This window comes from Pseudomonas sp. IC_126, from assembly GCF_004331835.1.
Classification (GTDB): Bacteria; Pseudomonadota; Gammaproteobacteria; order Pseudomonadales; family Pseudomonadaceae; genus Stutzerimonas.
Genome location: NZ_SJSS01000007.1, coordinates 57,672 through 172,220 on the forward strand (window position 1 = coordinate 57,672; position 114,549 = coordinate 172,220).

The following is a 114,549-nucleotide window of genomic DNA, read 5'->3' on the forward strand; positions in this document are numbered from 1 at the left end:
TTCCACTCCTCGTTGGTTTTACCGGGCCTGTATGGCCCGGTTTTTTTGGTTTGGCGTTATAGAGAGCAGGTAGCTGTTGGACTGGCAAGTTTGTGTGTTCACCTGTTTGGCATTTGAACGCCGCCTCGGTGTTTTCTGAAGCTCCTGGCTGCGCTCCTCGCTCTCTGTGTTGAACGACTGCCAGCGCTCAGGCGCGCACTCGGCCGCCCCTTCAGGAGGGTGAGCGACGATGGAGTGAAACGGAGCGTAGCGAAGTAACAGCCCAGGCTGGCCCGAAGGGCGAGCGAAGCGAGTAACGAACCCCGGCGCAACCGGGGCCGGATGGCGGGGCAAGCGTTTTTGGTTACTTTTCCGGGGCCGGCCATCCGGCGTCTGGAAAAAGTGACTCGCCCAGCAGGGCGAAACGGAAGGCATCAGCGAAACGCGGCAATCAACTTGTAACACCAACCTCGAACACACGAACTTACCAGTCCGGCATCAAGATCAATCCTCCCCAAATCCCGCGATGAACCTCCGTTTCGTTCCAATCAACCGCGAAGAAAACCCAACATGCGCTGCGTAAAAGCATCGCCAACCTCGACATTGGACAGATGCGCGGCCTCGAACTCCACCAACTCGGCATTTGCGATGCGCGCCTGCATGAAGCGCCCATGCTCGGGCGTGGTTACAGGGTCCTTGCTGCCGCAGACGATCAGCGTCGGCACCTTGATCGCGCCCAGCTGCTCACGGTAATCAGCATCACGCACCGCTGCGCAGTTAGCGGCATAACCTTCGGGCGAGGTGCTGGCGATCATCTGGGTGATGCGCTGCGTCTGTGCCGGCTGCTGCTCGGCGAATGCCGGGGTGAACCAGCGTGCGATGGAGGCGTCGCGCATGTCGCGCATGGTCTGCTCGCCACCCTTGAGCACGGTGTCGATGCGCTCGTTCCAGACGTCGTCAGTGCCGATCTTCGCCCCGGTATTGCAGATCACCAACCGCGTCAGCCGCTCGCCAGCATTGATGCCCAGCCACTGGCCAATCAGCCCGCCCATGGACAGGCCGCAGAACGCGAAACGGTCGATACCGAGGGAATCGACCAGGCCCAAGACGTCCTGCCCAAGCTGCTCGATGCTGTACGGTCCCGGCGTAACGGCCGATCCGCCGTGACCGCGCGTGTCATAGCGCAGCACGCGGAACTGCTCGCTGAACGCCGGAATCTGCGCATCCCACATATGCAGATCGGTACCCAAGGAATTGGACAGCACCAGCACCGGCGCATCGACCGGGCCATCGAGACGGTAGTTGAGTTCGCCATCGGCGAGTTTGACGGTGGGCATAGGAATCTCTCCAGGAAGTCGGTCTAAAGGTAGTCGCAAACGAGCGAAAAACGATGACTTGCGGCGTGCCGCGGCACAAGGAATTCATCAAAGGCCGTGTATGCGGTGATGGGGATAAGAACGGTGGGCTAAAGCCCACCCTACCGGAGCTTGATTAGCCGTAGGGTGGGCTTCAGCCCACCATCCTTCGCGCAAGAAGTCAGACCCGCTCGACCGCCAGCGCCAACCCCTGCCCCACACCCACACACATGGTCGCCAAGCCGAGCTTGCCACCGGACTTTTCCAGCGCGTGCACGGTAGTCATGACCAGGCGCGCGCCGCTCATGCCCAGCGGGTGGCCGAGGGCAATCGCACCGCCCTGCGGGTTGACCTTCAGACTGTCGTCTTCCAGCCCCAGATCACGCGTCACCGCCAATGCCTGCGCGGCAAAGGCCTCGTTGAGTTCGATCACATCGAAGTCGCTTACGGCCACATTCAACCGCTCGCACAGCTTACGCACAGCCGGCACCGGGCCGTAGCCCATCACCCGTGGCGCAACGCCGGCACTGGCCATGCCGAGCACCTTGGCGCGCGGCGTGAGGCCGTATTTCTGCACCGCTTCGGCGCTGGCCAGGATCAGCGCGGCCGCACCATCGTTGACCCCCGAGGCGTTGCCGGCGGTGACCGTCTTGTCCGGCCCGTTGACCGGTTTCAATTTGGCCAGCGCTTCGGCACTGGTATCGGGGCGCGGATGCTCGTCGGTATCGACGACGGTGTCGCCCTTGCGGCCCTTGATCACCACCGGGACGATTTCTTCGGCGAAGAAGCCCGCCGCCTGCGCCTTGCCGGTACGCTGCTGGCTGCGCAGGGCGAAGGCATCCTGATCTTCGCGGCTGATCTTGTGTTCTTCGGCCACGTTGTCGGCGGTCTGCGGCATGGCATCGACGCCGTACATTTCCTTCATCTTGGGGTTGATGAAGCGCCAGCCAATGGTGGTGTCTTCGATCTTCTGCGTGCGACCAAACGCAGTATCGGCCTTGCCCATCACATAGGGCGCGCGGGTCATGGACTCGACGCCACCTGCGATGGCCAGCTCCATCTCACCGCAGGCGATGGCGCGGAAGGCGCTGCCCACCGCATCCATACCCGAAGCGCAAAGACGGTTGAGCGTCACGCCCGGCACGGTTTCCGGCAGCCCGGCCAGCAACGCAGCCATGCGCGCCACGTTGCGGTTGTCCTCGCCGGCCTGGTTGGCGCTGCCCATGAAGACTTCTTCGATGGCCGCCGGATCGAGCTGTGGATTGCGCTCCAGCAGCGCTTTGATCGGGGTTGCGGCCAGATCGTCGGCGCGCACGGCGGCCAAGGCGCCGCCGAAGCGGCCGATGGGCGTACGTACGGCGTCGCAGATAAAGACTTCGCGTGTCACTCGTCACCTCCAGATTGTCCGTGGGCGGCGGCCGTGCGGGCCTCCAGGGCGCGCAGGGCAACCAGTTCGTTGTCGGTCGGCGGCGCGGTTTCGCTGAGATCGTCAGCGAAACGGATGGCCCAGCCGGTGTTCTCGATCACCTGCTCGCGGGTCACGCCCCGGTGCAGCGAGGTCACCACGAATTCATTGGACCCAGCTTCGGGCTCCATGATGCACAGATCGGTGATGATGCCTACCGGCCCGCTGCCCGGCAGCCCGAGCTGCTTGCGATGCTCGCCGCCCTCGCCGAAACCGACGGATGTGATGAACGCCAGCTTGTCGACGAAGGTGCGGTGCGATTGCTTGAGGATGATCAACACCTGCTTGGCCGAGCCTGCAATTTCCGGCGCCCCGCCCGCCCCTGGCAAGCGAACTTTCGGTTGGTGATAGTCGCCGATCACCGTGGTGTTGATGTTGCCGTACTTGTCCACCTGCGCCGCGCCGAGAAAGCCCACATCGATGCGCCCGCCCTGCAGCCAGTAGCGGAAGATTTCGCCGGTAGGCACCACGGTATCGGCGGTCTCGGCTAGCTCGCCGTCACCGATGGACAGCGGCAATACCGAGGGCTTGGCGCCAATGGGGCCGGACTCGTAGATCAGCACGACTTCCGGCGCATGGGTCAGGCGCGCCAGGTTCGCCGCCTTGGACGGCAAGCCGATGCCGACGAAACAGACGCTGCCATCGCCAAGGCGGCGCGAGGCGGCCACGGTCATCATCTCATTGGTGCTGTAGTCATTGGCGTGAGCGCTCATTACTTGGCCTCCTGCTGCGCGGCCAGCTTGGCCTGGAATGCACTGAAATCGGGTGTATCGCGGATGAATTCATCGATCCAGGCGGTGAAGGACTCACGGCTGCGGGCAATCGGGTCCCAATCCTGATAGAAGCGGTTGTCGCGCTCGTAGTAGCCGTGGGCGTAGGACGGATGCGCCCCGCCCGGCACCAGGCAGACGGCGGTCAGCGCCCAGGTCGGCAGCACGCAGGCGTTCATCGGCGCCTGCAGGTCGTCGACGATTTCTTCGACGGTGACGATGCAGCGCTTGGCCGCCAGTGCGGCTTCCTTCTGTACGCCGAGAATGCCCTGGATCAGCACGTTGCCCTTGCGATCGGCCTTCTGCGCGTGAATCACGGTGACGTCCGGACGCACGCTTGGGACCGCCGCCAGCTTCTCGCCGGTGAAGGGGCAGTCAATGAACTTGATCATCGGATTGACCTTCGGCAGGTCGGAACCCAGGTAGGCGCGCAGCACCGCGAACGGCAGGCCTGATGCGCCGGCGACGTAGGCGTTGGCCAGGTCGGCGTGGCTATGCTCTTCGATCTCCAGCGGCTGCGGCCACTGCTTTTCCACCGCATCACGCAGGCGGTGCAGCGAGCCGACGCCGGGATTGCCGCCCCAGGAGAAGATCAGTTTTTTTGCGCAACCGGCACCGATCAGCAGGTCGTAGACCAGGTCGGGCGTCATGCGCACCAGCGTCAGATCCTTCTTGTCCTGACGGATGAGCTCGTGGGCGGCGGCGGTGGGAATCAGATGGGTGAAGCCTTCAAGGGCGACGGTGTCGCCATTGCTAACGAAGCGATCGATTGCTTCGCCAAGGGAAAGAAGCTCGGCCATGGGTCAGTCTCTTGTGGTCGTGGGTGCACCCGCTAGAGAGTGCTTACGACCCACACTAACCATCGCCAGGCCCTGGAACAATCCGATAATCGATTAATCGTTCGTTAATCGAACAGAATGATGGCCTAGGAGTTAATGATTCTACTGCGGGTAAAGACTCCGTTCTCGCTGCGGTGGGCTGAAGCGGAGCGCCGCCCAGCACACCCTACGGTCGTACCCCGTGCAGGCGAAATCGGACGGGATTGCCCTACGGAAGAACACGCCAAGGTCCCGCTCCGGCTGCCTGTCCGCTTCGAGTTCAGCGACGTAGGGTGGGCCGGGCGGCGCTCCGCTTCAGCCCACCGGTGATGGCAGCTGGACCAGAGTCGGGGCACGCTTCACCGATCCGACTGCGGCATCGCTGTCAGTGAAACAGCCGCGTACTCAGCTCCTTGCTCGCCTCCAGCAACACCGGCAGAAAGCGCGTTTCCAACTCCTGCCGTGTCACCCGACCGGCATGAGTACCGACGTTCAACGCGGCTAACACCTGCCCGGCAGAATCCTTCAGCGGGACGGCCAGCGAGCGCAAGCCGACCTCCAGTTCCTGATCGATGATCACCCAACCCTGCTGGCGAATCTCGGCAATGGCCGCGCGAATGGCCTCGGGCGTATGCAGCGTGCGGCTGGTCTTGATCTGCAGATTGGCGTGTTCCAGGTAGTCGTCCAGAGCGGCGTCATCAAGCGCCGCCAACAGGATTCGGCCCATGGAGGTGCAATAGGCCGGCAGACGGCTGCCCACGCTGAGATCCACCGAAATCAATCGCTGCGGCGTCGCTGAGCGTGCGACATAGAGCACTTCGTCGCCCTCCAGCGTGGCCATGGAGCAGGCTTCGTGCAGTTGATCACTGAGGCGGTCGAGGATCGGCTGCGCGGTGACCGCCAGCGGCGTCGATGACAGGTAGGCGTGGCCAAGGGTCAGCACCTTGGGCAACAGCGAATAGGTGCGCCCGTCGGTGGTGGCGTAGCCGAGCTTGATCAGCGTGTGCAGGCAGCGCCGCACCGCTGCACGGGGTATCTCCGTGCGGTGGCTGATCTGTGCGATGGTCAGATGGCGTTTTCGCTCTTGGAACGCGTGAATCACCGCCAGACCGCGGGCCAGCGAGGTCATGAAGTTCGGGTCGCCGGTCAGGGCTTCGATGCGTTTGGCCGGCGACGCGATGATCGCCGGCGCGGTGGGCGCGATGCTAGGGCGGGATTCTTCGTTCATGGGCGGACAGCCTTGTCGAGAGCGATGGGCGATTATCGTCCACAAGTTCGATAATCGCAAAGCACATCACCAAGGCCGATGACGTTCTAGAGCAGTTGCCAGGTGTAATTGAAGATCAGCCGGTTCTCGTCGATATCGCTGCGGTAGTTGGAGCGCGCGGTGACGTTGCGGACCCGGACGCCAAGACCTTTCAGCACACCGCCCTGAAAGGTGTAGCCGATATCCAGGTCGCGCTCCCACTCCTCGCCCTCGAAGCCGGCGCCGGTATCGACGTTGTCGCCACGGATGTAGCGCACCGTGGAAACCAGCCCGGGGATGCCTACCGCGGTGAAATCGAAGTCATGCCGCACCTGCCAGGAGCGCTCGTCGGCACCGGCGAATTCATAGGTGGGCACTTCGTTGCCCAGCGGCGTGACGTTGTTGAACACCCTCGGAAAAGCTTCGTCGCCTAACATGGCCTGATAGCCGACCATGAAAGTGTGCCCACCATATTTGGCAGAGAGCTGGGAGAACGCCGCCTGGTTGTCGATATCACCGAGCAGCCGGTCGCCGTCTTCACTACTGTCGTAGAAACCGAGGTTGGCGCCCAGTACCCAGTCGCCCACCGGCTCGCTGTGCTTGAGGCTGTAGAAGCACTGGTTGTAGATATCTTCCAGCTGCGCATACCAGACGCCCGCCGAAGTGCGCTTGTCGTTGAAGGCGTAATCGGCACCGGCATAGTTGAAGCGGTCGGTTTCGGCGTTGCCGCCCAGCTGCGGCACATGGCCGAGCTTCGCGCGCATTGAGCCGTCGCCGGCTTCATTGAGCACGCTGCCGGAATGCAGCTGGCCGGCTTGCAGGGTCAGCCCATCGATCTCCTGCGAGACGATGCTGGCGCCCTGGTAGGTAGGCGGTAGCAGGCGGATGTCGCTGAAGGTCAGCACCGGCAGGTTGGGTGTCAGCTCGCCGACCTTCAGCTCGGTTTTCGACAGCCGTGCCTTGAGCGCGGCGCCGATGCGGCCGAAGTCGTCCGCTGCCTTGCCGTCACTGCCAGTCGGCAGCAAGCCGGTATTGACCCGGTCGGCGCTGCTGTCGAGCTTGATGCCCAACTGGCCCAGTACATCCACGCCGAAACCGACCGTACCCGGCGTGTAGCCGGATTTGATGTTGAGGATGAAGCCCTGCGCCCACTCCTCCGACTTTGACTGCTGGTTGGCGCCGACGATGTCGGAGAAATCCCGGCTGAAGTAGTAGTTGCGCGCCTGCAGAGTGGCGCTGGCACCTTCGATGAAACCGTCTTCGGCAACTACTTCGCATGCGCTGAGCGCTACGCCGACCGCCAACGAGAGGCGTGATATCTGCGTCTGGTTTTTCATGGATTTCCTCATTGTTGTTGTTTTTCAAGGTGCACGCTGCCGGCCCTTCCGGCGTGGCCGGATGAGCGCGACAAGAGTTTTCGATCGTTAGCTGGTGCGCTAGGCAATGCCTTCAGCGCGCGGGTTGCTCCCGTTGGAGGTTGGCACCCTGGTTCTCCGGGGCCTTTGCCGGTTTTCTCAGGGTCAGCAGCAGGTGCGCGGCGATCCCGAAGATCAGCCCCCAGAAGGCGGCGGATAGGCCCAGCAGCGACATGCCCGAGGCGGTGACCAGAAAGGTGATCAGCGCCGCCTCGCGATCCGCCGGGACCGACATGGCGCCATGCAAGGCGGCGCCGATGGCCGACAGCAGCGCCAGCCCAGCCAGGGCGGCAATCAACGCCGAAGGAAAGGCCGTGAACACCGACACCAGGGTCGCACCGAAGATGCCCAGCAGCAGATAGAACACGCCGCCGGAAACACCGGCGATGTAGCGTTTGCCGGGATCTTCGTGGGACTCCTTGCCGGTGCAGATTGCCGCGGTGATCGCCGCAAGATTCAATCCGTGGCAGCCGAAGGGTGCGAGCAACAAGGTGCCCAGTGCACTGCCGCTGATCAGTGGACTTGCCGGGGTCTGGTAGCCGGCATTGCGCAGCACCGCCATGCCAGGCACGAACTGGCCGGTCAGCGCCACCATTACCAGAGGAAAGGCCACGCCCAGAATCACCTGCCAACTGAATTCGGGAGTGATCCATACCGGTTTGGCCAAGCCCAGCACCAGCGCTTCGCTGCGCAGCTCGCCGCTGCCAACCGCCATCGCGACGCCCACTACCAGCACCGCCATCACCGCGTAGCGCGGCATGGTGCGCTTGAACAGCAGGTAGGTAGCGAACATCGCCAGTACCAGCCAGGGCTGGTCCTTCACCGACACGAACAGCTCGGTACCGAAGCGAAACAGGATGCCGGCCAGCATCGCCGCCGAAATCGCCGCTGGAAGTTTACTGATCACCTTGTCGAAGGCGCCGGACAGCCCCACCAGGAGGATAATCAGGTTCGATACCAGGTAGGCGCCCACCGCCTGGTTCATGCTGATGTCCGGCAGCATAGTCACCAGCAACGCCGAGCCGGGCGCCGACCAGGCGATGACGATCGGCACCCGGTAGCGCAGGCTCAGCAGGATACCGAGCACACCGCTGCCGATGGAGATGGTCCAGACCCACGACGAGAGCACATCGTGCGGCAGACCGCCCGCCTTGGCGGCCTGGAAGATGATCACCAGCGGGCCAGCGTAGGAAATGATGGTCGCGATAAAACCGGCAACCACGGCGGAGAGGGAACAATCCCTGATTAGCGTTTTCATGACGCCTCGCAAGACAGGCCTGGCTATCCGTGACGGTGTCCGGATCGCTCTTGTTGTTGGGTGAGCGGTTAAACGGTGGAGCGGGACGTCATCAGAGCCGGGGGATGGGTGAAACGTCATCCACCCTACGAGTCTCGGAACTGGCGTAGGGTGGATATCGCTTCACCCATCCACCACACGGAGCCCGCGAAGAGTGGATGGTAAAGAGCCTCATCCGACAGGCTCAGGCTTCCTGTAATGCGCGCGGGCGCTTGCTGCGCTGCTCGGCTTGCGGCGCTGGCGCCTGCTGCAACTGGAAGTCGAACTCCACTTCGGCGAAGCGCCCTTCCACACCGCGCGCATGGGCGGCTTCAGGATCGTCGTTGAAGTGGATGTCGCCGATCAGACCGTCGCGCGTCGCGTAGGCGAAGTCGTCCCACAGGTACTTGTCGCCCGCCAGGTTGATCTGCGTGGTGAGATGGCGATGGCCCGGCGCGGAGATGAAGAAGTGGATATGCGCCGGACGCTGACCGTGACGGCCTAGCAGATCGAGCACTTCCTGCGTCGGACCATCCGGCGAGCAGCCGTAGCCGGACGGCACGATGCTGCGCGCGCGGTAGCGGCCTTCGGCATCGGTGACGATGCGCCGGCGCAGGTTGTACTCGGACTGGCTCTTGTCGAAATAAGAGTAGTTGCCCTGGGTGTTGGCGTGCCACAGATCCACGGTGGCGCCGGCCAGCGGCTTGCCGTCGGGCCCGGTGACCTTGCCCTGGAGGAACATGACGGTCGCCACGCCGTCTTCGCTGCCGTCGTCCATGCGGGCCTCGCCCTCGACGATCGGCGCGCCGGCCACATACAGGGGGCCTTCGATGGTGCGCGGGGTGCCGCCGGTGAGGCCTTGCTGCTCGTCCTTGGCGTCCTGCAACAGATCGAGGAAGTGTTCCAGACCCAGGCCAGCCACCAGCAGACCGGCTTCGTTGCGACCACCGAGACGGTTGATGTAATCCACCGCTTTCCAGAACTCATCCTGAGTGATTTCCAGGTCTTCGACGATCTTTGCGGTGTCGACCAGGATGCGGTTGATCACAGTCTTCAGGCGGCTGTCGCCGGCGTCGTTGTTGAAGCCACTGGCTTCCTTGAAGAACTGCTGGATGGCGTCGGAGTGGGAGATTTTCACAGTCATGGCTCAGGCCTCATTTTGTAATTGTCATCGCACGGGTTAACTGACCGGAGCGGACCCCGGCCTTCACGCGATTGTCAGCTATCGTCTTCACGGATCGACGACGGATGGCGGCATAGCGCCTCGACTTCGATATCCATGTAGGGGAACAGCGGCAGCTGCATCAGGGTGTCGTGCAGTTCCTGCACGCTGGCCACGTCGAACACGCTGTAGTTCGCATATTGGCCGGCGATACGCCACAGGTGGCGCCACTTGCCCTCGCGCATCAAGCCCTGGGCCAGTTCCTTCTCGTCGGCCTTGAGCTTGGCGGCCTTGGCCGGGTCCATGTCCACCGGCAACTTCACGATCATCTTTACGTGGAACAGCATTTTTCCAACCTCCGTTTTACTTGCGGCTGAAGAACGCCAGGCGCTCTTCGTCCAGAGTCAGGCCGAGGCCGGGCGTGCGCGGCACTTCCAGCTGGAAGTCGCGATAGACCGGCGCCTCGCTGACGATTTCTTCGGTGAGCAGCAGCGGCCCGAACAGCTCGGTGCCCCAAGTGAGTTTGTTCAGGGTGACGAAGGCATGGGCGGAGGCCAGGGTGCCGATGGCGCCTTCGAGCATGGTCCCGCCGTAGAGGGCGATGCCGGCCGCCTCGGCGATCTGCGCGGTGCGCAATACAGCGCGTGGGCCGCCGTTCTTGGCGATTTTCAGGGCGAAGATGCTGGCGGCGCCGTCGGCGGCGAGGCTGAAGGCGTCTTCCACGCTCTCGATGGATTCGTCGGCCATGATCGGCGCCGGGCTGCGCTGGTTCAGGCGCACCTGACCGGCGCGATTGATGCGCGAGATCGGCTGCTCGATCAGGTCGATGCCGTTGTCGCCCAGCACCTGGCAGGCACGTATGGCCTGGGACTCGTCCCAGTACTGGTTGACGTCGACGCGCACGCTGGCGCGCTCACCCAGCGCCTTCTTGATGGCGATGACGTGCTTGAGGTCGGCGTTCACATCGTTGGCGCCGATCTTCAGCTTGAAGATCCGGTGGCGGCGGATGTCGAGCATCTGCTCGGCTTCGGCGATGTCCTTGTCGGTATCGCCGCTGGCCAACGTCCAGGCGACTTCCAGGCTGTCGCGCACTCGCCCGCCGAGCAGCTCGCTGACCGGCAGCCCCAGGCGCTTGCCCTGGGCATCGAGCAGCGCGCTTTCCAGGCCGGACTTGGCGAAGGTGTTGCCCTTGGCCGCCTTGTCCAGGCGCAGCATGGCGGCATTGATATTGGCCGCATCCTGGCCGACCAGCAGCGGGCCGAGGTGGCTGTCGATGTTGGTCTTGATGCTCTCCGGGCTTTCGTTGCCGTAGGCCAGGCCACCGATGGTGGTGGACTCACCAATGCCTTCGATACCGTCGCTGCAACGCACGCGGATGATCACCAGCGTCTGCTGCTGCATGGTGTGCATCGCCAGCTTGTGCGGGCGGATGGTGGGCAGATCGACGATGACGGCATCGCTGCTTTCGATCAGGGTGTGGCTCATATCGGCTCCCGGAGTTCTGGTTCAGTAATCAGGCTTTCGCCGCCGACAGACCGGCTGGCACGCCATTGCTGCTGCGCTGCCCGGAAACGGCGAAAACGGTCATGGCCAACGCAGCGATCACGCCTGGAATCGCGAAGGCCATGAAATTCAGTTGCAGCGGCAGGTTGATGCCCAGCAGCGCCCCGCCCAACAACGGACCGACGATGGCGCCGTTGCGGCCGATACCGGACGCCCAGCCAAGGCCGGTGGAGCGAATCGACAAGCCGTAGAATTGCGCAGCGGCTGCGTACAGCAGAATCTGCGTGCCAATGACGGTGGCGCCGGCGATGGTGATCAGCGCGTAGAGCACCGGCATCGGCGTTTTGAAGCCCAGCAGGCTGATGGACACCACCGATACTGCGAAGAAGGCCACCACGACCTTGGCCAGATTGAAGCGATCGCCCAGCCAGCCGCCGAGAATCGCACCGAACATGCCACCCAGATTCAGCGCCACCAGGAACGACAGGCTCGACCCCAGGCTGTAACCGGCGTTAGCCATCAGCTTCGGCAGCCAGGAGCCCAGCGCGTAGACCATCAGCAGGCAGCAGAAGAACGCGATCCAGATCGACAGGGTGCGCACGCCGCGGCCGTCGCGGAACAGTTCCAGCACCGAAGCGCTCTTGCCCTTCACTTCGTTCATCACCAGCTCGTCGCTGGCGCTGAGGGCAAGGCTCGGTTCGATCTGGTTGAGCAGCTTACGGGCCTGTTCGGTACGGCCCTGGCGCACCAGGAAACCCACCGATTCGGGCAGCTTCCAGAGAATCACCGGCAGCAACAACAGCGGCACGGCGGCGGCGAAGAACATCGCCTCCCAGCCGAAGCGCGGCAGCATGTAGATGCCCAGCCCGGCGGAGAACATGCCACCCAGCGAGTAGCCGCTGAACATGATCGCCACCAGGGTGCTGCGCAGCTTCTTCGGCGCGTATTCGTTCATCAGCGCAACGACGTTGGGCATCAGCCCGCCGCAACCGAGACCGGCCAGGAAGCGGAAGATGCCGAACTCCGTTGGCGTGCTGGCAAAGCCGTTGAGCACGGTCGCCGCGCTGAACAGCAGAAAGCAGATCGCGATGCCCTTCTTGCGTCCGATGCGGTCAGCCAGGGTGCCGAAGATCAGCGCGCCGAACATCATGCCGAACAGCGCGTAACTGCCCAGCGCGCCGGCCTGCAGCGGGGTCAGCCCCCATTCCTGCATGATCACAGGCAGGACCACGCCGTAGATGAACAGGTCATAGCCGTCGAAAATCAGCAGCAATGCGCACAGGCACATGACCAGCCAGTGAAACTGGCTGAAGCGGGCGTTATCGATGATTTCGTGAACATCTACTTTTCGCATGGCAAGGCTCTCTATTGTTTTTGTTGTAGAAACTGCGTGTCGTTAGTGCCGGGAATCGTGATCAGCCCTGATCCCCACCGCCCACCGGCAGGGTCACGCCGGTGATGTAGGAGGCGTCATCGGAGGCCAGGAAGAGGATGGCGCCGGCCTGCTCGTCGATGGTTCCGTAGCGCTTCATCAGCGTGGAATCGACGGTCTGGTCGACGATCTGTTGGTACCAGACCTTCTCCTGCTCGCTCTGCTCGGCCGTATTGCGCGGAATGCGCCGTGGCGGCGCCTCGGTGCCGCCCGGTGCGGTGGCGTTGACGCGAATGCCGCGCTGGGCATTCTCGAAGGCCAGGCAGGCGGTCAGCGCGTTCACGCCGCCCTTGGCTGCGCCGTAGGGCACGCGGTTGAGGCTGCGAGTGGCGATGGAAGAGACGTTGACGATGGCGCCGGCGCCCTGCTCCAGCATGTGCGGCAAGGCGGCGTGACAGCACCACAGGGTCGGGAACAGCGAACGGCGTACTTCCGCCTCGATCTCGTGCTCCTGGTAATGCTCGAACGGCTTGGCCCAGATGGTGCCGCCAACGTTGTTGATTAGAATGTCGAGGCGGCCGTAATGGGTCTTGGCGGCGTCCATCACGCGATGGCAATCGGCGAACTGCTCCAGATCAGCGGTCATCGTCAGGACTTGCGCGCCTTTGGCGCCGAGCTCGTCGGCCAGTTCGTGGACCAGCTCGGAGCGATCGACCAGCAGCAGGCATCCGCCCTCCTCGGCCATCCGCTCGGCAACGCGCCGACCGATGCCTTGGGCGGCACCGGTGATTACCGCAACTTTATTTTGGAAACGCATGTTCATTGGGTTACCTCAACAGATACATCCGTAGTGCTCGTAACATCTTCGCGGCTGACGCCACCGCCGGCTTGCTGATCGTTCCCACTCCGCGTGGGAACGCCAGCCCTGGGCGCTCCGCGTCTCAGCTCTCTAGCAACCGACGCAGAGCGTCTCAATCAGTACCGTAGGGTGGGCTTTAGCCCACCGCCAGCACCCCATTGGTGGGCTGAAGCCCACCCTACAAATTTGAACTGCGACGTTGATCGTTCCAACGCTCCGCGTGGAATGCCGCCCCGGACGCTCCACGTCCCGGCAGTGCGTCGCAACCAGGGTTCCCACGCTGGAGCATGGGAACTAGGCGCTGGCGGCGAATTTCTCGTAATAGAAGTTCGCTGGCTGCAGACCCTGTTCACGGATGAACTGGCTGACCGCCTCCACCATCGGCGGCGGGCCGCAGAGATAGATGTCCACCTCGCCGTCGTTAAGGTGCTTCGGCTCGATGTGCTGGGTGACGTAGCCCTTTTGCGGATAAGCGCTGTCGGGGCTGGCCACGCAGGCGCTGTAGGTGAAGTTGGGGATGCGCGCGGCGAAGGCTTCGAGCTTGTCCATTTCCACCAGATCGTGATCGAGGGTCACGCCGTAGATCAGATGCAGCGGATGCTCGCTGCCCTGCTCGGCGATCTTCTCCAGCATGGCGGTGAATGGCGCGAGGCCCGTGCCGCCCGCCAGCAACAGCAGCGGACGCTTGATATCGCGCAGATAGAAGCTGCCCAGCGGGCCAGCCAGGGTCAGGCTGTCGCCCGCCTTGGCCAGGCCGGTAAGGAAGCTGCTCATCAGCCCGCCTGGCACGTTACGGATCAGGAAGCTGACTTCGCCATCCCTGGGGAGCGAGCTGAAGGAATAGGCCCGGCTCTGATCGCTGCCCGGCACCTTGAGGTTAACGTACTGCCCCGGCAGGAACGCCAGCTGGTTCAGGGCCTCGCCCTTGACCGACAGCGCGATGGTGCTTTCGGACAGCTGGCGGACACCGCTGATGGCGGCTTCGAAACAGACCTGCTCGGTCTTGCACACCTGCGAGGAGGCCGGTACGCGGATCACGCAATCGCTCTCGGCGCGCATCTGGCAGGTCAGCACGTAACCCTGTTCGGCTTCATCTTCGCTGAGCGCATCCTCGATGTATTCCTCGCCGAGGTCGTAGCGGCCGGCTTCGGCGAAGCACTTGCAGGCACCGCAAGCGCCGTCACGGCAATCCAGCGGGATGTTGATGCCCTGGCGGTAGGCGGCGTCGGCCACGGTTTCGCCGAGGTTGGTTTCGATGAAGCGGGTTACGCCGTCTTCGAAATTCAGTGCGATGTTGTAGGTCATGGCTGCGCCCTCACAGGTGGTACACGTCGATCATCTGGCGGATGTAGTCGTTCTTCAGCACAACCTTCTTGGCCTTGATCAGCGGGTTCTCGCCGCGCACATCCAGGGTGTAGAAGTTGGTGCCATAGAAGTGATCGACCGTCTTGTAGCGGAAGCTCATCGTGTGCCAGTTGTAGCGCAGCTTGCAGAAGCCATCGGCCTGCTCGAGCAGCTCGAGATTGCTGATGTTGTGGGTGGTGCGAGTGTCCGGGATGGTGGCGCTGGAGCGTTCGGTCTTGATGCGGAACACGCGGTCTTCCAGGCCACTGCGGTTGCCGTACCAGATCAGCGAGATTTCGCTCTGGGGGTCTTCGGTCAACTGGTCGCGATCATCCCAGGCCGGCATCCAGAAACTGGCATCCGGCGCGTAGAGTTCGAGCCAGGCGTCCCACTCCTTGTCGTCGAGATAGCGCGCCTCGCGGTAGAGAAAGTCGCGCGCGGCTTCATAGGAAATGGTCATCTATGCGCCCTCCACGTGGATCAGCTGATCCTGTTCCGCCTTCACGGCCTTGATCATCTGCTGCTGCCAGTACTGGTGCTGCATGACGAACAGGCCTTCGTCCTCGGAGCGGACGCCGCTGAGCAAGGGATGCAGATCGATTTCCTTGGCTCCCTCATCGGCGCCTTCGATCCAGTGCTTGGCGCCACGGGACATGTCGTTCCATTCCATGGCGCGGCCCTGGAAGCCGGCCTGGCAGGCGCGGAATTCCTCGAGGTCGTCCGGCGTGGCCATGCCGCTGACGTTGAAGAAGTCTTCGTACTGGCGAATGCGGCGGGCACGCGCCTCGGCACTCTCGCCCTTGGGCGCGATGCAGTAGATGGTGACTTCGGTCTCGTCGACCGAGATCGGCCGGGCGATGCGCAGCTGCGATCCGAACTGGTCCATCAGGTAGAGGTTCGGGTAGAGGCAGAGGTTGCGCGAGTTGCCGATCATCCAGTCGGCACGAGCCTCGCCGACTTCGGCGACCAGCTCGTCGCGGCGGCTGTACAGCGGACGGTCTTCAGGGTTGTCCCAGCGCGTCCAGAGCAAAAGGTGGCCGTTCTCGAAGGAATAGAAGCCACCGCCTTTCTTGCCCCAGCCGCCGGCACTCATGGTGCGGATTTCTTCGCCGGCCTCGCGCAATTTGCGCTGGTTCTGGGTCGCGGCGTAGTTCCAGTGCACGGCGGTGACGTGGTAGCCGTCCGCGCCGTTCTCGGCGGTCAGCTTCCAGTTGCCGCCGAAGACGTAGCTGGAGGAGCCACGCAGCACTTCGATGCCATCCGGCGACTGGTCGACCACCATGTCGATGATCTTGCGCGACTCGCCGAGAAATTCTTCCAGCGGGGCGACATCTTCACGCAGGCTGCCGAACAGGAAGCCGCGATAGGACTCGAAGCGGGCGATCTTCTTCAGGTCGTGGGAGCCGTCGCAGTTGAAGCTGTCCGGGTAGCCGGCTTCCTTGGGATCCTTGACCTTGAGCAGCTTGCCGGAGTTGTTGAAGGTCCAGCCGTGGAACGGGCAGGTATAGGTGGCCTTGTTGCCGCTCTTGAAGCGACACAGCATCGCACCGCGATGGCTGCAGGCATTGATAAAGGCGTTGAGCTCGCCGTCCTTGTTGCGCGCGATGAAGATCGGCTGCCGACCCATGTAGGTCGTGTAGTAGTCGTTCTTCTCGGGAATCTGACTTTCGTGGGCGAGGTAGATCCAGTTGCCCTCGAAGATGTGCTTCATCTCCAGATCGAACAGGCGCTCGTCGGTGAACATCTCGCGCTTGCAGCGGAAGATGCCCTTTTCTTTGTCGTCTTCAACAAGCGAATCAAGGTAATCGAATCCCAGGGCCATGGCCGGGGCCTCCATTGTTATTGTTTCTACGTGATGAAGGCTAAGGCGCTGGGAGGGGTATCAATATCCGTTTTCTGCAGGACCTCTATCCGTTTTCTGCAAAACAACAGGCGGATCGATCCGTTCCTGTAAGCGAATATGACTAAGAATCAGGAGGTATAAACGGAAGGAGTGAAATAGGCGGGGCGTGGGCCAACCCAGTCAGAGCTGGCCCTAGGGTCGGCCGTCAGGGTTGGCTCATCACCGCAGCGATGCTCTGCGCCAGGTCATCCTGAGTGAAGGGCTTGCCGAGCCTGGGCAGGTCGCCTGCCAACCCGGTTGGCTGGTCGGCATAACCAGTGACAAGGATCACTGGCAGGGCTGGATACCGCTGCCTGATGACTTCGGCCAGCTGTGTGCCGGTCATTTGAGGCATGGCCTGATCGGTCAGCACTAGCTGAACCCTGTTCTGCGCGAGGATTTCCATCGCCTGCTTCGCTGACTCCGCCTCGTACACATGGCAACCAAGCTCCTCGAGCATCGCGCCGGTCGTCATCAATACAAGGGGGTCGTCATCCACCGCCAGTACGCTGAGCGCCACAGGGTAATGCGACTCGGACGTCTGCGACTGTTCAGCTTCAGCCGGCATACCGCCACCCGCGGCAAGCGGCAGCCACAGCTCAGCGGTGGTGCCGCGCCCCTTCTCGCTTTTGAGCACCAAACCGCCACCAGACTGCGCGGCAAGGCCATGGACCATTGAAAGTCCCAGCCCCGTGCCTTTACCGACGCCTTTGGTGGTGAAAAACGGCTCCGTTGCACGTTCGAGCGTCGCCTCGTCCATGCCCTCGCCCTCATCGGCCAAGGCCAGGCAGAGATAGTCTCCGGGTTCCAGTCCGCCATCCTTTGAGTCGAGTCGGTGTTCACGCGCCGAGATGGTGACGGTGCCGCCCTCAGGCATGGCGTCCCGGGCATTTACCGCCAGGTTGAGAAGTGCCAGTTCGATCTGGTTGGCATCCGCCAGGACGGGTTTGAGTGAGAGAGGAAAACGGGTTTCGATCTGAATCCGAGGGCCAAGCGATTGCTGGAGCAGATCGGCCATATCACGTACCAGAACCGGCGCATCGACCAGTTCGAGATTGAGTTCCTGGCGCCGCGCAAAGGCCAGCATGCGCTGGGACAGGGAGACGCCGCGCTGGGCACCGCGAATGGCGTTGTCCAGCAACGGGACGATTCGCGGATCGTCAGGCACTCGCCGGCGCACAATCTCCAACCCGCCCAGTACGGCCATCAGAAGATTATTGAAGTCGTGGGCGATGCCTCCGGTCAATCGGCCTAAGGATTCCAATTTCTGTGACTGGAACAGCGCCTCCCGCGCCTCTTCCAGCTCGCGCTGGGCCTCGACGGTTTCGGTGATGTCGCGGGTAATCTTGGCGAAACCTATAAGAGTGCCCGTCTCACTGCGGATCGGATCGACAACCACGCTGGCCCAGAAGCGCGTGCCGTCCTTGCGCACACGCAGGCCCTGACTTTCGAACCGCCCTTCACGCAACGCCGTATCGAGACCGCGCTGCGGAGCGCCGTTCTCTCGGTCTTCAGCAGTAAAAAAAGCGGAATAGTGCTGTCCGATAATCTCGTCGGGCAGATAGCCCTTGATGCGCTGGGCACCCATGTTCCAGTTGGTCACCCGCCCTGTCGGATCAAGCATGTAGATGGCGTAATCAGTGACGCCCTGCACCAACAAGCGAAACTGCTGTTCGCTCTGCTTCAGCGATTCTTCGACCAGCTTGCGCTCGGTCAGATCGCGGGTGACCTTGGCAAAGCCGAGCAAACTGCCAGTGGGCGACCAGATTGGATCAATCACCACGTGACACCAGAAGCGCGTGCCATCCTTGCGCACACGCCAGCCCTCCCCTTCGAAGCGACCCTCGGCTGCTGCAATGTCCAGTGCGCGCTGAGGTAATCCTGCGGCACGGTCGTCGTCGGTATAAAAGCGGGAGAAATGCTGGCCGATCACTTCGGCCTCTTCGTACCCCTTGAAGCGTCTCGCACCGGTGTTCCAGCTTGCAATCTTGCCGTCGACATCAAGCATATAGATGGCGTAGTCGGTCACTGCATCGATAAGTAGCCGATAACGCTCCGGCGCGGTAATCGACACATCCGAAGATGCCGTGCCTTGCATTGAAGTACCTACACCCGAGTGATTTGGTCAGGATTATGGTTAGCCAAGCATTTAAAAGAAAGGAGTGACGTTGTGAAGCCGAGCCAAAGTGCTCAACTGCGCCCTCGGCGCACCTGTGGAGTCGAGCAGTCGCTTCAGTGATGCTTGCGCAGGGTGTCGGAGGGCAGTTCGCCGAAAGTACTCTTGTAGGTTTCCGAGAAACGTCCGAGATGCAGAAAGCCATAGTCCATCGCGATCTCGGTGATATTGCGCACCTTGTCCGAAGGGTCGCTCAGCCGTCCGTGGATCTGCTCCAGTTTGCGCTGGCGGATGTAGGACTTCGGCGTGGTGCCGACCTTCCGATCGAACAACATGTACAGCGAGCGCGGACTCATGTTGGCCAGCTGCGCCAGCTGCTCGACCGAAATGTCTTTCTTCAGATGCTCGTCTATATAGTCGGTAATGCGGCCGAACGAAGGGCAGCTCTCGTTCAAGGGCTCGCGGTAGATGTTGTTGGCCAGCGTGCACAGCAGCTTCGAGGCGATGATGCGGCTGTACTGCTCTTGCAGCTGCGGAATGCAGTGCTCGGCTTCGGCCTCCTGGCAGATCAGTCCGAGCAGGCTTTCGATGCCATCGAGCTGCTTGAGTTCGTAGCGGTTGGCGGCAAAGCGAATGCCTTCGCTCGGCGCCCGCCACTGGTTCTCGGTACAGGCCTTTTCCAGAAAGGATGCGGGTACTTTGACGATGAGTTTTTCGCAATCGTCGGAATAGGTCAGGTCGACCGGATCGTCCGGGTTGATCAGCAGCAACTCACCTGGCGTGAAGTAATGCTCCTGACCGCGGCCACGCCAGAGGCAATGTCCGCGCTGCAGCAGTTGTAGGTGATAGATGGTTTCCAGCGCCTGCGAGGTAACGTGCACGCTGCCGCCATAACTCAACTGGCAAAGGTCGAGATTGCCGAACTTGCAATGGCTCAGGCTGGCCTGGGGGTTACCGGTGCGGGGTAGCTGGATGCAATGCGAACCGACGTGCTGATTGACGTACTCGGACACCGCGTGAGGATCGGCGCGATCGAAAATCATGCTTCGCTCTTTCAGCAGACTATCCATCATCAAGGCACTCGCTATTTTTATAGTTACGCCGGCATTGATTGCCGGTCGCCAGTCCAGCCATGGGTGCAGCCTGCCACCCGGACTTGATTCAAATCAACGATAACGCGTCCGAGCACAATAGGTGATTGGACCAACGGCCAACAGCCGACCGGCCGGTAACCGCACATTTTCGGCGTTACCCGACCAGCGGAGCGCTCGCTTCAAGCCGTGCCGGGATAACTCGTAGAGGCACGCAGGGTATCGGCGATGGCCTGGGCGGCGACCGAGAGCTCGTGGCCGGGCTTGGTCAGTATGCCCACCGGTTTCTCGATCACCGGATCACCCAGCGCGACACAACAAGCCCCGACTTCCAGCATCTGCTCGCGGCACAGCGCCGGCACGGCGCTCACGCCCAAGCCACTGGCGACCATGCGCCCAACCGTTGCCAGCTGATGACTTTCAAGCTGCACGGGCAGGCTGCGCCCGCGCTGGCGCAGGTGGTCTTCCAGCATGAAGCGCACGGTGGAAGGCCGCTGCAAGGTGATAAAGGGTTGCTGCAGCAGCGCCTCCCAACTCACTTCGGCCTGGCTCGCCAGCGCCGAGTCGGCGGGCACCACAGCCACGAAGCGATCCGTGTACAGAGGCGTGAAACTCAGCGGCGTGGTGGGTTCGGGCTCGAAGGCGATGCCCAGCTCGACCTGCCGGTCGCGAACCATGTCCATCACCTGCTCGTTGATCACGTCATGCACGGTGACGCTGATCGATGGATATTGCTGGCGAAAGGTGCCGAGCACGGCCGGTAACAGGTTGCCGGCAAACGAGGGCATCGAAGCCAGCGCCACGCGCCCCTGCTTCAGAGTGAAGCGCTGACGCAGCTCGTCCTCGGCGTTATCCCAATCAGCCAGCAATCGACGCGCCAGCGGCAGCAGGGCTTCACCTTCCGGCGTCAGGCTCACCGCGCGGGTGGTGCGGCTGAACAACCGCCCGCCTAATCCGTCCTCCAGGGATTTGATCGTCAGGCTCAGCGCCGATTGCGATAGGTGTAGACGCTCACCGGCCTGCGCGAAGCTTAAGGTATGCGCCACGGCAAGAAAGGCGCGCAGCTGTTTGATGGTCATCGATTTGCATCCGGATCGAGGTGCAGCAGCGAACAGCAGCCGCTGGATTATTCTGTTTAGTCAATTAATAACGCTTAAAAATCAACTTAACAAATCTAATCGCGACGCAGACACTCGGATTCAACGACTACCAACAACAAGAAGGAATGGTTTATGGCTGGTTTCGACAAACGCGTCAGCACCTATGCCGAAGCCCTTGAAGGGCTGCAGGACGGCATGACCGTACTGGCTGGCGGTTTCGGTCTGTGCGGCATCCCGGAGAACCTGATCGCCGAGATCAAGCGCAAGGGCACTCGCGATCTGACGGTGGTTTCCAATAACTGCGGCGTCGACGGTTTCGGCCTCGGCGTGCTGCTGGAAGACCGGCAGATCAGCAAGATGATCGCCTCCTACGTGGGCGAAAACGCGTTGTTCGAAAAGCAGCTGCTCAATGGCGAGCTGGAAGTCGAGCTGACACCTCAAGGCACGCTGGCCGAGAAGATGCGCGCGGGCGGCGCCGGCATTCCGGCCTTCTATACCGCGACCGGCTACGGCACACCCATCGCCGAAGGCAAGGACGTGCGCGAATTCAACGGTCGTCCACACATTCTCGAACACGCCATCACCGGCGACTTCGCCATCGTCAAAGGCTGGAAGGCCGACCGCTACGGCAACGTCATCTACCGCCATACCGCGCAGAACTTCAATCCGCTGGCCGCAGCCGCAGGGAAGATCACCGTGGTCGAAGTCGAGGAAATCGTCGAGCCCGGCGAAATCGATCCCACCCAGATCCATACCCCCGGCATCTACGTCGACCGCATCATCTGCGGCACCTTCGAAAAGCGCATCGAGAAGCGCACCGTCCGCAGCTGAAATCCCTCATTGGTTCAAAGAATAAGAGATCAAGACCATGGCTTTAACCCGCGAACAAATGGCCCAGCGCGTCGCTCATGAATTGCAGGACGGCTACTACGTAAACCTCGGCATCGGCATCCCGACGCTGGTCGCCAACTACGTGCCCGAAGGTATGGAAGTGATGCTGCAATCGGAGAACGGCCTGCTCGGCATGGGCGCCTTCCCTACCGAGCAGGAGCTCGACGCTGACATGATCAACGCCGGCAAGCAGACCGTCACCGCCCGCGTCGGCGCCTCCATTTTCAACTCTGCCGAATCCTTCGCGATGATCCGCGGCGGGCACATCGACCTCACCGTACTCGGTGCTTTCGAAGTCGACGTACAGGGCAACATCGCCTCCTGGATGATCCCGGGCAAGCTGGTCAAGGGCATGGGCGGCGCGATGGACCTGGTCGCTGGCGCCGAGAACATCATCGTACTGATGACCCACGCCTCGAAGGACGGCGAGTCCAAGCTACTGCCCAAGTGCACCCTGCCGCTGACCGGCGCCGGCTGCATCAAGCGCGTGCTGACCGATCTGGCCTATCTTGAAATCGAGAACGGTGCCTTCATCCTCAAGGAACGCGCCCCCGGCGTGAGCGTCGAGGAGATCATCGCCAAGACCGCCGGTGAACTGGTAGTGCCTGATCATGTACCGGAAATGACCTTCGGCTGATCAAGCGCCGAACAGGGCCTCGCGGTGCGCTGGTCGCACGCGGGGCTTTTCCCGTTTTGAATCCAGGAGATTCGCCATGCAAGACGTCGTCATCGTTGCCGCCACCCGTACCGCCATCGGCTCCTTTCAGGGCGCCCTGGCCAACATCACCGCGCCGGACCTGGGCGCTGCCGTGATCAAGCGTCTGCTCGAACAGACTGGGCTGAATCCCTCCGAGGTCGATGAAGTGATTCTCGGCCAGGTGCTGACTGCTGGCGCCGGTCAGAACCCGGCGCGCCAGGCCTCGGTCAAGGCCGGCCTGCCGCACGAAGTGCCGTCCTTCACGCTGAACAAGGTCTGCGGCTCGGGGCTCAAAGCGCTGCACCTGGCCACCCAAGCCATCCGCTGCGGCGACGCCGAAGTGATTATCGCTGGCGGTCAGGAAAACATGAGTCTGGCACCCTACGTCCTGCCCAAGGCCCGTACCGGTTTGCGCATGGGTCATGCCGAGCTGGTCGACTCGATGATCAGCGACGGTCTCTGGGATGCCTTCAACGATTTCCACATGGGCATCACCGCCGAGAATCTGGTCGACAAGTACGGCATCAGCCGTGAAGCACAGGATGCCTTCGCCGCCTCGTCGCAGCAGAAAGCCGTCGCCGCCATCGAAGCCGGTCGCTTCAAGGATGAAATCACGCCATTCGAGATTCCTCAGCGCAAGGGCGAGCCGCTGCGCTTCGATGCCGACGAGCAACCGCGTGCCGGTACCACGGCCGACGCGCTGGCCAAGCTCAGGGCCGCATTCAAGAAAGACGGCTCGGTCACCGCCGGTAACGCCTCCAGTCTCAACGACGGCGCCGCCGCCGTGCTGCTGATGAGCGCGGACAAGGCCAAGGCGCTTGGCCTGCCGGTGCTGGCGCGGATCAAGGCGTACGCCAATGCGGGCGTCGACCCGGCGATCATGGGCATCGCGCCGGTTTCGGCAACACGCCGCTGCCTGGACAAAGCCGGTTGGTCGCTGGATGAGCTCGACCTGATCGAAGCCAACGAAGCCTTCGCCGCACAGGCGCTGTCGGTCGGTCAAGAATTGGGCTGGGATGCCAGCAAGGTCAACGTCAACGGCGGCGCCATCGCGCTCGGTCACCCCATTGGCGCGTCGGGCTGCCGAATCCTGGTGACGCTGCTGCACGAGATGATCCGCCGCGACGCCAAAAAGGGCCTCGCCACCCTGTGCATCGGTGGCGGTCAGGGTGTTGCGCTGGCGATCGAACGCAACTGAACGGCGCTAGGGTCTGTTGCCGTTTCGTGCGCGGCCGCGCCGGAGCCTGTTTTTGCGCGAGGCAAGGCCGCGCCCGCTCCCGGCGGGCTTGCGGCATTCACTCCATCCATGGAGATCGCACGAGGAGTGAAGTTTGGTTGTTCCAAATGAGCGACGAGAAACGCCGCATCGCGCAAAAACAGGCCCGGCCCGAAGGGTTGCGCGGCAAATGTCGCCATGCGGCGTTGCGGGACTTGGCAAGGGAACCACCAATACCTGCGTCCCGCGTCTTGCCTGGCGAGATTTGGCGCAGCAACGCGGCTCACGACGAAACGGCAACAGACCCTAGACCAAATCACATAGGGAGGGTTCTGAACCGCGGTCCTGAGAACCGCCTGAATACATCGATGAAATAACGGCGCGCGCCACGCACGCGCGCCGCTCATAACAAAGAAAACAACACAGGATCACAACCATGCTCGGCGCCGTTACCTCTTTGAGCGTAAAGCTCGTACAGCGATACCTACCCTCACCCTTCGTTTTCGCCATTCTTCTCAGTCTCATCGTGCTGGCCGCCAGCATGCTCGTCACCGGTCAGGGCCTGCCGGCCATGGCGAAGCACTGGGGCACAGGCTTCTGGAATTTGCTCACCTTCGCCATGCAGATGGCGCTGATTCTCGTCACCGGGCACGCGCTTGCCAGCGCACCGGCCATTCACCGCCTACTCGCGGGCCTGGCCCGCATCGCGCGCACCCCTGGCCGCGCCATCGTGCTGGTCACGTTGGTGGGCTTGGCCGGTTCCTGGATCAACTGGGGCTTCGGCCTGGTGATCGGTGCAGTCTTCGCCCGTGCGCTGGCACGTGAGGTCAAAGGCGTCGACTATCCGCTGCTGGTGGCCGCTGCCTATTCTGGCTTCCTCATCTGGCATGGTGGCCTGTCCGGCTCGGTTCCGCTGTCACTCGCCACTGGCGGCGCTGACCTGGAGCGCATGACCGGCGGTGTAATCACCGGTGCCATCGGTGTCGGCGATACGCTGTTCACCACCCTGAACCTGACCATCATCGCGCTGCTGGTCATCGGCCTGCCGATCCTCAATTGGGCCATGCATCCCAAGCAGCCGAAAGTTGCCGATCCCGCGCTGCTGCTGGAGCCGGAACATCAGCCGCTGCCACGCGAGACGCTGGCCCAGCGCATGGACGACAGCCGCATCCTCAACCTGATCATCGTCGCGCTAGGTGCGGTGTATTTCGTTTACTACTTCGCCGAGAACGGCTTCGCCCTGACGCTCAATATCGTCATCGGCCTGTTCCTTTTCATCGGCCTGCTGCTGCACGGCTCGCCCGAGCGCTACATGCGTGCAGTGCAAGACGGTATTGGCGGGATCAGCGGCATCGTCATCCAGTTCCCCTTCTACGCGGGAATCATGGGCATGATGGTCGGCGCTAACGCCGAGGGCCTGTCGCTGGGCAAGCAGATCACCGAGTCGTTCATCGCCTCGTCGTCGGCTGATACCTTCCCGGTGCTGGCCTTCCTCAGTGCCGGTCTGGTCAACGTTTTCGTACCGTCTGGTGGCGGCCAGTGGGCCGTACAAGGACCGATCATGCTGCCGGCCGGCCAGGCGCTCGGTGTGACGCCGGCGGTGACGGCCATGGCCATTGCCTGGGGTGATGCCTGGACCAATATGATCCAGCCGTTCTGGGCGCTGCCGATCCTCGGCATCGTCGGCCTCGGCGCGCGCGACATCATGGGCTACTGCCTGTTGATCCTGGTGTACTCAGGCTTGGTCATTTCCGGCTGCTTCTATTTCCTTGGCTGATAGAAACAGGGCAGGCGCTGCAATGGCCCTGCCCTTTCGGTTTTCACCACGCGGCAATCCAAGCGGCTCCGACAACCCGGTTCGGAACTTCTCCCCCACGGCTTCGATACTACGTTCAGAACAGTCGTCTGGCCCTACTCGGCGATGGCGAGACCGGGACAGGGGAATGAATCCTCCACGGCTTCGCCTCCTAGTCTTCTTGGATTTCTTTCTTACCGTCTCATCACAAGCACATTGAACGCTGCCGGCGTTAGGAGAGGCTCTGGAATCACCGTTTCGCTTCTTTTCCCCGTCATATCCGCTCGTCTGCCTGAAGATCGGAACAGATGAACGGTGCAACTTTTTCTTACAACTCTGAGTCGCAGTTAACGGACCGAGGCTTAACACCTGCGCTAGCGATTGATTGAAATCCTAGCCGCAAGGATTGGCAATCGAGTTTGGGATGAGGTGTGGATACCTCGACGAACGCGTCGATAGCAGCCGCTTTGTGGTAGCTCTCGGGCAGTCGCTGTCCTGATGTCGAAGGGCAGCAGAAGAGACTCAGGGAAAGGGAAAAGGACGATGCTCTTCAACTCCATGGTGTTCATCGCCGGGTTTCTGCCGGTGGTTCTTCTTGGCTTCATCCTCCTTGCGGGCAGTGGTAGACAACGGCTTGCAGCCATATGGCTAACGCTGGCGTCGCTGGTGTTTTACGGCTGGTGGAACCCGGCTTATGTGCCGCTGCTGGTCGGCAGCATGGCGTTCAACTACCTGATCGGCGGCTACCTGATGCGCCGGCCGTCGCGCACGCTACTGGTGCTGGGTGTCGCCGCCAACGTGGCGTTGCTCGGCTACTACAAATACACCGGTTTTCTGTTCGGCACGCTCGACGATGCCTTCGGCCTGGGCTGGTCGGTGGGCGACATCATCCTGCCCTTGGCGATTTCCTTTTTTACCTTCCAGCAGATCGCCTATCTGGTCGATGCCCATGATGGCGAAGTGAGCGAGCACGACTTCGTCAATTACTGCCTGTTCATCACGTTCTTCCCGCAGCTGATCGCCGGCCCGATTACTCACCACAGCGAGATGCTCAAGCAGTTCAAGGATCACAGCACCTTTCGTCCTCGGCTGGACAACCTCTCCCTGGGACTGACGGTGTTTCTGCTCGGCCTGTTCAAGAAGGTAATCATCGCCGACCCGCTAGGCGCCAAGGCCTCGCCAATCTTCGCCGTTGCCGCCGACGGCACCGTGCCGGCGCTGTACGACGCCTGGTTCGGCGCCCTCACCTACACGCTGCAGATTTATTTCGATTTCTCCGGCTACAGCGACATGGCCATCGGGCTCGGCCTGATGTTCGGCCTGCGCTTGCCGATGAATTTCAACAGCCCGTTCAAGGCGCACAACCTCATCGACTACTGGTCGCGCTGGCATATGACGCTGACGCGCTTTCTCACAGCCTATATCTACAACCCTATCGTCATGCGGATCACGCGCTCGCGGATGGCCACCGGCAAGCCGCTGCCTCGTCGCGGCAAGATGAGTTTGAGCACCTTCGTCGTGCTGGTCGCCTACCCCACCGTGCTGACCATGTTCATCTCCGGCGTCTGGCACGGCGCGGGCTGGCAGTTCGTGGTGTTCGGCCTCCTGCATGGTTTTTACCTGGTGGTCGCCCATGGCTTTCGCGCCTACAAGGCGCGCCGCGGCCTGCCGCTCGATAGCGACAAGCTCTGGCACCACTGTTGCGCCGTGCTGCTGACTTTCCTCTGCGTGGTCGTGGCCATGGTGTTCTTCCGCGCCGAAAGCGTTGCGGCGGCGATGGCGCTCCTGTCGGGCATGGCCGGCTTGAGCGAGCTGAATACCAAGCTCGACAAGTCGGACTATCTCACCGTCGCGTTGCTGCTCGCCTTCGTCTGGTTCATGCCCAACGTGCAGCAGTGGATGGCACGCTTTCGCACCACCCTGGATGCACAGCCGAACGAAAGCTGGCTGCTGCGCTGGATACCGATTGCCTCTTGGAATCCGACTCCGGTGATTGGCGCGGCCATCGGCGTGCTGGGTTTCTTCGCCCTTGCCGTGGCGTTCTCCGTCGCCCCTACCGAGTTCCTCTACTTCCAGTTCTGACATTCCAGCTGACGCAAAAGGAGTTAATGGCTAATGGATCAGCTTCTCTGGCTAGCCGAACATTCAGACCTGAGCGCCGCGATCAGCGAGGCCAAGCGCGAACCCGACCCACTCACACGCCTAGCAGCGGCTGTACGACTCGCGGGGTATCGGCGGGACTTCACCCTGACGACCCGCCTGGACAGATTGGCAAGCGAAGGCTTGCAAGCGGTTGCCAACGGCGAGGCGTCCATGTCGGGCTTGCGTCCTTTGCGTATTGCCCTCCTCTCGTCCCACACGGTCGACCACCTGGTGCCGGCGATTCGCGTGGCCGGGTTGCAACGGCGGCTGGCACTCTCAGTTCACGTCGCGCCTTATGGCATGTACCGCCAGGCACTGCTAATGGACGACCCAGCTCTGGCGAGCTTTGCTCCGCAACTGATCGTTCTGGCGCTGGATGCCCGCGACGCGCCTCTGCAACTGCCGCTGGAGGCCTCATCGGAGGACGTGGATGCAGCGGTGACCGAGCGTGTCAACGAGCTGCGCCTGCTCTGGCGCCGCGCCCGCGAGCGCTATTCCGCACAGGTGGTGCAGCAGACCATCGTGCCAGCCGATCCGCCGGTCTTCGGCTCGTTCGAAGCCTTGGTCCCGGCCTCGCCCTGGGCTCTGGTCGAGCGCCTTAACGCAGCCATCCGCAGCGCCGCCCGAGAAGACAGCGTGCTGCTGATGGATCTCGCCTGGGAAGCGGCGCGCGGCAGCTACGGCGATGGCCTGGCCGAACCGCTGCGCTGGCATCAGGCCAAGCAGCTGGTGAGCCCGAACCTGGCGCCTCTGTATGGCGACCAACTGGCGCGCATCGCTGCCGCCAGCATCGGCCTGTCGCGCAAATGCCTGGTGCTGGATCTGGACAACACGCTGTGGGGCGGCGTGGTCGGTGACGATGGCGTCGACGGCATTCATCTTGGCCAGGGCTCGCCCAACGGCGAAGCCTTTCTCGCCTTCCAGCGTTACGCGGCGCTGCTGGCGCGTCGCGGGATTATCCTCGCGGTGTGCAGCAAGAACGATCCGAGCGTCGCCGAAGCGGCGTTCAAGCATCCGGAAATGGCGCTCAAGCGCAGCGATATCGCCGCCTTCGTCGCAAACTGGGAAGACAAGGCCGGCAACCTGCGGCGTATCGCCTCGATGCTGGATATCGGGCTGGACAGCCTGGTCTTCGTCGATGACAACCCGGCCGAGCGCGACATCGTGCGTCGCGAACTTCCCGAAGTCGCCGTCCCGGAATTGCCCGAAGACGTGGCCGATTATCCAGCGCGTGTCGCGGCGGCCGGCTACTTCGAGGCGACCTCCTTCACCTCGGACGACGCCACGCGCGGGCGCAACTACGCGCTGAACGCCAAGCGCAAGGCGGCCATGAGCCAGGCCACCGACATGGAAGGTTATCTGCGCGGCCTGGAAATGGTGCTGACCGCAACGCCAATCGGCGCCGCCGAACTCGCCCGCAGCACGCAACTGATCAACAAGACCAACCAGTTCAACCTCACGACGCGCCGCTACAGCGAGGCGGAGGTCGAGCGCATCGCCAATGACCCGCGCTCGGTGGCATTAGCGATGCGTCTGGCCGACAAGTTCGGCGACAACGGGTTGATCAGTGTCGTGCTGGCCAGACCGGATGCGGCGGTCGCCGACGACGAACTGCTGATCGACAGCTGGCTGATGAGCTGCCGTGTGCTCGGTCGACAGGTCGAAGAAGCCGTTCTCGACGTACTCGCCGAGGCCGCCAAAGCAGCCGGCTACCACGCGCTGATCGGCGAATACCGCCCCACCGAACGCAACGGCATGGTCGCCGAACATTATCCCCGGCTGGGCTTCGTCCAGCACACATCTACCGCCGATGCCGCCCGCGAGGCGACCTTCTGGCGCTACGACTTGACTTCCACCCGCACGCCCCGTCACTTCATCGAGGTAAAGGCATGACCGAAGCAGAGGTAATCAACGCACTCACCCCGGTATTTCACGACGTATTCGACGACGACAGCATCGTTCTCTCGCCGGAGCTGACCGCCAATGACATCAAGGGCTGGGACAGCCAGACCCACGTCATGCTCACGGTCGCGGCCGAACAGCGCTTCGGCATCAAGTTCCGCACGGCGGAGTTGGAGTCGCTGCGCAACGTCGGGCACTTCGCCCAGGTCATCAGCGCCAAGCTCGAAGGGAGGTAGCCCATGCCTCATATCGCCGAGGTATCCATGGACGGGAGCACCGCCGAACAGGGTGCAGGCAGCACGGCCAGCGCACCTGGGCGGGTGAATTCGCGGTATCTGCTGTCGCTGTTCGCCGGCCTGTTCGGCGCCCTGACGCTGTTCTGCCTGAGCCTGCTGGGCCTGGACCGGACCGGCAACCTGCCGCCGCCGGCGTTCTCCAACAACCTGTGCGTCGATGAGAAGCTTAATTTTCTGCGGAACAACCCTATTCGCTCTCCCAATCTGCTGATCATCGGCTCATCGGTGGCCTGGCGGCATGTGGACGGCAATGTCCTGACCAAGGCGCTGCCAGAAACACGCCCCATGAACGGTGCCTTCTGCGGCCTGTTCGCTAACCAGTCGGTTTATGTCGGACATTGGCTGCTCGATCGTGAGCCGAGCATCCGCAGCGTGGTGATGATCGCCGATCCGCAGGATTTCGCCGGCTGCTGGAAAGTGCCGACGGCGGTGTTCAACCGTGCGCACGTCGGCCCTTACGTTTATGAAGGCGCATCGCACTGGGGCTATTACATGCGCTATTTCGCGCCCAAATCCCTTGCGCGCAACGCCCTGACCGTCAAGGCGCAGCGCGCCGGCCAGATCGAATGGGACCCGTTGGTATTCAATCGCTTCGGTGATGGTCCGTTGATCACCCGCAACACCCGTCATCTGATGTATGGCCGCCCAGATGCGCTAGACGACAACTGCTTCGATGCGCTGCGCGAAATGAGCGCACGGCTGCAACGCGAAGACCGCAGCCTGATGGTCGTCTCCACCCCGCTGCACCCGCAGTGGAAAGAACAGTACGATCCGGACGGCACCTTTCTCGCCGACTTCGATAAACGCATCGCCGCAGCGCTGGGTGCCACTGGCACCTACTGGAACGCCGACAAGGACTGGAGCACGCCGGTGAACTCCTTCGTCGATGCGGTGCACCTGCGCTGGTCCGCTGCGCAGACCTTTACCGAGGCGCTGGCTGAGCAGATACGCCGAGCCGAAGCCGGCCCGGTGGCGCCCGCCATGCTGAAAACCGCCTTCTCACCCTGATCCGTGACGATGAAAAGCCCGGTCGCCGCATCTGACAACCGGGCTTTCAATAGGCCTTCGGAAGACTTCCAACAGCCTTCGCCGCGAGTCGCGCCTTCCATAAGTATGGGACGTGCCTGCAACTTTCGGGAGGCTCGACCTCGGGGCGAAGCTTTTGACAGAGCTCGGATTGATGACGAGCCCTTTGCCCGCTCAGCCCCTACCCGCTTTTTGGCATCAACGCGACGCGGGCATCACCCGCCCTCGGCACTCGCCAAAGCCGATCGAGGCGAACCCATCCCGACGGCAACGAGCCTTCAGGATGATCTCGTCGCCGTCCTCAAGGAAGGTACGCGTCTCGCCGCTAGGCAGTTCCAGCGCATGCTTGCCGCCCTGGGTGATTTCCAGCAGGCTGCCAAGGCTGTCGGCGCTCGCACCGGACAGGGTGCCAGAGCCGAACAGGTCGCCCGGTTGCAGACTGCAGCCGTTGACACTGTGGTGCGCGACCATCTGCGCCACGGTCCAGTACATGTTCGTCGTGCTGCTCAGTGCGATTCGCTGTGCCGGCAGGGCCTGTTCACGCATGGCCGCGGTCAGCAGCAGGACTTCCAGTTCAATATCCAGCGCGCCCCGCTGCTGATCCTGTTGGTCGTACAGATACGGTAGCGGTTGCGGATCGCCTTCTGGCCGCGCCGGCTGGGCGCAGCGGAAGGGTTCCAATGCTTCCGGCGTGACCACCCAGGGCGACACGCTGGTGGCGAAACTCTTCGACAGAAATGGGCCCAGCGGTTGATATTCCCAGGCCTGCAGATCGCGCGCCGACCAGTCGTTGAGCAGGCAGAAGCCAGCGACATGGCTGCCCGCCTCGCCAATCGAGATTGCCTCGCCGCGGGCATTGCCTTCGCCGATCCAGATACCCAGCTCCAGTTCGTAATCCAGCCGCTTGCTCGGGCCGAAGCTCGGCTCGCTGGCGCCCGGCGGCATGGTTTGGCCGTTGGGGCGCTTCACCGTTGCGCCGGACACGTCGATGGTCGAGGCACGGCCGTGATAGCCGATGGGCACGTACTTGTAGTTCGGCAGCAAGGGGTTGTCAGGGCGGAACAGTTTGCCGACATTGTTGGCGTGGTGGATACCGACATAGAAGTCGGTGTAGTCGCCCACTTTGGCCGGCACATGCATCTGGCAACGATCCATCGGCTGCAACAACGACTCGCCCATGCCTTGCAGACGCTCACGCTGCGCGTTGCCTTCTCCGAGCAGGTCCTGCAACGCACCGCGCAAAGCTTTGCGGGCCGACGCACCGAGGGCGAAGAAAGTATTGAGGCTGCCGCCGCTGGCCGCTTCTGCCGCATTCAGCGCTTGGCCGTCGAACAGACCGGCATCGCAGGCAGCGCCCAGGTCGAAAATGAAATCGCCGATGGCGACGCCACCGCGCGGCTCGCCGCCGTCACGGCTGAACACGCCCAGCGGCAGGTTAGCGAGGGAGAAGTCCGAATGGCCGTTGGCCGACTCGACCCAGCTGCAAAGTTCTGTGTGTCCGGTCATGTCATTTCTCATTCTTGTCGAAGGTCTTGGCCAGGCCGGCCCAGCAGCTATCGTAATCGCTCTGCAGCTGCGGGCTTTCCAGTGCCTGGCGTGTGGGGCGAAGCACCTGGCCGGTCTCGAACATGAAGGCCATGGTGTTCTCGATCTTGTGCGGTTTGAGTTCGGCGTTGATCGCCTGTTCAGTTGAAACCTGATCAGGGCCATGCGCGCTCATGCAGTTGTGCAGCGATGCGCCGCCGGGCGAGAAGCCGTCGGCCTTGGCATCGTAGGCGCCATCGATCAGGCCCATGAATTCGTTCATCAGGTTGCGGTGAAACCACGGCGGACGGAAGGTGTTTTCCGCCACCATCCAGCGCGGCGGGAAGATTACGAAGTCGATATTGGCCATGCCGTGGATGGCGCTCGGCGAGGTCAGCACCGTGAAGATTGATGGATCAGGGTGGTCGAAGCTGACCGTGCCGATGGTGTTGAAACGGCGCAGGTCGTATTTGTAGGGCACGTTGTTGCCGTGCCAGGCGACCACGTCCAGCGGCGAGTGATCAAGTTCAGTCATCCAGAGCTCGCCGAGGAATTTCTGCACCAGCTGCACCGGCTCGTCGCGCTCCTCGAAGTGGGCGACCGGCGCAAGAAAGTCACGCGGATTGGCCAGGCCATTGCTGCCGATAGGCCCGAGGTCCGGCAGGCGCAGCGCGCAGCCGTGGTTCTCGCAAACGTAGCCACGCGCCGTCGCTTCGAGCAACTCGACACGAAAGCGCATGCCCCGCGGAATCACTGCGATCTCCAACGGCGCAACATTCAGCACGCCCAGCTCGGTGACGAGCTTCAGCGCGCCCTGCTGCGGCACGATCAGCAGCTCGCCGTCCGCATTGAAGAAGACCCGCTCCATCGACACGTTCGCCGCGTAACGATAAATGCTCGCCCCCGCCGGCTGGCCGGGTTCGGCGTTGGCCGTTATGCACATCAGGCCATCGAGGAAATCGGTCGCCGCTTCGGGGAAAGGCTCAGGACTCCAACGCAACCGGTTAGGCGTGACCGGCCCCAACTCGTTGCCGAGCTGGCGACCCAGGCGCTGGTATTGGCCGTGGTTGGCCGAGGGGCGAATGCGATACAGCCAGGTCCGCCGCGCTTCACTGCGCGGCACGGTGAATGCGGTGCCGGAAAACAGTTCGGTATAGAGCCCGTACGGCACTTTCTGCGGTGAGTTCTGACCGACCGGCAGCGCACCGGGCAGCGCCTCGCTGCTGAATTCATTGCCGAAGCCGGACAGGTATCGAGAGGTTTCTTGTTGTGGTTGCATAGCCGTCTCTCTTTTAGCGTAATGCGTTTACGCAAAAAGTAATTTGAAGTCGACAAGGCGTCAAGCTATAAACAGCGCCTTCTCCAGGCTGGCAATGAAAGGACAGTCACATTCATGGCAGACAGCAACGCGGACACGGCGCCCCGCCGACAGAAAGTGCAGGCCGCCGAGGTGGGCACGGACATCCTCACGGCACTGGCCGAACTGGCCCCGGCGACGTCGCTGTCGCGCCTGGCTGAACACGTCGGCATGCCCGCCAGCAAGGTCCATCGTTACCTGCAGGCCTTGATGGCCAGCGGCTTCGCCGAGCAAGACCCGCTGACCAATCACTACGGGCTGGGTCGCGCCGCCCTGTTCGTCGGTCTGGCGGCGCTGGGCCGGCTGGACGTCGTGAAGCTGGCCACCCCGCATCTGGCGCAGCTGCGCGACGAACTCAACGAAACCTGCTTTCTCGCCGTATGGGGCAACCGCGGCCCGGCCGTCGTGCATGTCGAGCAGGCGGTGCGGGCCGTCACGCTGGTGACACAGGTCGGCTCGGTGCTGCCGCTGTTGGGATCGTCCACCGGCTTGGTGTTCAACGCCTTCATGCCAAACGCGGAAACTGCCGAGCTGCGCGAAGAGGAACTGCAACGGCCGTCGGCGCCATCCTCCGCAGCGCTGGCCGCGACCATGAAAGAACTGCAGCGCACCCACATTCAACACGTGCACGGCCTGCTGATGGCCGGCGTCAATGCACTCTCCGCGCCGCTATTCAGTGGCAATCAGCAATTGGCGGGCGTCATCACGATCGTCGGCGCCGAGCCCGGTTTCATGGCCGATGCGGATGGCGAAGCCGCGCAGCAGTTGCTGAAGGTGGCACGTGCGATCAGTGAGCGAATGGGTGCTTCCTTTCAATGAGGGTATCTGGCTGCAGATAAGCCCTTCAGGACATTGGATGCTCGGCCAAGGCTCGGCGAAAGGCTTGTGCGACCGGACCGAGAGGCTCGTCCAGACGGTGCGCCAGGTAGGCCTCATATGCCACTTGGCTGTTTCGTCCGAGGTCCGAAATGCCCAGGCGCACCAGTTGGCCCGCGTCGAGATCGTCCTGTACCTGCCATGCCGGCAACCGGCCCCAGCCGAGGCCTGCGCGGATGAGCGCGAACTTCACGTCCTGCGTGTTTACCCGGCAGGTATACGGCGAGAGGACGCCGAACGCTCGGCCTCCCGACAATGGAGACGGGTCGGCTAGCACGATTTGCTGATGGTCGGCGAGATCCGGTAATCCTAGCAGCGCTCCGCCCGCCGATTTGGTGGCGAGCGGATGATCGCGATGCACCACGGCAATCTGCGCCACCGAGCCGATCGCTTCCAGAGCGATCCTCGGGTTGCGGAAATCCTCCCCCACAATGACGGCGAGCGTGCAGCGCTTCTCATCCAGTGCTGCAAGCGGCCCGCCTAGCGGTAAGGACTCCAGGCTGAAGGTGATTGCAGGATAGTCCTCACGCACCCTGGTCATCGCCGCCGCCACCGTAGCGATTGGGAACAGGGTGTCGACCACCAGCGACAATTCTGATTCGACCCCCTCACCCAGCGAGCGGGCACGTGCCCGCATGGCATCCGCTCTGAGAAGGAGATCGCGAGCATTGGCTAGCAACGCTTTTCCTTCAGGCGTCAGCACGGGCCGATAGCCGGTGCGGTCGAACAGTTGCAGACCCAGCTCGCCCTCCAGATTGGCAATCGCATGGCTGACTGCCGACTGCACGCGCAGCAAACGCGCGGCGCCAGAACGAAAGCTGCCACTGTCGACCACAGTAACGAAGGTGCGAATCTGATCCAGCGTCAACCCGTTCAGCATGATCTTCTCCGCAGATCAAGACGTTCGGTTTTTTATCACTCTTGCAGAGCATTGGGAATGGATAGGCTAATCCCCTAGTCCACAACGCTAGCGGGTGACCGACATGACGAAAGTACTGGTGCTCTATTACTCCTCCTATGGCCATATCGAAACGCTCGCCCAGGCGGTCGCCGAAGGTGCTCGTCAGGCCGGCGCATCGGCGGCAATCAAACGCGTCCCTGAGCTGGTGCCCGAACATGTCACTGAACGGGCCGGCTACAAGCTGAACCAACCTGCTGACCTGGCTACCGTGTCGGAGCTGCCTGATTACGACGCCATCGTGATCGGCACGCCCACGCGCTTCGGCAACATGGCATCGCAGATGAAGAACTTTCTCGATCAATGCGGCGGGTTGTGGTTCGAGGACAAACTGGTCGGCAAAGCGGGTGGCGCGTTCACTTCGACAGGGAGCCAGCATGGAGGCCAGGAAAGCACGCTCCTGGCGACGCACACAGTGCTGCTCCATCTGGGCATGGTCGTGGTTGGGCTGCCTTACAGCTTCAAAGGGCAACTGCGGATGGACGCGATTACCGGAGGCACGCCATACGGTGCTTCGACACTCGCTGACGACGGCAACGGTGGCAACCGCCAACCGAGCGACAACGAGCTGGACGGCGCTCGTTTTCAGGGCTGGCATGTCGCCCGAGTTGCAGCGGCGCTCGCGGCGTCCCCCATCGGAGTGCCGCAGTGAACGCCGAGGCCTCCACCAGGGCAATCGTCTGGGTGATTCTGGGTTGTGGCGTCGTGGCGGCCTTGCATGTAGGCAAGGCCGCCATCGCGGCGCCAATGCTTCAGGTGGATCTGCAGTTGAACCTCGGCGAAGTCGGCTGGCTTACCGGGATATTCGCTGTGCTGGGACTGTTTGGCGGCGTGCCGGCCGGTGCCTTGGTGACGGCCGCCGGTGATCGAAGATTGTTGCTGCTGGGGCTGGGGGTGATGACCCTCGCAGGCGCGGCTGGTGCGATCGCACCTTCGTATCCCATTCTCTTGGCCTCCCGGCTTTTGGAGGGGCTCGGTTTTCTTCTGATCACGGTGGCCGGGCCGGCGCTCTTGCAGCGTCTCACGACCGGTTCGCAGCGCGATATGGCGTTTTCGCTATGGAGCTGTTTCATGCCTTGCGGGATGGCCATTGCGATGCTGACCGGGCCGCTATTCCATACATGGCAGTCGTTCTGGTGGTCGAGCGCGGGCCTCGCAGCGGCTGCCGCACTTGTGGTGGTTTTTTGCGTACCGCGCGGCGCAACGCCTGGTGGCCAGCGTCTGCGACGCATGGTTGAAGATATTCGCCGCTTGCTGTCCTCCAGCGGCACGTCCTTGCTGGCACTCTGTTTTGCGCTCTACAGCCTGACGTTCTTCGCGTTGTTCAGCTTTTTGCCGGTCTTGCTGATGGAGCGCATGGGCGTCTCCCACCACAGCGCCGGGTTCTTGGCCGCACTGGCAAGCGCCATCAACGCCAGCGGTAACCTTGTGGCCGGTTATCTAATGGCGCGTGGGGTCGGCCGCGCTTCACTCATCGTCTGTGCGAGCAGCGTCATGGGGGTGGCCGGGCTCGGCATATTTCTCGACCTCTTCCCGGCATTACCGACGTTCGTGTTGTGCATCTTTTTTTCCGCAGTGGGCGGGCTGATCCCCGCGACGTTGCTGGCTTCCGCACCACTGCTTTCCCCTAACGCGGCGCTCGTGCCGATCGCCGTCGGCTTGATCATGCAAGGAAGCAATCTCGGGCAATTGCTTGGCCCGGTGGCCGTGGGGAGCGTAACCGCGACATTCGGCTGGGGCGCGGCCGGCGCGGTGGTGATGGCTGCGGCAATGGCGGCGTGCGCGATCGCGGTTGGTTTGCGTCGTGCATTCCAGCGCGGCGGGTCTTCCATACAACGACCATCAGACGCACCGCAACCTGCACCAGCTGGCCCCGCAAAACTCGAGGATCAATCGAGTTGAGCAGCAAAAGTGCCTCGCGCGCGCCAGCCACCAAGCTTTAAACGAAGCCATTACCTCTGAACGGGGGTCAGGTGTCCATGGGACGCTTTGCCGACATAGAAGCCTGGCGTGGTTCCGGGGAAGAGCCAGAACGGCGTCATCTCGGAGGACGGGAAGACGTTCGGGAAGCGTGGATCGCGCATCGAACGGCCGGCAATGGTTTTTTCCTGCACCATCGAAATGTACTGGTCAATGGAATTTTCCAGCGTATTGCCGTTGATGATGACTTCAGTGCCCAAGGCTCTGGCATAGCTCGCTACTCCGGCAGTTTTGGAAAGAAGCGGCGCGTATGCATCGACGCTGATGCCGTTTTCGCTGGTAACCCAGAGCCCTTCATCGGTATGAACGACGATGGAATGGTTGCCCTCTGTATGGCCGGGGGAGTGAATCAGCGCGATGCCATCGCCGAGCCGGATATCGCCCTCGAACTGGATGATGCGCTCTTGCGCAATGCCGCTGATGCCGTTGGGACAATACCAGTCCGCCTGATAGGGGTTCAGATCCTGGGCGGACGCCCACTCGCGATAGTGCACCAGCAGCTTCGCATTGGGCAGCAGGCCGGGGCTGTGCCGGTCTCCCAGCCAGCGCCGTACGTCCTGGGTGTGAAGATGGTCGTAGGTGATGTAGTCGATATCCTCGGGCTTCAGGCCGATGCCGCAGATGATCTCCAGAACGTTGCTCTGGCGCTTGACGATGAGGCTTTGCAGCAGGCCGGGCGTGTTGTCCTGCAGGCGCCGGAAGAACGGCGTCTCACCGTTGCGCTCGTGGTCGGACGGCGATACGAGCAGGGTCTTCAGACCCTCTGAGGTGTCGAACTGGACCACGAACAGGCGATTCTGGATGTGCAAATACTCCACCAGACGCTCGCGGGAAAAGGCATTGCGCAGTCCATATCGGCAGGGATAAGGCACCTTCACGAGATCGAAGGACTCGTAGTACTTCACTTTCGGGCCGGCCAGCATGTCTTTGCGGAAGGCCTCGGCTGCAGCGCGAGTATCCTCGACGCGGGCCTGCTGACCCAGGGCTTTGCGGCAACCCTCGAAGTGCTTGAGTTGGGTGATGTGGCTCATTGGCAATCCTCGTCTCGCGGGCGGTAGGCGTCCGCGGTGAAATTACGCAGACCCCGGGCGCGGGCTTTATCCACCTGGCTTAGAAAGAAGCCGGGGAACGCATTACAGAGCTTGCCGAGCAGTCCTTCCCTTGCCGGCAAGAAGTATTCGAGCGGGCGCTTGCGCAGGACCGGCCCCAGGATCGCCGCCGCAACCTCGTCAGCGCTCAGTGCGCGCGCTCCGGAAAAGGTCAGTGCCGCATCGGCATCGCCGCGCTGCTGTTCCAGCATGGCGGTCTTCACCGGGCCCGGCCCAAACAGGGTGACCGCGACGCCAAAGGGACGCAGATCGCCCGCGGCCGCGATACTGAAACCACGCACTGCAAACTTGCTGGCGGCGTAGGTCGTGGTGCCCGGTGTCGCATAGAGCGACGCAATCGAGCCGATGTTAATGATGTGTCCACGGCGCCGCCGCTTCATGCCCGCTGCCACGGCATTCACGCCGAAGATCACGCCTTTGACGTTCACGTCCATCGTCAGATCGATATCGGCCTGTTTCAGCTCGCCGGTCTGCCCGCTGCGCAGCACCCCGGCGGCGTTGATCAGCACATCAATTTCGATGCCGACGTGCTCCAGCCCTGCGACCAGATCGGTCCAGCCCTGTGCATCACGCACGTCCAAGGCCTGGCAGCGGATGTTGGGCAGTGCTTGCCAGCGCCGCTGCAGTGCGTCCATATCCAGATCGGTCGCGATGATTCGATAGCCCTTGCCAGCAGCCATGGCGGTGACTGCGGCACCGATACCGTTCGCCGCGCCCGTGATCAGTATGTGCATTCGAATCTCGTCCGTTTTGTTATTACGGAAGCATGTACCGAGCGCGCGTACCGATCTTGATGTTTACCGCCAAGCTGCTTGACAATTCGCGCCAATCCACCAGCGAGCAGGCAGAAGATGGCGCAACCGCTGCACAGGCGCGTGATTCCAGAAACCTTCGTACAGCTGCTTTTCGAGTATCTGGACGCGCGCGGAGTGACGCCTGAGACGGTCCTGGGCGAGTCTCGGCCATCACCCCAAACTCACGGGCTTGATGGATTTCCGATCGATCGCTGGGTGGAGCTGCTGGCTCGTGCTGCCCGCCATCTCGATGATCCCCTGCTCGGCCTGCATCTCGGGCAAACCGTGACGCCCAGGCATCTTGGTGTGCTGGGCTATGTCCTCTTGGCCTGCCCTAACCTGGCGGCCGTGTTGCAGCGTCTGGATCGTTATCAACGCTTGGTGTACGACGTCACGCCGATGACGCGCCGTGAGGGCGACGGGTATGTCGAATTGGTGTGGGGGGCTGAGCAGGGTCGTCCGGGTGCGCTGGCGGACGAAGCCGCCATCACGGCGCTGATGCAGTTCTGCGGCAGCTTGGCCGGCGCACCGCTGACCCCGCTACAGGTGCAATTCATCAACCCGCCGCCCTCGGATTTGCAGCCTTATCTCGACTATTTCGGCTGCCCTGTCGCGTACGGGCAGGACGAAACCGTCATCCGTCTGGATGTCAGGGATCTAGCGGTGCCGCTGAAAACGGCCGATCCGGGACTGATCGAGGTCATGGAGCGGCAAGCCGACACGCTACTAGAGCAATTGCCGCAAAAAGCTCCTCTGATCGAGCAGGTACGCAAGGCCACAGCCAGACTGCTGCATAACGGTGAGCCCAGTCTCGAGCAGGTCGCCGCAGTCCTGTGCTGCGCGCCACGAACAGTGCAACGACGCCTCAACGTAGCCGGCAGCAGTTTTCGCCAGGAGTTAGCCTGGGTACGCCGGAAGATGGCGGAGGGCTACCTGCGCGACCCGCGCTTGAGCATTGCCGATATCGCGTTGCTGCTTGGCTACTCCGAGCACAGCGCGTTCAGCCGCAGCTACAAGGACTGGACCGGAATGTCCCCCCGGCAACGGCGTGAAGCCGGCTTGCTTGCAAGCGAGGACGTTGCAACAGCCTCGCTCAGCCAACAGGGTCATCGCTCAGCCGATTTCGACTGATGTTCGATCACGCTGATCTGGCCGTCGACCTCCAGCACCGCGTAACGCACCTCGGCGATGTCTTCGATGCCGTGCTTGCGCAGATTCGCCAGGATTTCCGGCTCGGTCAGCTTTTCCTTGCGCAGGTTTTTTCGTAACAGCTGCCCGTTGTGAATCAGCAGGGTCGGCGAGTCCTGGGTGACGCTTCGTAGGCGCGGGAAGTAGAACTCGGCGAGGTTGAACACGTAATCCCAGATGACGATCACCAACCCCATCAACAGCAGATCACCCAGCGACATGGCATCCCCACGGATGCCGTCGGCCGCCAGGCTGCCGATGATCACCAGCGCGATCATGTCGTTGGGCGACAGGCTGCCCGAATGGCGTTTGGGCGCCAGACGCAACACTATGGCCAACAGCAGGTAAACCGCCGAGCCGCGCAAGGCGATTTCCCAGAGCGAGGTCTCAATGCCGAGATCTTCAAACATGTCAGGTTCCTGAGCGGGCCGATGTACCCATCAGACCCGACGAGACGGCCAACCTCGCCCGCACCACCAGTCCACTTATCCGAAACCGCTATGCTCGTCATCGGAACGACAACGTTCGGCCCAAAAATGGCAGTGACAAACCGGAGACGTCATGAAAGAACTCAGACAACGCGCCATCGAAGGCCTTGCAGTAGGTGACGAGTTCGTCGTGACCCGCACATTCACAACGGATGAAATTCTGCAGTTCGCGCACCTGTCGCGGGACTACAATCCGGTCCATCTCGACGAACCTTATGCACAACTACGCAACTTCAAGGCACCGGTTTCCCACGGTTTACTGACCGCCAGCCTGCTGACCGAGATCGGCGGACAGATCGGCTGGCTGGCCTCCGGCATGACGTTCCGCTTCAAGCGGCCGGTCTATGCCGACGAAGCTCTCTCCTGCCGCTGGATCATCACTGACATCGACGAACGCGGCCGTGCCAGGGCACAGGTCACCACCACCAATCCCGATGGCGTAGTCGTCCTCGAAGCTGAAACCACCGGCGTCATACCGGGCAACGAGGAACGGGCGCGCCTCGCTGCGATGGTTGCCGAGGGCGACCCAACCAATGGCGTGATCGATCACTGAAGCCCCCCGCGTCGGGCCCGTGATATTTGTCCAAACCGCTCATCGAGGTTGATGGCTTTTGCCATTGTTGCGGGGCCGAGGCGGAGCCAATATCCAAGGACCAATAACAAGAAACCCAGGAGCCAGACATGCGCGACTACGCCACTGCGGCCAGCGAGTTCGATTACGACCAAACGGTCGCGGCGATTCTTTCTGGTGATCTCTCGGCCATGAATGCCTGTGTCGAGTGCTGCGACCGCCACGCAGACTCGGACAAGGTCGCCCTCGTCTGGGAAGGCCGCGACGGCCAGCGCGCCACATGGACCTTCGCGCAACTCAAGGAAGCCGCCGCGCGCTTCGCCAATCTGCTGGACAGCCACGGCATCAAGCCGGGCGACACCGTCGCAGGTCTGCTGCCGCGCACGCCGGAATTGCTGATCACCATTCTTGGTACCTGGCGTGTCGGCGCTATCTATCAGCCGCTATTCACAGCCTTCGGCCCTAAAGCGGTCGAACACCGAATCAAGGAATCCGGCGCGAAAATGGTCGTCACCGACGCGACCAACAGCGAGAAGCTGGACGCCATCGAAGCGGCGCCGCGCCGGCTTGTCGTGGGCGACGGCGCCGGTGATTTCTGGACCCAGGTGAATCTTCAGCCGACCGAGTTCGAACCGGTGCTGTTGGACGCCGAAGCGCCCTTTCTCGCGATGTTCACCTCCGGCACCACGGGGCCTGCGAAGCAACTGCATGTACCGCTGAAGGCCATCGTGGCATTCGTCACCTACATGCGGGACGCGGTCGACCTGCGGCCTGAAGACAACTTCTGGAACATCGCCGATCCAGGCTGGGCGTACGGCCTTTATTACGCCGTCACGGGCCCGCTCGCCATGGGGCACAGCACGCTGTTCTATGAAGGCGGGTTCACCGTAGACAGCACCTGCCGCGTGGTCCGCGAATACGGCATCACCAACATGGCCGGCTCCCCTACCGCTTTTCGCTTGCTACTGGCGGCCCGCAACGAGGTGGAAGCTCAGGTCAAGGGCCGTCTGCGTGCCGTAAGCAGTGCCGGCGAACCGCTCACTCCGGAGGTCATTCGCTGGTTCAGCACCGGCCTCGGTTGCACCATCCACGACCACTACGGCCAGACCGAACTCGGCATGGTGTTGTGCAATCACCACGCATTGAGTCACCCGGTCAGCATCGGAACGGCGGGCTACGCCATGCCCGGACACCGCGTCGTGGTGCTTGACGAGCAGCAGCGCGAGTTGGAGCCAGGCACGCCCGGCATGCTGGCGCTAGATCGTCGCCGCTCGCCGTTGCTCTGGTTCTCAGGCTATGTGGGCACCAAAACCAAAGCCTTCGTTGGCGACTACTACCTGAGCGGCGACACCGTTGAGTTGAATACCGACGGCAGCATCAGCTTCGTGGGCCGCGCCGATGACGTGATCACCACATCCGGCTATCGCGTCGGCCCCTTCGATGTGGAAAGCGCACTGGTCGAGCATCCGGCGGTGATCGAGGCGGCGGTCATCGGCAAACCCGATCCGGAGCGCACCGAACTGGTGAAGGCGTTCGTGGTGCTGCATGCCGGCCATGAGGGCGACGCCGCGCTGGCCGAACAGCTGCAGCAACATGTACGTCAGCGTCTGTCCGCCCACGCCTACCCGCGCGAGATCGAGTTCGTCAGCGAACTGCCTAAAACCCCGAGCGGCAAGATCCAGCGATTCCTGTTGCGTGATCGGGAAAAGTCCACACAGCCATCGCCAACGGTAGCCAGCTGAAGCCGAAGTCGGGGAGCAGACGCTGGCCATCGTGGCGTGACGGGGTGCGCGCAAGCTGCTAAATGCTCCCCCTTCGGCAGCACCTCCAGCTGTCTGGCAATAGGCTTCTCACTCGCCCCGTAGGCGCACAGCCCGGCATGGCCGCATCGGGCGAGCATTACTTGTAGTAAGGAACATGCATGAACGTTTCGACCGAAGATCGCTACCTGCCGACCGAGCACGGCGAGGTGTTCACCCGCCATTGGCGTACAAGCCACTCGCGCAAGACGCCCATCGTCCTGCTGCACGACTCGCTCGGTTGCGTCGAACTGTGGCGCGACTTTCCCGAGCGGCTCGCGGCGGCCACCGCACGCGATGTCATCGCCTACGATCGCTTGGGCTTCGGCCGTTCCGCACCGCATCCGGGCGGCTGGTCGAACCGCTTCATTCGCGACGAGGCCGAGCTTTTTTTCCCACCGGTAAGGCAGGCGCTGGACATTGAGCACTTCATCCTCTTCGGCCACAGCGTCGGCGGCGCCATGGCGGCCAGCATCGCGGCGCGCTACCCGCACCAATGCCGCGCCTTGATCACCGAGTCGGCCCAAGCCTTCGTCGAAGCGCGGACGCTGGAGGGCATTCGGCAAGCCCAGGCGGCCTTCGCCGAACCCGGCCAGATGGAACGGCTGAGCAAATATCATGGCGACAAGGCCGCATGGGTGCTCTCGGCCTGGATCGACACCTGGCTGTCCGAGACCTACGCCGACTGGACACTGGAAGAAACCGCGCCGAGCATCGCCTGCCCGCTGCTGGCCATTCATGGTCTCGAAGACGAATACGGCTCCGAAACGCACCCACAACGCATCGTCGAGTTAGGGCGCGCCCCCGTGCAGAAATTGCTGCTCGATAATTGCCATCACGTCCCGCACCGCGAGCAGCCGGAGGTTGTCGTTGAGGCGGTTGTGCGGTTTCTTCAAGCTGCGTGGCAGCCTGCGAGTGCTGCCTCTGCAAGCGCACCGGGTTGTATTTAGGTTAGGTTGATTCGGATTTGCGAACGAAAAAAGGCCCGCCAATGGCGGGCCAAGAGCACGCAGCAGTAATTCGTTCAGCGGGAGCAATAGAACCGCAGCTACAGGATCGAGAACGGAAAGTTGAATATCAGGCGATTCTCGTCGAGGTCTCGGGCGTTAATCTCGGAGCGAAAGCTTGAGTTACGCCACTTTATGTTGAGGTTTTTCGCCGGGCCGCTCTGGATGGTGTAAGCCAGCTCGGTATCGCGGCCCCACTCCTCGCCGTCTTCGGTATTGGCTGTTCTGATGTTGTCGCCGCTGATGTAGCGATTCATCAGGGTCAGGCCAGGGATGCCCAATGCGGCGAAGTTGTAGTCGTGACGCAGCTGCCAGGAACGCTCGCCGGCATTGTCGTAGCTGTTGTTGAAGCTGTCGTTCGCCACCGAGCCGCCGTTAGTGCCGTTGACGCGCATCCATGCGTCGCCACTGACCTTCTGCAAGCCGACGTAGAAGGTGCTGCCGGCAGCCTTCAGGCCGAACAGGCCAGAGTAGGTCTTGTTGTCCAGCTCGCCGGCACGGGCGCTGCCATCTTCGTCACCCTGGAAATAGCCGAGGTTGGCGGTCAGAGCGAAGCCTGCGCCCAGCGGCTGGGTGTGCAGCAGCTGTACGTACTGCTGCTCGTAGACATCCTTCAACTCAGCAGTCCACAGGCCCACGGTGGTGCGTTTGTCATTGAAGGCGTATTCGCCACCGATGTAGTTGAAGCGGTCTGAGACGCCACCGCCAAAGCTCATGTCTTCCATGCTCGCGTCGTCGCGCACGCTGTTCTGGCGGAACTGGCCGGCAGAGAGCATCAGCCCATCGAACTCGCGCGAAGTGATCATGCCGCCCTGAAAGGTCTGCGGCAGCGAGCGACCATCGTCCGAACGCAGAATCGGCAGTACCGGCATCATTTCGCCAACTCTCAGTTCGGTATTCGAGATCTTGGCCTTGGCAGCTACACCCAAGCGACCATAGTCGTCGACCGGGCGTCCGTTGCTATCGCGCGGCAACAGGGCCGTACCGGTAGTCCCACGGCCGCCGTCGAGCTTGACCGCTAGACCGGCAATCAGGTCGACGCCAAAGCCGACCGGGCCGGGGGTGTAACCGGATTGGGCATTTAGAAAGAAGCTCTGGGTCCATTCCTCAGCCTTGCTGCGAGTGATTGAGTCGTCGCGAAACTCACGACCGATGTAGAAGTTGCGCGCGTTCACGGTGATCTTGGTGTCTTCGACGAATCCCTCGGCACCGGCAGTCAGCGGGACAAAAGCGGCGATGGTCGCGGCGAGCAAGGTGGGTGCGAGGATGCGGCTTGCTTGGGTGATGTGGTGTTTCATTGTTGTTGTTTTCCTTTTTCAAGGTTGAGGGCTCCCCGCCGCCGTTGCGGATGCCAAATGCGAGGGGGAGTAGTGCTGCCGCACAGGCGGCAAACAGGTCTGCGGTAGCGGTCAGTCAGCCACAGCACTAATCAAGGCTTGGTGTTGTTCGATTCCCACCGCTAGCCGGAATCAAGCAACCATCGCGTTCAAGCCAACGCCGTCTTACTGAGCCAAGAGCAACAATCCTGAGACGAAGGCAAACAGGAGTACGAAGCGGCGCAAACGGGCATCGTCGAGAACACTCCGTGCCCAGTGGCTAGCCGCCAAGCCCACCGCCAGCGGCGGTAACAACCACAACAGGGGCGGAAACTGCTCGACATGCAGATGGTTTCCTGCCGCGAGCACGACCAGGGAAATCACTTCACCTATCAGGAAGCAGAGGGCTACGGACCCGCGGAGGGTAGCCACCGGCGAATGTTGGTAAACCAATGCCAGTGGGGGGCCACCAATACCTGTGGCCGTCTCGGTGATACCCGTTATGAGCCCGGTGGAAACGAACGCGCAACGACCCGGTACGAAGACCGGTGCCATCCAAGTGGCAAGACAAGCCGCAATGGTCGACAAGCCGATCAGCACATTGAGCTGGGACAACGGTAGCCAGAAGAGCACCCATATCCCGCCGAACGTACCGAACACTCGGCCCAAGGTAATCCACGAACTGCCTCGCAGATCGATAGCGTGACGCTCACGCCACGCAACGATGGCGTTGAGCGGCAGCATCAAGGCCAACAAGGTGATGGGCAGCAATGTTGGCTCTAACAGCCCCATCACCGGCGCTACGATCAAGGCAAATCCCATACCTGTTGTGCCCTGAACGAGAGCACCCACGGCGACGGCGACTGCGATGAAGAAAAACGATTCGATCGGCATGGCTGGATCCGTACACGTTAATGATGGAAGGGATCACCGATTCAAAGGGCTGGGATTGACCTTGTGAATGGGCGCTCGAGCGATGACGTCTTTGGCCAACGCATCGACCTGAGACATGAGCGCCTGCGCGTCCCAGTCCGTTGGCCACCCCTGCCACAACCGCAACTGCCCTTGCACGACCACCGCTTGGATCTGGTCCCGGTTGACGAGGCGAACCAGCTCCCACGATAGGTCCCATGAAGGCAGCAATTCTGGAACAGCAAGATCGACCAGCAGGAAGTCCGCTGATAGACCCGTTGCGATGCGCCCGGTCACTTCACCGAGACCAAGTACCTTGGCGCCGCCTTGCGTGCCTGCATCCAGCCAGACTTGACCAGAGCCGCAAACCGAGTCCCCGACAGCGAGGCCATGTGCGAAGCGCTGCGCTGCTTCGGCGTAATCGAGCAAGCGGAATCCATCGCTGCGTGTTCCGTCTGTGCCAAGCCCTAACGGCACGCCCAGGCTGTGCATCATCAGGGCCTGAGCGACGGCGTTGCCCTTCCATGCGCTAGCGACAGGGTTGTAGCTAACGGCCGCGCCGCTATTCCTCAGCAAGGACAGCTCCGAAGGCGTCAGCAGCGTGGCATGAGCCAACAAAGCCTGCGGGCCTAAAGCGCCGGCTTTGTATAGATGTTCCAACGGACGCAGGCCAAATCGTTCAAGGGACCGTTCCACTGCGACCAGGTGCTCATTGACATGGCTTTGAAACACGCGTCCAGCTTCGGCGCATAACCCATACACATTCTTCAACATGGCATCAGTGGCAATTTCTGGGATCGGGACTGCCAGCGATGGAATGATCAGCGGGTCGTTGTCCCATGCAGATAGATGCCGCTCGGCATCGGCAAGAACGGGAGCGGAATCGAGGACGTCCTCGCCGCGACGGTCGCTGCAAGCTCTTGCCAGAACGCAACGGATACCCGTTTCCTTCGCAGCCTTTGCGATGGCTTCCAACCCTTCCTGCGCGCGTGTTCCCGCATCGCAAACCGTTGTAAAGCCTCCGCGCAGAGCCTCAAGGGCAGCCAGTTTTGACGTGAGGTAGAGCAGCTCAGCGTTCAGGCTGCCTTCCAGCGGCACCCAGATGCGCTTGAAGATTTCGGAAGGCTCCCCGAACACAAGTCCTTTGCCGAAGCTCTGGCTCAGGTGGTGATGCGTATCGACAAACCCAGGCATCAGCAACTGACGCTCCAGGCGTAGTACCGGTAAACCCGGATAACGACCCTGCAGCAATGCCAGGGGACCTACATCGGTAAAACACCCGTCAGTCACCAATACGGCGTGGCCTTGGCGGGGGCCCTCAGGCAGCAATAGCCACTCCGGCGCGAGCAATTGTTCGGGAGCCATTAATTGCTCCTGGTTCGGTAGATGTTCTTTCGCCGGTTTCATATCAATCCTTAAGAATCATTAGTTGCGTGTTGCCAGTGAAGTGCTTGTCACGAATAGCGCGGTAGCCACCAAACTTTGAGCGAGCGGGCCTACGGCCTAAGCGTCAGGCGCTGCTAGCTCGTATGTAGAGGCAGGCGGGACTATTCCGAGACGGAAGCCTTATTAGGTTCGGCGGGGGCCATCGCTACATCTGCCTCGTTTGTTTTAGCTAGAGAGGAGCTGCTGCCCATGTGGTGGAAAAGGATGTTCACGAGCACGGCCGTCAAGGTTCCCATGGCCAAGCCATTGCCCAGGACAACCTGGAAGTGGGAGGGAAACGCGCTGTAGAAGCCAGGCACAACAATCGGTATCAGGCCCATGGCCAAAGCTGATGCAAGCGTGAACAAGTTGCCGTTGGTGTTGAAATCAACCTTGCGCAGGATGTTGATCCCCATCACCCCAATGATGGCGAAGACGATTACGGCAGTGCCGGCAACTACTGCGTTCGGAACTGCGTAGGCCAGCCTGGCGAGCGGCACGAAAAGCGCCATCACCGTGAGCATGCAGCCCGCCACGACCGTGACATAGCGGGAGCGAGCACCTGTTGCGCGGATGATTCCGATGTTTTCGCCACTGGTAATGATCAGTGAAGTGCCGAAACAGCCGCCGAATACCGACCCCAAGGCGTCGGCGCGGATGTTCTTCGGTACGATCGAGCGATGGTCTCCATGTCGGCCGACGATCTCAGCGGTGGCCATGGTCTGACCGGTCGCTTCGGTCATCGAAACCACGCTAAAGATGATCAACGGAAGCGAAGCGAAAAGATCGAACTTAGGCATGCCGAACGGAAACGGCTCGGGAAACGCGAACATGGCCCCGGTCATCACGTTTTCAACCGTCATACTTCCCGTCGCTACTGCAACCGCGGCGCCTGCGAGCAAACCGAGCATGACCGCAATGCGCTGCCACATCCCTTTAAATACCCGAGCAAAGAGCACGGTGAATCCGATTGTCGCCAGCGCTAAGGCAATACTCGTCATGTTGGCAAAGTCGGGCGAGCCCGGCCGGCCGGTGATCAGGCCGCCGAAGATGCGGATCAGATTCACGGCTACCAGCAACAGCATGGTGCCTATGACGATAGGCGGGAAGAACCTCAGCGCCCTGGTGAAAAATGGCAACGCCAGAAAATAGAACAAGCCAGTCATGATGACGGCACCAGCGGCGGTTTGTAGGTCAGTGGCTTGGGCAATACCTAGAAAAATCACCAGAGGTGCCCCGCCGGGCACCTGTACGAAGGGAAGCCGGGCTCCGAAGCCAGCCACACCGGTGGATTGGAGGATGGTTCCCAGTCCACAGGCCAAGAAGATGGCGCTCATCAGACTGATGGTTACATCATCAGAAAGCCCCAACGTGTGACCAATCAGAAAGGCCGCTGTGATTGGCGCCGCTGCCATAACCAAAACGTGTTGCAGGCCGAAGATGATGAGGGTTCGTAAAGGAAGCCTCTCATCAACTGGATCTAAGCTTTTTTCGAAAGGCGTCTGGGTCGTACTCATAGCAGCTGTCCTTTTATTTTTGTGTTCGGTAGCTCACTGGGAGCGGCATAGCCGCCTCTATGAGCGAACCCTAGTAGCCTCGACTGTTCTGGTCTATAACAATATTTCGGCTGCTTTGTTGCCAATTCGGCAACGGTCAAGAAAGGTCAGGACGATGAATTTGTTGATGTCGGGGCTTCGTTATTTCGAAGAGGTAGCGCGTCAGGGATCGCTACGAAAGGCAGAAGAGCGGCTGCATGTGGCAGCTTCGGCCATCAATCGCCAGATTCTGAAATTGGAGGATGAGCTTGGTGTGCCCTTGTTTGAACGACTCCCGCGTGGCCTGAGACTCTCACCGGCTGGCGAGCTGTTACTTCAACAAGTACGGCAATGGCAGCGAGATGAACGGCGACTCCTGGAGCAACTCGGGGAGATCAAGGGTGCCGGGTGTGCTGAAGTCAGGATCGCTACAGTGGAGTCGCTGACTGACCAGCTACTGCCCGACATCCTGTTCAAGTTTCATGAACGCTTCCCGCGTGTGCGCTCGATACTGGCCACCGGAATGACAGAAACCATTCTGGAACAGGTGCTGATAGGCGACGCTGACATCGGCATTTGTATCAACCCACCAGTAACCCGCAGGGTCCGGTTTATCGAACAGGTCGGGTTAGAGTTCGGTGCGGTCATGGCGCCCACCCATCCGTTGGCTCAAAAGCAGACTGTGTGGCTACGCGACTTCAGTTCTTATCCCACCATCCTGCCGGGAACCGAGATGTTCCACGGCTCGACGCTCGAACATGTGTTGACGCGTTCAGATGTCGACCTTACCTCTTTATCCGCATGCAACCGGATCCTGAGCATCAAGTCTCTGGTTCGGTCAGGGCTGGGTGTGGCGTTTCTCAATCGGCTGGATATCGCTCGCGAGCTCGCTCGGGAAGAACTGGTGTTCAAACCACTCGCCGATGGCCATATTGCGAAGGCTCAGCTGACATTGTGCTGCCATGCCGAGCGCGAAATGCCGCTGGCCGTGACAGTACTGATAGAGCAGCTGCGAGAAGCGATGCTTTCTATCGAACCCGCCGCCGTTGAGGGTCGTATAAATCAAACTTGATGCTTCGGTAGAAGAAGCACTGCAGGAATGGGCCAGCGCAACGCAATATTCTGTTCATGCCTGCAAGGCACGTAGCGACGCGATTTAGTCGCGTCCAGGCAGAAGCGTTTTTTACCCAGCCCCGGCCAGAAACAGCCATTGGCGGCCTTGCATGCCAAGTCTCGGCAACAGCATTAACCACCCAAGCAGCGGCTGCATTCCGGCATACACATCTCCAACCGCCCTCTCCTCGTCAGGCTCTGAAGAGACGCTCTTACATATGCAATTCGAAACCTGGCTTGTCTTTCTAGCGACATCGGTAGGCCTGTCGTTGTCGCCGGGGCCCAATGGTCTGCTCGCCCTTACTCATGGCGCCATGCATGGCAGCCGCAAAACTTGCTTTACCATTCTCGGTGGTGCGCTGGGCTTCGTGCTGATCATCGCGCTGTGCATGTTTGGCATTGGGGCCTTGATTCAGTCCTCTCTCCATTGGCTGACGGCTTTGAAATGGATCGGTGGACTTTATCTTGTCTGGCTCGGTATCCAGGTTTGGCGTTCGCCTGCAATCTCTGTCTCCCTCGGCGCATATGCCGAGGCGAAAGGCTGGTTACTGTTTCGTCAGGGCCTGCTCTCTGCCGCAACCAATCCCAAGGTCTTACTCTTCTTCAGCGCTTTTCTACCCCAATTCATCGATCCCCAGCGCAGCATGGTGCAACAGTTTGCCGTGGTAGCCGCGACCTTCGCGGCTACCGAGATCATCACCGAGTTCGCGCTGGCGAGCGGGGCGCACAGGGTCCGGCCATTGCTGGCCCGTGTTGGGCGGCGCTTTAACCAGGCCTGCGGGGGAGTCTTCGTCGTGATCGGTGCTGCCCTGCCCCTCCGCATGTGAGGACGGCCCACCGGTTCCAGTCGGGCAGGCTCATCAACCAACGCGGCAATAAATCTCGCAGTCGTTTAGCAGAATTTGCACAAGCACCAAATACTGATCATTCGCGACGTGCACGAACGAGCGGCGCATCATCGGTGCCGACGGGGACTCTTCGCATGATTCCGAACCTTTGACTCAGAGGAGAAGCAGCATGGACCGACTCACTGGCGGTTGCCTTTGCGGGAATGTCCGAATTGTGGCGTCGGGACGCCCGTACCGGGTCGGCCTTTGCCACTGTCTCGATTGCCGCAAGCACCACGGCGCCCTCTTCTATGCTGCTGCGGTGTTCCCTCAGGATGCGGTGACGATCGAGGGCGAAACACACGACTACGCCGGGCGGTTTTTCTGCCCTCGCTGCGGCTCGTCCGTTTTCTCGCGCACCGCGGACGAAATCGAGGTGAACCTGGGATCCCTGGATGCCCCTGACCAGCTGATGCCCACCTACGAGAGCTGGACGGTCCGTCGCGAGTCCTGGTTGCCGCTGTTTCCGCTCACCAGACGGTATGAGCACGACCGTGACGCCACTGGTCGCTTTGAGGACTAGGTGGCGAGGAAGCGCCTCCGACAACACCCCACCGTCACTTCGGAGACCAACCTTGCGATAGCCATCAAGGAGTCGCTACATCGTGGCCCCGGTCGCTGATGTGAAAAAAATGCCCATCACGTAACCGCGGGCACAACCACCGGCGCACGCTTGCATTGGTCAGCCCTTTTGCCAAGTTCCCAGCCCAGATACCCCCACAGTAGCGCGCAGAGCGCGCCGATCAACGCTACCAGGCCCATGCCCTGACCGAGCATGTCCAATGCGCTCTTCGCCCAACCACTGATGGCGTCGCCGGCGCGATAGATGACGGTGTCGATGACGTTCTTTGCCTTGTACTTGCTCTCGGCGTCGAGCGGCGCGAATAGCATTTCCCGCCCCGGACGAACGAAGGCGTACTCACCGATGCGGCGCACGATCATCAGCGCCGCGAGCAAGCCAAAGCTGGGCGCGAGCGCGAGCCCGATGAAACCTGCGCAGACGAGCAGCGGTACCAGCGCCAGCAGCACGCCCACCCCTAACCGCTGGGCGACACGTCCGGTGATGAACAACTGGGACAGCAGTGCGCCTGCCTGCACCACCAGATCAATGGTGCCGAATACGCGGACCTGTGCCTCGCGGTTCGGAAAGTGCTCAGCCACCAGACGCGCCTGCTCAAAGTAGAGAAAAGTAGTGACAGTGGCCAACAGCACCACGAAGCCTGCAATGCCGAGCAGATAGGGCGATTTCATTACCGCGGTCAGCCCGCTGAACGGGTTTCCGCGCAAGGGCCGGCGCGTGCTTTCGGTAGGTACCGCACCGCGGCGGCCAGCGCCGCCCTCTTCCCTCCAGCGCATCAGTACACGCTTGAGCACCATGGCCATGCCGAGCAGTACAGCCGCCAGCAGCATCAGCCCGGACTCGCCCAACGGCCCGATCAGCAAGGCGCTGAGAGCCGGACCAGTCAGCCCGCCGACACTGGCGCCGGCGGCAATGAAGGCAAACAGACGCTTGGCCTGATCACCGTCGAATACGTCAGCCATCAGGCTCCAGGCCACCGACACCACGAACAGGTTGTAAACCGATATCCACACGTAAAAGACGCGAGCCATCCACGGACTGTCGCTCTGCATTTGGAACAGCACCGCGAAGACCAACAGGTTCACGCAGAAGAAGCCGTATACCCAGTCGATGAAGTGCAACCGTGGCACGCGAGAGCTGAGCCAGGCGAACAGCGGCACGGCCCCCAGCATGACGAAGAAGGTGGCGGTGAACAGCCATTGCAGATTCTCCACCCCGGCCGAGATGCCCATGGACTCGCGAATCGGGCGCAGCATGAAGTAACCCGCGAAAAGACAGACGAACAGCAGGAAGCCATGTAGCGCAGGGCGCAGTTCGTGATTTTCGGCATTGAGAATGACGCTAAAACGGTGCATCAAAGAGGACGTGTTCATGGGCGCTCCTGAAGGATCGGTGGTTGCGGGCATGGAACATCGCCGTACCCGCGGCGTTCAGGGATAGATCACACCGGTGAGTCGCTCCGACACCTGCCACAGCTCAACCGCATCGGAGTCGGCTGCCGCCTGGGGCATCCGGGCGAAGCCCAGCGGTCCGCGCTTCTCGTCCTCGCCAGTAGGCCCGTAATAACCGCCACCGAACGCGTCAGGGGCTGTAGCGGCATACAACGTCGACAAGGCGCCCTGCGCGGCGGAGTGGTATTCGTCGCGGTCTTGCGCCCATTGCTTGCCGAATTCGCTGTTCAACCCGGGGCCACGTGCGATCAGCTCGGTGACGGCGACGCCCGGGTGCGCGGCAATACTCCGGATGCCCCAGCCGGCGGCATCGCTGCGCCGCTGTAACTCGAGAGCCCACGTGAGCACGGCCAGCTTGGACTGCGCGTAGGTGGCGTAGGGGTTGTAGTCCCGTTCGGCCTGTAGATCCGCGAAGTTCAGGCGGCCCCGCGCGCTGGCGATGCTCGACAGGCTGACCACTCGCGGGTCCTCGCTTTCGCGCAGCATGGGTAACAGCAAGCCAGTAAGGGCGAAATGTCCGAGATAGTTGGTCGCCAGCTGCAGCTCATAGCCGTCAGCGGACGTGCCGCGAGTCGGCGGAGCCATGATCGCGGCGTTGTTGATCAGCACGTCGAGCCTGGCGAGCCGCGCCTGCAAGCGGCTCGCCAGGCTGCGTACGGACTCCAGATCGGCCAGATCCACGGCTTCGAACTGCACGCGGGCATCCGGTACCGCTTGCTGGATGCTCGCGATCGCTTCCTGGCCACGCTCGGGGTTGCGCGCGGCAATGATCACTTCGGCGCCAGCGCGTGAAAGCGCCAGCGCATCTTCATAGCCCATGCCGCTGGTACCGCCCGTGATCAGAACGATGCGGCCCTGCTGGCTGGGGATGTCGCTGGCCGACCAGTCGGGCTTTGGCGCGGTACGGTTCGTGGCCTCTGCGGCAAGAGTCCCTGCCAGCGCGACGCCTGCGATCAACGCGCGGGCCATCTGCAAAACGCGGCAAGACCTGCTCGCCGTGTTCGTCGAATGGAAGGTGGGTAGGTTCCACATGGCTAAATCCTCTTCTCGTCTTTTGAATGTCCGGTGCGTCCGGACGAGAGGGATTATTGGTGTACGGATATCCGAGGATAAGCCGGATATTCATGGATGCCCCGTACGGTCTGGCGTACAGTTCGCCCACAGTGAGGAGCTGCCATGCGCCAACCCAACCTGACCGATGTCGCGCTGTTCGCCGCCGTGGTGGACGCCGGAGGATTTCGCGCTGCGGCACAGAAGCGCGGCCTCTCGGCCTCATCGCTGAGCGACTGCATGCGCCGCCTGGAAAGTGACGTAGGCCTGCGCCTGCTGAACCGCACCACACGCAGCGTCACCCCGACCGCTGCGGGCGAGCGGCTGCTTGAGCGCCTGCGTCCGGCACTGCAGCAAATCGACGCCGCATTCAATGACCTGGACGACGAGGCACATCGCCCCGTCGGAACGTTGAAGTTGAACGTGCCGGTGCCGGTGGCGCGCTTCCTGTTACCGGACCTGCTGGCACGCTTCCTCAAGCTCTACCCCGGCGTCAGCGTCGAGGTAGTGATGGATAACACCTTCATCGACGTGAACGCTGGTGGGTATGACGCTGGGGTGCGTTATGAGGAAAGCCTGGCCAAGGACACCATCGCCGTGCCGATCGGGCCGCGCCGACAACGCTTCGTCGCCGCCGCGGCCCCCGCCTATCTGGCGGCACACGGCACGCCCCGTCATCCCGAGGAGCTGGAAGGCCACGAGCTGCTGGGCCATCGCTTCGAAAGCGGAAAGGTGGGTGTATTCGAGTTCGAGAAAGACGGCCGCATCCTGCGCATTCCACCACGCGGGCAACTGCTGACCTCATCGCATGATCTGAAGACCCGCTCGGCCATCAATGGCCTTGGCGTCATCTACACCTTCGAGGATTTCCTGCGCGAGCCGCTCGCCGATGGACGCCTGGTACCCATACTCGAGGATTGGTGGCAGCACTTCGACGGCCCCTATCTCTACTACCATGGGCGCCGCCATATGCCCTTGCCGCTCCGGGCCTTCGTCGACTTCATCAAGGCGGAGGCGCTCGAAAGCGCACCCGCCGCGCCCAGGCCGTTGTAGCGGCTCGATTCGAGCCGATTAAAAGCGAACGACAGCCGAAGCCGGCTGCCGTCAGCGAGATCACTCGGCGGTGCTGAGCACACCGCGCTGGATCTGGTCACGCTCGATGGATTCGAACAGCGCCTTGAAGTTGCCCTCGCCGAAGCCGCTATCGCCCTTGCGCTGAATGAATTCGAAGAACACCGGACCCAGCACTGTGCCGGAGAATATCTGCAGCAACAGACGCTGCTCGCCGTTCTCGGACGCACCGTCAAGCAGGATGCCGCGCGACTTCAGCTCATCGACCGGTTCGCCATGGTTCGGCAGTCGCCCTTCGAGCATTTCGTAATAGGTCTCCGGCGGTGCGGTCATGAACACCGTGCCGCTGGCTTTCAGCTTGTCCCATGTCTTGATCAGGTCATCGGTGAGGAAGGCCACGTGCTGGATGCCTTCACCGTTGAATTGCATGAGGAACTCTTCGATCTGCCCCGCGCCTTTCGACGATTCTTCGTTGAGCGGGATGCGGATCATGCCGTCCGGCGCCGTCATGGCCTTCGAGGTCAGGCCGGTGTACTCGCCCTTGATGTCGAAGTAGCGGATCTCGCGGAAGTTGAACAGCTTCTCGTAGAAGTCCGCCCAGTAGGCCATGCGGCCGCGATACACGTTATGGGTCAGGTGATCGATGATCTTCAGGCCGGCACCGACCGGATGACGATCGACGCCCTCCAGGAACACGAAGTCGATGTCGTAGATCGAGCTGCCTTCACCGAAGCGGTCGATCAGATACAGCGGCGCGCCGCCGATACCCTTGATCGCCGGCAGGCGCAGCTCCATCGGCCCGGTAGGCAATTCGATGGCCTGAGCGCCCAGTTCCAGCGCGCGGGTATACGCCTTTTGGGCATCCTTCACGCGGAACGCCATGCCACACACCGATGGGCCATGCTCGGCGGCGAAATACGCAGGCAAGCCCTTGGACTCGCGATTAACGATGGCGTTGATTTCGCCCTGTCGATACAGCGCTACATCCTTCGAGCGATGGTTAGCGACATGGGAGAAGCCCATGCTTTCCAGCACCGGCTCGATGACGTTCGGGGTGGGCGAGGCAAATTCGATGAACTCGAAGCCCATGAGGCCCATGGGATTTTCAAATAGGTCGGCCATGATTGGCTCCTTGACTGGCTGTGCATTGATTAGGAATGACGTAAGGGAACGTCAGCCCGGCGGCGCACAGGAGATCCCGCGAACGCTACGCCCGAGGTGGTCGCCCAAGGTCAGTCGAAAGCCAAGAATTTTCATGTCAGCGGCGTGTCTGGTTGAACATCTGGATGCGCCTGCTGGAAGGCCGAATGCGCCAGCGCCAAGCGCTCGACGCGAAGAATGCGGGGCAGTGCGCTCAAGTCGACATTGAAACGTCGCGCCGCATAGAGCTGCGGCAGCAGATACACATCGGCCATACCGGGCTCGCCGAAGCAGTAGCCTTCATCGCCGATCAGAGCTTCGACCGCCTTGAGGCCCTCGCCTACCCAGTGGCCGATCCAGGCCAGCACCTCGTCTTCACCAACCTGCAGCCCGCGCAGGCGATTGAGCACCGCGACGTTGTGCAGCGGATGGATATCGCAACCAATCAGCGCAGCCACCGCACGATGCCGTGCACGCGCCATGATGTCTTGGGGCAGCAGTGCCGGTTCTGGATAGCGCTCTTCCAGATATTCGAGGATCGCTGGCGACTGAATCACCCGCTCGCCCTCGTCGGTGCGGAGCATCGGCACCCTGCCCTGGGGATTCAGCGCGAGATAGGCCGGCTGGCGATGCTCGCCACCGTCACGGATCAGGTTGACCGGCACCGCGCAGTAATCCAGGCCCTTCAGCGCAAGCGCAATGCGCACCCGGTAGGACGACGTAGAGCGGTAGTAGGTGTGTAGTTCCATTTCGAGGCCACGCTGTTTGCAAGGTCGCGCTTCATTTTCAGAGCGCATTATTGTTTTTGCGTAATCAAATTACGTTTAGTGGAATCTGCGTCAGCAAGATTCGACTGTCAAGCCTTCTGATCCGAAGCTGATTCGGCCTTACGCAAGAATAGCCGCAGGCTGAGCTTGATCAGCGGTGGCGTGAGCAGCACGACGGCGAACAACCGCAGCGTTTGCAACGCCACCACCAGACCAACATCGCCGCCCGCCTCCATGGCGATGATTGACAACGAATCCAGGCCGCCCGGGCTGGTAGCGAGAAACATCGACAGGTAGTCGCGCTCCAGCAAAGCCGCGAACAACCACGCCGAAGCGGCGCAGAGCGCTATCAGCAACAGCGCGGCTGCAAGCATCATCGGCAGCTTGCGCACCACATAAACCAGCGTGGTGCGATCGAAGCGCAGCCCGACGTAACCGCCAATCAACGCATAGGCCACCGCCATCAGCGCACCTGGCAGCGTGATCTGAAACGCGCCACTCAGTTGAGCGAATACGCCGAGCATGAGCGGACAGAGCATCAAGCCCGCCGGCACGCGCAATCCAAATACGACACCCACCAACACCAACGCCAGGCTGAGCGCCACATCCTGCAAGTAAGTAGGCACACTCGGCGGAGTCGATGGAGCCTGCGTGACCACATCCGGTGCGGACGCCAGCTGATGGCCGAGTAGCGCGCTGACAGCGATCACGCAAATCAACCGCACATACTGCATGGTGGCGACAAGGCGCGGATCGGCTCCGTGGCTTTCCGACATCGACATCATCACCGGCGCGGCACCCGGTGCCGTCCCCCAGAGCGCGCTGCTGGGCGGAAGCCGGCCAAGCCAGATGAGCGCCAAACCTGCAACCAGACTCAACAGCACGGTGAGCACCGCGGCGCCAAGCATCAGCGGCCAATCCTGAAACAGTGATGCCAGCACGCCGAGCGTGATCGACTGCGCTACCAGCGCGCCGACCAAGCCGATGGAAAACTGATAAGCCCGCAACGGCACCTGCGCCGCACTGCCCATCACGCCGAAAGCGATCCCGGCAAACATCGGCCCGAGAAAGAACGCCGCCGGCAACTCGATCAACCGAAACAGTCCAGCCAACGCCCCGGCACAAAGGACTAGTGCTAGCCACTGCAGCGGCAGCGGACGCGACGTCAGCCAACTCCTGTTGCGCATCAGCTACCACTCCAACGTGTTCTGGCCGCACGGCGATCAAGCGCGATCACATCGGATTCATCATGCTTTGCGGCAACATCGTCGCCAGCTGCGGGAACGCCACCACCAGCCCAAGGCCAAGCAGCATCAATAGTACGAATGGCGCCGAGCCACGGATGATCGGCCCCATCGGCGACTGGGTAACGGCCTTGATGGTGAACAGGTTCATGCCCACCGGCGGTGTGATCATCGCCACTTCGAGGTTGATCACCAGCAGCACGCCATACCAGATCGGATCGATGCCCAGGTGCGCCATTACCGGCATGATCACCGGCGAGGTGATGAGGATGATCGCGATCGACTCGAGAAACATGCCCAGCACGAAGATCATTACCATCATCGCCAAGATGAAGCCGAGTGCGCCCATATCCATCTCGGTGACCGTCTCGACGATCTGCTGCGGCACCATCAGTTTGGTCAGCGCGTAGCTGAACACTGCCGCCGAAGCAAGGATCATGAACAGCATCGCCGAGGTGCGCGCGGCATCTTTCGCACATTCCCAGATGTCGCGCAGGCCGATGCTGCGATAGATCAGCGCGGCAATCGCCAAGGCCAGCAGGGCACCCGCTGCGGCCGCCTCGGTGGCGGTGAACACGCCCGCATACATTCCGCCGAGCACCAGAGCGGGGAGCGTGATCGCCCAACCGGACTTGCGAATCGCGACGAGCATTTCTCCGGCGCTGGCACGCGGTTCACGCTGCGCGCCGCGCTGACGGAACATGCAATAGACGCAAAAGATTCCCGCCAGCATGAAGCCTGGCACCACGCCCGCCATGAACAGCCCACTAATGGACGTATCGGTCGCCACGCCATAGAGAATCATCGGCCCGGACGGTGGAATCAGGATGCCCAAGGTGCCGCCGGCCGCGACCAACCCGTAAGCGATTTTTGGGTCATAGCCGTAACGAATCATCTGCGGAATCGCCACCGCACCGATGGTCAGCGCTGTCGCTACACTGGAGCCGGAAATCGCTGAAAAAATCATGCAAGCAATGATGGTGGCGATGCCGACACCGCCCGGCAGGTGCCGTGTCAAGGTGTACGCCGTGCTGTAAAGGTCATCGACGATTCGCCCGCGAATCATCACATGGGCCATGTAGGCGAACAGCGGGATAGCGACCAGTACATACATACCAGTCTTGGCGAAGACGATATCGGAAACGATATCCAAGCCGCCCGGCTCGCCCATCAGCAGCAAACCACCGAACAGCGACAGCCCGGCGAAGATCGGCAAACCGGTGAGAAGCAGCAGGATCAAGCCCACTAGCAACAGGGAAATGGCGAGCATCAGTGCTTCTCCTCTTCATGGGCCACGAAGGCCGAGGCACCACAGGCCAGGCGCAACAGGCTATCGATAGCCGCCAACGCGAGCAGGAAGCCTCCCAGCGGAATCAACAGCTGCAGCTGGTACATCGGCAGCTCAAGGTAGCCCTGCGTCACCATGCCGATGGATTTGGAGAACATCGCCGTCTGCCAGCCGTTGACGATCAGAAAAACCGACAGCACCAGCACCACGGACATCGACCATACCTGCGTCCAGCGCTGCCAGCGCGGGCTCATCATTTCAGTCACCAGGTCCACACCGATGTGCCGACCTTCCCGAAGGGCGCAGGCGGCACCGAACATGACGATGCCGACCACTAGAAAGCCCACCACCTCGTCGATCCACAGCGAGGGCTGCCCAACGAAATAACGCACCACGATCGAGTAGCCGATCAGTGCCAACGCGACCAGCACGCAGATGGCGGAGAGCGCCATGGCAAAGGTGAACAGCCCGGCCACCGCCGTGCTGAAGATTCGGCAGAACGCCGGGGGGTTGATCTCATTCATCTGGCTGCTCAGATAGGCTTGCTTGGTATTCATGGCTTCACCTCGGCACGCATGCAACAGGAGCGGGAGCCGAGCGTCGCGAGCCAACCCCGCTCCGCCCGTCCCCCGCACAACCGGTCAGAGTTGCTTGATCATCTCGATCAGCTGTTCACCGTCCTTGGTGGTCTTTTTGAATTCCTCCACGACGGGCGGCTGCATGATCGACACCAGTTCCTGAAGCTGCTGCGCAGAAACGACCGTCACGTCCATGCCCGTCTCCTTGAGCTTGGCTATGCCCTCGGGATCGATCTGGTCGCTCTCGGGTAGCAGTTGCCGCTCTGCAGCCTGGGCAGATTTCTCGATGCCCGCCTGCACATCGGCCGGCAGGGATGCCCACCAGCGCGGATTGACGATCAGGTTCTGCCACACGGTGATCAACGGCGTCGCGACGGCGTACTTCTGCACCTCGTAATAGCGCCTTGCATGGATGGCACTGGCGCTGCTGGCGCCCGCGTCGATCACACCGGTCTGCAGCCCTTGGTAAACCTCGGAACCCGGCATGGTCGACGGCGCCGCGCCCAAGGCAATGAAGCCGACATCGCTGAGGCGACTGAGGCCGCGGATCTTCACGCCATCGAAATCTGCCGGCGCGATCAGAGGATGTTTCTGTGAGGTGAATGTGATGTTGTTGGCGTCCAAGAGCCAGCCGATGTTGAGCACACCTTTTTTCTGCAGTTTGCCGTTCAGAAAGGTTTCGGCGGGCGAGTCGTAGAAATTCTCGATCTGGGCGCGGGTCGTCATCAGGCCCGGAATGCTGAACACCTGCACCTCCGGCACGGTTCCGCCCCACAGCAGGCTCACCACCGAGGCCGCTTCGACCTGGCCACGAGCTACGGCGGCGTGGTTCTGAGTTGCCTTGAACAATTGCTCGCCACCGAAGATCTGCACTTCGACCTGATCATTGGTGTTGGTTTTTACATCTTCGGCGAACTGCTCGAGCGCTTTGGCGACATGATGGGACGCAGGCAACTGATGGCTCAGGCGCATCGTGTAATCGGCTGCATGGGCTTGGGACAAGGCCGTACCGGAGAGCATGACGGCTAACGCAAGGGCTGTCTTTTTCATGGTGGTCTCTTCTTGTAATTGTCGTTACGGCCGCCAAACCCTGTGGGGTTCGGCGGAGCGGTCTTAGAACTTGATCGTGTAGCCGAGCATCACCCGATTCTCATCGGCACCGCGCGCATAGGTCGAACGATTCGTGGCATTTCTCCAGCGCATGCTGAGGTCTTTCAGCGGCCCGCTCTGTACCACATAAGTGATGTCGGTGGTGCGCTCCCACTCACGCCCCTCCTCACCCGCAGCACGCAGCGCCGCCGCCTGTGCCGTGGCAATGTTTTCTGGGTCGACGTTGTCACCCTTGACGTAGCGCAGCGTGAAGGTCAAACCGGGAACACCGATGGCGGCGAAGTTGTAGTCGTAACGTGCATGCAGCGCGCGTTCATCTTGAAGCGCGAAATTGCTTACCTGCTGTTCGCTGAAGAGGTAGGTATCCGCTCCGCCGATGTAGGCGTAAGCGGTGTTCCCTGAAACTTTCTGGTAGCCGCCGCTGATGCGGTGCCCACCCAAGGAATACCCGATCAGGCTGCTGATCACGCGGTTATCGACTTCACCCAGCGTTTCGGCCCCGGTTTCGGAGGCAGTGAAATAACGGATCTCGGTAAAGACGGAAGAGTTTTCGCTCAGCGGCATCGCGTACTTGAAACCAAGGTAGTTGCGCCGATAGAAGTCTTCGAGTTCGCTCGTATGCAGGCTGATCTGCATTTTTTCGATCGGCTCGAAATCGACCCCGCCGTAGGTGTAGCTGTCGCTTGTCGCGGAACCGGAGTAAGCCCCGATCTGCGCCATGGTCGTCAGGTCTTCGGAATCGGTGGAGTCCCGCTGTTTGACCTTGCCCACCTGGCCGAGGTGGAAGGTGAACTTGTCCAGGTCGCGTGAGATCAGCTGCGCGCCGGTCCAGATCTGGGGAAACAGCCGGCTGCTGTTGGACGCGAGCAGCGGCAAGGTCGGGCTGAGGCCGCCGACGAACAATTCGGTTTCGCCCATGCGCACCTTGGCGGTCAGCGAAAGCTTCGAATACTCATCCTCGGCCCGGCTATCCGCGCCGCGTGCCAGCAAGCCGGTGCCAGTACGATCAGGGCTGGAGTCGAGCTTGACGCCAAGCATACCCATCGCATCGACGCCAAAGCCGACGGTGCCTTCGGTATACCCGGATTCGAGTTTGAGGATGAACCCCTGGGCCCACTCCTCGCGCTTGGACTGCCCCGCGCCGTCGCGGAAATCGCGGCTGAAATAGTAGTTCTGGGTGTTCAGACTGCCCTTCGCGTCGCCAATGAAATCGGCAAAGGCGGACGGTACGGCGACCATCGATGACAGCAGTAAGGACCCGGCGAGCGGAAGAGACGCTTTTCTTATCATTGTTGTGCAACCCTTTTTTATTATTGGTTTGTCCCAAGGGGACGCGTTGCCTGCTTCCAACGTATTGAAAGCAGCCGAGCATGCCTGGCCATCAGGCATGAGCCTGTTAGCCGATGCGCAGCAGCCCGTTCTTGTGTCGCTGCGCACGGGCGACGTAATCCTTGGCATTGAGGCGAAACGCAGCGGCGGCCTCTTCGGTCAGCTCGCGCACCACCTTGGCCGGCGCGCCGAGGATCAGCGAGTTGTCGGGAAATTCCTTGTTTTCGGTAACGATCGCACCAGCGCCAACCACGCAGTTGCGGCCGATCTTCGCGCCGTTGAGCACCACTGCCTGAATGCCGATCAGGCTGCCCTCGCCCACCGTGCAGCCGTGCAACATGGCCTGGTGGCCGATGGTCACGTCGCTGCCGATGCGCATCGGATAGCCCGGATCGGTGTGCAGCACCGCGCCCTCCTGTACGTTGCTGCCGTTGCCGATCTCGATCAGCTCGTTGTCGCCACGCAGCACTGCCTGCGGCCAAACGCTGGCGCCCTCGCCGAGCGCGACCTTGCCGATTACCGTGGCATCCTCGGCTACGTAAACGCTGTCGTGGATTTCCGGCCTCTGGCCTTCGAATTCATAAATCGCCATGTCTATCTCCTTGCCTTCTCGGCGGTAGTCATTCGCCGCGGAACACGCCGGCATGCTGCAATTCGTCGATCTGTGCGTCGCTGTAACCCAGCCCGCGCATGACTTCGCGTGTGTTCTCGCCAATACGCGGGATGGAGCGGCGCGGGCCCAGCCGCTGGCCGTCGAGGGAGACGGGCAGCAGCGGCATGTCGGTGTAGGAGCCGTCTTCGAGCTGAAGCTTGGCAAGCCCGCCGCTTTCGATCAGATGCGCGTCGTCGAACAGCTCCTCGGGCTTGCGGATCGGCGCGAAGGGAATGCCGTTGGCTTCCAGTTGCGGCGCCAGCGCCTGGGCGTCGAAGGTGGCGAAAACTTCGCCGAGATGCGCCAGCAGCCGCGGACGCTGCAGTACGCGGTCGTTGTTGGTGGCCAGGCTCTGGTCATCGAGCAACGCCTGCTGACCGATCAGCTTGCACAGCGCTCGCCATTGGCCATCGCCAGTGGCCGCGACGAACATCTGCTCGCCGCCAGCAAAGGTGAATACGTCATAGATCGACCAGGCGCTGATGCGGTTGGGCATGGGCGCCGCCGCTTCGCCGGTGACCACATACTGCTGCATGTGTTGCGCCGCGAGCAGTACGCAGTTTTCGTAGAGCGCGCTCTGCACTTCGCGGCCGAGCCCGGTGCGGTTGCGCTCGTTGAGCGCGGCGAGGATGCCGATCGCACCGAACATGCCGCCCATGATGTCGTTGACCGAGCTGCCAGCGCGCAACGGGCGGCCAACCGGGCCGGTCATGTAGGCCAGGCCGGCCATCATCTGCACCACTTCGTCGAGGGCCAGGCGCTTGTCGTAAGGGCCGGCAAGGAACCCTTTGAGACTGGTGTAAACGATCTTCGGATTGCGTGCTTTGACTGCTTGATAGCCGAAGCCAAGCGAATCCATCCGGCCAGGCTTGAAGTTCTCGATAAACACATCCGCGCTGTCGAGCAGCTTCAGGACCGCATCCTTGCCTTCCGGCGTGTCGACGTCGACGGCGATGCTCTGCTTGTTGCGGTTGAAGGTGCGAAAGAACCCCGCGCCGGCACCCAGCAGGCGGCGAGTACCGTCGCCCTTGGTCGGTTCGATCTTGATCACCTCGGCGCCCAGGTCGCCCAGGATCATTCCGCAGGTGGGGCCCATGACCATGTGGGAAATTTCGACAACACGAATCCCGTCAAGTGGAAGACTCGACATTTCTTTACTCCAGCAATGAAAGCGCGATCAGGCGGCAGGCGGCGCCACGAAGTTCTTCGGAAGGCCGGCACGGGCGATGTAGCCGTACAGGGTTTCCCCAGGTAACGCGGCTTCGAGCACCGCGCGCGACTCGATCAGTCGTTGCAGATCGATGCCGGTCTCATAGCCCATGCTCTGCAGCATGAACACCATGTCTTCGGTGACGGTATTGCCCGAGGCGCCCGGTGCGAATGGGCATCCGCCGAGTCCGGCGAGCGAGGCATCGAGTTCGCGAATGCCGTGCTGCACGGCGACCAGGCTGTTGGCCAGGGCCAGCCCGCGGGTGTCGTGAAAATGCGCAGCTTGCAGCTTGCCGCCGGCAATGGCGCGAACGGCGTCAATGGTTTCACCCACCTGACCCGGCGTCGCATAACCGGTGGTATCGCCCAGCGAAACCTGATCGCAACCGGTCTCAAGTACCAGGCGAACCAGCTCGCAAAGATCGGCAAGCGGCACTTCACCCTGGCGGGTACAGCCGAAGGCGGTGGACATACCGGCAACCATGACAACCCCGTTACGCCCGGAGCTGCTGCGCAAGTCGCACATCCGCCCGAATTCCTCGACCATTTCCTGCGGGCGGCGGCGTACATTGGCGAGGCTGTGGGCGGCACTGACCGAGATCGGCGCGACGATCCGATGCGCACCGCTAGTCAGGGCGTTTTCGACACCCCGCAGGTTGGGCGCTAGGACAGTGACATTGAGGTCGGTGTAGGTGAGCGCGTGCGCCACCACTTCGCTGGCGTCGGCCATCTGCGGCAGCAGTTTGGCCGGCACGAAGGAGGCAACCTCCATGTGGCGAACGCCAGCGGCGTAGGCCGCGTCGATCCACTTGCATTTGTCGGCGGTGGGCATGGTGCGCTGGAGGCTTTGCAAGCCGTCCCGCAATCCCACCTCATTGATGATTATTTTTGTCATGAGGTCTCTCGCAAGGCATGTCGCTTGAGGGAGAGACTAAGAAGCCTGCCACGCCGCGAAAAGACGTTATTCAAGCCTCTATCCATCGCCAACCACGATGGATGGCCAGCTCAGGCATGCTGCTAGCGGGGTACCCGTGCCAGCAGGTGATTGAGCAGTCGACGCGCCGATAGCGACAGCGCCTCGGCATCGCGGACGCAGATGACGAATTGGCCGAGTGCCCAATCATCGGTCAGCGGAATGACTCGTAGATCGAACAAGTCCGTGTAGCGACTCACCGCCTCACTCGGAAAGATGCCGAGTCCCAGCCCCACATGGATCAGGCGATAGGCCGCATCGAACGAGGACACATGGGTGCGAAAGCGCACTTCGCCTCCCGCCTGGGCGGCAGCCTGTTGCATGTAGGCGTTCAGCGTGGCGTAGGCGGACAGGCCCAGGTGGTCGTAATCCAGCGTTTCGGCAAAGGCGAGTTGAGTGCGCCCGGCCAGGGGATGATCGCCGTTGACGACGACGGCTAGATGGTCGCTGCGGTAGTCGATGAATTCGAGATCACCAGCGACCATGGACTTGCGGCACACACCGAGGTCCGCCTGCCCCTCCGCAACGCCACGCACCACGTCGGGGCTGAAGCGCTCTTCGATATCGACATGGATATGCGCATTTTCCAGCATGAAATCCGACAGTTCCTCAGGCAGGAACTCGATGATCGACGACACGTTGGCGAGAATCTTCACGTGTCCGCGCGCGCCCTCGGCGTACTCGCTTAGCTCGCCCTGCAGGCGCTCCATACTGCGCAACAGTTGCCGAGCGTGCCGCAGAAGCGCTTGGCCAGCAGGGGTCGGCACCACGCCTTTCTTGCTACGCAACAGCATCGGCGTGCCAATATCCGCCTCGATGTCGGCGATTCGCTTGCTGACGGCCGAGGGCGCGATGAATTCACGCTCGCTGGCTTTGCTGATGGCTCCCTCTTCGCACACCGCGATGAACAGCCGAAGCGATACCGGATCGATATGCCACATGTCGAGTCATCCTGATTGGAAGGGCCAGAGACTACCGAAAAAGCAATCGGCCTGCTCCTTCACTAACGCTCGAGCCTTTCATCCGCCGCCCAGAACGAATCGCAGGGTGGCGTTGCCGAAAGCACAACGAGAAAGCGAGCAAAGGAGATCACGATGAATCGGCTTTTCGACAAGACCGCTCCGCAAAACGTGCATGGTTGGGAGCGCACCGCGTCAGTGGCGGGCGGCTTGATGCTGTTGGGCAAAGGGCTGCGTCGCGGCGGCATCAGAGGTTTGCTGCAGCTCGCAATGGGCGGCATGGCGTTGGCACGTGGCATCAGCGGACGCTGCGAGGCCAAGCGCATACTGACCGAGACCGAACAGCAGCATCGCACTCAAGACCTGGCCAACAAGCAGCGTTATAGCCATATGCCGCTCGACTCGGAAGTGCACAGCCCAGACTTCGTAGAGCCCGAAGTGAAGCTACCGGACACCACCCCGATGGGGCATGAAACCCACCCGGGTGAGCAACGCACCAGCTAAAGCGGCGCAGGCAGGTCGATCGTTATTCACTGCCGGCTCAAGTGATGGACCAGTTTGCTGACGCACGACGGGTCCTCGACTTGGAAGGGCAGTCCTAACTGAAGCTACAGCAATCCGCTTCGCACCAAGTGCGTTCGAGAGCGCCGCCGAACGGCAATTGTCGGGATTTTGGCGGCATGGTATTTATGCGACGTGATTTCGTCACATTTCGTAAAACTCTCAGGATGACACTAATGGACGCTATAAAGCTCGACGGCGAAGAAGCTGGACACTGGGGAGTGGTTTATTCCTACGGCAGCGTGTTAGCGGTGTTCGATAACGAGCAGGAAGCTCAGAACGAAGCCGCCTCCTTTGGCGGCGCAGCCGTTCAGCTTGCTCGGAGCGTTTGGACTGCGCTTTGCACGGCCCCTCTGAGCGCAACGGCGCCGAGCTAACCGGTCAGTTGCCGATCTGTCAGCGCGCTCCGTCTCCCATCCTGCTCATCTGAGTGCTTGCTGGATGTCGTCCACCACGGGCGATACATCGATCCGCTGAATCACTTTCTCGCGCTGCTGGAGCACGATATCCAGCACGCGGCTGGGTTGAATGTCGATATCGTCGAAGGTGATCAACTGCCCAGGCTCGACGGCTCTTTTGAGCACCGTGTTGCGGAGCAAACCGATGGGGACATGGTTAGGCTCATCGGCGAGCCGCACCGCTTCGCCACGCACATCGAAGCCTCCGATACCACGACCGATCACGTCGCCCGACTTCATGACCCGCTTGGCTATCGCCGCGACGCCCAGGGTCGGTTCGGTCGCGTTGTTCAGCAGTACGCCGCCTCCGGCCAGCACTCGACGGACTGTTTTTCCGACTTCGAGCGAGCATAGATGGAAAGGACGCGTCAGCACGTAATACGGACCGGGGCCCAACTTGAAATACTCGATCGCCGGTGCCTGGGCTTCATCGTGGCGACACACCAGAAAAACCCCACCAGCCGGATAACCGCTGGGCACGACATAGTCGACGATGGGCTGCCCGATGCCGTCCGCAATCAGACCGAGGACGCTTGCACTGAGGTTCAGGTCGGTTGAAGCCACCCCTTCCAGACCTTGACGGGAAATGGTCGCGCCGAAACCGTTACCGACCACCGCCTGCTCGATCTGCACCTTGGTGCCATCGGTGAAGGATGTGGTCTGCTCGATGCTGATACCCTGCCGTTTGGCCCAGTAGGCCATGTCTTCGGGTGTCGGGTTGTGGTTCAGATAGCCCTTCATGTTGCCGTAGACGAGCGGCTTGAAGCCCATCTGCAAGGCGTCTTCTCGCAACGCAGCGAGAGAGCCCGGCTGATCACCTTCGGCTTCGGTCAGCAACCCCTTGCCTGATAGATAAGAACCGGTGGTGACCTGAAGCTCGGCATTGACCGTGACCACCGGGAGCCCGGCTTCGAATGCGCGCTCGATGACTTCCGTCCCGAAGAACACGTCGCCCGTGCACTCGACGATGATGTCCGAGTTCGAAATGAGCTCATCAACGGAGTTGGTTAACGTATCTCGCAGCGGGAAGTCGCTCAGCGTTCCAATGTTCCTGCGAGTCAGAACCCGACTGATCTGCAGATCCTTGTAGTGCTGCATGATCAGCCGGACGAAGCAATGCGAAATCATCCCTGTGCCTGAAACGCCCACTCGTCTAACTGCTGATTCGCCCATAACGAAAGTCCCTTTGGTTTTGCGTGAAGCTCAGACTGTTACATTTGGAAAAAGTTTAAAACGGGTAGCTTTACCGCTGGCTTGCTCCTTGCGCGCACTCGAAGCGAGTCAGGCATGGCCCAGCCGCCTCGTTTTGTGGGTGAGTCCGGAACGGCACGCGACTTGGCGCCGGCCCGAAAAGCGTCGCTGGGATGTCACTCATGTGTCTGATCACATGCCGCAGCTCTTCGCGCCATGGTTTAGGTCTGATGCCAAAGGTGTCCTCGATCCGGCTGCAATCGAGAACCGACCAGGCCGGCCGGGCCGCGGCGCGCGGCAAGCTTCCGCTCGTCACCGGCAGTACCTGCGGCGCTTTGTCTATCAAGCCGGTCCGTTCCGCTTCACGGAAAATCTCGACGGCGAATTCGGCCCACGAGCACGACGACAATCCACTGTAGTGGTACAGCCCCCACTCCAAATCACCATCGCGGCAATAGCGCAACGCGAGCTCGATCAACACCCTGGCGACGCTTCGTGAGCGAGTCGGGCAGCCGACCTGATCGCTTACGACAGATATCTCGTTCGTTTTGCGGCCGAGATTAAGCATCGTCTGCACGAAGTTGTTGCCATGCTCGCCGTAGATCCAGCTGGTGCGCAGTATCAGATATCGATCCAGGGTTTCGCTGATGACGATCTCCCCCGCCCGCCGCGTTTTGCCATAGACGCAGATCGGCAGGGCCGGGTCGGTCTCTCGATAAGGCTGCGAGCCATCACCCGAAAAGACATATTCACTGGACAGGTGAAACAGCGGAATGCCGAACCGCTTGGCGGCCTGGGCCAGATTTCCAGCGCCGTCGCGATTCACCGCTTCGGCATGCGCGACCTCCGCCTCGGCATGATCGAGATTGGTATAGGCCGCCGCGTTGATGATCAGCGCCGGCCGGTAGCGCTCGATCGCCTGGGCAATTTGCTCAGAAGATGTGATGTCGACGTCTTTATGCAGCAGGCCGATGGCTTCCAGCCCAAAACTCGGAGCTTGGTTGACCAGACAGCGCCCCACCTGCCCGCCTGCGCCGCATACCAGCACGCGCATGTTCGTTCTGAACGATCGGGGTTGTTTCGATTCAGCATCGGTTGATTGCATTGCGCCCCAATCAGCCTCGATTGATTCAATGGCCGGAAGCGGCGAAGTCTCGACGACCTTCGACGTAACGGTCGTCGGCGTTGGGATCAACTCGCGTACGCTGACGCCAAGCGTTTCCAGCGGCGAATCGGCGGCTTCCGGCTCCGGTGCGAAGCGGGCGCTTTCGAGTAGACCTTTCGCCACGATCTTCGCCTTGGCGAACTGACCGCGCTGAAGCATGCGAGCCACCTGCCCCAAGCGGGAAAACAACAAGCCCAGGACGCGACGCTTGCGAAAGTATTTACGCGCCACGAACAACTCGTTGCGCACCAGATGCCGATGCAACGCGACCCGGTTCGGGTCGGTTTCCCGAAGGATATCGATGGCGCCGCTGACCCGTCGCATATGCAGCACCCTGCTTGCCGTTACCAAGTAACCGGGTATGTCCTGACTGATACGCATGGTGAATTCGGTATCGTCGCCCCACATGAACATGGACGCGATGGGCAAGCCGTGGCGTTGCAGCGATGCTCTGGGCACCAGGATCGAGACGAACGTTGCGGGACGAACCGGAACCACACCGATGTCGAGCAGTTCCGGCCAGTTTTCATAGTCGATTTCATTGGTCCGTTCGTCGATGCGCGGAACGTTGGTCAACAGCCCTTCGCTGGTATGGGCTTTAGACACCAGAAACGAGTGCGGCTTGCCTTGAGCGCGCAATTGATCATCGGCCTCAAGCAGCTTCTGCAAGGCGTCCGGCTCGGGAATCACATCGTCATCCATCATCCAGACGAAGTCGGCGCCCTGCTGATAGGCGAGACGGAATCCGGCACTGAAGCCTCCCGATGCTCCGGTGTTGTGCGAGAGGACATACACCTTGAGGTTCGCCAGCCCCGTCTGGAGCAGCATCTCCTCGGTCCCGTCATTGCTGGCATTGTCGACGACGATGATGCCGTCGCAGGGTCGGGTCTGGGCATTGATCCCATCCAGGCAACGCGCTAGCAAATCCTTGCGCTTGTACGAGAGTACGACGGCGAATATCTGATCCATTGAGGCGCTCGGCATCTAGTCAAGAAGGCAGTGGGGATTCCAACCGAACAGTCGAACAACGACCTGATCGCATGAGCGGCAGGAGTGCGCTGCGGTGGCGTCATGGGCCTTTGGCCATGGCGCTCAGCTCTGACCTAGGAGGAAGAACGGGGTTCAGTAAAGTGCAACGAAATGTGGCCAAACGCTTTCAGCCGTACGCCTGGCCTGTTTAGCAGCAGACGCAACGAGCCGGCTAACCCTCACGCTGGACTCGGATACACAAAGCCGCCATCACGTTACGCCTCGTTCGACGCAGCCAACACGGACTCCGCGCAGACGTCCCATACGCGACCCGAACTCAACGCGTCAGCCCTGTTCACATAAATAGATAGCCAAGACGGAGAAGCAGAATGAAAAGATCTTTATTGACCTTGGTCAGTCTGGCGTTCGCGCTCCCTGCCCTCGGGCAAGAACCCTTGGTAACCACACGCTTGAACGGCATGGACCTCGAACTGGAAGAACTTGGTGTGCCGGAAGCGTCCTCGAGCAAGGTCGATCTGAAGGGCGTCCCGGCCATCAAGGTGACCAATCGCAGCCAGGAAATAGCCTCGTGCCAGTTTCACGCCTTGCCTGAAGAAACCGTGATGACGGCGACCCCTGCGGTTTCGATCAGCCCTAACGAGCAAGCGGTCATGCGCGTGCCGGGCAAATATTCCGCTGGTGGACCAATCGCCTTGCTGGTGTGCAAGCCTGAAGGCGCTTCGCTTCGTTGACCCTGCTCACGCAGCCGAAACCACAAATCCCCGACACCGGGAGAAATCGAATAGCGGCGACTGGAACCAAGACGAGTTCAACAGCTTCCGCGATGAAGGTTGGCTCGACGTCTGACGTCGCTGCGTAGCGCTTTATCGGCGATGTAGCCGCCCCCTCGAAGGGGGCGGTTCTATTTTGGGACTCTTGATCCCCCCTCGCCCTCTACGTACACCCGCTGCTGTTCTCCGTATCGATGGAACATCACGCGCCCCACACGCTCCCACCTTGAACTGCCCTGACGATCCATTGGAGACCGCGATGACCCAGCAATCGCAACACAACCGCAGCATTCGCCTCGCCTCACGCCCTAACGGCGCACCCACGCCGGACAACTTCAGCTTGGAAACCAGCCCGGTACCGAAACCCGAAAACGGTCAGCTGTTGTTGCGCACCGTCTATCTCTCGCTGGACCCTTACATGCGCGGCCGAATGAGCGCCGGGCCATCCTACGCACCACCGATGGAAGTGGGCGATGTCATGGTCGGTGGTACGGTCTGCCGGGTCGTCGAGTCCCGTCACCCTGATTATCAGGAAGGTGACTGGGTGCTCAGCGGCAACGGCTGGCAGGACTATGCCCTGTCGGGCGGCGAAGGGTTGCTCAAGCTCGGTCGCGAAATGCAGCACCCCTCCCATGCCTTGGGCGTGCTCGGCATGCCGGGCTTTACCGCTTACATGGGGCTGCTCGACATCGGCCAGCCGAAACCCGGAGAAACGCTGGTGGTGGCGGCCGCCACCGGGCCAGTCGGCGCCACGGTTGGCCAGATCGGCAAGCTGAGGGGTTGTCGTGTGGTGGGCATTGCCGGCGGTCCTGATAAATGCCGTCATGCCGTGCAGACGCTCGGTTTCGACGCGTGCGTCGACCATCGCGCCGACGATTTCGCCCAGCAATTGGCCGAGCGATGCCCTGACGGCATCGACATTTATTTCGAGAACGTGGGTGGCAAGGTATTCGATGCGGTGCTACCGCTGCTCAACACCAGCGCGCGAGTGCCTGTGTGTGGCGTAGTCGCGCAGTACAACAGCACCGACCTGCCGGACGGGCCGGACCGTCTGCCGTTGCTACTCGATACCATCCTGAAAAAGCGTATGCGCATGCAGGGTTTCATCATCTTCAACGACTATGGCCATCGCTATGACGAGTTCGCCCGAGACATGAGCGCCTGGTATGCCGAGGGCAAGATCAAGTACCGCGAGCAGATTGTGCAAGGGCTGGAAAACGCACCCGAGGCATTCATCGGGCTGCTTGAAGGCAAGAACTTCGGCAAGCTGGTGGTGCAGGTGGGCGATGCCTGAGTAGCCTGCCGCTGCCGCGGCGCTTTATTTTGGTGGGCTAAAGCCCACCCTACGCGTTGGACATTGCCAACTGGCATTGCTGCCGCGGCGCTTTCCCTGGTGGGCTAAAAGCCCGCCCTGCCTCGGTGAGCGCCGGACAGTTGTTGTTGAGCGCTGCTTGGTCTTCAGGTAAGCCCTCGCCTACGCCTCAAACCAAATCAGCCCTGGCTCAGCCCAGCCGACACATCGCAACGGCGAGCATCTCTGGCCTGCTGCGGCGGACGGACGCCAGGAATCGGATTAGCCAGGCGGATCTTCAGAAACTCGGTCACGTCCGCCGCCAGGGCTCGCCCGCCGCCGCCCGGGAAGTTGTTGTCGTTGGTCACCAGCAAGGTGCGGGAATCCAGCGGCAACACGCTTTCAATGGTCACGTAGGGAAAGGTGAATGCCCGTTGCCCGTCGCCGTTCAGGTCATCGGGATCGGCCAGTTGCATGAGGTCGACGACTTCGGTCTTGCGCACTTCCCCGCCACTGGCGACACCGCGGGTTTCGATCAGGTAGATTTTCTTGAACGGAGCGCCGTTGGTGGCGGTCGCGTTGTTGCGCTCGATGATCAGGAATCGCGTCTCATCGATCGCAGTCATGTCACCGATGGCGTGTTCGGGTTCCTGCAGGCGGTAGAAGAACACCTTACCGGTGTAGCGCTCCTGATCAATGTCGAACTCATTGATACGCAAGGTACCGGCCGCATCACCGCTGACGGCCTTTTCCAGCAGCGCGTACAACCGGTCCCCGCGAGGGTTGATCGCCATGCCTTCGAAACCGCCGGACCCGCCCAGGTTGGCGGTTGCTCGCCCCGCTACCACATCGGCATGCTGCGGCGCGTAGACACCGGGCAGTGAGATGGCGCTGCGAGTGACGGTGCCCGACGCATCGGTCTTGATCAGGTATGGCCCGAACTCGTCGCCAAACCACATCGCGCAATTCTTGTCTCGGCGCACCGACTCGATGTCCAGGTCAGCGCCCGTCAGCATGCGGCCGAAATCGATTGCACTGTCGACGCGTGGCTTGGAGCCGTCGTTGTAATAAAAGCGGTAATCGGCCTGGATCGGCAGCTCAAGCTTCTGGTTGATGTCGTTAAGCGTGAGGCGCGACGTGTGGGTGAAGCGAGCCAGTGGCGCACCGCTGAGATAGTCGCTCGCACTGACTTTGCCGCTGCCGCCGTTGGCGGTACGGAAATCGGGCCGCACGCTGTAGAGCCGCAACAGCGTGTCGGCGGAGTTCGTCTGCCCACCGAAGCCGTTGTCGGTCATGAATATGAAGCTGTTTTCATCCGCGCCCGGCAGCACTGCGGAAAAGCCTTGCACCGGCTGGCGATTCTCATACGGTGGCGCAAAGGTGCCGTAAGGGTTGGCGCTGGTCATCTGACCCGATGTCGGACCGTCGGAAAAGGTGTCGGCGGGCATCATCGCCCAGCCTACCAGGGTGTTGCTGGCGGCCATCGCAGGGGCGGAGATCGCAGCGGCAAGCGCCACGACCAGCGGCTTCGGGATTCGCATGAGTCAGTGTCTCCATCCGGTCGGAGCCAGCGCCGCGCGACATGCACGACGCTCTGGCATCGGAGAACAACCTTAGGAAGCGACTGTGTCAGGAATATGGCTAAAACTGACGCAGCGTCGGCAAGCTGACGCTAGACCACTCAGTTGCACGATGCAACTCGGTCTCAAGCTGGCGTCTCAGGCCACCTCATGTCCACGTGCCGCCTGAGCGAGATAGAACCAGGCCTGAGTATCCAGCCGCAGCTCGGCGCCCTCCAGGGCTTCCTCGATTCGATCCCAACGCAGGCTGCCGAGGATGGGCACTGGCTTGCCGGGCAGCTTGCGCAACCAGGCCAGCGCGACCTGATTGGCAGTAGCGCCCGATGCCGCGCCGACCTCTTCAAGCGCCTGTTGTAGCGCCGGGCTGAAACGGCCACCTGCCAACGGTGACCATGCCAGCACATGCAGGCCCTCACTTTCCATGGCATGCAGGCGCCCGTCCCATACGGTCTCCTGGGCTTGCAGCGACAACTCGATCTGGTTGCAGCGCAGGGGCAGTTCGCGCGCCAGCGTTTGGCAGTGCAGCAACTCGGCATTGGATACGCCGAGCCAACCAACCTTGCCGCTGCCGACCAGGTCGTTCAGCGCCCGGGCAACCTCATCGACCTGCAGCAAAGGGTCCGGCCGATGCAGCAGGAAGCCGTCCAGGCGCTCGACACCCAAGCGCTTCAGGGTACCCTTGACCGCCTCGGTGAGATACGCAGCCTGGGTGTTGTAATGCTTGACGCCCCAGCGCGACCTGTCCTGCGCTGCCGGCACGATGTCGGCCTTGCCAATCAACTGAATCTGCTGGCGCAACGCCGGGCGTAATTTTAAAGCGGCACCAAAATGCGCCTCGCATTCGCCGCCGCCATAAATGTCAGCGTGATCGAAAGCGCTCACGCCACGCTCGACGCAGCGCTCGAGAAAGCTCAGCAATGCTTTCGGCTGCGCCAGGTCGGGGTATTGCATCAGACGCATCATGCCCAGCAACAGGGGTTGTTCGACGACCTTGTTCAAGTGATCTCCACGATTGACCGGATATTGGACATGTAACAGCGGTTAGGCTGCAGTGCTTTAAGGTGGGTACTGACCGAACCCGCAGCGCAAGGTTCGAATCCGCTCCAGGTTAGCTCGGCCGAAATGACAACGCTCTGCGTATCGCCCCAAAAAAGGGAACGTGAAGCGAGCACCGCACCCTTGTGGGTCAGCGCCGCGCTTTGGCAAGCGGAACCTGACGTGTCTGCCGTTAGCGCTATCGGCGGGCTGAAGCCCACCCTACATGAGCCTTCCAGTGCCGTAGGGTGGGCTTCAGCCCACCAACACTTTGGCAGCGGCTCTCTCCGCCCTGACATCTCACCCGTCGCTGGCACGCAACCTGCTATGCCACATGCAAAGCCTGCCGACCGATTCGGCAGAGCCTCCCGCCGGTCAACGATGACCATCAGCCGCGAAAGGCACGGGACGGGTGCTACGGGCAACGACGCTCGATTCATCACCCCCACAACTCTTGAATTACCAGGCAAAGGCGCCTGGAGCTGCCCGACAGCTCCAGGCGCCTTTTTTGTTTTTGTACGACGGCGCCGCAACGCGGCATCGACGGAGGAACCGGTCATGAACGCAATCGTTACCCCGATCAAGAGTGAAACGCTGGTCGTCATCGGCAACGGCATGGTGGGTCATCACTGCGTCGAGCAACTGATCGAGCGCGGTGCTCTGGGCCAGTACCAACTGCATGTGTACGGCGAAGAGCGCCAGCGCGCTTATGACCGGGTGCATCTGTCCGAATACTTCGGCGGCCGCGATGCCGAATCCCTGGCGATGTGCGACGCCAATTACTACGCCACGCATGGCGTGCATATTCACCTCGGCGTACAGGTGCTGGAGATCGACCGCGAGCGCAAGGAAGTGGTCACCAGCGAAGGCCGCCAGGCTTACGACAAGCTGATTCTGGCGACCGGTTCCTACCCGTTCGTACCGCCGATTCCGGGTGCCGAAGGCAACTCGCGTCTGGTCTACCGCACCCTTGATGACCTCGATGCCATCCGCGCCGCCGCCAGCAACGCCAAGCGTGGTGTCGTGGTCGGCGGCGGTCTGCTCGGCCTGGAAGCGGCCAATGCGCTCAAGTCTCTTGGGCTCGAAGCACATGTGGTGGAGTTCGCCCCGCGTCTGATGCCGGTCCAGCTGGATGAGGAAGGCGGCGCCGCGCTCAAGGCCCGTATCGAGGCACTAGGCGTCGGGGTACACCTGTCGCGCGCCACGCAGGAGATCGTCATCGGCGAGGAATACGCCTACCGGATGAACTTCAACGGTGGCGCTGATGGTAGATGCGAGTGGCTGGAAACCGACCTGATCGTCTTCTCTGCAGGTATCCGCCCGCAGGATGCGCTCGGCCGCAGCGCCGAACTGGAAATCGCACCGCGCGGCGGCGTGGTGATCGATGCCGACTACCGCACCAGCGACCCGTCGATCTTCGCCATCGGCGAATGCGCCTCCTGGAACGGCATGGTCTTCGGCCTGGTTGCGCCGGGCTACACCATGGCGCGCAACGTCGCCGCCCTGCTCACTGGCGAACCGCACCAGCCTTTCAGCGGCGCGGACATGTCGACGAAGCTCAAACTGCTCGGCGTCGATGTCGGCTCCATCGGCGATGCGCATGCCGCGACGCCGGGCGCCAAAAGCTATCGTTTCATCGACGAAGCCAACGCCAGCTACCGCCGCCTTGTGCTGTCCGAAGACGGCAAGCGCGTCATTGGTGCCGTGCTGATCGGCGACAACAGTTATTATGACACCCTGCTTCAGTATGCTCAGAACGGCATCAAGCTGCCGACCGATCCGTCCAGCCTGATCCTGCCACTGTCCGATGGCGCACCAACGCTCGGCGCGGACGCCCTCCCCGACACCGCTACCATCTGCTCCTGCCACAACGTCACCAAGGGCGCGGTGTGCTGCCAGGTCGATGCCGGTATCACCGACCTTGGCGAACTGAAAGCCGCCACCAAGGCCGGCACCGGCTGCGGCGGTTGCAGCGCGCTGCTCAAGCAAGTCTTCGAGCATGAATTGACCGCTCGCGGCGTAGAGGTGGACAAAAGTCTGTGCGAGCACTTCGCCCACACCCGCCAAGAGCTGTACGGGATTGTCCGCGTCGAGGGCATCATCAGCTTCGAAGAGCTGCTGGCCAAGCACGGCCGCGGCCACACCGGCTGCGATATCTGTAAGCCGGCGGTGGGCTCGATTCTCGCGTCCTGCTGGAATCAGCCGATCACCGATCCAGGCATGATCCCGCTGCAAGACACCAACGACACCTTCATGGCGAACATGCAGAAGAACGGCACCTACTCGGTGGTGCCGCGCATCGCCGGTGGTGAAATCACGCCGGACAAGCTGATCGCGCTTGGCGCCGTTGCCAAGAAATACGACCTCTACACCAAGATCACCGGTGGCCAGCGCATTGACCTGTTCGGCGCACAGCTACACGAGCTGCCCGACATTTGGGGCGAGCTGATCGAAGCGGGCTTCGAAACCGGTCACGCCTACGGCAAGTCCCTGCGCACGGTGAAATCCTGCGTCGGCAGCACCTGGTGCCGCTACGGCGTGCAGGACAGCGTCGGCATGGCGCTGCGTCTGGAGGACCGCTACAAAGGTCTGCGCTCGCCGCACAAGATCAAGTTCGGCGTCTCCGGCTGCACCCGCGAATGCGCCGAGGCGCAGAGCAAGGACATCGGCGTGATCGCCACCGAGAACGGCTGGAACCTGTATGTGTCCGGCAACGGCGGCATGCGTCCGCGCCATGCCGAGCTGTTCGCCACCGATCTTGATGACGAAACCCTGATCCGCTACATCGACCGCTTCCTGATGTTCTACATCCGCACCGCGGACAAGCTGCAGCGCACCTCGGTCTGGCGCGAGTCGCTCGAAGGCGGCCTCGACTACCTCAAGGAAGTCATCATCGGTGACAGCCTGAATCTCGCCGCCGAGCTTGAAGCGCAGATGCAGCTGGTGGTCGACCGCTACGAATGCGAATGGGCCAACGCCATCAAGGACCCGGAAAAGCTCAAGCGCTTCCGCACCTTCGTCAACGACCAGCGCGGCGACCCGGACATCCATTTCGTCAAGGAACGTGGCCAGCGCCGTCCGGTGCACGTGTCCGAACTCCACCTGATTCCCGTAACCGAGGAGGTGCTCTGATGAGCCAGCCCAACGCTGTACGCATGCAACCGAGTAAATCCGCCAGCTGGCGGGCGCTGTGCAGCCGCCGCGATTTGGTCGCCAATTCAGGCGTGGTCGCCTGGCTGGACGGCGAACAGGTGGCGCTGTTTCACCTGCCTGAAACGGAGACCGGCGAGCAGGTTTTCGCCATCGCCAACAAGGACCCGAAATCAGGCGCGAACGTCATTGGCCGCGGAATTCTCGGCCAGCTCAAGGGCGATTTGGTGATCGCCTCGCCGCTGTACAAGCAGCACTTCCGCCTGGCTGATGGTAGCTGCCTGGAATATCCAGAACAGCATTTGCAAGTCTGGCCGGTGCGCCTGAACGGCGATGCGGTGGAAATCGCCGCCGCCTGACTGCGGCCCGACACAACGAGTAGCGATACGCCAACGGCAGGGTCAGCCCTGCTTTGCCAACACAACCAGAGAATCAGAAATGTCCTATCTCGTTCCTTCGGAATTCGTTACCAAGATGGTCGACTCCGGTGAGTCGAAAATCTTTATGTCCACGCGGGACACCTTGATCCGAGCATTTATGGCCGGTGCGATCCTGGCGCTGGCCGCCGTGTTCGCCGTGACCGTCACGGTACAAACCGGCTCTCCGCTGGTGGGCGCCATGCTGTTTCCAGTCGGTTTCATCATGCTCTATCTGATGGGCTTCGATCTGCTCACCGGCGTCTTCGTCCTGGCTCCATTGGCCCTGTTGGACAAGCGTCCGGGCGTAACGGTTAACGGTGTGCTGCGCAACTGGGGGCTGGTGTTCGTCGGTAACTTTGCCGGGGCGCTGCTGGTCGCGTTCATGATGGCCTTTATGTTCACTACCGGGTTCTCCACCGATCCGGGTCCGATCGGAGAAAAAATCTCCACCATCGGTGAAGCTCGCACATTGGGGTACGCCGAATTCGGTGCATCCGGCTGGTTCACCATCTTTCTGCGCGGGATGCTGTGCAACTGGATGGTCTCGATGGGTGTGGTCGGGGCAATAATTTCCACGACCGTAGGCGGCAAGGCCATCGCCATGTGGATGCCCATCATGCTGTTCTTCTTCATGGGCTTTGAGCACTCGGTGGTGAACATGTTTCTGTTCCCCTCCGCCATGATCATGGGCGGCGACTTCTCGATCATGGATTACATGCTTTGGAACGAGATCCCCACGGCGCTGGGCAATCTGGTCGGCGGTCTGGCCTTCACTGGTCTGACGCTTTACACCACTCACGTCAAGACGGGCGCCAAACGCGCATTGGTGCGCTGATAGATGACGGCAAACCCCGGTGCGACCGGGGTTTGCTACATGCCATGAACAGCCAACTCAAGGTCTCGGTGGGCCAACACACCGACAAGGGACGCAAGGAAAGCAACCAGGATTTCCACGGCGCCTACATTCCTAAAGAACCGCAGCTGAGCAGCAAAGGCATCGCCATCGCGCTTGCGGATGGCATCAGCAGCAGCGCCGTCAGTCATATCGCCAGCGAATCGGCGGTCACCGGCTTCTTTGCCGACTATTTCTGCACCTCCGACGCCTGGACGGTAAAGACCTCGGCGCAACGTGTGCTGATGGCAACCAACTCCTGGCTGCACGCGCAAAGTCAGCAGAGCCAGTACAGCTACGACAAGGACCGCGGCTACGTCTGCACCTTCAGCGCCATGGTCATCAAGTCGACCACCGCGCACCTTTTCCATGTCGGCGACTCACGCATCTATCGCGTCCAGGGCAATGCCCTGGAGCAGTTGACCAACGATCACCGCATGTGGGTCTCGGAAAACAAGAGTTACCTGAGCCGGGCGTTGGGCATTCATTCACAACTGGAACTGGACTACCGCGCCGAACAGGTCGAGGTGGGCGACACCTTTATTCTCGCGACCGATGGCGTGTACGAATTCGTCAGCGCGTCGTCGATGCTTCAGGCCATCGCAGATAATCCGGACGATCTCGATGCAGCCGCGCGGGAAATCGTTGTCCAGGCATTGGAACAGGGCAGCGACGACAACCTCACGCTTCAGATACTGCGTATCGACGAGCTGCCGATCAGGGCGGCGGACGAACTCTACCTGCAACTCACTGAACTGCCCTTCCCGCCCATCCTGGAGGCGCGAGCCCGGTTCGACGGCTACATCATCGTTCGCGAAGTGCACGCCAGTAGCCGCAGTCATGTTTACCTGGCGACCGACGACGACAACCAAACGCCGGTGATCATAAAGACGCCATCGATCGACCTGCAGCGGGACGTGCAATACCTCGAACGCTTTCTTACCGAAGAATGGGTCGCGCGGCGCATCGAGAGCGCCCACGTGGCCAAGCCATGCCTGCAGACCCGCAAGCGCAACTTTCTCTATAGCGTGACCGAGTTCGTCGAAGGCCAGACGCTGACCCAGTGGATGATCGACCACCCCAGGCCGGACCTGGAAACGGTTCGCGGTATCGTCGAGCAGATCGCCAAAGGGCTACGCGCGTTTCACCGACTGGAGATGCTGCATCAGGACCTGCGGCCGGAGAACATCATGATCGACGCCACCGGCACGGTGAAAATCATCGACTTCGGCTCGACCCGTGTCGCTGGCATCATGGAGATCGCGTCACCCATCGAACGCGGCGATCTGCTCGGCACCGCTCAATACACCGCACCGGAATACTTCCTCGGCGAAAGCGGCACGCCCCGCTCGGATATGTTCTCGCTGGCGGTCATCACCTATCAGATGCTCACCGGCCACCTGCCCTACGGCACCGCGGTCTCCCGTTGTCGCACTCGGGCAGCGCAGAACAAGCTCAGCTACAGCCCGATCCGCGAGCATGACCGTGAAGTACCCGCCTGGATCGACGACGTGCTACGCAAGGCACTGCACCCGGACCCTTACAAGCGCTACGAGGACCTGTCGGAGTTCGTTTTCGAGTTACGCCAGCCTAATCAGGCCTTTCTCAACAAGGCGCGGCCACCATTGATGGAACGCAATCCGGTGCTGTTCTGGAAAAGCGTTTCGCTAGTGCTGGCCATTACGGTGGTTGTGCTGATGGTGCGTTGAGGTCTGCAAACTTTCAGCCCGTTGCGACGCCTCACTCGGAGCGCTGCGGCGCGTAGACGTTGAGCTGAGGATCGGTGACACCGTCTTTCGACGGGTCGAGAATCCAGCGCAATTGGGTGACCAGCTCCTCGCAGTTTTCGCCGCGCTGCAACCAATCCTGAAAAGCGATCCGCGCGCCCGACAGCGCCGCCTCCGTAACGTGCTCGGCCTCGGTCGTAGGGACGCCGGGTTGCCAATTATCGAATACGGCCTTGAGGGCTTGCTGCGCTTCTTCGGCCCCCAACTCCCCGTCCGACCAGCGCGATGTGATGTCCTGAGCCTGTTGCAAGGCGGTTACCGAGGGGTTAGACGATTCCATTTTTCAGGCTCCTCCAGCGAATTTTGTCTAGCTTGGAGTCCGGCTGCGTCGGTGAATTCGTCTCCGCCTATCAGACCACAGCGCCGCTGGTAGGGTATTTGACGGCGATTCCAGGCCATCGAACCTCTAAGGACGACTGCCGTTCGGCTCCTGGCCGGAACGTCCGCGCACGATGGGCTGCCAGATGATGAACAGTGCTGGATTTGCGTCTGGCTGCTTGTCCGTTCCGCTCACTAAATGACGGCGAGGCCCGATCCCGTCCCGGCGGCACACGATAAATCCCCTTACGCATTGGAACCTGCCCCATGCACCTGATCCAACTACTGCTCCCGCTTTACGACAATGACGGGCAAGCCTTGCCTAAATCACTGTTCGCCGAGGTGCGCGACGAACTCATGCAGCAGTTCGGCGGCCTGACCGCTCACACCCGCGCGCCAGTCAACGGATTGTGGCTTGAGGATGACAACGCGGCCGTGCGCGACGACCTGATCATTTACGAAGTGCTGGCGCCCGAACTCAATCGCTCCTGGTGGAGCGACTACCGAACTTCGCTGGAAACCCGCTTCCGTCAGGAGCAGGTGTTGATCCAAGCACATCCGGTCGAGCGGCTATAACGGTGTTCAGCCTCCTTCCCGCCGCTTGGTTAAAGCCAGAGCCGAACGTCATGCTGGGTCGCGCCAAGCACTGCATGAAATGATGAAAATTTAATGAACCCTCAGGGCGTCCCGCTGTCAGTCCAGTCTGCAGCCCTACAGGGGGTCACGTGCCCAACCCCTGGGATAATACATTCTCCCAATCGGCACATCCGTACGTCTGCTGTTCGCCCATCCCGGCATGCTGGTCAACTCGCCAGCGCCGGGTCGTTTGTTTTCGGCCCGTTCACCGGGGCCTTCATTTTTCAACGCGAAGACCGCCAATGTCCTTATCTCGCCATCGTCTCGCTCTTCTATCCCGTTTTACTTGGTTGACCACTCAGAGCCGCGTCGTTCGTGTCGGTGTGTTCGGCACCCTGCTGGCCGTCGTCGCACCGGCCCAAGCCCAGCAAGCGACCAACGATCGCTGGGTCAGCGATACCTTGAGTACCTACGTACGCAGCGGCCCAACCGACGGCTATCGCATCGTCGGTAGTCTTACGTCAGGGCAGAAAGTCGAGTTGCTCGATACCCAGGGCGACTACAGCCAGGTTCGCGGCGAGAACGGCGATCGCGTCTGGATCCGCAGCAGTGATCTGCAAGAAATTCCCGGCCAGGCCGAGCGTCTGCCGCAGCTCGAGCAGCAGGTCGCCGAACTCAGTGAAGAATTGAAGACAATCGACGACAACTGGAAGGCCCGCGTGCAAGGCATGCAAGAGACCTTGGACTCACGCAAGGCCTTGATCGATGAGCTGGAAGCGCGCCGCAAAGCGCTCGACGAAGCACTCACGGCTACCGAGTCGGACCTGCGCGACGCCCAGGCTCGGCTGGGTGACGAGAACAATCAGGTGCTGATGCGCTACATGGTTTACGGTGGCAGCATCGCCGGCGCGGGCTTGCTGGCCGGGTTGATCATTCCGGCCATGACGCGCGGGCGCAAGCGCAACGACCGTTGGTTCTAGCCCCCCTAACCGGGTTCGGATATCCGCTTCGTGACGCCTGCCACGGACGATGACCAACCCGGCCCTGCCTGCATCATGCGCTCGAGAATTTGCGCGGCGGGCATTGGCCTGTCGAGTAGAAAGCCTTGAAGCGTTTCACAACCGAGTTCGGTGAGGAACGCGCGCTGTTCGGCCGTTTCCACGCCCTCCGCGACAATTTCCAGGCCCAGCGCTTTACCCAATGCAATGATCGCCGAGACGATCACTGAGTCTTCGTTACCGACGCTCATCTCCTTGACGAACGCACGGTCGATTTTCAGCTCGCTAGCTGGAAGTCGCTTCAGATAAAGCAGACTCGAATATCCCGTACCGAAGTCATCGATGGAGGCTTTCACGCCGAAATCGGTGAGGCTCCTCAAGGTTTCGATGGTCGCTTCCGCGTTTCGCATGGCTACGGTTTCAGTGATTTCGAGGGTCAGATTCGCAGCGGGGATGCAATGGCGGTCGATCGCCTCGGCCACCATCTCGAGCAGGCCCGGTTGCTCGAACTGCACAGCTGAAAGGTTGACGGCGATACTCCAATGGCTGAACCCCTGAAGATGCCATTCGCGCAATTGGCGGCACGCCTCGGCCAGCACCCATTTTCCAATGGGTATGATCAAGCCGGTTTTCTCGGCCATCGGCAGAAAGACGTCGGGCGCGAGCAAGCCACGCGTCGGGTGCTGCCAACGCAGCAATGCCTCGAAGCCTTGCACATCCCCGGTCGGCACTTCGAATTTCGGCTGGTAAAGCAGGCGCAGCTCATTCCGCTCTTCAGCCATGCGCAGATCGTGCAGCAGTTGCAATTGCTCAGCCGCGTTCGCGTTCATCGAGGCTTCAAAGAAGCTGTAGCCGTTCCGGCCGGCACTCTTGGTGTGATACATGGCGGCATCGGCATGCAGCAGCAGGTCGCGCTCGGTTTCGCCATCGCTGGGGTACACCGCAATGCCGACGCTGAGCGACACCCGCAGCTGGTAACGGGACAGCGCGAAGGGCTCATCGATGCACTGCACCAGCTTGTCGGCCAGCGTTGCGGCGTCATCAGGTCCGGTGATGGCGGCCAGCAGCACGAACTCATCCCCACCCAGCCGCGCCAGCGTGTCCTGGGCGCGAATGCACGCGCGCAGCCGCTCGGTAACGCTCATCAGCAGTTCATCGCCGATATGGTGACCGAAGGCATCGTTCACGGCCTTGAAGCCATCCAGGTCCATGAACATCACGGCGAAGGTGGACGACTCCCGCTGGGCAACCTTGAGCGCCTGACTTAGCCGATCTTCGAGCAACAGACGGTTGGGCAATCTGGTCAGATTGTCATGCAGGGCGAGCTGGATTAGCTCACTGTTGGCCTTTTCCAGCGAACTGGCCAGCAACGAGGTACGGCTTTGCATGCGGCCGTCCAGTATCGAGACGATCAGCGCGATTGCCAGGACCGCCAGCGTCAGCATGATCACCAACAGAGCCAGCCAGTTGGTATCCAGACCGGTATTGGACGCGCCGCAGAAGCTCCCGTCCGGAAAGCTCGCCGCAGCCATGCCGGTGTAATGCATGCCAGCGATCGCGAGCCCCATGATCACTGCGGCGATACCCCGCCATAACCGTACGCGACAAACATTCGCGCGTAGGCGAAATGCGAGCCAGAGCGCAGCGGCCGAGGCCAGGATGGCGACGGCCACCGAAGCGCTTAACCATCCCATGTCATACACGATGCCCGGCTGCATTCGCAGCGCCGCCATGCCGCTGTAGTGCATGACCGCGATACCGCAGCCAATCAGAACCGCGCCATGCGCGAGCCGCAGCCAGGGCAGCGTCTGCTGGCACACCAGCCAGAGCGCCAGGGCAGACGCCGCGATTGCGATGACCAGGGAGGCCGTGGTGATCAAGGGGTCGTAGCCAAGCGGAATCGGCAAACTGAAGGCCAGCATGCCCACAAAGTGCATCGACCAGATACCCAGCCCCATGGAAAACGAGCCACCGATCCACCATAGGCGCGCCGCACGACCTTGAGCGGTCGCAACGCGCCCCGCCATGTCGAGCGCGGTGTAGGACGCAAGTACAGCAACAAGGAACGAGAAGAACACCAGGATTTCGTTATAGCTACCAACCAGCATGGTTTGGGTTCCTGCGAAGGGCTGCGTTGTACTGACTTTGTCGCTATGCCAGTTCATCGCTCGCTAGGACGTTTTCTGAAGAGCGGACAACACATATCCGCCGAACGGATAGCGCCGGTCAGACCGATGCAAGCCCTGCTGCTGTAGGTCGTTATGCCAATCGACATTCGCTGGCAAGGTGAGAGGCCTCGGTACCCCCCTTAAGTCCATATTGCGTTTTGCACAGCCACACCCAGTCATCCGCTCAGGATCAGGGGTGTAAAATTCTTGACCCAGTGCACAACTTGAGGCGAAATGCGGGCTATTCGGCGTTTCGAAGGGTCCGGCAAATAGGATCGCTGCGGTTCAAACGTTGAGGCAAAACTCCTCGCGTCAGCCGGAACGTCAACAATTCATTCGAATCATATCCGCATGCGCAGCCGTCCCCCAGCATGCGTCTACTCAGGAATCAGCGCCAATGGCTCTATTGCAACAACGCACATTCAACGTCATCGCCAGCAATCAGTCAGAGCTGCTCACCAAATGGTCTGCCGAGCTGGAATCCAGCGGCCTGTACCGCACTATCAAAACCGAAGATTTTCGCCAGCAAACGGAAGAATTCATTCGCCTGTTGATCGCCGGTGCCAGCAGAACCGAGTCGGGTGACGTCAAGGCAGCCAGCTGGGACGAGATGCGTCAGTACCTGGAAAAACTGTCTAATAGCCGGGTGCAGCTGGGTTTCGATTCACAGCAGACCGCAGGCTTCATTTTTTCGCTCAAACGCCCGCTGATGCCATTGTTGCAGAGCGAATACGCCGACGAGCCGGCGCTGCTGGCCGAGCAGCTCTGGGCATTGTCCGAACTGATCGACGACCTCGGTCTGTATACCGTGCGCACTTACCAGAAGTCCCGCGAGGCGGTGATCAAGCGCCAGCAGGAAGAACTGCTGGAACTCTCAACGCCGGTCGTCAAACTGTGGGATGGCGTACTGGCGTTGCCTATGATCGGCACTCTGGATTCGCAGCGGACTCAGGTCGTGATGGAGTCGTTGCTGCAGCGCATCGTCGACACAGGATCGGAAATCGCCATCATCGACATCACTGGCGTGCCTACTGTCGATACCCTGGTGGCGCAACATCTGCTCAAGACCGTCACGGCCATCCGCCTGATGGGCGCTGACTGCATCATCAGCGGCGTGCGCCCGCAGATCGCTCAGACCATCGTTCACCTCGGCCTCGATTTACAGGGCATCGTCACCAAAGCATCCCTCGCCGACGCACTGGCATTGGCCTTGCGCCGCTCCGGCCTGACTGTAACCAAGGCGGTGTGATGGAACGCATCCCTATATTGCGAATGGGTGACTTCCTGCTCGTCACCATTCAGGTCGACATGCACGACCAGCTGGCCATGACCCTGCAGGACGACCTTGCCGAACGCATCAGCGCGACTTCGGCCCGAGCCGTATTGATCGATATTTCCGCATTGGACATGGTCGACTCGTTCATCGGCCGCATGATCAGCTCGATTTCCGGCCTCTCCAGCATCATGGACGCCGAGACCGTTGTGGTCGGCATGCAGCCGGCCGTCGCGATCACGCTGGTCGAACTGGGCCTGACCCTGCAGGGCGTCAGTACGGCGCTGGATGTCGAAAAAGGCATGCAACTGCTGCACCGACGGATGGCCGATAAATGACCGTGCGCGCCAGTGGCAGCCTGCCGGTACGCATCGAACAGGATGTGGTACTGGCGCGTCAGGCGGTCCGCCGGATCGCACAGGATTGCGGCATGCGCCTGATCGATCAGACCAAGCTGGTAACCGCAGTCAGCGAGTTGGCCCGTAACACCGTTGTCTACGGCGGCGGTGGCGATATGGACTGGGAGCTGATCGAGCAAAGCGCCCGTACCGGGATTCGCCTGACGTTCCGTGACGAAGGCCCCGGGATACCCGACATCAAGCTGGCCATGACCGATGGCTGGACGTCCGGCGGTGGGCTCGGTCTTGGATTGACCGGCGCGAAACGGCTGGTGGACGAGTTCGAACTCGACAGTACTCCAGGCATCGGTACCCGAATCAGTATCGTCCGATGGGCATGAATATCCCCGGCTCGCTGACGCAGGTGCTACCCATCGAAGACAGCAGCCAGGTAGGCCATGCCCGCCGCGTTGCGCAGCGCCTGGCCTCGGACCTGGGTTTCGACGAAACCGATGCCGGACGCGTGGCCCTGGCAACTACCGAGCTCGCCACCAATCTGCTCAAGCATGCCGGCCAGGGCGCCCTGCACCTGCGTTCGATCGCTGCAGAAACCGGAAGCGGTGTCGAGATCGTTGCGGTGGATCGAGGGCCAGGCTTCACACTCAACGAGTGCCTGGCCGATGGTTTTTCCACTGGCGGCACGCAAGGCACAGGGCTGGGCGCGCTGATGCGCCAGGCGCAGGTTTTCGACGCCTACTCGGATCACAAAGGATCGGTCGTACTCGTACAGCTATTCCGACGCGGCGTTGCAGCGCTGCCTGTGCGCTTCGGCGTCAGCCAACATTCACTCAATAACGATCCCGCATGCGGTGATGTCTGGCATGTGGCTATCGACGGGCAGCGAATCAGCGCGTTGGTAATCGACGGCATCGGCCACGGCGAAGAGGCGGAGCATGCCGGTAAATGTGGTGCCAGCGTATTTGCCGCTGAGCCTTTCGCCGAGCCGGAAATCAGCATTGCCGATATGCACCAGGCAATGAACGGAACCCGCGGTGGCGCCGCAGCCGTCGCGCTGTTCGACCCCCGCCTCGGGGTATTGCGCTTTGCCGGGATTGGTAACATCGGCGCCAGCCTGCTCAACGCGGAAAAGAGTCGGGGCCTGGCCTCGCATCCTGGAATAGTCGGTTCGCAGTTTCGCAAAGCGCGTGCATTCGACTATCCCGTCGAGGGGGCTCAACTGCTGATCATGTATAGCGATGGCCTGCAATCTCGCTGGAATCTGCGCGACTATCCGGGGCTGGCACACCGCCACCCGGCCATCATTGCCACGGTACTACACCGTGATTATTGTCGCGGACGCGACGATGCGACCGTTCTGGTAATCGCTCTGGAGGCTACGCGTGACTGATTCGAACGGCGTTAACGATACCGACCTCAGCCAGCTGGAACGGCTGCGCAGCGAGAACGAGTCGCTACGCGCCGAGCTCGACGAAACCAATCAGGGCGTTCTTGCTTTGTATGCCGAACTCGACATTCAAGCCGAGCAGCTACGTCAGGCTTCCGACCTCAAAAGCCGCTTTCTGTCCTACATGAGCCACGAGTTTCGCACTCCGCTGGGCTCGATTCGCAGCATCACGCGTCTGCTCAGCGACGAGCTTGACGGCCCGCTGAGCGAGGAGCAGCACAAGCAGGTCCTGTTCATCAGCGGCGCCGCCTCCGAACTGAGCGACATGGTGGACGACCTGCTCGACCTGGCAAAGATAGAGGCGGGTCGCATCACCATCTCACCGGCATGGTTCAACATGCTCGACCTGTTCGCCGCGTTGCGCGGCATGTTTCGCCCCATCGTCGATGCCGAGACGGTGGACTTGATCTTCGAAGAGCCACAGGACATCCCGCGCCTCTACACCGATGACAAGAAGCTGGCGCAGATTCTGCGAAATTTCATTTCCAACGCATTGAAGTTCACGCAACGCGGAGAAGTACGTATTTCGGCACGCCGCGAAGGCGAGCACGAAGTCTGTTTCGCCGTCACCGACAGCGGTATCGGCATACCGCACGACCTGCACGGCAACCTGTTCGAAGATTTCGTGCAGATCGACACGCCTCTGCAGAAGCGTCTGCGCGGCACCGGTCTGGGACTGTCGCTGTGCAAGCGGTTCGCCGAACTGCTCGGTGGGCGCGTCGGGGTGGAAAGCACTCCGGGTGTCGGCTCGACCTTCTTCGTCATCATTCCTCTGTCTATTACCACGGAGCCGGTCGATGGAGCGTAAGTGCAAACTGTTGGTAGTCGATGACAACGCCGCGACGCGTTACGCGATACGCCGGGTGCTGGAGCAGCACGGCTACGAAGTTTTCGAAGCCGGGACCGGCTACGAAGGCCTGACGTTTATCGCCGATCAAGCAATCGATGCGCTGGTTCTCGACGTAAACCTACCCGACATGAGCGGTTTCGATATTGTCCGGCAGCTGCGTGCAGACGAACATACGCAGTTGTTGCCCGTCGTTCATGTCTCTGCCGCGTCGATCCAGACCGGGGACATCATCACCGGGCTCGATGCCGGTGCGGATGCCTACCTCATTCATCCGGTCGACCCAGATGTGCTGCTCGCCACGCTGCGCACGCTATTGCGCGTTCGTGACACCGAGCAGGCGCTGCGTGAAAGCGAAGCGCGATTTCGGGAGATATTCACTAACGTGGCCGCACCGATTGCCGTGATCGATGCGCAGCTGCAAATCCATGAATGCAACCCGGCATTCGAACTACTGCTGGGAAATCGGGACGATGCTTCAGCATTGCGCGCCCGCCTTGCCGATAACCAAGAAGACAAGCTGCAGCAGCTTCGACAGAGCCTGGCCAGCGGTGCTCGCTGGCAGGGCACGCTGAGCATGCACGTCGCCGGTCAGCTGCGTGAAACCAAATGGCAGGTTTCGCCCTATCGCGCCGTCGACCTTGGCCTCGTGTTCGTCGAGGACGTCACCGAGCAACGCGAACGCGAACGCTCGCAACTGCAACAACTCGACAGCGTGAATAGCGAACTCGCACGCGAGGTAGCCGAACGTGTGCGCACCGAAGCGCAGCTGATGCAGGCACAAAAGATGGACGCCCTGGGCAAGCTGACCGGAGGCATCGCACATGACTTCAACAACTTGCTGACCGGAATCATCACTGGCATCGAACTGCTCAAACAGCGGTTTCAGGAAGGCCGCAGCGATGCGGTATTACGTTTCGCTGACTCTGCGTTGAGTTCCGCGCGTAGCGCTGCCTCAATGACCAATCGACTGCTGGCCTTTGCCCGCCAGCAGCCGCTGGATGCCCGCCCCGCCAACATCAACGACCAGATCCGCTCCCTCGAAGAATTGTTGCAGCGCACCATTGGCGAGCGCATCGTGTTGAAGCTCGATCTCTGCAAAGACGGTGCGATTGCACAAGTAGATGCCAATCAGCTGGAAAGCGCTGTACTGAATCTTGTCATTAACGCGCGAGATGCGTTGCCTGAAGGCGGCAACATCGTTATTCGCACGACATCCATGCGATCCATAGGCAATACCGAACTTGCCGACGGTGACTACGTCGCGCTGAGCGTGAAGGACGATGGCACCGGGATTCCCGCAAAGGTCATCGGCAAGGTATTCGACCCCTTCTTCACGACCAAGCCGCTCGGCCAGGGCACCGGGCTGGGCCTTTCCTCGATCTATGGCTTTGCCCGTCAGTCGGGTGGCGAGGCGCGAATCGACAGTGTCGTCGGCCAAGGCACCGAAGTGACCCTGGTATTGCCGGCGGCTACTGAAGTCGAACACATCACCGCATCCATCGACGACAGACCGAAGGGCAACAGCGAACACGTACTGGTCGTCGAAGACATGCCGGCAGTGCGCATGCTGGTGCTCGAGATGCTCAACGAAGCGGGCTATCGGTGCAGCGAGGCAGGAGATGTCGCGACGGCGTTGTCGGTGCTGCAGGACGATCCAAGCGTCGATCTGCTGCTGACGGATGTGGGCCTGCCGCAACTCTCGGGGCGCGAGCTAGCCGATGTTGCGCGGACTCATCGTCCCGCCCTGCCGGTGCTGTTCATGACCGGTTATGCGGAAAATGCGGTGCGCCGCGACCGTTTTCTGGCCGAAGGTATGGATATGGTGGTCAAGCCGTTTCAAATCAGCGAGCTACTTGCCAAGGTGCGCCGAGTGCTCGATACGGCCTCGGCGAATCGGCTCAATCGTAACTAGGCGACAAACCAGAAACGACTCGCTCGGTCGCTCAACCCGCCTTTTCGTCCGGTTTGTCAGTCGCGATCAGATCGAAACCCCAATCGCCGTACAGGTACCAATCGTCCCCCATCATTTCCGCCGGGTGCTGGGTACGACCGGCACCGTTGCCGCAGGCGAGCGAGTCCGCCGGGCAATAGCGATCGCAGCCCCAACAGATGCGTTCGGGGTGTGGAGGATTCATCGGGAATTTCTTGGCCATGTTCGGGCCTCTGTGCGCTAGCTGAGCGCTCAGGCTACTCGGCCATTCCCCGCGCGGACTTGATCATGATCAACAACGCCCAGCTGAGGCTCAAACCAGCACCTCGCTGATCTGCAGAATGTGGGTGATCGCGCCGGCACGCGTATCCCACACGTAGCGAAAATGCGGGCCTTGCACCGGCAGCGAGACCGTTTGCGGGCGAAAGGCAGCGACACACTCATGTCCGTCCAGCCGCACGCTTCGGTAAAGCAGGCCCCAGACCTTGCCGTCACGGTGTTCGCGGGCGAATGCCTGGCTGTTGCCATAGGCGGCCGGATCGGGCTGATGCAACTCGGGCATGGCGCGCACGTCGACCACCGGCTTGACGATTTTGTTCACATACGCGCGCATGGTGATTTCGACATTCGCCTCACGCGTGGCCGCCAGGAAACGCTCCAGATGGAACTTGGTTTCGGCGATAGCCGCATCGATGGAACTGGCGCAGTAATAGACACCGTAACTGCCATCGCTGAATCGACTGACATTGCCGATATGGGTAAAGGCTGCCATCACCGGCGTCGAGCCGGGCCCGCTGACTCGGTCACCGGGCGCCACGCGCTGCAATAGCCCCGCCTCTTCGCGCAATCGGTCGTTGGTCATGGCCTCGAGCGCAAAAGCAATTTCCAGATCCTCCGGGCTGAGCGTGTCTTCGAACACCGTCAACGGCGGAAACGAGCTATTGATGATGCGATACGCCCGCCGCCAGGCCGGCAGAACCTCCTGCCACGCCATCAGCCACGAACCCCGTCGAGATAACGACGTACGTCCGCCAGATCGACCACTTGCCCACCGAGCATGTAATCGAGCGCGCTCATGCCATTGAATGGCGCGGCGTCATTGGGTTTGTGCACCCATTCGTACGCGCGCTCCGCCTGATTGCTGAAGATGATCCGCAGCGCCTTGTGGATGCCCATCAGATAGGAAATCCGCTCCAGCGTATCGCGCGGTAAACGAACTTCGGGGAGCTTCTTGTACTTGAAATAGGTGGTATTGCCCACTGAACCGAGCAGAACACGCTGTTGCTCGGCGCTGCACTCCCACAGTTGCATGAGGTTAAAGAAGAACGTCAGCGCAACTCGCCCCGCATCGGGTGAATGGATGTCCGGCTTGCTGGTTGCCTGTTCGGTTTTCATCGTTACTTCTGCCTGGTTATCGCATAGCCAACAGATTACTACGCATATGTATTATTTCAACTATTAAATACATATATGTATAACTGACCATAAAACTGGCTTGCTGTGATCACGATAGAGCGCAACTCAGAACAATCCGAGCTGGTCGTCAATCAGCGCTGAGAAGCTGTCACCTACGAACGGCAGGATCGCATCGGCAATCGGCAGCAGCTGGCGGGTCACGTAATGGTCGTAGTCGATCGGCGCGCGCCGCACTTCGAGCGGCTCCGGCCCGGCCACGGTGATCAGGTACTGGATCCAGCCGCCGTTCTGGTATTGCCGCTGGCGGCCCTGCTGCAGGTTGTAGTCATCGGCGATCCGCGCAGCCCGCACATGTGGCGGTACGTTGCGATCGTAATCATCCAGCCGTCTACGCAATCGCTTGCGGAAGATCAGCAACTCGTCCAGTTCACCGGCCAGCGTGCGGCGTACATAGTCGCGCACGTAATCCTGATAGGGCTCGCGATTGAAGATGCGCCGGTACAGCTCCTGCTGAAATTGCTGGGCCAGTGGCGACCAGTCGGTGCGTACCGTTTCCAGTCCTTTGAAGACCAGCCCATCGCTGCCATCGGGGCGCGTGACCAGCCCGGCGTAGCGCTTCTTGCTGCCCTCCTCCGCGCCGCGAATGGTGGGCATCAGGAAGCGCTTGAAGTGGCTCTCGTACTGCAATTCCAGGGCGCTTTGCAGGCCGTACTCTTGTTGCAGATGGTCACGCCACCAGGCGTTGATCCGCTGCACCAGGCGCTTGCCAATGCGTGCCGCGTCCTCGTCGTCGTGGGCGCGCTTGAGCCAGACGAAGGTGGAGTCGGTATCGCCGTAGATCACGCTGTAGCCCTCGGCCTCGATCAGCTCGCGGGTGCGGCGCATGATCTCGTGCCCGCGCAAGGTGATGGACGAGGCCAGACGTGGATCGAAGAAGCGGCAACCACTGGAACCGAGCACGCCGTAGAAGGCGTTCATGATGATCTTCAGCGCTTGCGACAGCGGCTTGTTGCCCTCGCGCTTGGCCGCTTCGCGCCCTTCCCAGATACGCTCGACGATGGCCGGCAGGCAATGCCGCGTTCGAGAAAAACGCGCCCCGCGAAAGCCCGGCACCGAATCGTCACCCTCGTGCCGCATGCCTTCGACCAGTCCCACCGGGTCGATGAGAAAAGTGCGAATGATCGACGGGTAAAGGCTCTTGTAATCCAACACCAGCACCGATTCGTACAGGCCCGGTTGCGAATTCATCACGAAACCGCCGGGGCTGGCTTCGGGCGGGCGCTCGCCGAGATTGGGCGCGACGAAGCCCTGGCGGTGCATCAGCGGAATGTAGAGATGTTCGAACGCGGCCACAGAGCCACCGCTGCGATCAGCCGGCAGACCGGTGACCGTGGCGCGTTCGAGCAGGAAGGTCAGCACTTCGGTCTCGTGAAAGATCCTCGTGACCAACTCGCAGTCCTTGAGGTTGTAGCGCGCGAGTGACGGTTTGTCCTCGGCGAACATGCGGTTGATTTCATCCATGCGCTGGTACGGCGTGTCGATCGCCTTGCCTTCGCCGAGCAGCGTCTGCGCGACGTTTTCCAGACTGAACGAGGGGAAGCTCCAAGTCGCCGAGCGCAGCGCCTCGATGCCGTCGATGATCAACCGCCCCGCCGCCGCCGCGAAGAAATGATTGTTGCGGCTGCCATGCTCGCGCCAGGCCATCTCTTCGCCGCCACGCCCCAGCCGCAGCGGCACCTGATAACGCTGAGCCTGTTCGCGCAGCACCCGCAGATCGAACTGCACCAGGTTCCAGCCGATGATCGCATCCGGATCATGCAACGCCATCCAGTCGTTCAGCCGCTCGATCAGTTGCTTGCGGCTGTCGCAGTATTCCAGCTGGAAATCCACCGTACTGGCGTCACCGTTGGCCGGCCCGAGCATATAGACCTGACGCTGCCCACAGCCTTCCACCGCAATGGAATACAGCTCGCCACGCATGGTGGTTTCGATGTCCACCGAGACCAGCTTCAGCTGCGGCCGGTAACCCGGTGCCGGCTTGAGTTGCGCATCGACCAGCACGCCTGCGGCATCCAGCTGGCCAATGAAGCTGACCGGCGCGGTGATGAAGCGCTCCATCAGATAGCGCTCCGGCGGGCGGATATCACCTTCGTAGACGTCGAGGCCCGCTGCGCGCAGGCGCTTGTCGAGATTCATCAGCTGCCGATGCTGCTTGCAATAGAACCCGAGCACCGGACGATGACGGAAATCGGTCAGATTCAACGGCCGCAGCTCGACGTCGCGTTCGCCCTTGAGCAGCAGTTCGACCTTGCGCTGTTGCGCCGCCGGAATGAACGCAACCGAAGGCTGATACGGCACGCGGAGCCGACGCGGCCCCGTATCGGTCGCCAGCCAGAACTCCACCTCGGTCCCGGCCGCCGTGTCGCGCCAGTGCCGGGTCAGGACGAAGCCCTGCTGTGAATCCACCGTTTGCCATCCCCATTTATCTCGTAAGCGCTCATTCTACGTGGCATTGCCTGGACAGGCGCGAGGAACGGCAGCCGAGAAAGTCATACGATGACAGGGGTAGGCATTCGGTAAGCAGGGCTGCTAGAAACCGCTGTTTAATGCGTCTCTACTTTGACAACCTTAAAAAGGTTAACAATACTCATCCAAGTTGTACGATGACTCAAGCCAAACAATAACAATGGATCCACCATGTCCCCTTCGTTAATGCCGAAACCGGAAACGCTCCTGTCTCAGTTTCTCTACGCACACAGCCCACCTCGTCTGAACCGCTAGCAACTCGCTGTTCGCCCGATCCGCGCAATCTGTATTTCGCGGGTATGGGCTGCTTCGCCCATAAAAAGACATTCACGTTAGGACGCACCGCCATGACAACTACGAACGATGACTCCGTTACCGATGATCAGCGCAACGCGCGCCGTGCATTTCTAAAGAACTCGCTGATGGTGTCGGCGGGTGTGGCCTCCATGGGCGGTCTGGGCCTGTCCCGACTCGCGGTTGCGCAGCCACTGACCCAGCGTTACCCAGACGAGCTGGTTGAGATCCTCGATGAAAGCTTTGCCAAATACAGACTGTTCAACGCCAGCGTCGAGCAGCTCGCCACTGGTATGCGCTGGGCGGAAGGCCCGGTCTGGGTCGGTGATGGTCGCTACCTGCTGGTCAGCGATATTCCAGGGAACCGCATCATGCGCTGGGACGAAATCACGGGCTCGTTCGATGCCTATCGCGAGGCCTCGAACCACTCCAACGGCCTGAACCGCGATCTGCAGGGTCGGCTACTGGTCTGTGAAGGCTCGACCACCAACGGTCAGGGCCGCCGAGTCACCCGCACCGAACCGGATGGCAGCATTACGGTGCTAGCCGACAACTTCGAGGGTAAGCGCTTCAATTCGCCCAACGATCTGACGATCAAACGGGACGGCTCGATCTGGTTCACCGATCCGCCCTTCCAGACCGCCAATTACTACGAGGGGCACAAGATCGAGACCGAACTGCCAGACGCGGTTTACCGCATCGATGGAAAAACCGGTGCAGTGACCCGAGTAATCGATTCGATTGCTGGCCCCAACGGTATTTGCTTCTCGCCTGACGAAAAGGAACTCTACGTGGTCGAAGGCCGTGCGAAGCCCAATCGTCTCGTCTGGGCCTACTCGGTCAATGATGACGGCACCTTAGGCGAGCGCCGCAAGCACATCGAAGCTCCCACCCATGGCGCGCTCGACGGCATCAAATGCGACGAGGATGGCAATCTCTGGTGCGGCTGGGGCAGTTCTGGCTCACCGGAAGCCAAAACCGCCGAGCTGGACGGCGTGATGATCTTCAATCCGCAGGGCACGGCGATCGGCAAGATCAGGCTGCCCGAACGCTGCGCCAATCTCTGTTTCGGCGGTAGCAAGGGCAATCGGTTATTCATGGCGAGCAGCCATTCGATCTACGCGCTGTACGTCAATACACGAGACGCTACGTTCGGCATGCGCATACCTGGGGCCAGGCCCTGAGAGGACGAAAATGACAGGGTGTCGCCTGCAAAGCCACCCTGTCGGCTCGGGCTGTTCGTTATGTCACAAGGCTCTTGCTGAACCCAGAATCGCCGCCCTCCTTCGAGAATTCATAGAGAGCAACAGCCCGATGCCGGATGTCACATCCTGAACCGGCTCACCATCATTTGCAGGTGATTACCCAAGCGGGCCAGCTCCACGCTAGACGCTGCGGTTTCGTGACTCGCCGCTGCGGTTTGCTCGGAAACGTCTCGAACATTCAAGACGCTGCGGCTGATTTCCTCAGCCACGGCGCTCTGCTGCTCGGCGGCTGCGGCGATCTGTTGGTTCATCGATTGAATGTTCGAAACGGTGCGCGTGATGTTCTCCAGCGACTCGCCAGCCCTGCGAGTAAGAGCCACGCTGCTGTCCGTCAGCTCGCGGCTGCTCAGCATGATCGTCGCGACCTGCTTGGTGCCGTTCTGCAAGCCAGCCACCAGCCCTTCGATTTCCTCGGTGGATTTTTGCGTGCGCTGTGCAAGGCCGCGCACTTCGTCAGCGACCACCGCAAAACCACGCCCCGCCTCGCCGGCCCTGGCCGCCTCGATTGCGGCATTCAACGCCAAGAGGTTGGTCTGTTCCGCAACCGCCCTGATCACACCCATGACACTTCCGATCTTGTCGCTTTCTCCTTGCAGAACCGCCATCGCCTCGGTAGAGCGAATCACTTCGGCGGCCAGGCGTTCGATCTGCGTGACAACCTCCGAGACCACCTGATCACCCGCTCGCGCTTCCTGGTCGGCCTCTGTCGCGGCAAACGCTGCCTGCTCTGCATTGCGTGCGACATCGTGAACCGTCGCCGACATCTCATGCATGGCGGTGGCGACCTGGTCGGTCTCGATTTTCTGGCTGTTCACCCCGGCGCTGGTCTGCTCGGTGACCGCAGACAACTCCTCGGCAGCGCTGCTGATCTGGGTCACGCCATCGCGGATCCCGCCGATGAGGTCTCGTAGCGTCGAGCCCATTTGCTGAATACCTTTTTGCAGGGTGCCCATCTCATCACGACGCGTCACTGGCGCGCTCGCAGACAAGTCACCCGCAGCAATACGTTCGACGTCTCTCAGTGTGTCTTGCAACGGACGTGTGATCTGGCGCGTGATCACCCATGCCGCCAGGATGCCCAACAGGAGCGCGAGCAGAGTGCTGACGATCAGGCGAGTGCGCGCGTCGCCGCTTTCGATGTCTAGCCGATCCAGCTGAAACTGATACAAGGCGTCGCTGATTCTGACGATTTCGGCCTGGACGTCGGTCATTTCCTGGCGTGCAACGGCAATCGTGTCGGTCGCAGTTCGGAAATTCAGCAGGGCCGTGCGGTACTGCCCAAGCGTCGTTTCGATCACATTCAGATCATTCGCGCTGCCTTCCAACGTCCGCTCATACTGAGTCAGGGCAGACTGCGCGGCATCCAGCTGAGCGATCATGGCATCACCGTTCTGGGCGGTAGACTTGGCGGTATAGGCACTGAATAAATACCGTACCTGCTTCAGCTCTTCTCTGATCCGCGCGATGCCTTGCAGTTGCGCAAAACGGGAACTGTCATAGTCCGATAGGCCGATCACTCGCTGATAGATCGCGCCAGTCCGCTCTTCCAGAACGCCGACCGCGGCGATGACCGCCCCTTGCGCGGCGTTCGCTTCGACGTAGGCCTTGCGCATCTTGTCGAGCGAACGCTGATAGTCGTCGTTGAACCCGCTCTGCTCTTTGAGCATCTCCACATTGATGGGGTTCTTGAAAGTGCCGAGGAGCTTCGACTGCTGAGCCAGATAGATCTCGAGCTTGTCGTCAAGGCGCTCGGTAGAAACCTGATCGCCGTTGGCCAGCATGAACTGCAGCCGGGCAATCCGCAGCCCGGTAAGCGTGTCATTCAAGGCGGATATTTCAGTCATCCATCCGCTGCGCTGGATGACGCTGCCAAGGCTACCCCAACCGTTCCAGGCCAATACCAGAGTCAATATCAGCACCGAGCCAAAGCCCAGCCCCAACTTCTTGTTGATCGCGATGTTGCCAAACCAGCTGTTCATTAAAAACGTCCATTCAAAATTCGATTCAGGGTCTTTCAGGTTGAATGATTGTTTTTATTTGCGGCCAGCCTGGGTCCCGCGCGCACCGTATCGGCGCCCAGCCATGAAGCTTGAGCACAGAACAGGATTCATACATCGCAAAATGCTGAGGATCGAACGGCAGATGCTGACGAGAAGCCCACCGAACCGGCAAAGCCGCTCGGTGGGCTACGGATGGAGCGCCATCACCAGCCGGGCGTCATCGGAACGGCTGATCAGCCTGCCGCGACGTCCTCACCCAGATGGATCACCCGCGCCGCACGCAACATGCATTTGGCCATCTCCGGCGGGGAGAATTTGGTGAGGATGTCATTGGCCCCGGCCGTCTTTGCCTTGTCGGTACTGATGGTGCTGTCCAGCGAGGTATGCAGCAGCACGTAAATAGAGGCGTAGTCGGGATGCTTACGCAGCGCCTGGGTGAAGGAGTAACCGTCCATCTCCGGCATCTCGATATCCGATACCACCACGTTGATCGCTTCGTAGCTGTCCTTCAGGCTGTCGAGCTTCTCGAAGGCCTCACGGGCGCTGCGCACCGCATGGCAGGTGACGCCCATCTTGCTCAGGGCCGATACCGACATATGCACGGCCACCTGGCTGTCATCGACGATCAGGGCGCGGGTTTCGGTAAGCAGCTGCGCGTCCTGATCATCCAAATCGGAGATGTCGGCCTCTGCGGGAGCAGGCGCGACGGTGTGGATCACCTTTTCCACATCGAGAATCTGGATCAGCTCGCCGTCTACCTCAGCCGTGCCGGTAATGAAGGAGCTGTTGCGCGCACCGTACGGCGGCGGCAGGATTTTCGAAGACTGGATGTGGACGATCTTCACCACCGCCTGAACGTGCAGCCCCTGCTTCGAGCGGCTGATTTCGGTGACGATCAGGCAACCGCCTTTGGGGTCCTGCAGCGGCGCCATGCCGATCGCCAAGCTCAGGTCGATGACCGTCAACGGCTGACCCCGCAGCGTGGCGACGCCCTTCACATGGGGATGCGACTCGGGAAGCCGGGTCAGCGATGGCGTCGGAATGATCTCGCTGACTTTCAACAGGTTGATCGCCATCTGCTTGCCGCTGCGCAGCGTGAACAGCAGAAGCGATAAGGAGTCGGTGGCGGATGTGTTATTCATGAATGATCCTGTGGGAAAGCCGTTCTCGTGGCGTAGATATCACCTCGCTAGAGCCTTGTCGGCTGGAACGGCGAAATCTTCAGTCATCTGAACGGCTTCTGCTAAATGCCGCGCTCCCGGTCAGCAGCGCTCGAAGATCGCCGCGATGCCCTGTCCACCGCCGATGCACATGGTCACCAGCGCATAGCGGCCCTGGATGCGCTGCAGCTCATGGATCGCCTTGACTGTGATGATCGCGCCGGTCGCACCCACCGGATGCCCGAGCGAGATGCCAGAGCCGTTGGGATTGACTCGCGCCGGGTCCATACCGAGCTCCTGCATCACCGCGCAGGCCTGGGCGGCGAAGGCCTCGTTGGCCTCGATCACATCGATCTGGTCCAGACTGATCCCGGTACGCTCCAGCACCTTGCGCACTGCCGGCACCGGACCAATGCCCATGTAGGCCGGGTCGACGCCGGCATGGGCATAACCGACCAATCGCGCCATGGGCGTCAGCCCGAGTGCTTTCGCCCGTCCCGCCTCGGCCAGTATCAGCGCCGCGGCACCGTCGTTCAGTCCGGACGCGTTGCCTGCGGTTACGGTGCCGCCCTCCTTTTTGAACACCGGCTTCAATGCCGCAAGGCGCTCCAGAGTTAGGTCGGCGCGCAGATGCTCGTCGGTGTCGAAATAAGCGGTGCCTTTACGGCTGCGGATTTCGACCGGAACGATCTGTTCGCGAAAGTAGCCGTTCTCCAGCGCCCGGGCGGCACGCGCTTGGCTTTCCAATGCCAAGGCATCCTGTTGTTCGCGACTTATGCCGTAGCGCTCGGCTACGTTCTCCGCGGTCACGCCCATATGGAATTTGCCCCAGGGATCGTGCAGGAGCGTGTTCATGTAGTCGATCACAGCGCCATCACCGAGACGCGCGCCCCAGCGCATGTTCGGCACAATGAATGGCCCGCGGCTCATGCTCTCCGCGCCGCCGCCAATGGCTACATCGGTATCGCCGAGCAGGATCGACTGCGCGGCGGAAATGATTGCCTGCAGGCCTGAGCCGCACAGGCGATTGACGTTGAACGCGGGAGTTTCCAGCGGTATGCCGGCGTCGACCGCAGCGACTCGTGCCAGATAGCCATCCCGCGGCTCGGTGGGTATCACGTTGCCCATCACCACGTGGCCAACGGCATCCGCCGGCGTGCCGGAGCGCTCCAGCACTGCGCGGCAGACGGTCGTCGCCAGGGTGGTCAGATCGATGTCCTTCAGCGCGCCGCCAAAGGAGCCGATTGGCGTGCGCACCGCACCGACAACGACGATTTCGCGTTCAGTCATGGGGGTTCTCTTCTGTTGAATGGGGGTCGCTCCGGCCAATCCGGCGCGGCGGTTCAGCCGATGCTAACCGGATGAATCAGCAGAACAACAGGAAAATGCTGCAGATCGCTCATGCGTTATTGCAGAACTCATCGGTCACTTGCCGCGATGGGGAAACGCCGGCAGAGCGATGCGCCCGTCGCTCGCGCTCCTCACCATGGAACGATGCACATCGATATCGGGCCCAACCCAGACAACCCATGGGAGGCCCAGCGATGACCAAGGCAGTCAAACCGGACGCCGAACAACCTTACTTCGAAACCCCTGCGCACATCCCCAACGGCAGCGATCACCAGATTCCGCACAGCCACCGGCTGGTCTATCGCGACCACGACGTAATCGTGCATCTCACCGGTTATGAATACGAAACCTTTGGCGAGACGCTTTGGGCGGTGGGCGCCGAGGTCGTGAAAGATCGCGAGATCGTCGTCCCGGTGAGCGTGGACCAGACCCAGCACTACCGCAGCTTCGACGAAGCGCTCGAGCGCGGCACGGAATTGGGCAAACGGCTGGTCGATGAGCTGTAGTTCGAAGTCGATCAAGAGTGAATCGGCCGCCACCTTCTGGCGCGCCCTGCCCTGCTTACCATCCTAGGAAACCACCGATGAGCGATAACAACGCGAAGGTTCGACACGACAAAGATCAACAGCGCTACCTGCTGGACATCGAAGGCGAAACACTCGGCTTTGCCGCATACCGCGAAGACGGAGACAGCCTGGTGTTTACCCACACCGAAGTGGATCCGAGCCTCGAAGGCCAAGGCATGGGCAGCGTACTGATTCGCCAGTCACTCGACGATGCCCGCCAGCGCAGCAAGCGCATCGTACCGGTCTGCGGATTCGTCGCCGCCTATGTGAAGAAGCACCCAGACTGGAACGACATCATCGATTCACCCGCTCAGTGAAAGCACTGATGGGCAGGAATCCACCACGCAGGACGGTAAAATGCCTGCCCCCGCCGGCAGCACATGAGGTTCACCCGCTGCGGGATCATCTCGGCGCCCGCCAGGTGCTGGTCAAACGCATAAGAAGAGAAATCGATGAGCAACGAACTGCAGATCGAGGATATCCAGGTCGGCGACGGTAAAGAAGTGGTCAAGGGTGCCCTCATCACCACTCAGTACCGAGGCCAGCTGGAAGACGGCACCACCTTCGATTCATCCTACGATCGCGGCAAGCCGTTCCAATGCGTAATCGGCACCGGACGCGTCATCAAAGGCTGGGACATTGGGCTGATGGGTATGAAGGTCGGGGGCAAACGCAAACTCTTCGTTCCCGCCCATCTCGCCTACGGCGAACGACAGATCGGCGAACACATCAAGCCGAACTCGAACCTGCTCTTCGAGATCGAGCTGTTGGAAGTGCTGACTCGGGATGAGTGATAGTCGCGGCATTAGCCGCGACTATCAGTATGGGGTCAGGCTAATGCAGCCTGTCCGGTTCCGGTGGATATTGGCGCCTGTGAGCCCAGCGATTGCCCTACTACGTCACCGATCATGTCCGCCGTAATGGCGCTCAGGGTCCAGCCCAGGTGGCCATGGCCAGTGTTGTAGAAGATGCAGGGCGATTTGCCGCGGCCGACCTTGGGCATCATGTTCGGCATCATCGGGCGTAGTCCGGCCCAAGGCACGACGCTCTGAGTGCTGACGCCTGGGAAGCATTCGTTGACCCAGTCCACCAACGGACGGATACGATCGGCCCGAATGTCGCGGTTGTAACCATTGAACTCAGCGGTCCCGGCGACGCGTAGGCGGTTATCACCAAGGCGGCTGGTCACCAGCTTCGTTTCGTCGTCCAGCAGGCTCACGGTCGGAGCTGCGGCACGGCTGGCTTCGTCGTTGAGGTTGACGGTGATCGAATAACCTTTCACCGGATAGATGTTCACCCGATCGCCCAGTTGTGCAGCCAGCGCGCGGCTAGCCGTACCGGCGCAGACGACCATGCCGTCGAATTCCAGTGTTTCGTCGCCGCCTGGCGTGCCGAGAATGACGCTAGCCTGGCTGCCGTTGGTCGCCACAGCTTTAACATCCTGGCCGTAACGGCATTCGACGCCCAGGCGAATGGCCGCCGCCGCGAGGCCGTTGGTGAAACTGTGAATGTCGCCGGTGGAATCGCACTCGGTGTAATAGCCGCCGTAGTACTGCCCCGCCAGCGTTGGCTCGATGGCCCGCATCTCGTCTGGCGTCACGCTGCGGCGCGGCAGCCCACCCTGGGCCAGCAGTGTGGAGACTGTGCCAGCGTGCTCGAAGCCAGCCTTGTCGCGGTAGATGTGCAGAATGCCGGCCTTCTTCAGATCGAAGTCGATGCCCTCTTCTTCAGCCCAGGCAAACAGATGCTCACGGGCAGCGATGGCCAGGCGTGCGGTTTCGATGGTGTTTTGACGGTACTGCGGGATGGAACCGATGAACTCGGCGAACCAGGACAGCTTATGCCAGCTGGGCTTGGGGTTGACCAGCAATGGCGCGTCGCTCTTGAGCATCCATTTCATGCCCTTGAGGATGGTTGACCAGTGAGTCCAGACCTCAGCATTCGAGGCGGAGAGCTGCCCGCCGTTGGCGAAGGAGGTTTCCATCGCGGCGTAGCGGTGCTTTTCGAAAAGGGTTACGTCGAAACCGCGCTTGGCCAACGCATAGGCGGTGGTGATGCCGGTGATACCGCCACCAATGACAGCGATTGTTTTCATTGTGTCGCTCCAGAACGTCAAGGGTTAGAGTCCGTCCGCGACATGCGGATCAGACGCCCCCTCTGTTCTGGACCTGAGAGTTTCGCGAGCTCCAACGAGCGGAGTCCGCTTGCTCCTTCGGTGCGACGGGCGACGACACCCGACGGCTCTTCAGAGTCAAACCTGTGGAATCGGTCCTTTTGCCTGAGAGTTTCCGGGGCGGTTGCTCCTTCGGCGCTGCCGGCGACGATGTCGCGGCAGTCTCTCCCGAGTCCACATACTTCATGTGCCGGACCGATCGAAATCGATCCAGTGATGCAGTCGTGCTCAAGGTGCCAGAAAACGGCCCCTTTGCAACACAATTTTTTCTGCCGTACGACTAAGGAACGATGCAGTCGATCGCTTCAGCGGCGCGCCATGAAACCATCACCCGCGTTACAGGCATGATTTCAGGAGCCCACCAGTGCTATCAGCTGGGCGATATCGACGGGCTTGGTCAGGTGTACATCGAACCCGGCCGCCAGCGCATTTTCCTTGTCGCTCGGCTGCCCCCAGCCGGTGATCGCTACCAGCCGAACACGTGAATCCGACGAGCGGATCATCCGAGCAACCTCATCGCCACGCAGGCCAGGCATGCCGATATCCAATAACACCACTTCTGGTTCGAGCTGCCGATAGCGCTCGAAGGCTTCGACGCCGTCGAAAGCCAGATGTACCTCGTGGCCCTCCAACCGGAGGACTTCGGCCATGGTTTCGGCGATATCCCGGTTGTCGTCAGCGACCAAAACCCGCCGCGTATGGGCCGCAGACTCGCCGGCTTTCACAGACTGCGCGTCGCGCTGCGGTGGGGCCAGCGCCGGCAGATTCAACTCGAATTCCGCCCCCAACCCTACCCCTTCGCTGCTCACGCGGATGTCGCCGCCATGAAGATTGGCCAGCCCCTTGGCCAGCGCCAGCCCGATGCCCAGGCCAGCATTGACCTGTGTTTGGGTCGTTGGCACCTGAGCGAATCGTTCGAAAATCAGTTGGAGATGCTCGCGAGCAATGCCTAAGCCGTTATCGGCCACCGACACCGTTGCCATTCCTTCTTTCAACGCGGCGCGAACTCGGATCTGTCCACCCTGAGCGGTGAACTTGGCGGCGTTGTTCAGCAAATTGACGAGTATCTGCTCGAGCCGCAGGGGATCGGCGTCGAGCAGGATCGGTTCCGTCGGCTGCTCGACGATCAACTCATGTCGTTTTGACTCGATTTTGGCCCGTGCAGTTTCGACGGCAGCCTCGACCACCGCTCGGAGATCCAGTGATTCCTTGCGCAACACCAGCTTACCGAGGGTGATGCGGGAGATATCGAACAGATCGTCCAGCAGCAGGGCCATATGTCGCACCTGCCGCTCGATGATTTGCTGGCTACGCAACTTCTGGGCTTCGGATGCAGAGGGAGAGCCGAAAAGGCCAGCAGCCAGGCGAATGGGCGCCAGCGGGTTACGCAGCTCATGCGCCAGTGTCGCGAGAAACTCATCCTTGCGCCGATCAGCCTCCAGGATCGCCTGCTCCTGACGTTTGGATTTGGTCACGTCAGCGAACCAGACGGCGAGCCTGTGCTCGAAAGGCGTGGCGATCAGGCGCACCCAGCGCTCGCTGGCAAAGGCAGTGCTGCGCATCTCTACGTCACGCGGTTGTTGCTGCGTCGCCGCCGCCACAAGGGTGTCGATCGCTTGTGGATTGGCATTGGGTCCGAGCACTTCGTTGATGTGCCGCCCCGTCAGTTCAACAACCGTTCCCTGCAAGCTCTCGGCACCGGTCGGGTTGATGAAGTCCAGCCGGAAGTCATGTAACTCGCCCGCAGCATTGAGGTGCGGGGAAAGAATGGCGAACGGAACGGTGGAGGAATCCAGCGCCACCTGCAGTCGCCTCTCAAGCATGCCGGCCTTGCTCTGCGCCCGTGCCCGGTCGATGAATACCGCAGCAAGGCCAGCCGCAAGATCGGCCAGACGAATTTCACGCTCGGTCGGGGGCCGCGTCTCTTTGAGTTGCACGGTCAGAGTGCCGAGGACACTGCCGTCGCTATGCAGAATCGGTGTGCTGTGAGCGGAGCGGAACCCTTCGATACGGGACACGACGCGAAACCCGGTGAAGCGCGGATCGGTTTCGGTGTCCGTCACAACCACCCGACAGCCTTCCTGTACCGCTGCGCCGCAAACGCCGAGTCCGGGCGCTACGTTGTCCATGAGTTCCAGCGAGGCCGGCGAAAAACCCTTCGACGCATGAATGCGCAAGGGCGACTGGCCATCGCTTAGCGCCAGCAGGCCATGGGTCGCACCGTGCAGCTCGCACAGCACATCGATAATCGCCTGCAGCTGAGCATCCAGCGTTGGCAATTGCTGCAATCGGTTACCGAGCGTGTGCAGTGAATTCAGATCGCTTATCTGCTCGGTCAGGTCCTGCTGAGCCAGTTCCAGCTGCGACAACATGCTGTCACGTTCGGCCTCGCTCGCCCTACGCGCCTGCGCAGCGGCAGCCAGTGCCTGGCCTACCTCGCGCACCTCTTCGATTTCGCTGTCCGGTACCTGTTGTAACGACTGGCCTTGACCGATGGCCTGCGCCGCCCGGCGCAACTGACGCATCGGCACGTTGATTCGCCGCGTCGCGAACAACGCCGCGGCGACGGCAAACATCAGGGACAGCAACAGTCCGCCGCCATAGAGCGTGAAAGCCCGAGCGGCGCCAGCTTCCACCGTTTCGGTTGGCGCACCCGTGGCGACGACCCACCTCGACGGACGCAGGCGGACGAATGCGGTGTACGCCGAAGCACCTTCGACCGTCATGGCCATGCCCACTCCTTCATCGGCGGGATTGTCCACGAGCATGCTCTGGAGAGTCGGAGATGCCGGCTGCCCCACGGTTTCCTGGTGCCGCTGAGAACGTGCGATGCGCATGCCTCTGGCATCCAGCACTGTGGTGATCCAGCCCTGAGGTAATCGACGGTCGCTGATGACCTCGACGATGGATTCAGGCTTGAGCACCGCGGTCAGGACGTAGCGAATGTTCCCCTCGATATCGACCGGCACGCGTATGGGAATCCCCCATAGCCCACCGGGGCCCAGCCCCATATTGCCCACCTGCGGCTCACCGGTGCGCATCAGTTCAGCAAAACTGCGCGGCTCGGCAATCGCCTCGGATGCGGGCGAGTCGTGCCGCGAAATACGCCGGATGACCTGGCCCTCCGGTGTGATGACGAGCAGGGCATACCAGCTAGGCACCGAGGGCAATACGCGATGGACCATACCGGCGAAGCTGTCGATATCATCCTCATCGAGCAGCGTTGATTGCGATAACGCCTGCAGCACGTCCAGGGAGCGCCTGAGTTCGACCTCGACTGCCGTGGCGGCCAGGCGTGTGGCTTCTAGGCTACGCTGCTTCGCCAGTAGCTTCTGATCGTTGACTATCGATACCAGACCCAGCCCGGCGACCAGTGCCAGAGGCAGAATTCCGGCAAGCGCGATCGTCAGCAGACGGCTGCGCAACGGTACCGAGCGGGTCGGTTTCGCTCTTGCCTGATTCAATAGTTCTTCCCCTGACACCCTGATTGGAATCAAGGCGTAAAAAACTCGGCGAAACGGTGCGTCGCCGAGCGGCACGCATTAGTTTAAGCAATCCGTGCGACGAGTATCAGCACTTGGAGGGTCCTTGCTACGGACCAGTTCATTCACATCTTCAGGTGGCAAGGCGCTGCCAGATAATTGAATCCTTGGGAGATTTGCATGTTAGAACTTCGGCCTGGCTGCGAATGCTGCAACATTGATTTGCCGCCAGAATCTGCGCAAGCGTTGATCTGCTCCTTCGAGTGCACCTTCTGTACGGAGTGCGCGGAGTCGAAACTTGGTTTCATCTGCCCCAACTGCGGCGGCGAACTGGTGGCCCGCCCCCGTCGCCCCGCTGCGAAACTCGCTAATAATCCGGCGGCCACACAACGCGTATATAAGACGCAACGTTGCAGCCCGGCCCCTATCGTTCGGTAAGTTCCAACGGCCCGTCTTCGCCATCGCTCGTCTAACCAAACAGTCATGGGCACGAAAAAGGCCCGCATGAAGCGGGCCGGAGTTCGTGTTCAGGGCTAGGTCGTTATTTCGGTAGTTTGAACGTAATGAAGCTAGCCCGTCCGTCGCGCAGCACACGCATCGACACGGAGCGATTCTTCGGTAGCGCCTTGACCACCTGACTGAAGGTTTCTACCGAGTCGATGGCTTGGTTGTTCAGATGCGTGATGACGTCACCCGGACGCAGGCCGATCATCGCCGCAGGGCCTTGGTTGACTTCACTGAGCACCACACCACCGTTGATTTCGAGCGCCTGACGTTGTGCGTCGGTCAGCTCGGTCACCGAAACACCGAGGCGGTTATCGCTATGGGTAGTACCGCCCGCGCCACCAGCCGAGGCCAGCAAATCGCCGTCTGCGGGCAAGGCACCGACATCGATGCTCAAGGTCTCGCGGTCGCCGTCACGCACGATCTCGAATTTGGCGGTGGTGCCGGGTTTCATCGCGCCGATGAGGTGTGGCAGATCGCCGGACATGTCAATGGACTTGCCGTTGACGCTCAGAATCACGTCACCCACCCTCAGGCCGCCCTTGGCTGCCGGGCCACCATCCATGATCTGCGCCACCAGCGCACCGGCGGGACGCTCGAGACCAAACGACTCGGCCAGATCCTTGTTCACCTCTTGAATGACCACCCCGAGCCAACCGCGGCTGACCTTGCCGTCTTCACGCAGCTGGTTGGCGACATCCATGGCGACGTCGATCGGGATGGCGAACGACAACCCCATGAAGCCACCGGAGCGGGTGAAGATCTGCGAGTTGATGCCCACCACTTCGCCGTCGAGGTTGAACAGCGGGCCACCCGAATTGCCTGGGTTGATCGCTACGTCCGTCTGAATGAAGGGCACATAGCTCTCGTTCGGCAGGCTGCGACCGGTCGCGCTGACCACGCCAGCCGTCACGGTGTGATCGAAGCCGAACGGGGAACCAATGGCGACAACCCACTCGCCTGCTTTCAACGCCTCGGAGCTACCGAGCTTGACCGTCGGCAGATCGTCCCCTTCGATTTTCAGCAGCGCCACGTCACTGCGCGGGTCGGCTCCGACCAGCTTGGCTTGCAGTTCGCTGCGGTCAGGCAGACGCACCATGATTTCATCGGCATCGGCGACCACGTGGTTATTGGTCAGCACATAACCGTCTTCTGAAATGATGAAGCCCGAACCCAGCGACTGAGCCTCTCGGCGCTCGGGCCGTTGCGGGATACCACGCTCGAAGAACTCGCGGAACATGGGCGGGATGCCTTCCAGATCCGGAGTCTGTGCCAGCGCGCCACGCGCGGGTTTGTTCTGCTTGGTGCTGATGTTCACGACCGCCGGCGAGGCATCTTCGACCAGCGGCGTGAAATCCGGCAGATCCGCATAGGCGATCAGCGCCTGTCCGAATAACGCCACGCCGGCTACGACTGCCAGAAGGTCTTTACGAAGGATCATGGTGACAGGTCTCCCACGATGGAAAATTGGTTAAACGAACTTGAGTGTGGCCATCTAGCCAAAAAAAGCAGCGGGCCGCCGTGCGCTCGAACGCTGTTCAACAGCCCGGCCACGGCAAACCCACCCAAGGGAGCAAGCTGTTCCGTCAGCCTGTGAAGAACTCTACGCCTTGTACAGTCAGCTTCGTGTGAAGCGGAGGTAAAGGAACCGTAAGGTTTCGCCGCAGCAATTTCCGATAGGGATCGTTTATCTGATCGCATCCAGGCCGGTCGTTTCGAACCCGGCCTGTTCGGCCGCTTGGCGTACACGCAGATGATCCTCGGGCAAAACGAGCGCGGCTTCTGCCCGTTTGAGCGCCAGCTCGATATGTCGGTCGGCCGCGATTCTGACCGCTGCGTCACCCAGCCGCCCCAGCGATGCCAGCGCCTGCTGCAGACATATGCCCACCTCGACCAGCGCAGCCCCGTCGCGCGCGATGGGTGTAAAGAAGTCGTCGAGCATGTCCGCCACGCTCAGGCCAGGTGCGAATATCCGGTCAAATTTGGGCTCCTCCGGTGGAGTCGGCCTGGATAGATGCGACAGCACGCGCAGACCGCGACCGATTACATCAACTGCGGTCCCCTGATCGTTGATACCAGGCGACAAGGCTCGCGACGCAATCTCGGCCAAGACGGTCATTCCGAAGCGTGGGTCGCGGTCGAAGGTTCGCTGTGCGCCGATGACGAAGGCCGCGCGCAGTGCGTCGTCACACTCTTCGCCTACACCCACGGACCAGGCGATCGGCTGCGTCGGCTCGACGAAGGTACCCGGCAGCACACAGATATAGACCGAACTGCTCTCCGACTCGGTCAACGTGCCCAATGCCGGCATGTCGATGTGCTGCACGAAGCCAATCTTCCGGGCGTACAGCGGACGCGCGCCCGGCAGCGCTTTGGGGTCAACCTCGAGCGGGCAGCCACCCAGATAGGGTTGTTCCATGCGCTGGCACAACGACCGGGTTGCGGCGTCCTCCACCCTCGCCGTGGTCTCCGCGACCCTACCCAGCCCCGACAGCTGATCGATCCAGCGCAACAACGCGTAGACCACCAAAACCACGACAACGATTGTCGCCGCGAACAATACGACCCGGCCCTTATCACCATAAAGCCCTGTGCTCAGGGAGATGATGCCGACCAGGCTAAAGATGAACGAACCGATGAAGGTGGACAGGGTGTTTTGCGTCGTGGGGTCTTCCACCAGCAGCGAGATGGCCCGCGGGGTGACGTTGCTGGTCGCCGAACCGTAGGCGGCCACCATAATGCTCAGCGAAAAGGTCGTGACCGCGAGCATGCTCGATGCCAGCACGCCAAGGATGTTATCGACCGCATCGGAGCCGATCTTGGTCGGGACATCGTCGGGGATATAGGGCGCCACAGCCAATGCCACCAGCGCAGCCGCGATGCCCAGGACAGAAAACAGGCTGGCCCTGAACCAGGGTCGCCTGCTGATGCGGATGAGAAACCACTTCCAACGCTCGATCATCTGCGACTCGCGCTCAGGTCCGTTTCAGTACAGACAAGAGCGTCACCGCACCGTTGCGAAAAAAAGGGGTTTCTTCGTAGACCGTCTCGTTTCAGCCCGCCAGCGCCGCGACCGCAGCCGGCAGTTCACGCATGTCGTTGATCACGGTCGCCACGCCCAGCTCCCGCAGCGCCTGATCGTGCCCGGCGGGAATATGGCTCGCGCCGGTAAAGCCGATCACCTGCATGCCCGCGGTGCGTGCCGCCAGGACACCGGTCGGGCTGTCCTCAACCACCAGACAGTGCCCCGGCGCGACGCCCATGCGCTCGGCAGCCAGCAGATAGACATCCGGCGCGGGCTTCGGCGAAGCCACCATTTCGGCGCAGAAGATATTCCCAGCAACCCGCTCGGTCAGCCCGGCGCGGCGCAGCGACGACTCGACATTGTGCAGACGGCTGTTGGACGCCACCGCAAGCGGCAGATCGATGGCAAGCAGTGCGTCACGTACGCCTGGGATGGCCTGGACTTGCTCGGCTACCGCTTTCTCGCTGTGACGCCGCAGATCTTCATCGAAAGTCTTCGGCAACTTCAAATCGAAGCGCTTTTCGATGAGGTCGATGATACTCGGCACCGTCAGGCCGAACGTCCCTTCCAATGCATCGCCCAGCAGGTCCGCCGGAACATGGAGGCTCAGCGACTCGAACAGCACGCGGTGGCTGATGATCTCGCTGTCGACGATCACGCCATCGCAATCGCTGATCAGCAGGTCGATAGTGGCCATCGGATCTCCTGGTGATTGACGCGCGGCAATAGCGCCGCGCCAGCTTGGACTGCGCCAAGCATGCCGAGTTTTACGCCGCTTCGATGGCAATTGCGCGTCGCATCCATTGCTGTTGCGCATGCCGACAACTCTTCCGCATCGGCGCGGAGGCCAATGACGACCGGTGCCCGGTAGCCGGGTCAAATGTTCTTGCAGCACGCCCTTCGCTGCGCCAGTCACCATCATCCGAGCACCGTGCGCATTTCGTTCAATACCAGCGCTGCGTTCGCTCCCAGCCTTAGCGCTGACATCCCCTGCGTGAATTAGGAGTTACCGATGAGTCTGTTGCTGTCCATGGCGGCCTTTGCGCTGGCCTCTTCCATCTCGCCCGGCCCGGTCAATATCGTCGCCCTCAGTGCCGGTGCGCAGTTCGGTCTGCGTCAGGCCATGCGCCACGTCAGTGGCGCGACCATCGGCTTCACCCTATTACTGCTGTTGATCGGCCTCGGGCTGAGCGAGCTGCTGTTGCGCTGGCCCTGGTTGACCCAGTCGATCCGGCTAGCCGGCGTCGCGTTTCTGTTGTACATGGCATTTCGGCTGGCTACCGACGATGGGAGTCTGAACGCTGACAAACCGGCGGTGCGGCCCAGCATGCTTTATGGCGCGGCGATGCAATGGCTCAACCCCAAGGCCTGGTTGGCCTCGGTCGCCGGCATGGGTTTGTTCGCGGCGGCCGGCGATGCGCCCTCGGTGTGGCGCTTCGCGGCGATCTATTTCGTGATCTGTTACGCCTCGCTGGCCTGCTGGGCCTATGCCGGGACCTTTTTGCAGCACTACCTGAACAACGCCGCGCGGGTGCGATTGTTCAACCGCATCATGGCCGCACTACTAGCGGGCTGCGCAGCTTATCTGCTGTTGTTCTGAACGCTATCAGCGCAACGTACGCCGCGATAGTGTCCAGGAGTGGCCGCCAGCAACTGCTTGAAAGCGCGCTGCAGATGCGCCTGATCGGCAAAACCCGCCGCCAGCGCTACCTCGGCAATGGGTATGCCACGTCGCAGTTCGGCACGAGCGAACTGCACACGGCGATTGGTCAGATACGCATGCGGGGTCATCCCGAAGTGTTTCTTGAATGAGCGGATCAGGCTCGACGGTGACACCCCGGCCGCATGGCTGATCTCGTCAAGCCTGAGCGGGCGCTGATAGTTGTCGGCAATGAGTTCGGCAGCGCGCCGCAACTTCGAGTCGCTCACCGGCGCGGCCACGTCCAGCCGCAACCGCCGATGCAACAGACTGAAGAACTCCACCGCGGCGCCGTGCTTGTGCGAAGGTTCGGCAAGCTCATCGGTCAAGACGCCATGGAAATGGCGAAACCCGGCCTGGAGCAGCGGATCGCGCGTCAGGATGGGTGAGAAGCGGCGAAAGCCGGTGCCGCCCATTTCCAGGTCGTCCTGCAGACCAGCCAACCAACCGGCATCGACGTACAGCATGCGATACGCCCAGGGCTGGTTCTCGATCGGATTGCAGGCATGCACATCGCCCGGGTTCATCAATACCAGCGTTCCTGCATCGATACGGCACTGATGATGGCGGTTGATATAGGTGCTACAGCCACTGTCGATCAAACCGATGGAAAAGGTTTCATGGCTGTGTCGGGAGTAGCAGACGCGGCGTCCGTCAGCTACGGTGCGTGCTTCGATAAACGGCAGCGCCGCGTCCCGCCAGAATTGGGAAATGGGTGCTATGGGCGTTCGGTTCGGCAGGCTCATGATCCGGTCTGTTGCGGCTACTTCGAGAAAGCATCAGCGTAGCCGGAGTTCAGAGAATTTCTAACCCTTCGCATTTGTAATCACCGATGAATATATCGTCCTGCAACACTTCACCGTCGAGGTTAAAGCAGAACAGGTAGCTTTCGGTGCGGTCGCCGATCTCCACGCTTTTGAGCCCGA

The 114,549-nt window shown here is 61.3% G+C and carries 102 protein-coding genes, 1 pseudogene and 1 riboswitch (1 of these 104 cut by a window edge); of the genes and pseudogenes, 41 read left to right on the top strand and 62 right to left on the bottom strand.

Annotated features, from left to right (window positions below; genetic code table 11):
* Window positions 1–527 precede the first annotated feature (527 nt).
* From pcaD to E0D86_RS18785, 18 genes are all read right to left on the bottom strand, one after another.
* Window positions 528–1,316 carry a 3-oxoadipate enol-lactonase gene (gene pcaD / locus E0D86_RS18700; RefSeq protein ID WP_131651555.1) on the bottom strand — a complete coding sequence of 263 codons (789 nt, stop codon included), beginning with the start codon at window positions 1,314–1,316 and terminating at the stop codon, window positions 528–530.
* Between the two features lie 199 nt (window positions 1,317–1,515).
* Window positions 1,516–2,721 (bottom strand): 3-oxoadipyl-CoA thiolase, encoded by a 1,206-nt coding sequence (gene pcaF / locus E0D86_RS18705; protein ID WP_131651556.1) that lies wholly within the window; start codon window positions 2,719–2,721, stop codon window positions 1,516–1,518.
* Complete coding sequence (locus tag E0D86_RS18710) at window positions 2,718–3,512, bottom strand: CoA-transferase subunit beta (RefSeq protein WP_131651557.1); 795 nt, start codon at window positions 3,510–3,512, stop codon at window positions 2,718–2,720. The genes pcaF and E0D86_RS18710 overlap by 4 nt, the downstream gene beginning before the upstream one ends.
* Window positions 3,512–4,369: a CoA transferase subunit A gene (locus tag E0D86_RS18715; RefSeq protein WP_131651558.1), complete on the bottom strand. Its 858-nt coding sequence runs from the start codon at window positions 4,367–4,369 to the stop codon at window positions 3,512–3,514. Before E0D86_RS18715 ends, E0D86_RS18710 begins: the two co-directional genes overlap by 1 nt.
* 403 nt (window positions 4,370–4,772) lie before the next feature.
* Entirely contained in the window at window positions 4,773–5,615 is an 843-nt protein-coding gene (locus E0D86_RS18720) for an IclR family transcriptional regulator C-terminal domain-containing protein (protein WP_131651559.1), read from the bottom strand.
* An 86-nt stretch (window positions 5,616–5,701) separates the two neighbouring features.
* Window positions 5,702–6,970, bottom strand: a complete 1,269-nt coding sequence (locus E0D86_RS18725; RefSeq protein ID WP_131651560.1) for an OprD family porin — start codon at window positions 6,968–6,970, stop codon at window positions 5,702–5,704.
* A 112-nt stretch (window positions 6,971–7,082) separates the two neighbouring features.
* Window positions 7,083–8,306, bottom strand: coding sequence for a benzoate/H(+) symporter BenE family transporter (locus tag E0D86_RS18730; RefSeq protein ID WP_131651561.1), 1,224 nt, complete (start codon window positions 8,304–8,306; stop codon window positions 7,083–7,085).
* A gap of 223 nt (window positions 8,307–8,529) precedes the next feature.
* Entirely contained in the window at window positions 8,530–9,468 is a 939-nt protein-coding gene (gene catA, locus E0D86_RS18735; RefSeq protein WP_131651562.1) for a catechol 1,2-dioxygenase, read from the bottom strand.
* 74 nt (window positions 9,469–9,542) lie between these two features.
* On the bottom strand, window positions 9,543–9,833 hold the full coding sequence (gene catC, locus E0D86_RS18740; protein WP_131651563.1) for a muconolactone Delta-isomerase: 291 nt from the start codon (window positions 9,831–9,833) through the stop codon (window positions 9,543–9,545).
* Between the two features lie 16 nt (window positions 9,834–9,849).
* Window positions 9,850–10,971 carry a muconate cycloisomerase family protein gene (locus tag E0D86_RS18745; protein ID WP_131651564.1) on the bottom strand — a complete coding sequence of 374 codons (1,122 nt, stop codon included), beginning with the start codon at window positions 10,969–10,971 and terminating at the stop codon, window positions 9,850–9,852.
* Between the two features lie 28 nt (window positions 10,972–10,999).
* A complete protein-coding gene (locus E0D86_RS18750; protein ID WP_131651565.1) occupies window positions 11,000–12,343 on the bottom strand; it encodes an MFS transporter in 1,344 nt (447 codons plus the stop codon).
* Window positions 12,344–12,404: 61 nt separating this feature from the next.
* On the bottom strand, window positions 12,405–13,184 hold the full coding sequence (locus E0D86_RS18755) for a 1,6-dihydroxycyclohexa-2,4-diene-1-carboxylate dehydrogenase (RefSeq protein ID WP_131651566.1): 780 nt from the start codon (window positions 13,182–13,184) through the stop codon (window positions 12,405–12,407).
* 330 nt (window positions 13,185–13,514) lie between these two features.
* Window positions 13,515–14,525: a benzoate 1,2-dioxygenase electron transfer component BenC gene (gene benC, locus E0D86_RS18760; RefSeq protein ID WP_131651567.1), complete on the bottom strand. Its 1,011-nt coding sequence runs from the start codon at window positions 14,523–14,525 to the stop codon at window positions 13,515–13,517.
* Window positions 14,526–14,535: 10 nt separating this feature from the next.
* Window positions 14,536–15,024 (bottom strand): benzoate 1,2-dioxygenase small subunit, encoded by a 489-nt coding sequence (benB, locus tag E0D86_RS18765; RefSeq protein ID WP_122078671.1) that lies wholly within the window; start codon window positions 15,022–15,024, stop codon window positions 14,536–14,538.
* Window positions 15,025–16,386, bottom strand: a complete 1,362-nt coding sequence (benA, locus tag E0D86_RS18770) for a benzoate 1,2-dioxygenase large subunit (protein ID WP_131651568.1) — start codon at window positions 16,384–16,386, stop codon at window positions 15,025–15,027.
* Window positions 16,387–16,612: 226 nt separating this feature from the next.
* Window positions 16,613–18,544: a PAS domain-containing sensor histidine kinase gene (locus tag E0D86_RS18775; RefSeq protein ID WP_131651569.1), complete on the bottom strand. Its 1,932-nt coding sequence runs from the start codon at window positions 18,542–18,544 to the stop codon at window positions 16,613–16,615.
* Between the two features lie 134 nt (window positions 18,545–18,678).
* Window positions 18,679–19,632, bottom strand: coding sequence for an AraC family transcriptional regulator (locus tag E0D86_RS18780; RefSeq protein WP_131651705.1), 954 nt, complete (start codon window positions 19,630–19,632; stop codon window positions 18,679–18,681).
* 203 nt (window positions 19,633–19,835) lie between these two features.
* Window positions 19,836–20,732, bottom strand: coding sequence for a LysR family transcriptional regulator (locus E0D86_RS18785; protein ID WP_131651570.1), 897 nt, complete (start codon window positions 20,730–20,732; stop codon window positions 19,836–19,838).
* A gap of 153 nt (window positions 20,733–20,885) precedes the next feature.
* On the opposite strand from E0D86_RS18785, the gene E0D86_RS18790 reads away from it, so the two are divergent.
* The 8 genes from E0D86_RS18790 to E0D86_RS18830 all read left to right on the top strand — a co-directional run bounded on the left by E0D86_RS18790 (window position 20,886) and on the right by E0D86_RS18830 (window position 30,700).
* Entirely contained in the window at window positions 20,886–21,584 is a 699-nt protein-coding gene (locus E0D86_RS18790) for a CoA transferase subunit A (RefSeq protein ID WP_131651571.1), read from the top strand.
* Between the two features lie 37 nt (window positions 21,585–21,621).
* Window positions 21,622–22,281 carry a CoA transferase subunit B gene (locus E0D86_RS18795; RefSeq protein ID WP_131651572.1) on the top strand — a complete coding sequence of 220 codons (660 nt, stop codon included), beginning with the start codon at window positions 21,622–21,624 and terminating at the stop codon, window positions 22,279–22,281.
* 76 nt (window positions 22,282–22,357) lie between these two features.
* The gene (locus E0D86_RS18800; protein WP_131651573.1) at window positions 22,358–23,539 is read left to right on the top strand and encodes an acetyl-CoA C-acetyltransferase; all 1,182 of its coding nucleotides are present in this window, start codon (window positions 22,358–22,360) and stop codon (window positions 23,537–23,539) included.
* A gap of 454 nt (window positions 23,540–23,993) precedes the next feature.
* Window positions 23,994–25,334 (top strand): short-chain fatty acid transporter, encoded by a 1,341-nt coding sequence (locus tag E0D86_RS18810; RefSeq protein ID WP_131651575.1) that lies wholly within the window; start codon window positions 23,994–23,996, stop codon window positions 25,332–25,334.
* Between the two features lie 561 nt (window positions 25,335–25,895).
* On the top strand, window positions 25,896–27,434 hold the full coding sequence (locus tag E0D86_RS18815; protein WP_131651576.1) for an MBOAT family protein: 1,539 nt from the start codon (window positions 25,896–25,898) through the stop codon (window positions 27,432–27,434).
* A gap of 33 nt (window positions 27,435–27,467) precedes the next feature.
* The gene (locus E0D86_RS18820; RefSeq protein WP_131651577.1) at window positions 27,468–29,387 is read left to right on the top strand and encodes an HAD-IIIC family phosphatase; all 1,920 of its coding nucleotides are present in this window, start codon (window positions 27,468–27,470) and stop codon (window positions 29,385–29,387) included.
* On the top strand, window positions 29,384–29,632 hold the full coding sequence (locus E0D86_RS18825; protein ID WP_131651578.1) for an acyl carrier protein: 249 nt from the start codon (window positions 29,384–29,386) through the stop codon (window positions 29,630–29,632). The genes E0D86_RS18820 and E0D86_RS18825 overlap by 4 nt, the downstream gene beginning before the upstream one ends.
* Window positions 29,633–29,635: 3 nt before the next feature.
* Entirely contained in the window at window positions 29,636–30,700 is a 1,065-nt protein-coding gene (locus E0D86_RS18830) for a hypothetical protein (RefSeq protein WP_371924093.1), read from the top strand.
* A gap of 216 nt (window positions 30,701–30,916) precedes the next feature.
* On the opposite strand, the gene fahA is transcribed toward E0D86_RS18830, so the two are convergent.
* Both fahA and hmgA read right to left on the bottom strand, forming a co-directional pair.
* Complete coding sequence (gene fahA, locus E0D86_RS18835; protein WP_131651579.1) at window positions 30,917–32,224, bottom strand: fumarylacetoacetase; 1,308 nt, start codon at window positions 32,222–32,224, stop codon at window positions 30,917–30,919.
* Between the two features lies 1 nt (window position 32,225).
* Entirely contained in the window at window positions 32,226–33,521 is a 1,296-nt protein-coding gene (gene hmgA / locus E0D86_RS18840; protein WP_131651580.1) for a homogentisate 1,2-dioxygenase, read from the bottom strand.
* Window positions 33,522–33,635: 114 nt separating this feature from the next.
* On the opposite strand from hmgA, the gene E0D86_RS18845 reads away from it, so the two are divergent.
* Window positions 33,636–34,418, top strand: a complete 783-nt coding sequence (locus tag E0D86_RS18845) for an IclR family transcriptional regulator (protein WP_131651581.1) — start codon at window positions 33,636–33,638, stop codon at window positions 34,416–34,418.
* Window positions 34,419–34,443: 25 nt separating this feature from the next.
* Here E0D86_RS18845 and E0D86_RS18850 read toward each other — a convergent pair whose 3' ends face one another.
* Window positions 34,444–35,355 (bottom strand): LysR family transcriptional regulator, encoded by a 912-nt coding sequence (locus tag E0D86_RS18850; protein ID WP_131651582.1) that lies wholly within the window; start codon window positions 35,353–35,355, stop codon window positions 34,444–34,446.
* Window positions 35,356–35,458: 103 nt separating this feature from the next.
* Here E0D86_RS18850 and wrbA point away from each other — a divergent pair, with 103 nt between their 5' ends.
* Together wrbA and E0D86_RS18860 are read left to right on the top strand one after the other, a co-directional pair.
* Window positions 35,459–36,085, top strand: a complete 627-nt coding sequence (gene wrbA, locus E0D86_RS18855) for an NAD(P)H:quinone oxidoreductase (protein WP_131651583.1) — start codon at window positions 35,459–35,461, stop codon at window positions 36,083–36,085.
* Window positions 36,082–37,335 carry a CynX/NimT family MFS transporter gene (locus E0D86_RS18860; RefSeq protein ID WP_131651584.1) on the top strand — a complete coding sequence of 418 codons (1,254 nt, stop codon included), beginning with the start codon at window positions 36,082–36,084 and terminating at the stop codon, window positions 37,333–37,335. The genes wrbA and E0D86_RS18860 overlap by 4 nt, the downstream gene beginning before the upstream one ends.
* Window positions 37,336–37,385: 50 nt before the next feature.
* Here E0D86_RS18860 and E0D86_RS18865 read toward each other — a convergent pair whose 3' ends face one another.
* Both E0D86_RS18865 and E0D86_RS18870 read right to left on the bottom strand, forming a co-directional pair.
* Window positions 37,386–38,444, bottom strand: coding sequence for a hypothetical protein (locus E0D86_RS18865; RefSeq protein ID WP_131651585.1), 1,059 nt, complete (start codon window positions 38,442–38,444; stop codon window positions 37,386–37,388).
* Window positions 38,441–39,256, bottom strand: a complete 816-nt coding sequence (locus tag E0D86_RS18870; protein WP_131651586.1) for an SDR family oxidoreductase — start codon at window positions 39,254–39,256, stop codon at window positions 38,441–38,443. The genes E0D86_RS18865 and E0D86_RS18870 overlap by 4 nt, the downstream gene beginning before the upstream one ends.
* A gap of 117 nt (window positions 39,257–39,373) precedes the next feature.
* Between E0D86_RS18870 and E0D86_RS18875 the strand changes: the two genes are divergently transcribed.
* Entirely contained in the window at window positions 39,374–40,447 is a 1,074-nt protein-coding gene (locus tag E0D86_RS18875) for an AraC family transcriptional regulator (RefSeq protein WP_131651587.1), read from the top strand.
* Here E0D86_RS18875 and E0D86_RS18880 read toward each other — a convergent pair.
* Complete coding sequence (locus E0D86_RS18880) at window positions 40,423–40,914, bottom strand: DUF421 domain-containing protein (protein ID WP_131651588.1); 492 nt, start codon at window positions 40,912–40,914, stop codon at window positions 40,423–40,425. The genes E0D86_RS18875 and E0D86_RS18880 overlap by 25 nt on opposite strands.
* Before the next feature lie 151 nt (window positions 40,915–41,065).
* Here E0D86_RS18880 and E0D86_RS18885 point away from each other — a divergent pair, with 151 nt between their 5' ends.
* The 3 genes from E0D86_RS18885 (at window position 41,066) to E0D86_RS18895 (ending at window position 44,312) form a co-directional block, all read left to right on the top strand.
* A complete protein-coding gene (locus E0D86_RS18885; RefSeq protein ID WP_131651589.1) occupies window positions 41,066–41,545 on the top strand; it encodes a MaoC family dehydratase in 480 nt (159 codons plus the stop codon).
* Window positions 41,546–41,673: 128 nt separating this feature from the next.
* Window positions 41,674–43,305 (top strand): acyl-CoA synthetase, encoded by a 1,632-nt coding sequence (locus tag E0D86_RS18890; protein ID WP_131651590.1) that lies wholly within the window; start codon window positions 41,674–41,676, stop codon window positions 43,303–43,305.
* Between the two features lie 179 nt (window positions 43,306–43,484).
* Window positions 43,485–44,312: an alpha/beta fold hydrolase gene (locus E0D86_RS18895; protein ID WP_131651591.1), complete on the top strand. Its 828-nt coding sequence runs from the start codon at window positions 43,485–43,487 to the stop codon at window positions 44,310–44,312.
* A 98-nt stretch (window positions 44,313–44,410) separates the two neighbouring features.
* Here the strand turns inward: E0D86_RS18895 and E0D86_RS18900 are convergent, their stop codons facing one another.
* The 4 genes from E0D86_RS18900 to E0D86_RS18915 form a co-directional block, all read right to left on the bottom strand.
* Window positions 44,411–45,667, bottom strand: a complete 1,257-nt coding sequence (locus tag E0D86_RS18900; protein WP_131651592.1) for an OprD family porin — start codon at window positions 45,665–45,667, stop codon at window positions 44,411–44,413.
* A gap of 204 nt (window positions 45,668–45,871) precedes the next feature.
* On the bottom strand, window positions 45,872–46,579 hold the full coding sequence (locus tag E0D86_RS18905) for a sulfite exporter TauE/SafE family protein (protein ID WP_131651593.1): 708 nt from the start codon (window positions 46,577–46,579) through the stop codon (window positions 45,872–45,874).
* Between the two features lie 33 nt (window positions 46,580–46,612).
* Window positions 46,613–47,962, bottom strand: coding sequence for an amidohydrolase family protein (locus tag E0D86_RS18910; RefSeq protein ID WP_131651594.1), 1,350 nt, complete (start codon window positions 47,960–47,962; stop codon window positions 46,613–46,615).
* Window positions 47,963–48,144: 182 nt separating this feature from the next.
* On the bottom strand, window positions 48,145–49,539 hold the full coding sequence (locus E0D86_RS18915) for a uracil-xanthine permease family protein (protein WP_131651595.1): 1,395 nt from the start codon (window positions 49,537–49,539) through the stop codon (window positions 48,145–48,147).
* 154 nt (window positions 49,540–49,693) lie between these two features.
* Between E0D86_RS18915 and E0D86_RS18920 the strand changes: the two genes are divergently transcribed.
* The 3 genes from E0D86_RS18920 to E0D86_RS18930 all read left to right on the top strand — a co-directional run bounded on the left by E0D86_RS18920 (window position 49,694) and on the right by E0D86_RS18930 (window position 52,080).
* Window positions 49,694–50,629 carry a LysR family transcriptional regulator gene (locus E0D86_RS18920; RefSeq protein WP_165914265.1) on the top strand — a complete coding sequence of 312 codons (936 nt, stop codon included), beginning with the start codon at window positions 49,694–49,696 and terminating at the stop codon, window positions 50,627–50,629.
* 259 nt (window positions 50,630–50,888) lie between these two features.
* Window positions 50,889–51,497: a LysE family translocator gene (locus E0D86_RS18925; RefSeq protein WP_131651597.1), complete on the top strand. Its 609-nt coding sequence runs from the start codon at window positions 50,889–50,891 to the stop codon at window positions 51,495–51,497.
* A gap of 190 nt (window positions 51,498–51,687) precedes the next feature.
* Complete coding sequence (locus E0D86_RS18930; protein WP_131651598.1) at window positions 51,688–52,080, top strand: GFA family protein; 393 nt, start codon at window positions 51,688–51,690, stop codon at window positions 52,078–52,080.
* A gap of 116 nt (window positions 52,081–52,196) precedes the next feature.
* On the opposite strand, the gene E0D86_RS18935 is transcribed toward E0D86_RS18930, so the two are convergent.
* Window positions 52,197–53,510 (bottom strand): NTP/NDP exchange transporter, encoded by a 1,314-nt coding sequence (locus E0D86_RS18935; RefSeq protein WP_131651599.1) that lies wholly within the window; start codon window positions 53,508–53,510, stop codon window positions 52,197–52,199.
* Between the two features lie 57 nt (window positions 53,511–53,567).
* Entirely contained in the window at window positions 53,568–54,620 is a 1,053-nt protein-coding gene (locus E0D86_RS18940) for an oxidoreductase (RefSeq protein WP_131651600.1), read from the bottom strand.
* 144 nt (window positions 54,621–54,764) lie between these two features.
* On the opposite strand from E0D86_RS18940, the gene E0D86_RS18945 reads away from it, so the two are divergent.
* Window positions 54,765–55,691, top strand: coding sequence for a LysR family transcriptional regulator (locus E0D86_RS18945; protein ID WP_131651601.1), 927 nt, complete (start codon window positions 54,765–54,767; stop codon window positions 55,689–55,691).
* Between the two features lie 60 nt (window positions 55,692–55,751).
* Here the strand turns inward: E0D86_RS18945 and hppD are convergent, their stop codons facing one another.
* The 11 genes from hppD to E0D86_RS19000 form a co-directional block, all read right to left on the bottom strand.
* The gene (gene hppD / locus E0D86_RS18950; RefSeq protein ID WP_131651602.1) at window positions 55,752–56,831 is read right to left on the bottom strand and encodes a 4-hydroxyphenylpyruvate dioxygenase; all 1,080 of its coding nucleotides are present in this window, start codon (window positions 56,829–56,831) and stop codon (window positions 55,752–55,754) included.
* 131 nt (window positions 56,832–56,962) lie between these two features.
* Window positions 56,963–57,598: a maleylacetoacetate isomerase gene (gene maiA, locus E0D86_RS18955; RefSeq protein WP_131651603.1), complete on the bottom strand. Its 636-nt coding sequence runs from the start codon at window positions 57,596–57,598 to the stop codon at window positions 56,963–56,965.
* A gap of 107 nt (window positions 57,599–57,705) precedes the next feature.
* The gene (locus tag E0D86_RS18960) at window positions 57,706–58,803 is read right to left on the bottom strand and encodes an AbrB family transcriptional regulator (RefSeq protein ID WP_131651604.1); all 1,098 of its coding nucleotides are present in this window, start codon (window positions 58,801–58,803) and stop codon (window positions 57,706–57,708) included.
* A 46-nt stretch (window positions 58,804–58,849) separates the two neighbouring features.
* Window positions 58,850–60,130, bottom strand: a complete 1,281-nt coding sequence (locus E0D86_RS18965) for a TRAP transporter large permease (RefSeq protein ID WP_131651605.1) — start codon at window positions 60,128–60,130, stop codon at window positions 58,850–58,852.
* On the bottom strand, window positions 60,130–60,705 hold the full coding sequence (locus tag E0D86_RS18970) for a TRAP transporter small permease (protein ID WP_131651606.1): 576 nt from the start codon (window positions 60,703–60,705) through the stop codon (window positions 60,130–60,132). The genes E0D86_RS18965 and E0D86_RS18970 overlap by 1 nt, the downstream gene beginning before the upstream one ends.
* Before the next feature lie 84 nt (window positions 60,706–60,789).
* Window positions 60,790–61,776: a TRAP transporter substrate-binding protein DctP gene (gene dctP / locus E0D86_RS18975; RefSeq protein WP_131651607.1), complete on the bottom strand. Its 987-nt coding sequence runs from the start codon at window positions 61,774–61,776 to the stop codon at window positions 60,790–60,792.
* A gap of 63 nt (window positions 61,777–61,839) precedes the next feature.
* A complete protein-coding gene (locus tag E0D86_RS18980; protein WP_256681271.1) occupies window positions 61,840–63,075 on the bottom strand; it encodes an OprD family porin in 1,236 nt (411 codons plus the stop codon).
* 157 nt (window positions 63,076–63,232) lie between these two features.
* Window positions 63,233–63,757 (bottom strand): gamma carbonic anhydrase family protein, encoded by a 525-nt coding sequence (locus E0D86_RS18985; protein ID WP_131651609.1) that lies wholly within the window; start codon window positions 63,755–63,757, stop codon window positions 63,233–63,235.
* Window positions 63,758–63,785: 28 nt separating this feature from the next.
* Complete coding sequence (locus tag E0D86_RS18990) at window positions 63,786–64,967, bottom strand: CaiB/BaiF CoA-transferase family protein (RefSeq protein ID WP_131651610.1); 1,182 nt, start codon at window positions 64,965–64,967, stop codon at window positions 63,786–63,788.
* 27 nt (window positions 64,968–64,994) lie between these two features.
* Window positions 64,995–65,921, bottom strand: coding sequence for a hydroxymethylglutaryl-CoA lyase (locus tag E0D86_RS18995; protein WP_131651611.1), 927 nt, complete (start codon window positions 65,919–65,921; stop codon window positions 64,995–64,997).
* Window positions 65,922–66,043: 122 nt separating this feature from the next.
* A complete protein-coding gene (locus E0D86_RS19000; RefSeq protein ID WP_131651612.1) occupies window positions 66,044–66,940 on the bottom strand; it encodes a LysR substrate-binding domain-containing protein in 897 nt (298 codons plus the stop codon).
* 153 nt (window positions 66,941–67,093) lie between these two features.
* On the opposite strand from E0D86_RS19000, the gene E0D86_RS19005 reads away from it, so the two are divergent.
* The gene (locus E0D86_RS19005) at window positions 67,094–67,462 is read left to right on the top strand and encodes a YgaP-like transmembrane domain (RefSeq protein ID WP_131651613.1); all 369 of its coding nucleotides are present in this window, start codon (window positions 67,094–67,096) and stop codon (window positions 67,460–67,462) included.
* Between the two features lie 233 nt (window positions 67,463–67,695).
* Window positions 67,696–67,896: a hypothetical protein gene (locus E0D86_RS19010; RefSeq protein ID WP_131651614.1), complete on the top strand. Its 201-nt coding sequence runs from the start codon at window positions 67,696–67,698 to the stop codon at window positions 67,894–67,896.
* Between the two features lie 45 nt (window positions 67,897–67,941).
* On the opposite strand, the gene E0D86_RS19015 is transcribed toward E0D86_RS19010, so the two are convergent.
* Window positions 67,942–69,105: an NAD(P)-dependent oxidoreductase gene (locus E0D86_RS19015; RefSeq protein ID WP_131651615.1), complete on the bottom strand. Its 1,164-nt coding sequence runs from the start codon at window positions 69,103–69,105 to the stop codon at window positions 67,942–67,944.
* Window positions 69,106–69,220: 115 nt separating this feature from the next.
* The gene (gene rfbD, locus E0D86_RS19020) at window positions 69,221–71,302 is read right to left on the bottom strand and encodes a dTDP-4-dehydrorhamnose reductase (RefSeq protein WP_131651616.1); all 2,082 of its coding nucleotides are present in this window, start codon (window positions 71,300–71,302) and stop codon (window positions 69,221–69,223) included.
* A 389-nt stretch (window positions 71,303–71,691) separates the two neighbouring features.
* Between rfbD and E0D86_RS19025 the strand changes: the two genes are divergently transcribed.
* Window positions 71,692–72,054 (top strand): hypothetical protein, encoded by a 363-nt coding sequence (locus tag E0D86_RS19025; protein WP_131651617.1) that lies wholly within the window; start codon window positions 71,692–71,694, stop codon window positions 72,052–72,054.
* A 298-nt stretch (window positions 72,055–72,352) separates the two neighbouring features.
* A complete protein-coding gene (locus tag E0D86_RS19030) occupies window positions 72,353–73,387 on the top strand; it encodes an NADP-dependent oxidoreductase (protein WP_131651618.1) in 1,035 nt (344 codons plus the stop codon).
* A 197-nt stretch (window positions 73,388–73,584) separates the two neighbouring features.
* On the opposite strand, the gene E0D86_RS19035 is transcribed toward E0D86_RS19030, so the two are convergent.
* Both E0D86_RS19035 and E0D86_RS19040 read right to left on the bottom strand, forming a co-directional pair.
* Window positions 73,585–74,925 carry an esterase-like activity of phytase family protein gene (locus E0D86_RS19035; protein WP_131651619.1) on the bottom strand — a complete coding sequence of 447 codons (1,341 nt, stop codon included), beginning with the start codon at window positions 74,923–74,925 and terminating at the stop codon, window positions 73,585–73,587.
* A gap of 177 nt (window positions 74,926–75,102) precedes the next feature.
* Window positions 75,103–75,927, bottom strand: coding sequence for an aldo/keto reductase family oxidoreductase (locus tag E0D86_RS19040; protein WP_131651707.1), 825 nt, complete (start codon window positions 75,925–75,927; stop codon window positions 75,103–75,105).
* A 630-nt stretch (window positions 75,928–76,557) separates the two neighbouring features.
* Here E0D86_RS19040 and nirB point away from each other — a divergent pair.
* From nirB to E0D86_RS19060, 4 genes are all read left to right on the top strand, one after another.
* Window positions 76,558–79,131 carry a nitrite reductase large subunit NirB gene (gene nirB / locus E0D86_RS19045; RefSeq protein WP_131651620.1) on the top strand — a complete coding sequence of 858 codons (2,574 nt, stop codon included), beginning with the start codon at window positions 76,558–76,560 and terminating at the stop codon, window positions 79,129–79,131.
* Window positions 79,131–79,508 (top strand): nitrite reductase small subunit NirD, encoded by a 378-nt coding sequence (gene nirD / locus E0D86_RS19050; protein WP_131651621.1) that lies wholly within the window; start codon window positions 79,131–79,133, stop codon window positions 79,506–79,508. Before nirB ends, nirD begins: the two co-directional genes overlap by 1 nt.
* 79 nt (window positions 79,509–79,587) lie before the next feature.
* A complete protein-coding gene (locus tag E0D86_RS19055) occupies window positions 79,588–80,403 on the top strand; it encodes a formate/nitrite transporter family protein (RefSeq protein ID WP_131651622.1) in 816 nt (271 codons plus the stop codon).
* Between the two features lie 44 nt (window positions 80,404–80,447).
* Window positions 80,448–82,169: a bifunctional protein-serine/threonine kinase/phosphatase gene (locus E0D86_RS19060; RefSeq protein ID WP_131651623.1), complete on the top strand. Its 1,722-nt coding sequence runs from the start codon at window positions 80,448–80,450 to the stop codon at window positions 82,167–82,169.
* A gap of 31 nt (window positions 82,170–82,200) precedes the next feature.
* Here E0D86_RS19060 and E0D86_RS19065 read toward each other — a convergent pair whose 3' ends face one another.
* Window positions 82,201–82,527, bottom strand: a complete 327-nt coding sequence (locus E0D86_RS19065; protein ID WP_131651624.1) for a hypothetical protein — start codon at window positions 82,525–82,527, stop codon at window positions 82,201–82,203.
* A 305-nt stretch (window positions 82,528–82,832) separates the two neighbouring features.
* Between E0D86_RS19065 and E0D86_RS19070 the strand changes: the two genes are divergently transcribed.
* Together E0D86_RS19070 and E0D86_RS19075 are read left to right on the top strand one after the other, a co-directional pair.
* The gene (locus tag E0D86_RS19070) at window positions 82,833–83,141 is read left to right on the top strand and encodes a hypothetical protein (protein ID WP_131651625.1); all 309 of its coding nucleotides are present in this window, start codon (window positions 82,833–82,835) and stop codon (window positions 83,139–83,141) included.
* A gap of 302 nt (window positions 83,142–83,443) precedes the next feature.
* On the top strand, window positions 83,444–84,121 hold the full coding sequence (locus E0D86_RS19075; protein WP_131651626.1) for a TIGR04211 family SH3 domain-containing protein: 678 nt from the start codon (window positions 83,444–83,446) through the stop codon (window positions 84,119–84,121).
* Window positions 84,122–84,126: 5 nt separating this feature from the next.
* On the opposite strand, the gene E0D86_RS19080 is transcribed toward E0D86_RS19075, so the two are convergent.
* Window positions 84,127–86,247: a bifunctional diguanylate cyclase/phosphodiesterase gene (locus E0D86_RS19080; protein WP_131651627.1), complete on the bottom strand. Its 2,121-nt coding sequence runs from the start codon at window positions 86,245–86,247 to the stop codon at window positions 84,127–84,129.
* A gap of 457 nt (window positions 86,248–86,704) precedes the next feature.
* Here E0D86_RS19080 and E0D86_RS19085 point away from each other — a divergent pair, with 457 nt between their 5' ends.
* Genes E0D86_RS19085 through E0D86_RS19110 form a run of 6 tightly spaced genes read left to right on the top strand, consistent with a single transcriptional unit; the run spans window position 86,705 to window position 92,145 of the window.
* Window positions 86,705–87,556 (top strand): STAS domain-containing protein, encoded by an 852-nt coding sequence (locus tag E0D86_RS19085; RefSeq protein ID WP_131651628.1) that lies wholly within the window; start codon window positions 86,705–86,707, stop codon window positions 87,554–87,556.
* Complete coding sequence (locus E0D86_RS19090) at window positions 87,556–87,918, top strand: STAS domain-containing protein (RefSeq protein WP_131651629.1); 363 nt, start codon at window positions 87,556–87,558, stop codon at window positions 87,916–87,918. Before E0D86_RS19085 ends, E0D86_RS19090 begins: the two co-directional genes overlap by 1 nt.
* A complete protein-coding gene (locus E0D86_RS19095; protein ID WP_131651630.1) occupies window positions 87,915–88,319 on the top strand; it encodes an anti-sigma regulatory factor in 405 nt (134 codons plus the stop codon). Before E0D86_RS19090 ends, E0D86_RS19095 begins: the two co-directional genes overlap by 4 nt.
* The gene (locus E0D86_RS19100; RefSeq protein ID WP_131651708.1) at window positions 88,316–89,326 is read left to right on the top strand and encodes an ATP-binding protein; all 1,011 of its coding nucleotides are present in this window, start codon (window positions 88,316–88,318) and stop codon (window positions 89,324–89,326) included. Before E0D86_RS19095 ends, E0D86_RS19100 begins: the two co-directional genes overlap by 4 nt.
* Window positions 89,319–90,191 carry a sensor histidine kinase KdpD gene (locus tag E0D86_RS19105; protein WP_131651631.1) on the top strand — a complete coding sequence of 291 codons (873 nt, stop codon included), beginning with the start codon at window positions 89,319–89,321 and terminating at the stop codon, window positions 90,189–90,191. The genes E0D86_RS19100 and E0D86_RS19105 overlap by 8 nt, the downstream gene beginning before the upstream one ends.
* Entirely contained in the window at window positions 90,181–92,145 is a 1,965-nt protein-coding gene (locus E0D86_RS19110; RefSeq protein ID WP_131651632.1) for a response regulator, read from the top strand. The genes E0D86_RS19105 and E0D86_RS19110 overlap by 11 nt, the downstream gene beginning before the upstream one ends.
* Window positions 92,146–92,176: 31 nt before the next feature.
* On the opposite strand, the gene E0D86_RS19115 is transcribed toward E0D86_RS19110, so the two are convergent.
* The 4 genes from E0D86_RS19115 to E0D86_RS19130 form a co-directional block, all read right to left on the bottom strand.
* Window positions 92,177–92,386, bottom strand: a complete 210-nt coding sequence (locus tag E0D86_RS19115) for a DUF3079 domain-containing protein (RefSeq protein ID WP_131651633.1) — start codon at window positions 92,384–92,386, stop codon at window positions 92,177–92,179.
* 90 nt (window positions 92,387–92,476) lie between these two features.
* Entirely contained in the window at window positions 92,477–93,157 is a 681-nt protein-coding gene (locus E0D86_RS19120; protein WP_131651634.1) for an RES family NAD+ phosphorylase, read from the bottom strand.
* Entirely contained in the window at window positions 93,157–93,558 is a 402-nt protein-coding gene (locus E0D86_RS19125) for an MbcA/ParS/Xre antitoxin family protein (protein ID WP_131651635.1), read from the bottom strand. Before E0D86_RS19125 ends, E0D86_RS19120 begins: the two co-directional genes overlap by 1 nt.
* 126 nt (window positions 93,559–93,684) lie before the next feature.
* Window positions 93,685–96,045, bottom strand: coding sequence for a DNA polymerase II (locus E0D86_RS19130; protein ID WP_131651636.1), 2,361 nt, complete (start codon window positions 96,043–96,045; stop codon window positions 93,685–93,687).
* A 407-nt stretch (window positions 96,046–96,452) separates the two neighbouring features.
* Between E0D86_RS19130 and E0D86_RS19135 the strand changes: the two genes are divergently transcribed.
* Entirely contained in the window at window positions 96,453–97,583 is a 1,131-nt protein-coding gene (locus E0D86_RS19135) for an SMP-30/gluconolactonase/LRE family protein (protein ID WP_131651637.1), read from the top strand.
* 140 nt (window positions 97,584–97,723) lie between these two features.
* Here E0D86_RS19135 and E0D86_RS22030 read toward each other — a convergent pair whose 3' ends face one another.
* The 4 genes and pseudogenes from E0D86_RS22030 to E0D86_RS19150 all read right to left on the bottom strand — a co-directional run bounded on the left by E0D86_RS22030 (window position 97,724) and on the right by E0D86_RS19150 (window position 102,114).
* Window positions 97,724–98,587: a methyl-accepting chemotaxis protein gene (locus E0D86_RS22030; RefSeq protein ID WP_371924094.1), complete on the bottom strand. Its 864-nt coding sequence runs from the start codon at window positions 98,585–98,587 to the stop codon at window positions 97,724–97,726.
* A pseudogene (locus E0D86_RS22035) lies at window positions 98,579–99,643 on the bottom strand (methyl-accepting chemotaxis protein); the annotation flags it as partial. The gene E0D86_RS22030 and the pseudogene E0D86_RS22035, both read right to left, overlap by 9 nt.
* 254 nt (window positions 99,644–99,897) lie before the next feature.
* Window positions 99,898–100,806, bottom strand: coding sequence for a chemotaxis protein CheV (locus E0D86_RS19145; RefSeq protein WP_131651639.1), 909 nt, complete (start codon window positions 100,804–100,806; stop codon window positions 99,898–99,900).
* 120 nt (window positions 100,807–100,926) lie between these two features.
* Complete coding sequence (locus E0D86_RS19150) at window positions 100,927–102,114, bottom strand: acetyl-CoA C-acyltransferase family protein (RefSeq protein ID WP_131651640.1); 1,188 nt, start codon at window positions 102,112–102,114, stop codon at window positions 100,927–100,929.
* A gap of 254 nt (window positions 102,115–102,368) precedes the next feature.
* Here E0D86_RS19150 and E0D86_RS19155 point away from each other — a divergent pair, with 254 nt between their 5' ends.
* From E0D86_RS19155 to E0D86_RS19165, 3 genes are all read left to right on the top strand, one after another.
* Complete coding sequence (locus E0D86_RS19155; RefSeq protein ID WP_131651641.1) at window positions 102,369–102,680, top strand: hypothetical protein; 312 nt, start codon at window positions 102,369–102,371, stop codon at window positions 102,678–102,680.
* 77 nt (window positions 102,681–102,757) lie between these two features.
* Window positions 102,758–103,057 carry a GNAT family N-acetyltransferase gene (locus E0D86_RS19160; protein ID WP_131651642.1) on the top strand — a complete coding sequence of 100 codons (300 nt, stop codon included), beginning with the start codon at window positions 102,758–102,760 and terminating at the stop codon, window positions 103,055–103,057.
* Window positions 103,058–103,192: 135 nt separating this feature from the next.
* On the top strand, window positions 103,193–103,534 hold the full coding sequence (locus tag E0D86_RS19165) for an FKBP-type peptidyl-prolyl cis-trans isomerase (protein WP_131651643.1): 342 nt from the start codon (window positions 103,193–103,195) through the stop codon (window positions 103,532–103,534).
* Window positions 103,535–103,569: 35 nt separating this feature from the next.
* On the opposite strand, the gene E0D86_RS19170 is transcribed toward E0D86_RS19165, so the two are convergent.
* Window positions 103,570–104,835 (bottom strand): D-amino acid dehydrogenase, encoded by a 1,266-nt coding sequence (locus E0D86_RS19170; RefSeq protein ID WP_131651644.1) that lies wholly within the window; start codon window positions 104,833–104,835, stop codon window positions 103,570–103,572.
* Window positions 104,836–104,996: 161 nt separating this feature from the next.
* A riboswitch (glycine riboswitch) is annotated at window positions 104,997–105,094 on the bottom strand.
* Window positions 105,095–105,263: 169 nt separating this feature from the next.
* A complete protein-coding gene (locus E0D86_RS19175; protein ID WP_131651645.1) occupies window positions 105,264–108,377 on the bottom strand; it encodes an ATP-binding protein in 3,114 nt (1,037 codons plus the stop codon).
* Window positions 108,378–108,575: 198 nt separating this feature from the next.
* Here E0D86_RS19175 and E0D86_RS19180 point away from each other — a divergent pair, with 198 nt between their 5' ends.
* On the top strand, window positions 108,576–108,833 hold the full coding sequence (locus E0D86_RS19180; RefSeq protein WP_131651646.1) for a DUF1272 domain-containing protein: 258 nt from the start codon (window positions 108,576–108,578) through the stop codon (window positions 108,831–108,833).
* Window positions 108,834–108,936: 103 nt separating this feature from the next.
* Here the strand turns inward: E0D86_RS19180 and E0D86_RS19185 are convergent, their stop codons facing one another.
* From E0D86_RS19185 to E0D86_RS19195, 3 genes are all read right to left on the bottom strand, one after another.
* Entirely contained in the window at window positions 108,937–110,340 is a 1,404-nt protein-coding gene (locus E0D86_RS19185) for a DegQ family serine endoprotease (protein ID WP_131651647.1), read from the bottom strand.
* A gap of 246 nt (window positions 110,341–110,586) precedes the next feature.
* Entirely contained in the window at window positions 110,587–111,861 is a 1,275-nt protein-coding gene (locus tag E0D86_RS19190; protein WP_131651648.1) for a DUF2254 domain-containing protein, read from the bottom strand.
* 91 nt (window positions 111,862–111,952) lie between these two features.
* On the bottom strand, window positions 111,953–112,621 hold the full coding sequence (locus tag E0D86_RS19195) for an HAD family phosphatase (protein WP_131651649.1): 669 nt from the start codon (window positions 112,619–112,621) through the stop codon (window positions 111,953–111,955).
* A gap of 315 nt (window positions 112,622–112,936) precedes the next feature.
* On the opposite strand from E0D86_RS19195, the gene E0D86_RS19200 reads away from it, so the two are divergent.
* Window positions 112,937–113,524: a LysE family translocator gene (locus E0D86_RS19200; protein WP_131651650.1), complete on the top strand. Its 588-nt coding sequence runs from the start codon at window positions 112,937–112,939 to the stop codon at window positions 113,522–113,524.
* Here the strand turns inward: E0D86_RS19200 and E0D86_RS19205 are convergent.
* A complete protein-coding gene (locus tag E0D86_RS19205; protein WP_131651651.1) occupies window positions 113,506–114,369 on the bottom strand; it encodes an AraC family transcriptional regulator in 864 nt (287 codons plus the stop codon). The two genes, E0D86_RS19200 and E0D86_RS19205, sit on opposite strands and share 19 nt — an antisense overlap.
* Window positions 114,370–114,418: 49 nt before the next feature.
* Window positions 114,419–114,549, bottom strand: partial view of a hypothetical protein gene (locus E0D86_RS19210; RefSeq protein ID WP_131651652.1) — the final stretch only. The gene runs 832 nt beyond the window's last position; the window shows 131 of its 963 coding nt (coding positions 833–963); the start codon falls outside the window, past its right edge; it ends in the stop codon at window positions 114,419–114,421.

Excerpts from the sequence above, each read along its gene's own strand:
- pcaD (WP_131651555.1), bottom strand. The coding sequence starts at position 1,316 with ATGCCCACCGTCAAACTCGCCGATGGCGAACTCAACTACCGTCTCGAT.
- E0D86_RS18710 (WP_131651557.1), bottom strand. The coding sequence starts at position 3,512 with ATGAGCGCTCACGCCAATGACTACAGCACCAATGAGATGATGACCGTG.
- E0D86_RS18715 (WP_131651558.1), bottom strand. The coding sequence starts at position 4,369 with ATGGCCGAGCTTCTTTCCCTTGGCGAAGCAATCGATCGCTTCGTTAGC.
- E0D86_RS18720 (WP_131651559.1), bottom strand. The coding sequence starts at position 5,615 with ATGAACGAAGAATCCCGCCCTAGCATCGCGCCCACCGCGCCGGCGATC.
- E0D86_RS18725 (WP_131651560.1), bottom strand. The coding sequence starts at position 6,970 with ATGAAAAACCAGACGCAGATATCACGCCTCTCGTTGGCGGTCGGCGTA.
- E0D86_RS18730 (WP_131651561.1), bottom strand. The coding sequence starts at position 8,306 with ATGAAAACGCTAATCAGGGATTGTTCCCTCTCCGCCGTGGTTGCCGGT.
- catA (WP_131651562.1), bottom strand. The coding sequence starts at position 9,468 with ATGACTGTGAAAATCTCCCACTCCGACGCCATCCAGCAGTTCTTCAAG.
- catC (WP_131651563.1), bottom strand. The coding sequence starts at position 9,833 with ATGCTGTTCCACGTAAAGATGATCGTGAAGTTGCCGGTGGACATGGAC.
- E0D86_RS18745 (WP_131651564.1), bottom strand. The coding sequence starts at position 10,971 with ATGAGCCACACCCTGATCGAAAGCAGCGATGCCGTCATCGTCGATCTG.
- E0D86_RS18750 (WP_131651565.1), bottom strand. The coding sequence starts at position 12,343 with ATGCGAAAAGTAGATGTTCACGAAATCATCGATAACGCCCGCTTCAGC.
- E0D86_RS18755 (WP_131651566.1), bottom strand. The coding sequence starts at position 13,184 with ATGAACATGCGTTTCCAAAATAAAGTTGCGGTAATCACCGGTGCCGCC.
- benC (WP_131651567.1), bottom strand. The coding sequence starts at position 14,525 with ATGACCTACAACATCGCACTGAATTTCGAAGACGGCGTAACCCGCTTC.
- benB (WP_122078671.1), bottom strand. The coding sequence starts at position 15,024 with ATGACCATTTCCTATGAAGCCGCGCGCGACTTTCTCTACCGCGAGGCG.
- benA (WP_131651568.1), bottom strand. The coding sequence starts at position 16,386 with ATGGCCCTGGGATTCGATTACCTTGATTCGCTTGTTGAAGACGACAAA.
- E0D86_RS18775 (WP_131651569.1), bottom strand. The coding sequence starts at position 18,544 with ATGCAAGGCACGGCATCTTCGGATGTGTCGATTACCGCGCCGGAGCGT.
- E0D86_RS18780 (WP_131651705.1), bottom strand. The coding sequence starts at position 19,632 with ATGGATAGTCTGCTGAAAGAGCGAAGCATGATTTTCGATCGCGCCGAT.
- E0D86_RS18785 (WP_131651570.1), bottom strand. The coding sequence starts at position 20,732 with ATGACCATCAAACAGCTGCGCGCCTTTCTTGCCGTGGCGCATACCTTA.
- E0D86_RS18790 (WP_131651571.1), top strand. The coding sequence starts at position 20,886 with ATGGCTGGTTTCGACAAACGCGTCAGCACCTATGCCGAAGCCCTTGAA.
- E0D86_RS18795 (WP_131651572.1), top strand. The coding sequence starts at position 21,622 with ATGGCTTTAACCCGCGAACAAATGGCCCAGCGCGTCGCTCATGAATTG.
- E0D86_RS18800 (WP_131651573.1), top strand. The coding sequence starts at position 22,358 with ATGCAAGACGTCGTCATCGTTGCCGCCACCCGTACCGCCATCGGCTCC.
- E0D86_RS18810 (WP_131651575.1), top strand. The coding sequence starts at position 23,994 with ATGCTCGGCGCCGTTACCTCTTTGAGCGTAAAGCTCGTACAGCGATAC.
- E0D86_RS18815 (WP_131651576.1), top strand. The coding sequence starts at position 25,896 with ATGCTCTTCAACTCCATGGTGTTCATCGCCGGGTTTCTGCCGGTGGTT.
- E0D86_RS18820 (WP_131651577.1), top strand. The coding sequence starts at position 27,468 with ATGGATCAGCTTCTCTGGCTAGCCGAACATTCAGACCTGAGCGCCGCG.
- E0D86_RS18825 (WP_131651578.1), top strand. The coding sequence starts at position 29,384 with ATGACCGAAGCAGAGGTAATCAACGCACTCACCCCGGTATTTCACGAC.
- E0D86_RS18830 (WP_371924093.1), top strand. The coding sequence starts at position 29,636 with ATGCCTCATATCGCCGAGGTATCCATGGACGGGAGCACCGCCGAACAG.
- fahA (WP_131651579.1), bottom strand. The coding sequence starts at position 32,224 with ATGACCGGACACACAGAACTTTGCAGCTGGGTCGAGTCGGCCAACGGC.
- hmgA (WP_131651580.1), bottom strand. The coding sequence starts at position 33,521 with ATGCAACCACAACAAGAAACCTCTCGATACCTGTCCGGCTTCGGCAAT.
- E0D86_RS18845 (WP_131651581.1), top strand. The coding sequence starts at position 33,636 with ATGGCAGACAGCAACGCGGACACGGCGCCCCGCCGACAGAAAGTGCAG.
- E0D86_RS18850 (WP_131651582.1), bottom strand. The coding sequence starts at position 35,355 with ATGCTGAACGGGTTGACGCTGGATCAGATTCGCACCTTCGTTACTGTG.
- wrbA (WP_131651583.1), top strand. The coding sequence starts at position 35,459 with ATGACGAAAGTACTGGTGCTCTATTACTCCTCCTATGGCCATATCGAA.
- E0D86_RS18865 (WP_131651585.1), bottom strand. The coding sequence starts at position 38,444 with ATGAGCCACATCACCCAACTCAAGCACTTCGAGGGTTGCCGCAAAGCC.
- E0D86_RS18870 (WP_131651586.1), bottom strand. The coding sequence starts at position 39,256 with ATGCACATACTGATCACGGGCGCGGCGAACGGTATCGGTGCCGCAGTC.
- E0D86_RS18875 (WP_131651587.1), top strand. The coding sequence starts at position 39,374 with ATGGCGCAACCGCTGCACAGGCGCGTGATTCCAGAAACCTTCGTACAG.
- E0D86_RS18880 (WP_131651588.1), bottom strand. The coding sequence starts at position 40,914 with ATGTTTGAAGATCTCGGCATTGAGACCTCGCTCTGGGAAATCGCCTTG.
- E0D86_RS18885 (WP_131651589.1), top strand. The coding sequence starts at position 41,066 with ATGAAAGAACTCAGACAACGCGCCATCGAAGGCCTTGCAGTAGGTGAC.
- E0D86_RS18890 (WP_131651590.1), top strand. The coding sequence starts at position 41,674 with ATGCGCGACTACGCCACTGCGGCCAGCGAGTTCGATTACGACCAAACG.
- E0D86_RS18895 (WP_131651591.1), top strand. The coding sequence starts at position 43,485 with ATGAACGTTTCGACCGAAGATCGCTACCTGCCGACCGAGCACGGCGAG.
- E0D86_RS18900 (WP_131651592.1), bottom strand. The coding sequence starts at position 45,667 with ATGAAACACCACATCACCCAAGCAAGCCGCATCCTCGCACCCACCTTG.
- E0D86_RS18905 (WP_131651593.1), bottom strand. The coding sequence starts at position 46,579 with ATGCCGATCGAATCGTTTTTCTTCATCGCAGTCGCCGTCGCCGTGGGT.
- E0D86_RS18910 (WP_131651594.1), bottom strand. The coding sequence starts at position 47,962 with ATGGCTCCCGAACAATTGCTCGCGCCGGAGTGGCTATTGCTGCCTGAG.
- E0D86_RS18915 (WP_131651595.1), bottom strand. The coding sequence starts at position 49,539 with ATGAGTACGACCCAGACGCCTTTCGAAAAAAGCTTAGATCCAGTTGAT.
- E0D86_RS18920 (WP_165914265.1), top strand. The coding sequence starts at position 49,694 with ATGAATTTGTTGATGTCGGGGCTTCGTTATTTCGAAGAGGTAGCGCGT.
- E0D86_RS18925 (WP_131651597.1), top strand. The coding sequence starts at position 50,889 with ATGCAATTCGAAACCTGGCTTGTCTTTCTAGCGACATCGGTAGGCCTG.
- E0D86_RS18930 (WP_131651598.1), top strand. The coding sequence starts at position 51,688 with ATGGACCGACTCACTGGCGGTTGCCTTTGCGGGAATGTCCGAATTGTG.
- E0D86_RS18935 (WP_131651599.1), bottom strand. The coding sequence starts at position 53,510 with ATGAACACGTCCTCTTTGATGCACCGTTTTAGCGTCATTCTCAATGCC.
- E0D86_RS18940 (WP_131651600.1), bottom strand. The coding sequence starts at position 54,620 with ATGTGGAACCTACCCACCTTCCATTCGACGAACACGGCGAGCAGGTCT.
- E0D86_RS18945 (WP_131651601.1), top strand. The coding sequence starts at position 54,765 with ATGCGCCAACCCAACCTGACCGATGTCGCGCTGTTCGCCGCCGTGGTG.
- hppD (WP_131651602.1), bottom strand. The coding sequence starts at position 56,831 with ATGGCCGACCTATTTGAAAATCCCATGGGCCTCATGGGCTTCGAGTTC.
- maiA (WP_131651603.1), bottom strand. The coding sequence starts at position 57,598 with ATGGAACTACACACCTACTACCGCTCTACGTCGTCCTACCGGGTGCGC.
- E0D86_RS18960 (WP_131651604.1), bottom strand. The coding sequence starts at position 58,803 with ATGCGCAACAGGAGTTGGCTGACGTCGCGTCCGCTGCCGCTGCAGTGG.
- E0D86_RS18965 (WP_131651605.1), bottom strand. The coding sequence starts at position 60,130 with ATGCTCGCCATTTCCCTGTTGCTAGTGGGCTTGATCCTGCTGCTTCTC.
- E0D86_RS18970 (WP_131651606.1), bottom strand. The coding sequence starts at position 60,705 with ATGAATACCAAGCAAGCCTATCTGAGCAGCCAGATGAATGAGATCAAC.
- dctP (WP_131651607.1), bottom strand. The coding sequence starts at position 61,776 with ATGAAAAAGACAGCCCTTGCGTTAGCCGTCATGCTCTCCGGTACGGCC.
- E0D86_RS18980 (WP_256681271.1), bottom strand. The coding sequence starts at position 63,075 with ATGGTCGCCGTACCGTCCGCCTTTGCCGATTTCATTGGCGACGCGAAG.
- E0D86_RS18985 (WP_131651609.1), bottom strand. The coding sequence starts at position 63,757 with ATGGCGATTTATGAATTCGAAGGCCAGAGGCCGGAAATCCACGACAGC.
- E0D86_RS18990 (WP_131651610.1), bottom strand. The coding sequence starts at position 64,967 with ATGTCGAGTCTTCCACTTGACGGGATTCGTGTTGTCGAAATTTCCCAC.
- E0D86_RS18995 (WP_131651611.1), bottom strand. The coding sequence starts at position 65,921 with ATGACAAAAATAATCATCAATGAGGTGGGATTGCGGGACGGCTTGCAA.
- E0D86_RS19000 (WP_131651612.1), bottom strand. The coding sequence starts at position 66,940 with ATGTGGCATATCGATCCGGTATCGCTTCGGCTGTTCATCGCGGTGTGC.
- E0D86_RS19005 (WP_131651613.1), top strand. The coding sequence starts at position 67,094 with ATGAATCGGCTTTTCGACAAGACCGCTCCGCAAAACGTGCATGGTTGG.
- E0D86_RS19010 (WP_131651614.1), top strand. The coding sequence starts at position 67,696 with ATGGACGCTATAAAGCTCGACGGCGAAGAAGCTGGACACTGGGGAGTG.
- E0D86_RS19015 (WP_131651615.1), bottom strand. The coding sequence starts at position 69,105 with ATGATTTCGCATTGCTTCGTCCGGCTGATCATGCAGCACTACAAGGAT.
- rfbD (WP_131651616.1), bottom strand. The coding sequence starts at position 71,302 with ATGGATCAGATATTCGCCGTCGTACTCTCGTACAAGCGCAAGGATTTG.
- E0D86_RS19025 (WP_131651617.1), top strand. The coding sequence starts at position 71,692 with ATGAAAAGATCTTTATTGACCTTGGTCAGTCTGGCGTTCGCGCTCCCT.
- E0D86_RS19030 (WP_131651618.1), top strand. The coding sequence starts at position 72,353 with ATGACCCAGCAATCGCAACACAACCGCAGCATTCGCCTCGCCTCACGC.
- E0D86_RS19035 (WP_131651619.1), bottom strand. The coding sequence starts at position 74,925 with ATGCGAATCCCGAAGCCGCTGGTCGTGGCGCTTGCCGCTGCGATCTCC.
- E0D86_RS19040 (WP_131651707.1), bottom strand. The coding sequence starts at position 75,927 with ATGATGCGTCTGATGCAATACCCCGACCTGGCGCAGCCGAAAGCATTG.
- nirB (WP_131651620.1), top strand. The coding sequence starts at position 76,558 with ATGAACGCAATCGTTACCCCGATCAAGAGTGAAACGCTGGTCGTCATC.
- nirD (WP_131651621.1), top strand. The coding sequence starts at position 79,131 with ATGAGCCAGCCCAACGCTGTACGCATGCAACCGAGTAAATCCGCCAGC.
- E0D86_RS19055 (WP_131651622.1), top strand. The coding sequence starts at position 79,588 with ATGTCCTATCTCGTTCCTTCGGAATTCGTTACCAAGATGGTCGACTCC.
- E0D86_RS19060 (WP_131651623.1), top strand. The coding sequence starts at position 80,448 with ATGAACAGCCAACTCAAGGTCTCGGTGGGCCAACACACCGACAAGGGA.
- E0D86_RS19065 (WP_131651624.1), bottom strand. The coding sequence starts at position 82,527 with ATGGAATCGTCTAACCCCTCGGTAACCGCCTTGCAACAGGCTCAGGAC.
- E0D86_RS19070 (WP_131651625.1), top strand. The coding sequence starts at position 82,833 with ATGCACCTGATCCAACTACTGCTCCCGCTTTACGACAATGACGGGCAA.
- E0D86_RS19075 (WP_131651626.1), top strand. The coding sequence starts at position 83,444 with ATGTCCTTATCTCGCCATCGTCTCGCTCTTCTATCCCGTTTTACTTGG.
- E0D86_RS19080 (WP_131651627.1), bottom strand. The coding sequence starts at position 86,247 with ATGCTGGTTGGTAGCTATAACGAAATCCTGGTGTTCTTCTCGTTCCTT.
- E0D86_RS19085 (WP_131651628.1), top strand. The coding sequence starts at position 86,705 with ATGGCTCTATTGCAACAACGCACATTCAACGTCATCGCCAGCAATCAG.
- E0D86_RS19090 (WP_131651629.1), top strand. The coding sequence starts at position 87,556 with ATGGAACGCATCCCTATATTGCGAATGGGTGACTTCCTGCTCGTCACC.
- E0D86_RS19095 (WP_131651630.1), top strand. The coding sequence starts at position 87,915 with ATGACCGTGCGCGCCAGTGGCAGCCTGCCGGTACGCATCGAACAGGAT.
- E0D86_RS19100 (WP_131651708.1), top strand. The coding sequence starts at position 88,316 with ATGAATATCCCCGGCTCGCTGACGCAGGTGCTACCCATCGAAGACAGC.
- E0D86_RS19110 (WP_131651632.1), top strand. The coding sequence starts at position 90,181 with ATGGAGCGTAAGTGCAAACTGTTGGTAGTCGATGACAACGCCGCGACG.
- E0D86_RS19115 (WP_131651633.1), bottom strand. The coding sequence starts at position 92,386 with ATGGCCAAGAAATTCCCGATGAATCCTCCACACCCCGAACGCATCTGT.
- E0D86_RS19120 (WP_131651634.1), bottom strand. The coding sequence starts at position 93,157 with ATGGCGTGGCAGGAGGTTCTGCCGGCCTGGCGGCGGGCGTATCGCATC.
- E0D86_RS19125 (WP_131651635.1), bottom strand. The coding sequence starts at position 93,558 with ATGAAAACCGAACAGGCAACCAGCAAGCCGGACATCCATTCACCCGAT.
- E0D86_RS19135 (WP_131651637.1), top strand. The coding sequence starts at position 96,453 with ATGACAACTACGAACGATGACTCCGTTACCGATGATCAGCGCAACGCG.
- E0D86_RS22030 (WP_371924094.1), bottom strand. The coding sequence starts at position 98,587 with ATGGGCTCGACGCTACGAGACCTCATCGGCGGGATCCGCGATGGCGTG.
- E0D86_RS19145 (WP_131651639.1), bottom strand. The coding sequence starts at position 100,806 with ATGAATAACACATCCGCCACCGACTCCTTATCGCTTCTGCTGTTCACG.
- E0D86_RS19150 (WP_131651640.1), bottom strand. The coding sequence starts at position 102,114 with ATGACTGAACGCGAAATCGTCGTTGTCGGTGCGGTGCGCACGCCAATC.
- E0D86_RS19155 (WP_131651641.1), top strand. The coding sequence starts at position 102,369 with ATGACCAAGGCAGTCAAACCGGACGCCGAACAACCTTACTTCGAAACC.
- E0D86_RS19160 (WP_131651642.1), top strand. The coding sequence starts at position 102,758 with ATGAGCGATAACAACGCGAAGGTTCGACACGACAAAGATCAACAGCGC.
- E0D86_RS19165 (WP_131651643.1), top strand. The coding sequence starts at position 103,193 with ATGAGCAACGAACTGCAGATCGAGGATATCCAGGTCGGCGACGGTAAA.
- E0D86_RS19170 (WP_131651644.1), bottom strand. The coding sequence starts at position 104,835 with ATGAAAACAATCGCTGTCATTGGTGGCGGTATCACCGGCATCACCACC.
- E0D86_RS19180 (WP_131651646.1), top strand. The coding sequence starts at position 108,576 with ATGTTAGAACTTCGGCCTGGCTGCGAATGCTGCAACATTGATTTGCCG.
- E0D86_RS19185 (WP_131651647.1), bottom strand. The coding sequence starts at position 110,340 with ATGATCCTTCGTAAAGACCTTCTGGCAGTCGTAGCCGGCGTGGCGTTA.
- E0D86_RS19190 (WP_131651648.1), bottom strand. The coding sequence starts at position 111,861 with ATGATCGAGCGTTGGAAGTGGTTTCTCATCCGCATCAGCAGGCGACCC.
- E0D86_RS19195 (WP_131651649.1), bottom strand. The coding sequence starts at position 112,621 with ATGGCCACTATCGACCTGCTGATCAGCGATTGCGATGGCGTGATCGTC.
- E0D86_RS19200 (WP_131651650.1), top strand. The coding sequence starts at position 112,937 with ATGAGTCTGTTGCTGTCCATGGCGGCCTTTGCGCTGGCCTCTTCCATC.
- E0D86_RS19205 (WP_131651651.1), bottom strand. The coding sequence starts at position 114,369 with ATGAGCCTGCCGAACCGAACGCCCATAGCACCCATTTCCCAATTCTGG.